The following is a 113,238-nucleotide window of genomic DNA, read 5'->3' as shown; positions in this document are numbered from 1 at the left end:
CCACCACCAACCGCCACGGCAGCGGCCACGTTGTCACACCCACATGCCAAAATCAGAACCATCAGGCAGCCGGTAAGCCCTGATCCACGAAAATCCCCGAGTCATGAAAAATCGAGGCTAATCCCTATCTTTCTCTCACAAGAAGGCGGTATCTTACCCGGGATACCTCACATGCAAATCAAATCCGCTCATTTGCCCGAACAAGATCATCGGGGAAGTCCACTTCAACGGCATAGTAATTGGAAATATCAATCGGAAGCCACTTAACACCCAATTCCTTTATTGTCAATTCTATTGCGCCTTCAAAATAATCTTGTTCATCCACTTCAATTAGCGACTTAAATGAACTTTTTCTTGTCATATTTTGAAACGTAATTAATTCCAACGGCCTCTCCGCCTGCCAAGTCGTGAGGCACGCTTTTGGATAGAAGATCAATGAATCCGTTGTTGTCAATAGTATATTTCACCTCTTCATCAGAAACGGAGGATACATTAACAGTTACAAAGGATTGCTCATTCTGAATAAAAGGTTTAACATAATCTAGAATTTTGGAATCAAAAACTACATCACCATTCATCCAAAGCACACCTCCGCTGGCGGAATTCGAAAGGGCCTTTAGCAGACTTTTTGAGGTGTTCGTCTGATCAAAATTTTCATTGTATACGAATGACGCATCGGGAACATGCTCCATAATTTGTTCCATCTTATAGCCCACAACGATGCTGAGGTTGAATTTCTTCCCAAAAGCTGACTGCAGGTTCGCCAACTGCTGATGCATTATTGAACTTCCATCAATTAATCTGGTAAGAGGCTTGGGGTGTGGTCTTGCCAACCGAGTTCCCATTCCAGCGGCTAGAATTACAGCTTGGATAGTCATTGTCGCATCCTTCTTTGACGATGGCAGAAATGTAAAGCTAATATTGTGCTCTAGTCTCAGATATTATTCGATTGTCGTTGGGTTGTATGCATAAATAATAATGATTCTAGGTGAACTCTATTAAGCTCGCAATACCGATTGTAGTAAATGTGTCCAAGAATCTAATTTATAAATTCATTTGTTGAAGTGTCAGCGGTACGGTGTCGCAAAACGTTAGCGCCTTAGCCGCAAATCTATCGTCGTTAGCGGCAATTTACGTGGATGTATGTCCAACAACTTTGGGACGATTCGGCCGCTATTCGCTGTTTTTGACAATCTATTGTACTCATTTTGCGCGAACGAACTTACTCCCATAAAAATAAGCATCAGTAAGAAGCCGAATCCTCGATCTTCGAATGGGGTTCCGAACGGAATAAGGGCCAAAAATACTAATATGAATCCTCGAAGTGATGCGTGAATTGCGCCGTATCCATACTTTCTGGCCGTGTGTCTTATAGCTGTAAGGGCGACGAATAGGAAGATAATTAGGATACTAGACCCGACAAAACCAAATTTCACTATGGTCACCAACGGAGTATCCATGGGGATATCTGCCGTGAACCCTGGCCCAAACCCGAAGAATGGACTCTCGTGAATCCGACTCCAGGCGTACTCATATTGTTCGGTTCTTAGGCGGAAAGATTCATCGGCTTGCCCATCTCCACCGACTACTGTGAGCAGGGCTTGCAAACGCGTCATCAAAAATCCTGGATCTCGAAGCAGGCTTGAGGCCAGTAGGGGTATTAAGGCCAATGTTCCAGCACAGGCACTAGCGGTAATAATTAGAACTCTATTAAGTGGAACCCTCATATATTTCCGATTACCGATAACGCCCAATATTGCGACGTAGATGATCAGATTAGTCCGAGTGCCCGTAACCAGCATGGCGGCAGGAATAACAATGATGGGAATGAACCACAATATACGCAACAATCCCTTTGCGTAGCACACGCAGACGAGCGCAAGGGCAAAAGTTAACGATGGTACTACGAGGCTTGAAAGCATGAAACGACCTATCTCGACGCTCGATATGTTGCGTCTTTCAAGCCAATCGGCAGCGAATCCGGCCGCGGATATCGTTCCGATTATTCCTATCATATTGAGTACGAACCGTGGTCGCATATCCCGGCCGGCATCTAGTCCGATTATGGGCGATAAAATTACGAGTAAATAGAATACGCTCTGTCGAATCGTAGTAAGTAGATCAAAGGTTGGAAGAAACATGGTTCCAATGATCATGCACAGCAAGAACGCGATTCCCCAAACAATTGTCTTTTTGAACGGACGAATCCAAGGGGGAGGATTTATTATCAGGCGGTAACTTGAAACGAGCGAGCAAAATATCAACAATGCCATGTAGACGATCTTTAGTGGTCCCACGTCAGAGCTGGAACCTAAGGTGTAGAACCCCCCTCCTAACACCACACTCATTCGGATCCACGATTTTCGGGTAAGCGACCAAATAATTACTGGCGCTGCGCCAATCGAAATTCCGATTAGCGGATTAATGATAGCCACGACGCAGGCAATGACTCCATAGAATACCCACCAGATTGTCGGGCCTATTGTCCTTCGCCTAGACATACATGGCCAGATCTACGAGTTCCTGCGTGTAAATATCCCTTTTCTGGATTTGATTCTTTCCTAATCCCGTGCCAATGGTATTATCCGTTGAATTCAGATTTCGATTATATGCCATATTATCCATGATTTGCCGGAATGCCCTGATTTGAAGTGGATCGAGATAAGATAATTTTGGCCATTATCAATGAGTCGATGAATTTTTTGACGTGAATATTGGCTTCATTCGAAGAGATTTCGTATTTTTCAAAAATGAACTTTACTAGTTCGTGCCTAGTCGAACCCGAAATAATTAGATGCCATAGTTCCGCCGCCGTTCGGCTTAGTATAACTGGCTGGTTTATTTTCAAATTTAGGATGGCCACGCGATTTAGACTGTCTTGTTCTATGTGGGCGATGTCGGAGTTGATTGTCCATACCTGGTTGGCCTCATTGACGTTGGCCATCATCGTCAGTAAGCTCCTTCTCGTCGCAGTACAGCTTTAAGAGTTTTTAGTAAGATAATAATGTCGCCAGCGAACGACCAATTTTCTACGTAGTAAAGATCCAACCGTACTGTGTCCTGCCAGGACAGATCGGACCGGCCGCTAACTTGCCAAAGACCAGTAATGCCCGGTTTGACCATGAAACGTCTGTGTACATGTTTCTCGTAGACGGCGGCTTCGCTCTCAAGTGGAGGGCGGGGGCCGACCAGACTCATATTTCCGATTAGGACATTAAGGAGCTGTGGAAGTTCGTCAAGGCTGAAACGCCGCATCCATTTACCTGCGGACGTTACGCGGGGGTCGTTTTTCATCTTGAACATGACGCCGTTGCCTTCGGATCTATCGATAAGTTCCTCAACTTGTTGTTCCGCGCCAACTGCCATGGAGCGAAACTTAAGCATTTCAAATACCTGTCCTTGCAATCCCACTCTTGATTGTTTGAATAGGATTGGCCCGCCGCCGAACCTTACCACCAACGCCACCGTCAAAATGACAGGCGATAGAACCACGACCAATAGCGAAGATGCGAGGATATCGAAAATGCGCTTCGCGAAACGGGCACCTGAACTAAATTGCGGTGTCGAAACATGAACTAATGGAAGTCCCGAAACTGGCTGGACGTGCACTCGGGGGCCGGCTATATCGGTGAGGGCCGGTGCCATGATGAGTCTGATGCGACGGTCCGCCAGCGCCCATCCTAGGTCTCGAATCTTATGGGGCGGCATTGCCAGCCCCGAGGACAACGCCACTGTGTCCGCGTTGTGCAAGTAAATCGACTCTAGAATTGACTCGACGGATTCTCCAGTGCCTGCGAGTCGAGTTCCAAGAACCCCCTCGTTGAGCTCAAACTCGGGGTCCAAACCTGGGATATGAGCGGCTACGGGTATAAACCCCGCGGACGGCTGGCGGGCCAGTGACTTAGTGAGGTGGGCTGCCGAGTAAGGTCCCGCAACTACCAGAACCCTGGCGGAGGAATGCCCGTAGCGACGTTTCCGGTGAAGAAGCTGCCTTTGAATCCAGCGAGAAAGGATGATCCCGAGGCTACCTAGCGGAAGGGCTAGGAGGATGTAGCCCCGTGCCGTTTGCAAACCAAATGCGTAGGAAACTATTGCGACAGTTCCGAACAGCCATGTAGTGGCTGTCAGAACGAGCTTGAACTCTTCCGTTCCCAAACCGACGATTCGAATTTTGCGACTATCCCACGCGCCGAGCATGACGTACCAAGCCAGCCCAAGCATGATTCCGCAGGACCAGTAGGGAACCGTTACTGGCCCGATTTTCAGATCGGTCCTGTCGATACCGAAGCGGGCCAATTGGGCTGCCAAGAGGGCAACGAAAATAATCGTTGCATCGACCCAGCGTAGACGGTGGATGTATGCCTGCCGCCAATTGCCTGGACCTGATCGACGTGCGAACGGTTTGCCGACGTGGCCATGCGCGCCGGTGAACTCGTCACTACCTATAGACGTCTGCCCCAATTAAACTCCGCACTTCAGCCATATAGCTCGACGATCTTGCCCGCGCAAAAATGAAGGTGCGAAGGTTGAGACGCGCGGGCCGTACCAATAATGAATCAGCAGTTGCCAGCATTCATTCAGAATCATACAGGAGGATAGCCCCTCGCTGAGGAGGTTAGGGTCGTCATGAACCCTCTACCGCTTGGTAGCGGCATGCAGGTGACACAATGGGTGGTGATAGCCCACCTGCCTACCTGAGGGACTCATTCGTGGAAAGTTCGCTCCAAAACACACAAGACGATCCCGTCCTGCCCTCGGAAGAGGCCCCTCGCCAGCGCCGAACTACACGAAATGTGCTGCTGGGTTTCCTTGCTTTATTCGTTGTAGCGGCTGTTGTGGCCGGCTTTTTTGTGTTCAACCTGGCACACTCCTTTGACAGCAAGTCTCAGAAGATCGACCAGGCGTTTCCGGCGGAGTCCTTGCGGCCCACAAAGCCGACAACTGGCGCCGGCGCGAATGCGACTAACATTCTCGTACTTGGCAGTGACAGCCGCGGTGCCAGTCTGAACACGGCTGAGCAGGGCGGCGCATCGGACCAACGATCCGACACCATGATGATGGTCCACGTTCCCGCTGACCACAAAAATGTCTACGCTATGTCCATCATGCGGGATACCTGGGTTTCCATCCCCGGCCACGGCGAGGCCAAGATCAATGCGGCTATGGCCTTTGGCGGGGTGCCTTTGGTGGTTCAAACACTTGAAGGCATGTTTGACACTCGAATCGACCATGTGATGATCGTTGACTTTGAGGGATTCAAGTCGATCACCGACGCAGTCGGGGGGGTGCAGGTCAATAATCCGGCCACATTTCAAAGCAGCTTCTTGAAAGGCCACACTTTCGAGCGTGGGCTTCAAACACTGTCGGGAGAACAGGCATTGGCGTTTGTTCGAGAGCGGTATGCATTCGCAGATGGTGACTACCAACGGGTCAAGAACCAGCAGCTGTTCCTCAAGGCGGTGCTGGCCAAAGTCCTGACGCCATCCACCCTGACCAACCCGGTGACGGTCTCCAACTTGGTGGGGAAGTTCTCGCCATTCGTCAGCGTTGACAAGGGGTTCAACGCAGCTGCTATTGCCGGGCTGGCTGTTGAATTGAAAGACATCCGACCTGCCAATTTCAAGACGTTCACGTTGCCCAACCTAGGCACTGGAACTTCCGCAGACGGTCAGTCGATCGTCATTAACGACGCGAAGACCGTAAAGGAAATTGCCGAAGCCATGAAGGACGACCAGCTGGCTTCCTACCTTGATGTTCACGGGTTGGTGCATTGATTCGGTAGTTTGTGGTGGAGGAGCCGGGTTTCGACAGGCTCAACCATGGGTTTCGACAAGCTCAACCACCGGCAACGACAAACTCAACCCATGGCGTCGGTGGCCGGCGATATAGAGTGCGGCTCCTATGGCGGCGCCCATTGTGTTCGCCAGAACGTCTAACCCCGAAGCATATCTGTGGGGCAGGAAGAGGTACTGGCTGAGCTCAATGAAGCATGACGCCAAGGAACCAACGACAAGGCCTACCCAACCGTTCTTAAACCAAATGGAGAGAATCAGTCCCATCGGTAGGAACATGGCGATGTTCGCAGTGAACTCAACCTGGTTGTAGCCAATGAACTTCGGCAGGCCATGGACATGCAGCCAGTCAATGACGAGGTGCAGCTCACCGCTGGCTGGCCGGTCAACTGGCGTTGGCCAAAATACCACCATGGCCACGCCGACAAGGTAAATGGCGGCAGCCGCCAAGGCAATTCGGTGAAGGGGCTTGATCATGTAGCTCAGTCTTTTTGGTAGATGTCCGGGATGCCGTCGCCGTCATCATCGCGGCTCTCGCTCACCGCCAGTTTACGGTAGCAGCGGTTGCGGCTGCGCAATACCACGGCTGCAAGCAGGGCGGCCAAGACTGACCCTGCCAGGATCGCGACCTTCGCGTGGCTGTAATGCGGGCTGGCATCCCCGTAGCTGAGTTCGCTGATCAATAGCGACACTGTGAAGCCCACGCCTGCCAACAGCGCCAGGCCGGCAACATCAATCCAGGCCAGGCCGTCGTCGAGCTTGGCCTTGGTGGTTTTGGTTACGAGCCAGGTGGTGCCGAAGACGCCCAGGAACTTGCCTGCCACCAGGGCCACAACAATGCCGACGGCCACGGAGTCCGTAAGGGCGTCCTTCAGCCCTGAGGCGCCGCCCAGGGCAACGCCGGCGGAGAAGAATGCAAATAGCGGCACGGCCACTCCCGCGGAGACGGGCCGGACAAGGTGCTCAAAGTGCTCGGCGAGTCCGGGGCCGGCGGAGGGTCCGCCGCGCTTGGCGGAGCGGGTCACGGGGACGGCGAAGCCCAGCAGCACGCCGGCAACGGTGGCGTGGATCCCTGAGGAATGGACCAAGACCCACGTGACAAGGGCCAGGGGGACCAAGAAATACCAGGCGGTGATGCGCTTTTGAACCAGCCAGGTGAATGCGAGCAGTGGGAGCAGCGCAAGGGCCAGGTACTGAAGGTGCAATTCACCGGGATAGAAGACCGCGATGATGGCGATGGCAATGAGGTCGTCCACCACGGCAAGCGTCAACAGAAATGTTCGCAGCGCCGTGGGCAGGTGGGTGCTGATGACGGCCAGCACTGCCAAGGCAAAGGCGATGTCCGTTGCGGTGGGGATGGCCCACCCTTTCAACACGGCAGGACCTGCCGACAAGTTGACCACCGTGAACAAAACGGCCGGGATGATGACTCCGCCGAATGCTGCCGCGATAGGCACGGCGGCCTTGGCCGGGTTTCGAAGGTCGCCCGCGACGAATTCGCGCTTGAGCTCCAGGCCGGCCACAAAGAAGAAGATGGCCAGCAGCCCGTCCGAGGCCCAGCCGCCCAGGCTGAGATTCAGGTGCAACGCTTCCGGGCCGAGCTTGAAGTCGCGAAGTGCAAAGTAGCCGTCCTCCGCGGGGGAGTTGGCCCAGATGAGGGCGATCACGGTGGCGGCCAGCAGCAGGGCACCGCCGACAGTTTCTGAGCGCAGAATCCGGCCAATGTGCAGGGACTCGCGGTAGCTGCTGCGCGTGAATATGCGCCGTGGGGAAGTGAAACTCATGGGCTGGTACGCCCTCTCATTGGGCCAAGGTTCGACCAGTTTCTGGAGGAACTTTTGGGTGCGGCTATGACGTTGCCGACCAGACTTCCCGGCGCACCTAACATCCAGTTTAGCTTCCCAATGCTGAGGTGGCAGGCTCACGCGCTGTCAATGGCGGATTCATGGACTGGACTGTGATCAGGACGTAGGAAATGCCGGGAAAATGTCCCACCCGGTGTCCATTGGTACGATCGGGAATAGCGCGGCGGTTGAGGCTTGGGGCAGCCAGGTTGGATGAAGACGTTAAGCAACCAACTTCATGGCACGTCATATCTACCGTTCAGGGTTGCCTGCAAACTTCGGTACGATTGGTTCAAATCAAGACTTTCTTAGGGGTAGTATGACGCAATCTCGCGTCTCGACGATTCAAGCGCTGACCGGCATCCGAATTCTAGCTGCATTATGGGTTGTGGCGGAACACTTCGGCAGCGTATTGATGGGGCTGTTTCCGGGTGCGGATCGGGCAAGCGTGATGATCAATTCCGGCTATTTGGGCGTCGAGGTATTCTTCATACTCAGCGGGTTTATCATCAGTCACAACTATGCCGAACGATTTCAAAACCTTAGTTTTGCCGGATACAAGGAATTTATTCAGAAGCGAATCGCTAGGCTGTATCCCGTACACATACTGACTCTGGGCGCCGCTGGGGCTTTTGTCTTAGGCGCTTCAGTTCTTCATATTGACCTTAATTCAAGCGAAAAATACGATACGAGAAGCTTCATTATGAATATTTTTATGATGCAAAGCATCCCACCCGCCCAAGCATGGAATAATCCTGCATGGTCGATCAGCGCAGAATTTGGTGCGTACATTCTATTTCCTCTGTTCATAGTTGCAGTTATGCGTGTGAAATCCAAGTCCTGGCTCCTAGGGCTCAGTGGTGCTGCGATGATGCTGGTGGTGGTCGGCATGCAATATCTTGAAATTAAGTACGAATTTAGCCCCACGGGTTATTTGGGCATTTGGCTCCGCATTTTCGGTGAATTCACCGCCGGATGTTTTCTCTGGCGATTCTGGAAATTAGGTTGCAAACCAAGCAAGCGCTACGATTTGCTAGCACTGACTGGGTTGGTAGGAATAGTGGCTATCATCCTGTGGTCCAATGGAGTCGGCGCGCGAAATTTCCTAGTTCTACCTTTCATTGGAATCGTCATTTTGGGTTGCGCAGGAGCGGTAGGTCCGGTTAGGGTCTTCCTATCCAGTCGGTTCATGGACTTTGGTGGTCGTATATCGTACAGTCTTTACATGGTCCATTTCTTGGTACTCATGGTTGGTGGAAAGATTCTCCCATGGACTCATTTCGTATCAAGCAATTGGATAATTCGTCTAATTATTCTGTTGACATATTACGTCACCTCGCTGGCCACTGCTGTTGTAGTTTACAAGTTGGTGGAAGAGCCCGGTAGGAAGTTTATTTCTGGTTTCAGCAAGCGCGGAGTTCGGTCTGCAAATACGATTCTTAGTGAAAATCATGCGTCCGATGCTTAATTAGCATGGAGATGATTGATGCTGTCATGTAGCAGGATCTCGGCGATAGTTCCGTCCCAACAATTTGGTGACATTCGGCAGATGTTTCAGAGTTCACTCAAAGTCACTTGCTTGGTCTGGGAGAAATGGATCCGGCCAATTCTGACCACACCGTCGGGATAGTCCTGCGATGTCTGGACGCCCGTAGCCGACGAGAGCGCTAAACTGCCGCGGACCTTCGACGCCGTACCGTCCCCGGTCGCCAACTTCAATCGTCGGACCGGCGACGGGTGTATTTCTGCCTCCGGAGCGGGCACCGGAGGCGGATCGGGCGACGGTTAGTAAATACACGGAAGGAGACACCGGGGCGGCATCGTGGAATCGGCCGGGGCCGGTGTTCGGATGATGGCGATGCGACATCGCGAACTATTTCTGGCTTGGCTGCTTCGGCGACAGAGGTAGCGTCCTGCGACTGCTCCATGGTCGTGCCTTCCAGTGGTCTCTGGTGCGGGGGCTCGCGGTTGTAGATCATGTCGAATGGTCGACTTGGGGCTGGAGCTCCTTGTGGGTTGCGACACAGCGGCTACTTGTCGCAGGAACAGGGGCTGTTGGACGCGTTTGTTATTTCCCGGGGTGGTCGGTATCTATGGCATGTTGGTGATCGCCTCGACCTGGAGCGAGGACGCATAGATACCAGCTGGCCGATCTGTCTGCGGCGCATTGGGTAAAACGCCGCGCCATTGTCCGCCAACTCTATTCGGTCCGATCACACGACCAATACAACTAGCGTGACCTCGATAATCTTGTCCGGGACAGCCGCTAATGGCCGGTCTCATAGTTGGTGGCATCAATTTGGATCCGGGTCTCGGACGGATTCGCCGAAGGGGTGAGTTGACATGCACAACCGGGGCAATTCAAAGGTGAATGAACAGGTCCTGGCAGCCGTCGAGGAAGACCCGGCCGGCCGGATTTGGTGTGAGGTGTGCGGCACCGATGAGCACATCTTCATTGAGCGTGCCCGCTGGCGGCGGCGCGGCGGCGCCGAGTTCTGGGACATCGATTACACCTGCACCAAGTGCGACAGCTTCTACGGCCATGCAGTGAGGGATTCCGAGGTTACGCCTGCCTTGATGGCCGCGATGGCCGTTGCCCAGAGCGGCGTGGCTTTGGGGCGGGCCGCCCAGTCCTGAGGCTCATGGGCCGAATGTCGCACCCGTCCGGTGGCTCCCCAAGCCAGCCCCGGGACCTCTGAGCCTGACGGCGGTACTTGCCTGCCGGCGTCGTGCCTTGTCCCAGAAGCACTGCGGGCCTCGGCATATGGAAGATCTAGAAGAACTCCATTCCCGGGCACCCCATCACATTTACCAATAACGGCCCGGCAACCATGCCGGTGGGCGGCAAGTTCCAGGATTGGATGCCGGTGGAGTCGGTTGCATCCACCCACGGGGTTGCTGTGGGACAGATGTGGACCAGCCTGACGGTAACCACTGCCGACGGAACGATTCTGTTTTCCGGCCCGTCCATCACTGACGGCGGGGTAGATGCCAAAGGTTTCCAGTGGATGGTCTACGAATTTACGCTGAATGTTCCCTTGGTTGCCAACCAGTCATTCACGGTCAATTTCAAGACTCGCCTATACGCGGGAACGGCCATGTGCAACCAGACCACGGCCGATACCCTCAACGTTGCCGGAGACTCGTTTATACCCCGTTTCCAGTAGGGGGGGTGGGGCGGCGCGGCCCACTGAACGTCAGTGCATAAAGACCAGCAGGGCCACCACAATGACAGCTGCGGCCAGCACTCCTATGCCCACGTACTTCCACAGCTGGGTGCCCTCGTCAAAACGGTCCTTGCGCCTGAAATTCATTCCCTGTCCCTCTGTTGAGATTGGCCTCCCAGCCACGCCAAACACTATGGCGTTTGGCTGGGAAAAAGCTGGCGGTGGCAGGTGTGCCCGCGGCGAACTAGCTGTTTAGCGCCACTATGGCGAGGAAGATCACGGCCACGGCCAGCAATGCGAACATGACGTATTTCCACACCTGCGACTGCTCGTCGTAGCGGCTGTGGTGGTTCTTGAACATGGCGTTATTCCTTTCTCGAGTGGGTGGCTGCGGGGGAGCCGCTTTCATGAAGTGAGGGCCGGCCCGCCAGGTAGCCCACCCTCAGATCGGCCACGGTCAGGTCCCCGCAGTCTCCCAGGGCGGGCAGCTCCCGTGCTGCCTGGTTCAGGTCTTTGTGCCGCAAGGCTTCGACAAGGTGTTCGGCATGGTCTTCCAGCCTCTCGGCACCCACCATGTGGCTGGAGGTAAAAACACTCAGGGCCGAGTCCATGGCGCCCTCCAGATCGTCCGCCAAAATGGTGCTTGAGAGCCTCCGGAACCGGGGGCCCCACATGTTGACATAAATGCTGACCACTCCGCGGCAGGCTGCGGCATCACCACCGAGGGAGGCCTCCAGGCGGTGCAACTGTGCCAGGCTCACCAGGTAGCGCTGACTGTGTGACATGGCGTGTTTTCCTCCACCCCTCGTTTGCCGAATCAACTACCTTCAACAGTAGGTTCGCCCGGCCCGTCAGGGTATGGAATTAGTGCCTTCCGGCCATATCCTGCGCGGATCCTCAGCCAATCTTGAGCCAAAGTTCAGCCTTGAGGACCGGTGGAAATTCTGCGCCAATCTTCGGCGGATCTTCCGCAATTTTGTACCCCCTTCTTGAGGTCCATCCAGCACAGTTGTTCCCAACGGCAGGACCACCTGCCACCCACGCAAACAGCACCACATCACAAAGGGGAACGTCATGAACAAGATGGCCAAAGGCGCAATCGCAACCGGCTTGGGAGTCATCCTTCTGGTAGGCGGCGGCGGAACACTCGCCACCTGGAACCTGGCGCAAAACGCCTCCATGGGCAAGGTGGTCACGGGCGATCTCAACCTGGTCCCCAGCACCACCACCGCCGGCCAGGGCCAGTGGACCAACGCGGCCGGTACCAAGATCGACATCGCCAGCTACAAGGTGGTTCCCGGCGACGTCCTGATCTACACGCAGGACCTCAACCTGACCATCTCCGGCGATCTCATGGCCGCCAAGCTGGCCGTCACTGGCGCCGGCATCAACAACGGCTTTGACCCCGCCACGGTCTCCGTCTCCGCCACCACGCTGACCAAGGGCACCCAGATTCTGCCCGGCACGGTGCTGCTTCCGGCCGATTCGGGCACCGTCCAGGCCTCCACCACCTTCACCTTCAACACCTCCACCGCGGGCCGGAGCGACGTGGGTGCCAACTACGACTTCAGCGGCGTGGGCTATTCGCTGGTGCAGCAGGCTCCCGCCTCCGCCAACAAGTCCTAATTCCGTCATGAAGGCGGCGGGACTGATTCTGGTGGCGGTGATCCTGGGACTGCTGGCCGTGCACGGCAGCTACGCCCTCGGGAGCACCGCCGCCGGCGCCGGCGTAGTCTAAGCCCAGCTCCAGAATGCCACCAGGCGCAGGCCCCAAACCACCCGCCGTCGCGCGTAGGGGATGTTCACTGCATCGAAGCCGAGGGCCATGAGCTCGCCAGCCATCATGAGCCGCTGCCAGCGTCCGGAACGCTCTGCTTGTGGGACGCCGTCGACGTAGCCGCCGCTCATCAGGCGCAGAGTGCCGCCGCCCTGCACAGTGCGTTCGCCGCGAAAACGGCCCGACTCGATGGCCTCGTGCCGGGCCACATTTTTATGGATTCGGTCTGAGGTTGTTTTGTCGAGCTAGAAGGCGCCTGCTCCGGCAAGTTCGTCGACCAGGTGTAGCCCACGCTGGGGGCCAGGATCTGCTGCTCCTCGTCGGCTCTCTGGCCCTGGACCGTGGACCAGTCAAGGAGAGCCGGCACCTCCGGAAGCGACCTCGTGTTGCCCTCCAGCGCGGCGGCATTCCAGATCAAGTCAGGCAGCGCAGCGCGAAACCTCTGACGGGCCTCGGCTGTGCCTAAAGGTTCAGTCTTCGTGCCAATGCAGGTCAAATCGGGCGAATGCCTCCTGCAGTTCAGGGTGGTCCGGATGCACCTTGGCTGGCTCGTCCGAAGGCTGGATGCGTGGGCTTCGTGCCGGGTCACCGGGACGCTCGAACACGGCCCAGACACGGATCTCGTCCCCGTGACGGGAATTGAACCTCACACCATCGACGACGTTCCCTTCGTCATGGAGGTCATACAACCACCTGGCGATTGAGCGGGTGAGAATTCGGTCGCGGGCATCCTTCAGAAGGGCTGCGTCGACGTCTCCGGCGGCAAGCCCATGTTCGTTGAACGGGTAGTGGGTAGTCAGCGCTGCGATGCTACGCGAATGCGTAACGAAGCAGTATCGGCCACTCTGGTGCGCTGATCCGTACTGCTGGTCGTCCCAGCGACCACCGAACAAACCTTCATCGTCGGCGTAGGTCCACGGTGTCCATGCCCAGGCGTCCGGCGCAAAGCCGACACGCCAGACCTGGCTGGGCTCTTCGGAGCCCTCGATCTCGAGATCCGGGCTGCTCATCCGATGTAGGCGAACGCTTTTGCCGCGGCGATCAAGTCGCGGGCGCCTTTCATTGGATCGACCTCGCGCAGGACGTGTGCCGGCGCGTCGTCATTCAGCGCAGGGTTCATTCCCTTGAACCACGACTGCACCGTAGCGGCGTCGTACTTTTCTCTCAGCAAACCAGCGACGTGGAAGGCATGGCGCAGGCGCTCTTGGTCGACCTCGCCGGGCGACCCTGTGCCTTCTGCCCAACTGGACACCGATCGTGCGGACTTCACACCACCGATGTACGCGACGAGACGCACTCCAAGGATCTCGCGCAGTTGCGAAACCAGCTCGGGGAATGCGAGCCGGACCGAGTCGTCATAGGCCCGCAGGCCTGGTCGTTGATCGGACTTCATCACGGTTGTCATAATTCGATTGTATGTCAGATGGAACAGTAAATCGATAGCAGAAATGCACCCAAAAATACATCTTAAAGTGCGCGTGAGATATCAAGGGCGGTAGATGCAAAGTCATGAGTCGGCCTCCACCCTTCTTATGGCGGCACTAGAGCACTTTTAACTTCGCACAAACCGTTCGACGGTCTTGCCCCGTTGAGGTATGAGTTGATGTCCTCGGCAGACTCGCGGGCGGGCACCACTCTCAAGAGCTACAAGGTGCTATATCCCTTGGTCTGCGTCGCAAATAACAGCGTTAACGAAAGAGAGGGCTCACCGCGGTGGGCCCTTCAATGCTTTCTATGCACCACGCTGCCTATTCGAATGGTGAACCATTGAACAGAGGACCGATCCCGTAGTGCTCCTGTAGCCTACTACGTACGCCTGATGGATTGCCACATGCCAAAGCTCCCACTACCGGGCAGTCCACCGCGGCCAGGGACGTTCAATAAGGCATAAACCCTGAACAGCTGACATCGTCTCGGGAGCGGTGTCGAATTCGAACCGGTTACACACGGCCCTGCCACGTCCTGCCCAGATTCCTGGCCCGTCTTGAGCCAAAATTCAGCCTTGGGGACCGGTTCAAATCCTGCGCCAATCTTCGGCAGATCTTCCGGATTTTTGCGCCCCCGTCTTGAGGTCCGCCGGGCATAGTTGTTCCCAGCGGCAGGGCCACCTGCCACCCAATTCACACCACGGGCAGGGGGAACGCCATGAAGGCGGCAGGACTGATGCTGGTTGCGGTGATCCTGGGACTGCTGGCCGTGCAAGGCAGCTAAGCCCTCTGGAACACCGCGGCCGGCGCCGGCATGGGCACAGTCACCGCCGCCGACTTCCGCGTCACCCTCGGCGACGCCCCCTCCGGCACCGTCACGGACATGACCCTCCCCAACGGCACCGCCGCCAGCCTTTCCTTAAGCACGACGCCGGCCGGCACCCTGGTGCCGGGGCGGCCGGTTTACGCCGGGGTCCAGTTGGGCAACGTGACGAATGCGGGCGGGGCCTTTACGCTCCGGGCCGCCGTTGCCTCCAGCCCGACGGCGACGGACGGCGGGAGCGGCCTGGCCGGCTACCTGACGGTCAAGTCCGTGGCCGCCACTTCCGCGGCACAGTGCTCCGACGCCTCCCTGTACACCTCAGTTCTTCCCACTGACCTGCCCGCCACCACCATCGCCAAGGGAGCCACGGGGGTGTTTTGCTTCCAGGCGTCACTGGACGCTGCTACCCCCGCCAGCCTGTCCGGCACCACCGCCGGCATCAGCATTCCGCTCTCCGTGACCCAGCTGTAGCACGCAGCCAACCCCAGCCATCGAATTTCCTGAAAGGACCAGACCATGACCACCGGACGCATTGCAGGATTCCTGCTATTCATCGTTGCCGCCCTGGCCGCACTGGTGCTGGTGGTGGGGCCCGCTGCGACGGGCTCGCAGACGTACACCGTGCTCACCAACTCCATGGCGCCAAAGTACGCGCCGGGCACCTTTCTGGTGGTCAAGCCCACGCCGTTCAACGAACTCAAGGTGGGGGACATCGTCACCTACCAGCTGGAGTCCGGCAAGCCCGCCGTGATCAGCCACCGCATCATCGCCGTGGGCACCACGCAGGCGGGGGAGCGGGTGCTCACCACGAAGGGCGACAACAACGCCCTTGCCGATCCTTCCCCGGTCCACGCCCCGCAGCTCCGCGGCAAACTGCTTTACGCCGTCCCCTATGTGGGCTTTGCCGCCAACCTCCTGGGCCAAACCAACCGGGGCGCATTGGTGCCCGTGCTGGCGGCCGGGCTGATCGGCTTTGGCCTGCTCAACCTGGTGCAGGGCGTGCGGGGCCGGGCGAAGCGGCGGTCCAAGGCGGTTTCGGCTGCGCGCCGGCAGTCCCCGGATTCGGTGGACGCGTAGGTGCCAGCGTGAGGGGCCTGGCCGGCTCGAAGGCCACCCGGCGCGCCGCCGTCGTGCTCTTCCTGGTGACAGTGCTGGTGGGCGGTGGGACCGCGGCGGCGGCAGCCAAGTGGCAGCAGCAGGCCACGGCCACCATGGCCGTCACGGCCGGGAGCTGGGGACCGCCCGTGCAGTACGCCACCGTGGTGAGCGCACCCGTCATGGCCGTGCGCCCCGGGGCGGTCAACCCTGCCCTGGTCACGTGCGCCTCGGTGCAGCCGCAATCGTCGCTGAAGACCAAGACCTCCGCGGACATCAGGTTTTCCTGGCTGGGCGTGCCCAATGCCACGGCGTACACGGTGACGCTGACGTTCACCGGCACCGGCTACAGCTACAACACCACCACGTCCGTGACAGGGGCGTCCGCGGTGTTCACCCTGGACCGCACTGCGGCCTCGTACGGCAGCTACGTGCTGCGGATCCTGCCCGTCAACGGCGCCACCCCCGGCGATGCCGCGTACCGCAGCTACCTGTATTCCGCGAGCGATTCCACCAACTGCTCCTACGCCGACCCCGCGGGCCAGTCCCCGCTGGGCCCCTTCACCGTCTCCTCCCAGTCCGTGGTGCGCTCCGCCACCACCTCCGCCCTGCCCCTGTCCTGGACGGCGGCGCCCGGGGCCACCAGCTATGTGGTGAGCCTGAAGTCGCGGACCTCCAGCTACGGGGTGGAGTTCACGGCCACGGGCCTGGCGGCAACGCTGGTGTTCCCGCAGGCCGCCACCGATGCGGCCGGGAACCCCGTCAATCCGCTGGACCTGCTGGCACCGTACTACGCGGACTACACGCTGCGCATCCAGCCCATGAACGGCACCCAGGCCGGGGATCCCGTGTACAAGGTGGTGAGATACTACTTCCCCTCCTGCACCGTGGCCGATTCCTGACTCTCCCGGACGGCGGCTTTTGGGGCGCGGACCGGTTTTGCATGGAATATTCCAGATTTAAAAATGTGACACGGACCACCAAAGTCGCCACAACGCTCTGCTTATTTGGTTCAATGGTGTTAAGTGCTTGCTGGGGGCAGCACTTAGTGCCTGCTGGGGGCGCGACTTTCTCGTGAGGAAATTTGCGATGGCTGCTGGTCCGGGGGAACATTACTGCGCGCAGGGGGAGTTGCGGGCGGAATGGCTGCCCACCTTGTACCGGGGAGCGACGGCGGTGGGCATCTGGCCCGCGCTGTTGGCGCCCGTGGAATTATGCCGAATCCTGGACGCAGCCGGGCAGCACCATCCGCATGGTGGTGCCCTTGCCACGTGCGCTTTCAATGGTAATCGTGCCGCCGTGCTTGGTGACGATGGTCCGGGTGATTTGCAGTCCCAGGCCCAGGCCGGGGATGGAGCGCTTGAGTGCCTGTTCTGCGCGGAAGAACTTGGTGAAGGCATCTGCCTGCTCGGCACTGCTCATGCCGATCCCGGTGTCCTGAACTTCGCAGAATAGGTCGCTGCCGGCGCTGCCGGCGCCGGCTGCGGCGGCTGCGGCGGCGCTGCCTGTGCTGCCGCCGTCGCCGGCCCAGGCACGCACCGTGACGGTGCCGCCGTCGGGCGAGTACTTGACCGCGTTCGAAACCAGGTTGTCCAGCGCCTGGCCGAAGCGGCCGGCGTCCACCAGGGCGGGGAGAGAAGCCGGCGATTCCACCGTGAGCACTACGCCGTTCTTGTCAGCGGCCGGCCGCGCCGACGCCACGCTGTCCGCCACGATCCCGGCCACATCCGCCACGGCGGGGGAGATGGTCATGTGGTCGCTGGAGAGCAGGTCCGCCACCAGGGCGTTGAGGCGTTCGGCATTGCGTTCCGCCACGCCCAGGTACTTCACCACGTGTGCCGGCAGCAGCTCCCCTTCATCCAGGGCCAGGCCCAGGTAGCCCTGGATGGAGGTCAACGGGGTGCGGAATTCGTGCGACACATTGGCCACGAAGTCGTCCTTGGCCGCGAGTGCCGCCACCATTTCCGTCACGTCATGGAACGCGATGACGGCACCGGCATTGCCGCCGTCGTTGGTGGAAATTTGCCGGGCCGTGGTGGAGACCGCCCGGGCCGAATCGCCCTGGCCAATCCACACCTGGTAATTGGTGAAGGACTCACCCTGGACGGCCCGGCGCACGGGGCGGGCCTCGGCACTCAGGGGAGTTACGGCGTCGGGCGCGAAAACCAGCAGGTCCTTCTCCGGCGGGTCCGCCATGCCCCGCGGCACGGCCAGGGCGTGCAAGGTTTCCTGCGTGGAGTTGATGAGCTGGTCATGGCCGTCCCCGTCCACCACCACCAGTCCCACGGCCACGGTGTCCACCACCGCGGCCAGCAGCTGCTCGCGGTGCCGGCTCTGCTCCAGGGCCTCCCGCAGCTGGAAGTCCTTCTCCTGCAGGGCCACGCGCTGGCGGTCCATGTTGGCGGTGATGATCACCACGGTGGCGGAAAACCCGGCCATCATGAAGGGGAACAGCAACGGCTTGCCCAGCTGGTCCGGCGTGGCCTCTGTGCCGGCCAGGAACACGGGCGTCCAGACCATCAGGAGGGTGGCCACGGTGCTGCCGGCAATGGCCGTGCGCCGGGCCAGGCCCGCCGCGGAAATCCAGAACACCGGGAAGAGCACCAGCAGCCCGGCCGAGGTGGCGTACTGCAGGCCGCCCTCCCGTGAGAAGCCGATCGCCACAAAATCCAGGTACGGGATGGTGAGGAACGCGGCCGGCGGAAGCCTGTCCCACGGCACTGCCAGGCACACCACGAAGATGGCAGCATGCAGCCACATGCCAATGGTGAACGCCAGGTTGCCGTACGCCTGCGGGTATAGCATCGCCGCATGGGCCAGCATCAACGCCACGGTCAGGGTGAGCGGTGCCTGGGTGAGGACCACGCGGGTGCGCAGCGACCTGTCGTAGAAATGGCGGCGGATCAAGGTGTCGGCGGTTCGGGTCACTTAATGTCCATTGGTGTTAGGCACTGGGTCAACGGTATTGATGATGTCATACTGTGGATACGCCCGCGCGAGCGTGCGTCCGGCGGCCAGTTGCCTGGGGGTGGCTGGCTGCCGGCTCAAATTTCTAAGGTAGTGCTGCTATGTTGCGGGTTTTGTCGGTCTCGAGTTTGGCGGGGGAGTAATGGATAGTCCACGGGGAGCGGTGGTCATTGAGGACGACCAGGACATCCGGGAGCTGATCAACGTGGTCCTGAACCAGTCCGGCTTCGACGTCCACGCCGTGGACAGCGGCGTGGACGGGGTGGAAGCCGTGCGGCGGCACAACCCCGCCGTGGTCACCCTCGATTTGGGCCTGCCCGACATTGACGGCTTCGAGGTGGCCCGCCGGATACGGCTCTTCAGCGACTGCTACATCATCATGCTCACCGCCCGCGGCGACGAGCTGGACACCCTGCTGGGCCTGGAAACCGGGGCCGACGACTATCTGACGAAACCCTTCCGGCCCCGCGAACTGCGGGCCCGCGTGGGGGCCATGCTGCGCCGGCCGCGGGTGGGTGCCGGGGGTTCGGCTGGTTCGGCGGGTTCGACGGCGGAGGATTTCGACAGGCTCAATCAACGGGGTTCGGGGGCGTCTGGGGACGTCGACAGCGCCACCCACCGCGTGCCGCCGTCGTCGGGGGACGTTGACAGCGCTACTCGCCGGGTGCCGCCGTCGGACGTTGAAGGGAAAGGTGACCGCCCCGGCAGCCTGGGGCACAGCGGGCTGGTGCTCGACGGCGCCGCGCGCACGGCCGAGCTGGACGGTGCGGAGCTGGAGCTCACCCGGACCGAATTTGACCTGCTGGCGGCCATGCTGGAGAGCGGCAGCCTGGTGCGCACCAAGGCCGAGCTGGTGCGCCGGCTGCGCGGGGACGGCTACCACGGCGGCGCGTACGTGAACGATTCCGACGAGCGGACCATTGAGGTCCACATGGCCAACCTGCGGCGGAAGCTGGGCGACGACCCGCGCTCGCCGCGTTGGATCAAGACCGTGCGCGGGGTGGGTTACAAGCTGGTTGTTTAGCCGTTACCGGCCCGGGGAGGGCGTGCATTGGCGGCCATGGCCGCGGCAGCGGTAGACCTGCCCGGCCTGCAGCGGGATGCCGGCGAAGAGCTGGGGCACGGTCACCAGGTAGTAGCCGGCGTTTTGCAGCCTCGAGATCACCTCGCCCTGGTGGTCCACCGTGGTGGCGTGGATGTCGTGTTCCAGGATGACGGCCCCAGGGGAGACCAGGCGCATGATGGTCGGGATGTATTTGGCGGGGTCGCGGGAGAGCCAGTCGAGGGAATCGACCGACCACAGGATGATGGGCAGCCCCACGTTCTGCTGGACCATCGCGTCCACTCCGCCGTACGGCGCCCGCATCAGCATGGGCGCTGCTCCCGTGGCAGCCTTGATGGCGCTGTTGGTCCACTGCATTTGGGTGGCGACGGCGGCCGGGCTGAGCCTGCGCAGGTCCGGATGGTTCCAGCTGTGGTTGCCCACGGTGAAGCCGGCGTCGTGCTCGGCCCTGGCGATCAGCGGGCTGTAGCTCACGGCGCCGCCGACGGCGAAGAACGTGGCACCCGCCCCTGCCTGCTCAAGCATCTTCAAAAGGCGGGGCGTGGTGGCCTGGGAGGGGCCGTCGTCGTACGTCAGGGCAGCGCACGGGACGATGTCGCAATTGATGTGGCGGAGTTGCTTCGGGGCCGGGGCCGGCGGTTTCCAGGGCTCGTCCGCTTCATCCTGGGCGTGGCGGCCCAGGGTGGAGAGCCAGGGCCGGACCGCGGCCGCGGGGATTCTCAGGGTGCCCATGGCGCGGTTCGCGGAGCCTGCAGGCATGGTCAGATTTCCTGCCGCGTCAAAGGCCAGGTCCGTCAATGGCACGGGGGCGGTGGCGTCCGCACCGCGCAGGGACCGGATCAGGGCGGCGAGCTCGCCGCGGTGCGCCGGCGCCACGAGCACTTCCGAGGGGACAGTGGTGCCCGTGCCGGAGTCATAGACCATTGTTGTTTCGGCGGTGGTCCCGGGGCCGTGCGGGGTAATCCGGATGCGCCCGATCAGGTAGTGCCCGCCCGTGTGCACGATGGTCCCCTGGACGGTCAGTTTTACCTTGTCCTGGCGGGCGGTTTCCACGGCGGGTTGGTAGCGGGCGCCGGTGTGCTTGTCCAGGGCGGCCAGCAGCTGGCGGTCGACGTCGGCGTTGAAGCTTGTTGCCCCGTCCAGGTAGGCCCACGTCCCCCCCGCCGTCGGCGATTGCAGTTTCATGGGATAGGCTCCGGCGACGGCGGACACGTCCCGTTCGCCCTGCATCGGCACCAGCCAGGAGCCGGGCGCGGCCAGCTGTGCTTTGGTGGTTTCCGGGGTGGTGGAAGGGGAGCAGGCGGCCATGGAGAGGGCCACTGCTGCGGCTGCCGCCAGGGCGCAGGCGCGCCGCAGGGATCCCGAGGCTGAAGGTGTACGGCGGCGCATGGTGCTCCAGGCTCGAAAGGGACTGTATGGGGAAATTATTTCACGATTCGGTGAATGGAAAGCGCTGATCCGATTTACGCCGGACCGCCTGGTCCCGGTGGCGCAAGCATGGACCCGGACAATATTTAGAATTAGTATTACTAACATGAAACAGCGTTACGTGATGTCGGTCCGCGCCGACGCATTCAGGCAGACGGGGGAGCGAATCTTGGCGGCGGCCTACGCCCGCTTCAAGGTGGCATTGTTTGATGAGGTCACGCTTGACCAAATCGCAGCGGACGCGGAGGTGACCGTCCAGACTGTCATCCGGCGCTTTGGCTCCAAGGCGGGGATCGTGGCTGAACTCACCCGGATCCGGGAAGCCCAGGTAGACGCGCATCGCCGGGATGCGCCGGTGGGCAACCTGGCCGGTGCGGTGGCAAACTTGATCGAGTTCTACGAGGCGGAGGGGGATCTGATGATGCACCTGCTCCGGCAAGAGAGCCGGGTCCGCGCCTTCGCCGAAATTGCAGAGCACGGGCGGAAAGTCCATGTCGAGTGGTGCGCCCGCGTGTTTGCGTCCGGCCTCGAAGCGCGCTCGGGGGTGGCCCGCAAACGCCTGGCCGCACAGCTCGTTGCGATCTGCGACCTCTACACATGGCATCTGCTGCGTCGCCAGCAGCGCCTCTCCCAGCGCCAGACCAAACTGGCACTCATGGAGCTCTTGGAAGGAGCGCTCTCATGAAGGTCCTCGTATACACCGCCCCCTCACGCGGCCACCTGTTCCCCACCATTCCGGTACTGCTGGAGCTGCAGCGGCGAGGCCATGAGGTGGTCATCCGAACCATTGCGGCCGAGGTGGCCGGGCTGCGCGCACTCGGATTCAAGGCCGACCCTGTGGATCCGGCCATCGACACCATACAGATGGCGGACTACAAGGAACACAACCCGCTGGCTTCATTGAAGGCCGGTGTTGCCAACTTCATAGCCCGCGGGGAGCTCCAAGTGCCCGAGCTGCAGCGCGCCATTGGGGCAGAGCGGCCTGACTTGCTGATCGTGGACGTGCTCTGCTGGGGCGCGGCCGCGGTCGCTGAAACTTCCGGCCTGCCTTGGGCATCAATCCAGCACTCACCCACCCCTCTGCCGGCTCCCGAGATACCCCCGTTCGGGCCGGGCCTGCGGCCGATGGCGGGACCGCTTGGCAGGCTTCGCAACCGATTGCTCATGCCCTTGACTTTGGGCATGCTCGAGCGTGTCGCCCTGCCCGGCACGAACGTGCTTCGGGCCAGAGCCGGGGCAACACCCCTGCGGGATGCCGTTGACATGTTTACCCGCCCGCCGCTGACTCTTTACTTCACGTCCCGGGCGCTGGAATATCCCCGCACCCAATGGCCGGAATCGTTCTTCTTCACCGGCCCGCTGTGCTGGGATCCGGCCCGCGAGGCGCCAACCTGGCTCGACCGCCTGACCCGGCCGGTGGTGCTGGTCACCACATCTTCGGAATTTCAGGACGACGGCGTGCTGGTCAGAAATGCTCTCGAAGGGTTGGCCGGGGAAGACCTCGATGTGGTCGCCACGATGCCTGCTGGCCTCGAGGACTTCAACGTGCCGGACAATGCCCACCTCGTCGAGTTCGCACCTCACTCCCTGCTGTTGCCACGAGCAGTTGTTGCGGTGACCCACGGCGGTTTCGGGGTCACCCAAAAGGCGCTCGCCGCCGGAGTGCCCGTCGTCGTCGTGCCCTTTGGCCGGGACCAAGCCGAGGTGGGGCGCAGGGTCGAGGCCAGCGGTGCTGGCCTGATGCTCTCCCCGAAGCGGCTCTCGCCAGACCGGCTGCGTGCCGCCGTCGTCCATGCCATAACGCTGAAGGCGGCAGCTGCGGCGCTGGCCTCAAGGATGGCGGCGGAGGGCGGTGCGTCCTTGGCCGTCGATCGGCTGGAGGCACTCAATGACCTGTCAGCCGTTGCTGGATAACGATGCTCGTCGTCTCCATGCCACTCAAAGGCATCAGGGCGCCATGCTGGTGGTTCAACGCCTGACACCGAAACGCCGGTTCACCCCGTGACGTTCACCTGAATGGCCCGCTCATCCAGCGAAGTGGCTTCCCAGGACCGCTTGAGGACAAAGCGCAGTTCCACCGTTCCGCGCCGTGCGGCCAGGAAGTGGAAGGTGTGCGTTCCGGTGGCCGGCACTGCGGCGGCATTGCCCTCCGGGGTGAAGGAATCGCTGAGGAATTCCACGCCGGCGGGCACGCCGGCCACGGACCATTGGTAGCCTGTGGCCGGCGTGGCCTGGAAGTCCACGGTGAACATGTCACCGGCGTTGACTTCGATCACTGCGCACCTGCGTTCATGCGTACCACTTGTGGTACATGGCCGAGTCAGTGCCCTCGACGAAGCAGTCGAGGCGGCCGGATGCCCAGGAGGAGGCGCCCGTGCCGGAGGACAGCAGCCCGCCCAGGTTTTCCTCCCCGCTCCAAGCCCCGTCCCACCACCGGTGCATCATGGCGAATCCGGCACCGGGGTAGAACATGTCGATCCTGTTCGCCCCCCAGGAGACGGCGGACAGGTCCCCGCCTACGTAGCCGCCCAGTGCCTCCCAGCCGGACCAGCCGGCGCCGGCCCAGTACTGGTGGTACAGCTGGCTGTCGGTGCCCTTGACAAAGGTGTCGAGCCGGTTGGCGCCCCACGACGCCACGGCCGGGGCCGAATCGCAGACCCCGCCCAGGGACTCCCACCCGCCCCAGTGGCTGCCGTCCCACCACAGGTGCCACATGGCCGAATCCATGCCGCGGGCAAAGACGTCAATCCGGTTGGGGCCCCAGGACACGGCTGTCGGGTCGGAGGACAACATGCCGCCCAGGGCCTCCCAACCGGACCAGCCGCCGTCGAACCACTTGTGGTACAGCTGGTGGTCTGTGCCGACCACAAACATGTCCAGCCGCCCGGCGGCCCAGGAACAGATGGCCGGTCCGCTCTGGCAGTCTCCGCCCAGGGACTCCCAGCCGTTCCACGCGGCTCCGTCCCACCAGCGGTGCCAGACGGCGGAATCGGTGCCGCGGGCCACGGCGTCGATCCTGTTGGCGCCCCAGGAGACCGCGCTGGGCTTGGAGGTGATGATCCCGCCCAGGGACTCCCAACCGCTCCAGCCGTGGGTGGCGGGAACGGTGACGCCGCCGGCGGTGGAGAAGGCGTACACGTCAAAGTTGCACTGGCCGTAGGCGATCTTGAAGAAGCCGGCCATGCCCCAGCCGGCGCCCCAGGAGTTCTTGGCGATCCAGCACTGTTCCGACTCCGAATAGCCGATGACTTCCACGCAGTGGCCGCCCACCGCGTTCCCGCTCACGTGGTGGTAGACGCCGGTGGAGTAGCTGTAGAAATCGTCGTACACGTCAAAGGATGCCGCGCAGGGACCAGTGGTGTCCAGGTAGGTCTTGCGGGCGTTGATGTCACCGATCAAGCCGTGGCGGGAGATGGTGACTTGGCTGGCGGGCCGGTTGGGTGTGGGGCGAACGTATGGCTTCCACAACGAGGTGGCCGGATCGATCACGGGAGGGTTGTCGAAGGCGCTCATGTAGGTGAGCGCGGCGTCGGTGACCTGGCCGCGGGCCTGCAGCTGTGCCATGCAGGCGTCCGAGTTCCAGCCGGCGCACGACGGGCCGTGGTTTGAATTGAAGTGAGAGTCGGCCTCGGAAAGGTCGAAGAGCTGGCCCAGTTCGATCGAGGCCATGGACTCCACCACGCCTGTGCACGCAAATGACACGCACGAACCGCAATACTTCTGGTCCTCGACGGGGGTCACGTGGTTGCCGTTCTTGTTCCGCCAGTCAACCTCTGGCGAGAAGGCTCCGGCGGGTGGCGGTGCTGCGGCCTGCGGTCCTGCCTCGCGCAGGGCCACGTCCGCGGGGGAGAAGATGACGCCCAGAAGGGCCTTCTTGCCCTCGTCGCCCAGCAGCGACTGGGGCGTGATGCGCGGGCTCCAGCGAGCCTTTGCTTCGGTGAGGGATGCTGTTAGGTCATGGATGTCCAAAGTTGCCATGGTGATGCGCTCCTATGCCCATGCGGACCGCCGGGGTTTGCCGCTGCCTGTGCCGTGGCCTGCCGGCGTGGCAGGCGTCTGTGGCCTGCCGGCGTGGCAGGCCCCTGTGGGAAATTCCCGTGGGAAGTTCCCCTAGCAGGCTCCCGTGGCAGGCCGCATGCCTGCGTGGTTCCAAAATGGAGAATTGGTGGGTAGGGCCGGCCCAGCACCGCCCCATCGAGGCCCCGTATCTCCCCCGGAGGCCTTGCCCGCGCGCAAAACATATAACGAAATCAATGGTAGATTCGTCGATGTTGGGTGCATACGCTACCGACGGGTTTTCCTTGCCGGTAACTTCAGTTTTCGAGATCCCGTTGATCGAGCCTGTCGAGATCCCCGGGATTCGGCTAGGTTCAGATCCCGTCGGTCGAGCCTGTCGAGATCCCGGGATTCGGCCGTGTTCAAACTTATTTTTGCGTTGCTCCCTCCACAGGCAGACCTAGCGGGAAGGTAGTACACATATTCGAAATATGGCCTGTTTTTGTCGGTGGTGACCCGTAATGTTGGTGACATGGAAGCGGCGACACGGACGCCGGGGAATCCCGGATCCACACGGACAGGCGGGGGCGTTGGCGGGCATGTCCGCCAACTGATTGCCCTTGCCGAAGCCCTGACCCGTGCCGCCACGGCCAACGCCGGGTCCGGCGGGTTCGATGCGACTGATGGCACCCGCGTCGCTGGCGAATCCGGTCCGTCAAGTCGGGCCGATCAGGATGCGGGCCCGGACGCGCGGAATGCCGGCCCGGTCGCCCCGCTCGGGATGGACGTGGATTCCCTCAGTGACGCGGAAGCCGTGTCCTGGGCCCAGGAACTGGAACACCTAGGCTCCTTCCTGTCCGCCCTGCAGGTCCAGGTGGCCGGAAACCTGGCCGGACGGGTGCGAGCCGGGCGCTTCGACGGTGTCAAGGCCCCCATGAACCTGCTGAGCACCTCGCTGCGGGTCAGCCGGGGCGAGGCGGGCCGGCGCCTGCGCCTGGCAGACCAATTCCTGCCCGTGCGCAACGACCTAACACTCGTCACCACACCCCCGGCCCAGGCGACCACCGCGGCCGCCTTCTTCGCGGGGGAACTCTCCGCCGAACAGGCCCTGACCGCCTCCCGCTTTATCGAGGAGGCCCGCCACCTGGCGGACGGCGGACGGATAACCGCGGACGAAGCGCTCGCCGTGGAGGCCACCCTGACAGACCATGCGCGGACCATGGACCCGGAGTCCCTCACCCATGTGGGGGTGCGGATCGTCAACGTCCTGGACCCTGACGGGCACCAGCCCACCGAAGGAGAACTGATCGCCAAGGAGGGCGTCGTCTTCCGCCAGGCCCGGCGGGGATTGATCCACTTCGAGGGCTGGACCACGGTGCCCAAGTACGAAGTCATGATGGTCGCCATCGACTCCACCATGAACCCCCGCCCCCACACCGACGTCAATGACATCGAAGCCACAAATGGTGCAGCCGGCGGCCTCGGCGCCGACAAGCGAGCCAAGGCCGGCCTCGGCACCGGCGGGAACGGTGGCGTCCTGGACGGTGTTCTCCCCGGACAAACCAGCCTCGGCGAGCTCCTGGACCTCGCAGAATCGGCCACACCGACCACTCTTGCGCAGCAGGACGGCTCCGGAAGTGCCGGAAACCCAGACGGTCCGGTGTCGGAGGAACCCTGGCCGCACGTGATTGACGGGGTGCGCGTGCCCGGGCCCGGCTCGGGGGAGGAACTGCCTTGCCTGAACCCGATCGACCCCGCCAACACCAATCCTGTGGTGGCGGATCGGCGCACCCGTGCCCAACGCCTCCTGGACGGCATGATCGACTGCATCCGCCTGGCCGCCCGCACCAGCAAGCTGCCCGCGAATGGCGGGCTGAAACCCCAACTGTTCATCACAACCACCGAAGAAGACCTCCAGCGAAAAACCAAGGACGGACGTCCGGGTGGAATCGCCTTCCTTCCCTACAGCGGACCCCAGCCCCTCGGCCTGTTCAGCACCGAACTCTGCGACGCCGACGTGACCACCTTGCTCCTGGGCAATGGTCAGGAGATCCTCAACGTCGGCCGCACCCAACGCTTCTTCACCAAGGCCCAACGCAAAATCCTCATCGCCCGCGACAAAGGCTGTTCCTTTCCCCACTGCACCCGCCCCGCCTATTGGTGCGACGCGCACCATGTAAATCCCTGGGTGGACGGCGGCGAGACCAATGTCGATGTCGGATGCCTGCTCTGCGTCGAGCACCACCATGCCGTCCACCAAGGGCACTGGAGCGTCGAAATGATACTCGGCACGCCCTGGTACACGCCCAGCTACAAACTCGATCCAACCAGGACCAAACTCCGCAACAACTACCACCACGGCCTCCCCGACACGCGAAGTCAGACTTCATGACACCCTCATGCCCGAATCCTGAAGGCCCGTGGGTCTCGACGGCCTTGACCGGCTCGAACGACACGACCGGCTCGACCGACCCGACCGGCTCGACCGCGGGGAGTCTTGTCGGTCTTGTCAGTCTCGGCGCGCCCGACCGCCGGGGACAAGCGGGACCGAGGGGACCGGCGTCGTGCTTGGCTGGAATCCATGGGACGCAAGGAACCCCGGCACCTGTGTGGCGCCGGGGTTCCTTTCCTGCTATTTCATGCGACCGTGCAGTTCATGCCCTAGTGGGCTGCGGGCCGGCGGTTGCGCCATACGGCTCCCGCACCGACCACCAGGAACATGATTGCCAGCGAGATGCTCCAGCCCGAGTCGAAGCCCGTGGAGGCCAGGGGTGCGGGAGGTGCAGGCGGTGCCGGTGGATCCACTGCCACGGGGCAGGCGACCTTGTTGAAGGTTGCCAGGAAGGTGGCGGTTCCGTTGGCCTGGGCGGTCCATCCAGCGGTGGCTGCGAGCTTGTAGCCGTCAGCCGGGACCGCCGTAACCGTGGCGGACTTGCCGGTGGCCGGCGTCCCCGCTGTGGTGTACGTGATGCCCTTGGTGGTGGCCAGCGCCAGGGTTGGCGTGCTCACCGTGCCGTTGGTGCACACTGCCTGGGTGACGGTTGGCGCGGACGGTGTTGCCGCGACTACGCAATCCACTGTGTCGAAGTGGATCTCGTAGCTGGCCGTTCCGTCCTCGTTCAGCATCCAGCCGTTTCCTTCAGTGAGGCTGTAGCCTTCCGCCGGCGTGGCCGTGACCCTGACGGTCTCGCCCTGGGCTGCCGTTCCCTCGGTGCTGTAGGTGATGCCGTCCGAATTGGCCGGCACGGTCAGCTCCGGGGTGGTTGCTGTTCCGGGGCCGGTGCAGACTGCCTGGTTTGCCGTTGGTGCCTCCGGTGTTCCCGGGACGATGCAGTCCGGGGTGCTGAACTCCACCTGGTACGTTGCACTGCCGTTTTCCTGGGCCGTCCATCCTTCGGCGGCGGCCAGCTTGTAGCCGTCGTTCGGGGTGGCCGTCACGGCGACGACAGCGCCTGTTGCAGTGTCAACGTCCTGGGAGTAGGTGATCCCTTCCGTTTCCGCGAAGGCCAGCTCCGGGGTGCTTGCCGTTCCGGGCCCGGTGCACACCGTCTGGGTGACGGTTGGCGCCTTGGGCGTTGCCGGGACGATGCAGTCCGGGGTGCTGAACTCCACCTGGTAGCTGGCCGTGCCGTCCTCATGGAGGGTCCAGCCGTCGCTTGCGCTGATGCTGTAACCAAACTCCGGCGTGGCGGTGACAGTGACCGTGGTGCCTGCGGTTGCAGGTCCCGAGGTGGTGTATGTGATGCCGTCGGTGTTGGCAGGCACTGTCAATTCGGCTGCGCTTGCCATGCCCGGCCCCGTGCAAACCGCCTGGGCGGCGGTTGGCGTGCCCGGGGTGCCCGGGACGATGCAATCAGGTGCTGCAGCGAAGGTGACGGTGTAGGTGGCTGTGCCGTTTTCCTGCACAGTCCAGCCGTCGGACGCGTTCAGCTTGTGGCCAAACGTGGGGGTCGCCGTGACGACCACGGTGGCGCCTGCCGCCGTCGCAACATTCTGGGAGTACATGATCCCATCCGTTGTGGCGGGGGTGAGCGTCGGCGGGGTTGTCACTCCGGGTCCGGCACATACCGCCTGGGTGGCGGCCGGTGCGGCCGGGGTTGCTCCGACAATGCAGTCCAGCGTCTTGAAGGTGAACGTGTAGCTGGCCGTGCCGTCCTCATTGAGCATCCAGCCGTTGCCGGCGGTGATGCTGTAGCCAAACGCCGGGGTGGCGATGACGTGGACGGTGTTGCCTTCGGCTACGGTGCCATTGGTGCTGTAGGTGATGGTGTCGGTGTTGGCCGGCACTGTCAGTGTTGGCGTGGATGCCGCTCCGGGGCCCGTGCAGACCGCCTGGGTGGCGGTTGGTGTGCCCGGGGTGGCGGGGATGATGCAGTCAGGTGCGGCGCTGAACTTTATTGTGAAACTTGCTGTGCCGTCCTGGTTGAGTGTCCAGCCGTCAGCGGAGTTCAGCTTGTATCCGGAGTCCGGGGTGGCAGTCACCGTGACGGTGTTGCCTGCCCCGACCACTCCGGTGTTGGAGTAGCTGATTCCCTTGACTGCTGTCCAGGTGATGGTGGGCGTGCTGGCCATTCCCGGCCCGGTGCAAACCGCCTGGGTGACGGTTGGCGCAGCGGGGGTTGCCCCCACGATGCAGTCTGGGGTGCCGAAGGTGGCCGTGTAGGTGGCGGTGCCGTCTTCGTTGAGCATCCATCCGTTGCCGGCTGTGATGCTGTGGCCGAAGGTCGGTGTCGCGATGACGTGGACGGTGTTGCCTGCTGCGACGGTGCCGTCAGTGGTGTAGGTGATGCTGTCGCTGTTGCCCGGCACCTTCAACGCTGGTGTGCTTGCCGTTCCCGGTCCGGTGCAAACCGCCTGGGTGACGGTCGGCGTGCCAGGAGTTGCCGGGACGATGCAGTCAGGTGCTGCGTCGAAAGTGACCACGAAGGTGGCCGTTCCGTCTGCCTGCATGGTCCAGCCGTTTGCGGAGTTCAGCTTGTGGCCAAAGGTCGGGGTGGCCGTGACCACCACCGTGGCGCCTGCGGCCGTGGCAACGTTCTGGGAGTACATGATCCCGTTGGTTTCCGCGTACGTAAGCGATGCCGGGGTTGTCACTCCGGGGCCCGCACAAACTGCCTGGGTGATCACAGGTGGAGCCGGTGTGGCACCCTCAATGCAGTCCAGCGTATTGAAGTTCACCGTGAACGTTGCCGTGCCGTCTTCGTTGAGCATCCAGCCGTTGCCGGCGGTGATGCTGTGGCCAAAGGTCGGTGTGGCGGTGACATGGACCGTGGCGCCCTGTGCTGCTGCTCCGTCAGCGCTATAGGTGATGGCGGCGGTGTTGGCCGGCAGGCCCAGCGTTGGTGTGGTGGCCGTCCCCGGCCCCGTGCACTGAGCCTGGGTGACCGTCGGCGTTCCCGGGGTGGCCGGGACGATGCAGTCAGGGGTGCCGAAGATCGCCGTGAAGGTGGCTGTGCCGTCCTTGTTAAGCAGCCATCCGTTGCCGGGCGTGATGCTGTGCCCGAAGGTGGGTGTGGCCGTGATAAGCACGGTGGCACCTTGTGCTGCTGTCCCGTTGGCACTGTAGGTGATGGCGTCGGTGTTGGTCGGCACACCCAGCGTTGGCGTGGTGGACGTTCCAGGACCGGTGCAGACAGCCTGGGTGACTGTCGGCGTTCCCGGGGTGGCCAGGACGATGCAGTCAGGTGCGGCTGCCAGGCTGACCGTGAAGGTCGCTGTCCCGTCGTTGTTCAGCGTCCAGCCGTCTGAGGCGTTCAGCTTGTAACCGAACGCCGGCGTGGCAGTCACTGTGACTGTGTTGCCGGCGGCCACCACTCCCGTGTTGGAGTAGCTGATGCCCTTGACCGCGGTCCACTCGATGGTGGGCGTGCTGGCCGTTCCGGGGCCGGTGCAGACTGCCTGGGTGACAGTTGGCGGCAACGGGCTGGCCCCGACGATGCAGTCCGGGGTGGTGAATTCGACGGTGAAGGTGTAACTTGCTGCGCCGTCGGTTTGCGGTGTCCAGCCGGGAGCTGTGGTCAGCTTGTATCCGGGCTTGGGTGTTGCCGTGACGGTCACGGTCTGGCCCTGGGCGATGGTGCCGGTTACCACGTAGTCAATCCCGGTGGTGGTCGCCGCCTTCAGGGTGGGGGTGGTTGCCGTTCCCGGGCCGGTGCACACTGCCTGGACCACTGTCGGGGCAACCGGGGTTGCCGGGATGATGCAGTCCGGGGTGGTGAATTCGACGGTGAAGGTGTAGCTTGCTGCGCCGTCGGTTTGCGGTGTCCAGCCGGGAGCTGTGGTGAGCTTGTAGCCGGTCTTTGGGGTTGCCGTGACGGTCACGGTCTGGCCCTGGGCGATGGTGCCGGTTACCACGTAGTTAATGCCGGTGGTGGTGGCCGGGTCAATGGTGGGGGTGGTTGCCGTTCCGGGGCCGGTGCACACTGCTTGGACCACTGTCGGGGCAACCGGGGTTGCCGGGATGATGCAGTCCGGGGTGGTGAAGGTGACGGTGAATGTTGCCGTGCCGTTCGCATTGGGCGCCCAGCCGTCAGCTGCCTTCAGCTTGTAGCTGGACTTCGCGGTGGCCGTCACGGTGACGGTGTTTCCCAGGGCCACGGTGCCGGTTTGCACGTAGTCAATGCCTTCGGTGCTCGGCAGGGTCAGTGACGGTGCACTTGAAGTGCCCGGCCCTGTACATTGTGCCTGGGCAACTGTTGGGGCGACCGGCGCAACATCGGCGGTGCAATTCGGAATTGTCAGCACCACCGTGAAACTTGCGGAGCCATCCGCGTTCAGCGTCCACCCGGGAGCAGCGGTCAGTTTGTAAATTAGCGGCTGAGAAGGGACCGCGATGATGGTTACTGTGTTGCCGGAGGCCACCGTCCCTTGAATCTGGTAGGTGATGCCGTTTGTTACGGCGAGGGTGACGGTTGGAACTGTTGCCGAGCCGGGGCCAGTGCAAACAGCCAGCTCCACAATTGGATCCATGGGAGCCACGGGAACATCGGTATTGCACTGGTTGTTGTAGATGGCCTGACCATCGGGTCCCCAGTTCTGTCCGGTGTCGCTAACTCCGGGGATGGGCGGATAAATGTCCCCCCACTTGCCGTCCGTGCCAACGAGAGGGAACATTGGCCCGGTGTGTGAAGCATGGCCCTGCTCGATGAAAGCGGACACGGAACTGGCCATGCCCCAGTTGTATGGCTTGGTCAATGCGGCTGCCCTGTGACAGTAAACGACAGTGCCGTCCGCGGAGGTCGCCGCGGGTGCTGCAGCCACTTGTGTGCTGGCTGGTGCCGCCGCGGCCGGGCCGACTGCCAGACCAACGAGACCTGCAAACGTCATGGCTAGGGCAGCCATGACAGCCAAGAACTGGGACAGCCACTTCCGCCCCGGAACACCACCCCCCAACCGGTGCAATGACTTTCTGGATTTCCCTAACATGATTCCCCATTTCTTGTTTCTGCTTCGTTATCTTTGCCAACGAGACCGTTGATTCCATGTTTTTTGCGAGCCATGGTTAATGTGAAAGAGCGCCTCTTCATCACGTGCATAATCGATGGAATTCCACGGTGATGGGGGCGCATTGTGAACGGCTGGCGAGCATTGCTCCAGCTAGCCAATTCCACATTCTTGGTACGAGTAACAATTGCTTCTCCGCCCCAGCCTCAGATCAGTACTGCAAGGCTAGGTTCGTGATATTAATCACTGCTAGCGTGATGGTCACTCGTGTTTTCCCAGGAAACACTCGGGTAGTGTATTTCCCTACTTGGATCAGTCCCTTGTTCATGGCGGCTTCGGACCAAAGATGTTAGGCAAAACAAAGTGGCCCGGACATTCCCTTGAAGGGGAATGTCCGGGCCACATTTGTGCAATATCAGTCCGTGGCGGACCTTTGTGATCCGCTCACTTTCCAGCAGTTGGTGCCGTTAGTGCTTGCCGGCCGTCCGGCGGGTGCGCCACACGGCGACTCCACCAAGACCCAGGAGCAAGGCGCCCAGGGCCAGGAAGAATCCTGAGTTGGCACCTGTCTCAGCCAGGCCCGCGGGCTGAACGGCTGCGGTGGTGACTGCCGGGTCAGTTGTTGCGGGCGCAGCCGGCGTGGTGGTGGTGGCCGGAGGTGTGGTCACCACGACAGCCGGGCAGGCCACCTTGTCGAAGGTAACGGTAAAGGTGGCCGTTCCGTCTTCATTCAAGTTCCAGCCATCGGCTGCCACCAGTTGGGTGTTGTCGGCTGAGGCGGTGGCCGTAACGACGGCGGTGCCGCCGTTGGCGACGTCACCGGCCACCTTGTACGTGAGGCCGTCAATGGCAACCGGGGTAACTGACGGGGTGGAGAGCACGCCGTCGGTGCAGACGGCCTGAACAACTGCCGGCGCGGCGAGCGAAATGTCTGTTGTGTCAGGAATCCGGCAGCCGTTGTTGTAAATAGCTGGCCTTCAGCGGTCCAGTTCATCCCGGCGTACTGGTCGCCGTTATTGCCAATGGGCGGGATAATGTCGCCCCAGCCCGAGGTCATGCCGGCGGCGAACACCGGGCCGGTGTGCCCAGAATGGCCAGGCTCGTTGAGTATCGAGGCAACGTCCACAGTGATTGGCTTGGGCCCGTATGGGTTGTTCTCCGCCGACGTGGCGTGGCAAATGGTGACTTCGTAGTCCGAGCCCGGCGTGGCATTTGCGGGTGCAGCGGCCAGGGCGCCAAGGCTGGCAAAGCCAAGGGCAAGGACAGCGGCCGACGACAGGAGGGTCGACCGGAGTTTGCGCGGAGGTGATGACTTCCCCGCATTGCTTTGAATGTGCTCTGGCTTGTAATGCATTAGTTCCCCAACTTTCCAAAGTATTTTCAGGTGATGCTTCAGTGGCCAGGTAATTCAACAAATGAATTCCCCCGGCCGTCAGAATTATGCTCTTTATGGCATGGGAATGCCTGGCGAAATATTAATCTTGGGCAGCGTTGAATGAAGCGATGTCCAAATTCTTTGGCTCGCCTTATAAATGCCCGCAACAATGTAGAGCCGTCGCTAGGTGCGGCAATAAAAGACTATGATCGGAAGATTTTTAAAACAAGGGTGGAAACCACCCGTCTTCATTGGCAATGTCACTTGATTTCGGCGTCCCGGTCACTCGATTAACGCGTCGTCAACACTCGACTTCCAGAATTCATCACTCGCTTTTTGAGGAGAATGCTTTCATGAATTGCTAATTGGTTTTGGGCATGGCAAAGGAAGGCCACCCGCGTGGCCTTCCTTAACTATTGGTCAGGGCTAATGCAGCCAGACGAAAATTATCACTAACGCAACGATGGCGGAGAGAACGCCCAGCGACACGGACCTCCACGTGTAGCTGCGCTGTTCGAACCTGTTCCTTGCATACCTGGTGCTCATATGACGGCCTACCCCTCTTTCGGTCATCGTCTTCAGAACTGAGCCTACGGTGGGCCATCAAGGGATCAATAGGGTGGCCGCCACTCGTCTTTGGTACGCCACCACTCCAAGTAGTGGATTCGCTACTTGTCGGCCAGATGTGATCGTTGAGAGATGCGCCTTAGTTGGTCGGCGTGGGGACGGCCGAAGCGGACGATGTCTGGGCTTTGGAGGTCCAGACATCGGGGCCGAACGGCACCAGCCCGGGCTGCGCGGCGTACCCCAGGTGCGGCAGGCTGAACAGGTTTTCAATGGACCGCAGCAGCGAGTAGTCGTTGTACGGGATGGTGCTGGTGGATCCTGCCTTCACGAAAGGTGAGAGCACCAGCGCGCCAATGCGGCCACCGCCGGCACCATTTCCTTGAGCCTGGAGCAGTGCGGAATTCGGCCCGCCCGGGTGCGGCACGTTGGGGCCGGAAGGCTCCTGGCAGCAGGCGCGGGAATCGTTCTTCGCCTCGTCCGCCAGGATGATGATCATGCTGTTCTTGTATGCGGGCGATGCCTGGATCAGGGGGATCCAGGTGGACAGCCAGCTGTCGGGGGTCCGGGGGGCGGGGCATTCATTGTGGCCGTCGTCGCACAGGCTGGGAGAAATGAAGGCGAAGTTTGGTGTGGTCGCGGCAGTCTTCAGGTCAGTGGTGAGCTGGTCGAGCGGCTTGACATTGGCGGCGCAGGCCGGTGTGTCGCGCACCGCCGAGAAGTAGATGAAAGGATTGTGGCGGGCTGCGTAGTTGTCCCAGGGCACGGAGTTTTGGGTCAGGTCCGACTTGTCCGGGCCAAGGCTGGGAATGCCGCAGCTGGCTTGTTCACGGTAGGGTGCCGCGCCCATGTCCTGCATGTAGCCCTTCCACGTCAGGTTGTTGTCCGTGAGCTGGTTGGCGAGGGTGGGGACGGACTTCGGGAAGACGCAGCCGTGCTTTGACGTGACCTGGCCGTCCGCAGCCGGCTGGGCCTCCGTCATGTCCGTGTATTTGGTGCAGTCGCCCTGGATGTCCTTGGTGGGTGAGGTGCCGCCCAGAATGGCCAGGTAGTTGCCCAGGCTCCAGTGGGCCACCCCGTAGAACTGGTTTAGGAGCACGCCCTCGGGACGCAGGGTGTTGGCCAGGTAGGGGTAGATGGGCTTGGGACCGTACGCGCTGTCGTAGGACACGTTTTCCAGCATGATGACGAAAACATGGCTGACGGCCGACGGCGGGGTGGGGTCTGGAATGTGGGTGGTGGCGCCGGGCGAGCCCGCCTGACCAGAAGAGCAGGCCCCGAGGAACACGGTGGACAGCACTGCAGCGATGGCAGCAGCCTTGGACCAGGGCGACTTGGTCCACCGTGCCCTGGACCACGGTGACCTGGTCCACCACGGCTTGGCCACGGGTGATTTGGACTGGTGGCGCTTGGTCCACCACGGCTTGGCCACGGGTGATTTGGACTGGTGGCGCTTGGTCCACCACGGCTTGGCCACGGGCGATTGGGACTGGTGCCGCTTGGTCCACCACGGCTTGGCCACGGGCGATTGGGACTGCTGAGCCCCGGACCGCCGGTCTCTGCGGGCCGGGAGATTAGCTGGCAACATGGCGGGCCACCCTTCCTGTGCTGTGCCAAGTCTTTCCAACGCTGCGCCAAAATTTGACTGTGCTGGTCCAGGATTTTGGCGTGACGTGCCCGCTGGACGCTGAGCCGTGCCCGCTGGACGCCGTTCCGTGCCCCCGGGACGCTGCGCCGTGCCCGTATTTCTCCGCGTTCTGTCCGTAGAGGAACTGCTGCCAGGTGATGTGGGGCAGCCGCGGCAGTCCGAGCAGCACCAGGGTCAGCCCTGCCACCGCCCACACGCCTGCGGACGGATTCCAAAGGTGTCCATAGACCATGCCGGTGGCCACCAGCAGCGATGTGCCGAGGCTCAGGCCGATGGCCAGGGCAACGTAAAAGGCCGCACCGAGGGCCAGCCTGGACCGGCGGCTGGGGCTAGCCCGCCAGAACCACAGTGCCGCCGCCCCGCCCGGGCCAGTCAACAGCAACGCCCCCACCACTGCCGCCCGCAGGGCTGGCGGTCCCGCCAGGGCCAGGGGAAGTGAAGCGATAGCCAACACGGCTAGGGCCAGATCCGGGAGATTCTTGGGGATTCGCATTGGTTGCTCCGTTGATGTGGATGAGGATTCCGGAAGTGTTGTGCGCCAGGACACGCCAACCGTCGCGCAGCTGGCAGGTGTCAACAAAGTGCTGGACGGCGCCGGGCGGGCCGATTCCCAGCATCTCTGCGGAGTCGATTTGGCTTTGCGTGACCAGCAGGTAGGCCCCGGACTTTGCCGCCAGCTCTTCCACAAAGGAACAGGCCAGCTCCGGGGCGTCGGCCTGTGGCTTGCCGGGCAGCAGAGTGCGGTACTTGTAGGTGGCGTACTTGACGCTGCGCCACGGGGTGTCGTGGACGGCTTCAATCACCACGGCGCCGTTGGGGGCCGCATGGTCAAGCTGGCTGACCAGCGCCAATTCGCCCTGCGAGAAGGTCTCCAGGGCGTCATTGCCATACCGGGTCACCATGGTTGTCCCCGCCAGCGCCAGCCCGACGACGGCGACCAGCACCGTGCGCCACACCCTGGGCCTGCGCCCTCCTGCTGGCAGCAGCAGGGTGGCCAGCAGGGGGGCGGAAAACGGCAGGCTGTACAGGTACACCCTCATCAGCAGTTCACCGCCGTACGGCTGCAGTGGCAGAAGCAGCAGGGGTATGCCGACCGCTGCCGAGGCGGCCAGCCAGGGGCGGTGCCGGTGGGCCAGCAGCCATGCTCCGGTGCCAGCCGCCAGCCACATGAACGCCGACTCTGCAATGCGGGACGCGACAACAAAGAGGTGTCCAGGGTCGCCTGAAACGCGCTTCGTCACGGCTATGGTCTGGCTTACGTTGCCCACGGATCCGAACAAGGTGTCCATGTGGCCCACCAGGTAGGGGGTGGCAACAAAAACCAGCCATACAACAGGGATTGCAATGGCCAGCGCCGACACCAGGCGCAGCCGCAGCTGGCCAATTGCCACGAGCCCCAGCAGCACCGCCGCCACGGCAAAGGGCGTCAGCTGGTGGGCCGCTGTCATGGCCACCAGCATCACAATGCAGCAGGAAATGAGCATGGCCGAAACGGGCCGGGAAAGGCCTGGTGCCGGATACACCTTCGGATCCATCCAGTCCACCACGCGGCGCCACTTGCTTGCCGTCCCCTTCCAGGCCCGCCCACCGTAGGCGGCCAGGACCGCCGCGAGCACCGTCAGCCCCACGATGTATGCGTACGCCTGCGGGGCGAGGTAGTCCTGTCCCACCCAGCTGGTCAGGTAAAACAGCCAAACCCCCGCCCACGTGGCGCGCCAGTGCCCGGTCACGCGCCGGGCGATGGCCAGCAGCACCGGCAGCAGGAGCAGGTTGACGACCGGGGGCGCCCACGTGGCCAGCGGCATCAGCGACGGGAGTCCCGTGGCTTTTGAAAACATGGCCAGCAGGGCAAAGAACCCCGGCCAGGAAAAGTAGGCATCCAGTTTGGTGTCCAGCTGGCCGTCGGCGCCGATGTAGGCGGTGATCCCAAGGTGCCGGTAGCTGGCCTCCAGCCGGGGGGTTCCGTGGATCATCGGGTCCAGGCCATGCAGCAGGAAGATCAACACCACCAGCTGCACCACCAGCACCCACACGTGCTGCCGGCGCCGGGCCAGTGACAGCGCCACGCCGGCCACGGCCGCAGCCAGGGCGGGGAAGTACTCAGGGGGCACGGCCGTGATTACGCCCAGGGAGCCGATTTTGCCGACGTCGGCGTGCAGCGCGCCCCACACGCCCAGGCCCAGTGCCGCTGCCGCCAGCAAGGCCAGGGACGACGACGCCGCACCCTCGCCGTGCACCATCCTGGGGCGCATCCTGCTCTCCACCCGGTCCAATGCGTCCGTCAGGCGGACGCGGGTGTCCACATAATGGGAATACTGCCGGCGCCAGGCGGCGCGCAGTCCGGGCACCTTGGGCAGCTCCGTGTCATGGTCAGAGGTGTACGTGTGGCGCTGGTCGCTGTGGCGCAGCAGCTGTTCCTGCGCAAGGGCGTCCCGATGGTCCAGGCGGAGGGCGCGCCGGAGATCGCCCGGGCGGTCGCCCTGCAGCTTGGGGTGGACGTTCCGCCCAGGTGAGGGAAGGATCTGGGACGCCTGGTTCTTGGATGCGGGGGCCTGGGACGCCTGGTCCTGGAATGTCAGGTTCCTGGATGTCAGCTTCCTGGACGTGGGGGCTTTGGACGCGGAGGCTTTGGACCCGGGGGACTGGGGTGCCTGGGCCTTGGAGGTCAGCACGCTCAGCCGCCACGCCGCCAGCCCCGCCGCGACCACCTGGCCGGCCAGCCATACAAGCGAAACCCCCTCCAGCCCGCGCTGCGAGGCCAGCGCCGCGGCCGGAACCACGGCAATCAACGCAGCCACCACGGCCACGGCCGTGGCCTCGGCCAGCCGGTTCCGCGCCCGGCACAGGCCGTAATACACCTGCGTCACGCAGCCCACCAGCAGCGCCGGGGCCATGATCAGCAGCAGGGGCCACCCCTGCGCGTACACCGGGCCCAGCAGCTTCAGCAGGACGGGCCCCGCCACGACCAGCACCACGGCGGCGCCCGCCGTCAGCACCACACTCAGCATCAGTGCCTTGCGCACCAGCGCCCGCACCGGATTCGCCCAGCCGGCCGGGGCGGGCCAGGCCACCGGGCCGGGCCCGCCGGGGGCTGGCTGCGAAATGCCCTGCAGCGAAGCGTCGTGCCGCGAAATGCCCTGACGAGAGACGTTCTGCCTCGAAATCCCCTGCCGCGAGAAGTCCTGTACCGACACACCTTGCCGTGGAATTCCCGGCCGCGACACGCCCTGTTGCGACACCCCCTGTTGCGACACCCCCTGCCCGGCAAGCTTGGCTTGAAGTGAATAGCCGGCCGACTGGGGCACAAAAAACACTGCCGTAGACAGCATCCAGACCATGTACCAGGAAGCCGTGGCCGTGGCTGAAACTGCGGCCGTGACCACCAGCGGCAGCAGGTAGCCCGGTGCCCTGTCCGAAAGCATCAGGGCGTGGTTGGGCAGGCCGTGCCGCAGCAGTAGCTTCGCCTCGGGCGCGCCAAAACGCGTGGGCCGCAAGCCGCGGCGCCACTGCTGGACCAGGCCCAGCACCACGCTGGCCAGCGCTCCCGCGGCCACGGAAGTAAGGAGCGTCAGCACGCCGTCGTTCTTCGCCAGCAGGCCCAGGCCCAGCGCGCCAAGCTGGACCAGGCCCTGCACCAGGCTGCGGGAGAGCGCATGGTGGGAGCTGGACTGCGCCACCGCGATGTGGTCCAGCTGGTAGGCCACTGTGGCCAGCACGGCGGCCACCAGGAAGGCGGCCACCACGGCGGGATTGTCCCACGCGGCGCCGGTCACCCCGCCCAGGGCCCGCGTGACCAGGACCACCGCCACGCCCACCACGACGGAGGTGACCACCACGGCAGCCAGCGAGGCGCTGAGAAGGCGGCGGCCGGCGTCGTGCTGGCTGGGTAGGAGGGAGACAGTGGCCGGGCCCACGCCGAGCAGGGCCAGCTGGACGGACAGCAGCACTGCGGAAACCAGCGCCGAACCGAGCCCCAGCCGTGCGGGGGAGAGCGACAGGGCCGCCAGCGCCCAGAAGACGAAGCCCACCACCATGGGCGCCACTCGGGCGGCTGCCAGCGAAAGCGTGTTGGCCCCCATGGACTTGCTCTGGACCTGGCCGGGGTGGAGCCGGTCCAGCAGCTCGCGGCCAGTCATGGGTGGGCCCGGGTGCCGTGCATCCATTCCGAGACCATCGACCGGTAGTTGTAGCCCAGGAATCCCGCCCAGTACGGAAGGTAGCGCGGGGCCAGGACCAGGGACAGGCCCGCCCCGCGGATGGTGGCCAGCAGCGGCAGCGCCACCATCCAGCCGGCGCGTGAGGGATGCTTGGCGGCCGTCCGGGCCAGGCCCGCTCCGTCCTGCTCCCACTGGTCGCGGGCCGTGTCGAAGCCGCCGCTGAAACGGTGCCCCACGATGGTCTTGCGGGAGACGCCAAGCCGGGCGCCCGCCTGCTGCAGCCGAATGCGCAGCTCCACGTCCTCGCCGGAACGGAACGATTCGTCAAAGCCCAGCTGGAGCAGCACGTCGCGGCGCATCAGTGTGGCGCACACGCAGAACCATTCACGCACGCGGCTGTGGTTGTGGTGCCAGGCAAGTGCCTGGGCCCAGTATTCCTCCTCGTCGGGGCGGCTGGCGAGGCCAAACTGCAGGCCGTCGTAGTGGCCTGCGGTGAACTCGTCCAGGAGGGCTTTCAGGGCGCCCTCGGGGAGGAGGACGTCAGCATCAATGAGGGCCAGCGTGTCCTGCGTGGCTGCGCGGGCACCCATCATGCGGGCGGCTGGGAGGCCGCGTCCGCCGTCGGAAATCACATGCGCCCCGGCGTTGGTGGCCAGCTCCACGGTGTTGTCCGTGGAGCAGCCGTCCACCACGATGATCTCCGCGGGGTGCTGCGCCGCGACGCTGGCCAGGCACTCGGCCAGCCAGCGCGCGGCATTGCGGGCAGGGACCACCACGGAGACGGGGAGTGCCCCGTCTGCCGCGGTGGTGCCCTGCGGGGTCTCGCTGGTTGTCACGGCACTGCCTTGATAATCACGTCGTCGATGTTGATGGACGCCGGCTGCGGGTAGTGCTCCGAGCCCATCATCACCGAGGTTGTGCTGGTGGCTGAGGTGTTGACCGCAGCCGAGTTGTAGACCTGCACGCCGTCCAGCCACACCTGGATGGTGGTGGTTGGGCCCGCAGCTGCAACACGCATTTGCACGTGGTGCCAGGCACTGAGCGAAATGGACGACGTGGTCAGCTGTGCGTAGATGTCCGTGCCCGCAGGTGACAGGACCCGCAGCCACAGCTGCCCGGTGGAGTTGTACCGGTAGATGTCCGCAAACCGGGTGGAACCGGTCCAGAAGCGGAAGTACGGCACGTCATTGCCCACCGGCCCAATGGCCGTGATGTTGAACCAGCCGTCCGCGTATACGTCCGTGGACGCGGCGGGGATGGCGTGGGACAGGTTCGCCCGCGACAGGTTGTTCGTGGTGGTGACCAGGCTGGCCGCGCTCAGTCCCGTATGGACGGTTGTTTGCTGGACGGTGGCTGTTGCGTCGCCTCCCAATTGGAGCGTCCACTTGTTGAGGTTTCCACACTCAAAGTTGTCTGCCACCACCGTAGTTCCGGGGAATGAATTGGTGGGCAGGACTGCCGCAGCGCAGTTGGCAACGGGCTGGGCCTTGATGATCACGTTGTCCAGGTAGAGGTCACCCTGCTGGCCGGCAAATTCATTGCCCGTTGCCACAGAGGTGATGTCGCCGATGCGGCCGTTGACGGTGCTGCTGGAGAATACACTGGTTCCGTCCAGCCAGACCTGCACGGTGGTTGCCGCCCCGTTGGGCAGCACGTGCATCTGGAGGTGGTGCCAGCGCCACAGGCTGACGGGGGTGCCGGTCAGCTTGGTGCGTGTCCAGACGTTGGTGGGCGAAAGCGTTTCAAGCCACAGGCTGCCGTCGGCAACGTTGCGGTAGATGGCGGCAACACGGGTGGTGCCGCTATAGAAGCGGAAGTACGAATTTGCGCCTCCTTGCGTCGACAGTCCCGCGACGTCAAGGGAGCCGTCTGCGTAGACGTCCCCGAGGCCGGCCGGAATGGTTTTGGTCAGGGTCGCGATGGAGCCGGCCGCCGTGCTTGCGTGCAGGTGCGTGGAGCAGGCGCCGGTGACGGCTGCGGTGTTGACGACGGCGGCTGTTCCGTCACCGCCGGTGTTGACGGCCCAGTTGCTGAGGACTCCGGATTCAAAGTTGTCGGCAACCACGGTGGTTCCGGGGAAGGTGGTGCTGGGAGCCGCCGTAAGGGGCTGGCAGGTTGGTGGGGGGGTGGGCTGGGCCTTGATGATGAGGTTGTCGAGGTAGAGGTCCCCGCGCTGGATGGTGAATTCGTTTCCGGTGGACACCGAGGAGATGTTGCCGGTGCGGCCGTTGACGTGGCTGTTGGAGTAGACGCTGGTTCCGTCCAGCCAGACTTGGACGGTGGTTGCGGCGCCGTTGGGCAGCACGTGCATTTGGATGTGGTGCCAGCGCCACATGCTGACGGCCGTGCTGGTGAGCCTGGTGCGTGTCCACGTGCCGGCGGAGGAGAGGGTTTCCAGGTAGAGGCTGCCGTCGTTGACGTTGCGGTAGACGCTGGCCACCCGGGTGGTGCCGATGTAGAAGCGGAGGTAGGAGTTTGCGGCTCCGGTCACGCCTGCTGTGGCGACGTCGAAGTAGCCGTCTGCGTAGACATCGCCGAGCCCGGCGGGGATGGCCTTGGTCAGGTTGGAGAGCGATCCGGCCAGTGCATCTTCGTGCAGGCGGGCGGAGCAGGCTCCTGTGACATGGGCGTTGGTGACAACGGCTGCCGTGCCGGTTCCGGCGGCCCAGACCTTCCACTGGGAGAGGGTGCCGGATTCAAAGTTGTCAGCCAGCACCGTGGTTCCGGGGAAGCTGTTGGTGGGCTGCGCCGTGGCGGGCAGGCATGCAGGGGCGGGAGCGACCAGGGCCTGGGCCTTGATGATGAGGTTGTCGAGGTAGAGGTCCCCGCGCTGGATGGTGAATTCGTTTCCGGTGGACACCGAGGAGATGTTGCCGGTGCGGCCGTTGACGTGGCTGTTGGAGTAGACGCTGGTTCCGTCCAGCCAGACTTGGACGGTGGTTGCGGCGCCGTTGGGCAGCACGTGCATTTGGATGTGGTGCCAGCGCCACATGCTGACGGCCGTGCTGGTGAGCCTGGTGCGTGTCCACGTGCCGGCGGAGGAGAGGGTTTCCAGGTAGAGGCTGCCGTCGTTGACGTTGCGGTAGACGCTGGCCACCCGGGTGGTGCCGATGTAGAAGCGGAGGTAGGAGTTTGCGGCTCCGGTCACGCCTGCTGTGGCGACGTCGAAGTAGCCGTCTGCGTAGACATCGCCGAGCCCGGCGGGGATGGCCTTGGTCAGGTTGGAGAGCGATCCGGCCAGTGCATCTTCGTGCAGGCGGGCGGAGCAGGCTCCTGTGACATGGGCGTTGGTGACAACGGCGGCCGTGCCGGTTCCGGCGGCCCAGACCTTCCACTGGGAGAGGGTGCCGGATTCAAAGTTGTCGGCCAGCACGGTGGTTCCGGGGAAGCCGTTGGTGGGCTGCGCCGTGGCGGGCAGGCACGCAGGGGCGAGTGTGGCCTGCGCGGATGTGGCGCCAGCCTTCACGCTTGTTTTGGGCGCTGATGTGGGAGTTGGCGTGGGTGTTGGCTCGGGTGCCGGTGGCGACGTAGTGCTGGCCGGCGCGGTGGTGGCATTGGTAGTTGCCGGAGGCGTGGTCGGTGTTGCGCTGGCCGGGCTGGAAGCAATTGGCGCCGTGGTGGCAGGAGTCGTGGCCGGGGGCGGCTGTGTGGCTACCGTTGCTGTCGGGCTGGCGCCGGGCGAGCTGCCGGGGGGCGGCGTGGCGGCTGTTGCCGCCAGGCCCGCCGTCAAGGCAAGCACCGCCGTCATCATCATGGTTCGGATGCCTGCTTTTGGCCTGTTCACAATGCCACCTCCATATAGCCGACGCCGTCCCCTTGGGCGCACGCCGCAGCCAGCGGGTGCATTGCCCGCTTCGCCGATTGACCGGCGACGGGTGCCGCCAGCAGATAAAGAATTGTTCGACGGCGGCTGCCGGCCGCCGCTGTGCGGCCCGCCGTCGTGGCAGCCGCCGCTGTGGGGTTCACCGTCGTCCGGGCTGCGGAAGCCGAGGCCGCCAACCTAACCCCGGGAGTCGCCGTCGTCCGGGCTGCGGAAGCCGAGACAGCCGCCCAAACCCCGGCGGCCGCCGTCGTCCCGGCCGAAAGCCGGACCGGGGCCACACAGTCAGCCAGGCCGCGCACCGAGCTAAGCCCATTCATTGAGCAGCGCCTGGACGGTGGCGGTGACGTGGTCGCTGGCGCGGTCGGCGGACCAGTCCACCGGGATTTTCAGCACGTGGCACGGGATGCCGCCCAGCCCCCGGCGCACCACCTTGGCCTTGTCGGAGAAGTAGCGCTCCAGCGGGACCAGGCCGGTGGCGCCCAGGGCCTCGATCAGGCTCCGGGACACGCCGGGCAGCTCGGTGTGGAAGTTGCCCACGATGCGGGTGGTCAGCCAGTCGGCGCTGCGCGGCTCCAGCACGGCATCGAAACCTGAGTGCCGTTCCAGGAACAGGGCCACCCGGGTTGGTGCCTCGGTGGCAATGTTTTCGGCACCAAACGCCTCTTCCGGGGTGACCATGCGGTGCTCCGGGGACCAGTGCCTGGTGAACGCGGCCGTGCGGGGATAGCGGACGATCACAGGGTGGACAATGGTGGAAACCCTCTCCAGCGGCTTGGTCAACGCCTTCGGGACCAGCGGCTTGTGCGCGCCCTCGAAAAGCTGCGGGTAGATGGGCTGGTGGTGGGCCTTGATGAACATGGGCTTGGCGTATCCCAGGACGGTGCCGTCGGAGCGAAGGAACGCCCAGTCGTCCGCCATGAACTGCACGCCCTCAATCCGCACCAGCTTGGCCACGGTGCTGGTCTTGCCAACGCCGCCCCACGCCGGCATGAGCACGCCGGCGCCCCTGTAGTTCACGATGGCCGCATGCACCATGGCCGCGCCGTTCGCCACGCACAGCCGGTCCAGCAGCGGAATCACCGCCGTGAGCAGTTCGCCGCGTCCGGCAACAGTGAAGCCGGCGTCCGTTGCCGTCACCGTGACCCGGTCCCTCGGGAGGAACAGTGTGTCGTCGGAGTAGCGGTAGGCGTCCTCGGCATGCGAGGGGTTGATCAGGGGGAGAGTGGTTCCGGTGACCAGGATCCGGGTGTCCTCCTCCGCCCGGCGGGCCGTGTGGAACGGCCCCAGCATGTCCACCAGCTGGGGCGCGCCGGGCGTGCCGGGCACCACTTCGATCCCCACCAGTCCGTGGACGTCGAAGTGGGCGCCGGTGGACACCGGTGATGGTGCTGCAAGCTGGCTCTGTGTCACGGGACTACTCCGCCTTGACGATAACGTCGTCAATGTTGATGGATGCCGGTTGCGGGGCATGCTCGGAACCCAACATCACCGTGGTGGCGTTGGTGGCCGAGGTGCTCACGGCGGTGGATGAGTACAGCAGGGCGTCGTTGAGCCAGATGCTGATGCTCGTGGCGGCGCCGTTGGGAATGACTTCCATTTGCACGTGCTGCCATGTGTCCAGCGGAATTGCGTAACTTGTCAGCCGTACATAGGAGAACGTGCCGGCCGGAGTCAGCACCCGCAGCCACATTTGGCCCGTGACGTTGTACCGGTAGATGTCCGCGAAACGCGTGGCTCCGGTGAAGAAGCGGAAGTACGGGACGTCATTGCCCGTTGGCCCCTCCGCGGTGATGTTGAACCACCCGTCCACGTCCGACTGGACGGATCCGGCCGGCAACTCGTGGGAGATGTTCGCCAGGGAGCCGGAGTTGTAGCTGGTGACCAGGCTGGCCGCCGTGGTGCCGTCGAACACGGTGCCCGTCTGGGTGCTGGCCGTGCCGTCGCCTCCCATGTGCACTGTCCACTTCGACAGGTTGCCGCACTCAAATCCGTCCGTGACCACCGTTTGCCCCGGCATGGTGTTGCTGGGCACGGCGGCGTCGCAGTTGTTCTGGACGGCAGTGGCGGCCTTGATCAGCACGTTGTCAAAGTACAAATCGCCCTGCTGGTTGGTGCTTTCACTGCCCATCATCACGGACGTGACCGGGACGGTGGGTCCGTTCACGCCGGTGCTGGAGTACACCAGGGAATCATCCAGCCACACCTCCACGGTTGTCGCTGTCCCATTGGGCAGCAGCGCGGCCTCCACATGGTGCCACGCGCTGAGGGAGAGTGCCTGGGTGGTCAGCCGGGTGCGCACCCAGCCGGCCGTTGGCGAGAGCGTTTCCAGCCACAGCTGGCCGTTGCTGGCGTAGCGGTACACAGTGGCGATCCTCGTGCTGCCGTTGAAGAAGCGGAAGAACGGGTTCGAGGCCCCCGTGCCGGTGCCGGCCGTGGCGAGGTCAAAGTAGCCGTCCGCATACACTTCCGCCGTGCCCGCCGGGATGGCCACGGACGCGTTGGCCAGCGACCCCTTCGTTGAGGTGGTGTGCAGGTAGCCGGCACAGCCGCCCGTGAACACGGGGCTGCCCACCACGCTGGCCGTGCCGCTGCCGTTGGTCTGGACCGACCAATTTGCGAGCGACCCGGATTCCAGGTTGTCCGCCACCACTGTGCTGCCGGGGAAGTTGTTGGTGGGCGGCGCCGTCAGGGGCTGGCACGTGGGGGCCGCCGGAAGTGTGGGTGTTGGTGTTGGTGTGGGTGAGGGTGTGGGGGTTGGCGTTGGTGTTGGGGTCGGGCTGGGGGTGGGTGTGGGTGTGGGTGTCTGAGTTGCCGTCGAGCTTGGCGAGGGCTTGGGCGATGGTTTTGCCTTAAGAGCGACGCCGGTCAGCTTGCTTGGCGCTGTCACGGCGGGTGCCGCCGTGGTCGTCTTGGGCGCCGCCGTCGTAGCCGCCGTCGTCGGGCTGGCCGCCGTCGGGCTGGCCGTGGTTGCCTGCGGAGCCGTGGCGGTGGGCGAGCCGGTGGGCGGCGGGGTGGCTGCCGCGGCAGCCGTGGCGGAGGCAAGCGTCAGCGCCGCCGCCATCACGATGTTGCGGAATGTCCTTCTTTTCTGTGTTCTTTTGCCGCTCATGACGCTTCCTCCATCTTGCCGGCGCCGCGCCGCGGGGCGTGCGCCGAGGCCAGCGGGCGCCGTGCCCGCTCCACCAAGTAGCCGGCCGCGGTTGCAGCCAGCACGGAAAGAATGGCTCCGCTGCGCGCCAGGCCGGCAGTGCCGCCGTCGGCCAGGCTGCGGATCACTGCCTTGGGCAGCACCTCGGAAACGTAGCGGCGTTCCGGCGCCAGCCGCCGCGGTGCCCCCGGCAGCGCGGAGATTTGCGCCTTCGAGATGCCCTCGCCCCACGACCTCGCCAGCATGTAGCCCATGGTGGTGCGGGCCGCCGTGACGTGGTGCTGCACCAGCGAAGCCGGCTCGTAGACCACCCGGCCGCCCGGGCGAAGGGCCGCCGTGCGGATGCACAGCTCCGTCTCCTCGCAGCCGCGCGGGGAAGACGTGCGGCCCATGCGTTCATCGAACAGGCCGGCGTCCTCAAAGACCGAGCGGCGGAAGGACATGCTGGCGCCAATGACATTGCGGACCTGCGCGGCAACCCTCGGCAGGCCGCGGTAGGAACAGCCCACGATCCAGTCGAGTTCGTGCGGGAAGTGGGCGGGGCGGCCGTTTTCCCAGAGCGGGTCGATTTGCCCGCCGACGGCGTACACCGCTGGATCGTCGTACAGCTCCAGCTGGCGGCGGAGCCAGTCAGGGTGCGCCACGGCGTCGTCGTCCAGGAAGGCCACAATCTCTCCCGTGGCCGCCAGCACACCTGTGTTCCTGGCCCCGGAAAGGCCCTTGGCGCCATTGTTTTCCAGTGTGTAGGCACCCGTGACCTGGTGCAGGAGGCGCTTTTGCAGCGTCAGGTTGTGGTCCACCACGATGATGAGCTCATGCGGGGCAACACTTTGGGACTGGACGGAGGCGACGGCCTCCTGCAGCCAGTCCCAGCGCTCCTCCGTGTAGGCGCAAATCACCACGGTGGCCGTGGGGAGCGGCGCCTTCTTGCCGGCGGGCGTTTGGGCGGTGGCTTGGGCCGGCGTTTGGACCGGTGTTTGGGCGGGCCTTTGAGCCGGTGTTTGGGGCATCATTTCGGCATCCATGTCAGGCCCCCATCGCCGGGCGGAGCAATGGGGCGGGGTGGAGCAGTTCAGCAGGATCCGAGGGGGACCGGCTGATGTCCACCGGCAGTTCCTGGTAGTGGATCCGCTGCATGGACTCCGCCATGGCCCCCGCCGTGGGCGAATCCCAGGCCGACCACTCCCGCACCAATGTGTGGAGCACGCGCCAGCCGTCCCGGAAGGTGCGCAGGTTGGAGTTTCCGGAGAGCCGGTTCCATTCGTGCGTGGGGACTTCGGCTATGCGCAGGCCAGCCAGCGATGCCCGGACTGCCAGTTCGGTCTCGATTTCAAAGCCGCTGGAGGAGAGTTCCAGGAGGGGCAGGCATTGGCGGCGCAGACCCACGTAGCCGTAGCAAAGATCGGAGAAGTGGCGGTGGCAGGCGGCGTTGGCCAGGCCCGTGAGCGCCCGGTTGCCCTGCCCGCGGAGCCATGTGAGGTCATCCGAGGTGCCGCCGGTCAGGTAGCGGGAGCCCTTGACGAAGTCGAAACCGCTGCTCAGTAGCGCTGTATACCAGCCGATTTCGCCCGGGTCCATGCTGCCGTCGCCGTCGATCATCACTATGAGATCCCCGGTGCTGGCGGCAAAGCCGGCGCGGATGGCGGCCCCCTTGCCCTTCTCGGGTTCAAGGACGATCTCTACGCTGGGGCGCACGGCGCGGGCCACCTCAATGGTGTCATCAACGGAGCGGCCGTCCACAATGAGCACCTGGTCCACGAAATCCGGGATGCGGCGCAGCACCCATGGCAGGTTGCGGGCCTCATTGAGGGTGGGGATCACCAGGCTGACGGATGGATGTCGTCCGGTGGTGTGGGCGGCGGCCAGGTCTTGGCGCCACTCGTTGTGCTCCCAGCGGGCATCATCCCACTGGTCCTGGTTGGCATGGTCCTGATGGCCCTGGTCCGGGTGCCCATGGCTGGGCACGGTTTTGGCGGCTGGTGTTGGCCCCAAATATGTCATTGCTTCCTCCACGTTAAGCGGAAGGACACTGCGGTCCCGGATGGGGCTGCGTGTCCCTTGCCGGGGGCTGCATCCCAGTGGCGGCCGGCGGCAATGATATTAAGAAACGAAGACCTTGGAGAGACCTTGCTGACACCGAACTGAAGAGCGTTCTTCCAGTGTTTTCCCTTTGTTTCACTGGCGTTTTCTTCAGCGGCTAGGCCTAGATTACGCCGCGGCCGGACAGCAAGAAGCGCTGCGGCCTACTTGACTTGGCCGCAGCGCTACTTGTTTTTTTGCTTGTTTTACGTGGGTGGCAGGTGGTGCTACTTGTACACGCGGACCCAGTCCACCTGCATCTGCGACGGGGCCGTGGCCGCGCCGCTGGGGAACCAGTCCAGCTGCAGCGTCTGGTGCATGCCGTTGTCGGGCTGGTGGGACGGATCGGTGTCGGTGAACGTCTTGACGCCGTCAATGTAGCCGGTGATGGAGGTGGGGGTCCACTCCACGGCGTAGTTGTGCCACTGGGTGGTGTCAACCGTGGTGGCGGTGGTGGTCTGGAAGTTGGAGCCGCCACACGCGTAGTGCAGGAAGAACTTCATCTTCGTGGTCTCTTCATTGCCCTCGGCGTAGTCGATCTCCGCGCACTTGTTCGTGGTGTTGTTGTTGGGCCACAGGATCAGCACGGGGTGGTACTGCGGGTCCCGGGCGTTGGTGCGCATCCGGGTTTCCCAGCGCCCGTACTTTTGCTGGGCAAACTTGGCCGACATGCCTCCGGTGTTCCCGGCTGAGTCGCCCTTGACCGTTGCCACTCCGTTGGCTACGGACCAGGCCGACGGCGTGCGCGTGCCGTTGCCCGCGTGGCCGGCGCTGTTGTACACGCTCCACCTGGTGGAGTCGGGGGCGCCTGTGTAGTTGAACTCGTCGCCGGCCACAACGGAGCCCCAGCCGAATTTGGCGGCGGCCGTGGTTCCGTCACCCGACGGTGCAGGGGCAGGCAGGGTGATGGGGTTGGTGATCGGGGCCGTGCTCGGGCTGGGACTTGAGGTGGGGCTCGGAGCCGGCGCTGTGCTCGGTGAGGGGCTGGGAGCCGCCGTGGGGCTGGTAGTGGGCTGCGGCGTCGTGCTTGGCGTGGGCGACGGCGTGGCGGAGGGGCTGGGCTTTGCCGTGGGCTTGGCTGTGTGCTTTTCCGTGCGATCCCGTCCTTCCGTGCGGTCGTCTGACTTGTGGGTCGACTTGTGCACTGATGAGTGTACCGAGGCGAGCTCGGCGGAGGGGGCGCTTGCCAGTGAGGCGGTGGTGGCGATGCCGCAACCGGTCAGGGCCAGGGCGCCGACGGTCAGGATCATGAGTGTTTTGCGGCCTGGTGCCTTGCGGGCGTTTGTGCTTGTCGGCGCGTCGTTGCGGTGGGCAGGGATGTGCTTAAAGGGCATGGATCTCCCGGGTTGGGACGCAGCTGTCTTGTAGCGGCGTGCTGGGGGCGTGCTTCGGTGCGGCAGCAATGCGTCCGAACTGGAGAACCCCCAGGCTCTCGGCGAACGCGGCCGCCGACGCAAGTGCAGGTGCCCGGACTGTGCCGGACGCTCTTGGGAGACCGATAAACACGTTACCCGAAGGGAGGCCCAGATAACAAAACGGTAACGGTGCACGGCGTGTCGGGGGTCTGGGTCGTGGCGGTGATGGCCCCCGGCACGTGAGTCAGCAGCGATGGCGACTTACACCCGGGCTAAGTCGCCATCGCTGCGAACTGACCGCCGGGTCAGTGCCTCCACCTCGCCATTGTTGGTTTGGTGGTGCAGCTCTTGCGGGTTGGGGGGCTGTGTCGGGGTTTGGTGGTGCAGCTCCTGCGGGTTGGGCGCCGAAATGGTCGCAGGAGCTGCACCACCGATTGTCATGGACCCAATTTGTGCACCCCGACGGCCCCGCGCGCGTCGAGTCAGCAGGGATGGCGACTTAGCCCAGGTCTACGTCGCCATCGCTGCGAACTGACCGCCGGGTCAGTGCCTCCACCTCGTCATTATGGATTCGGTGGTGCAGCTCCTGCGGGTTGGGGGCCGTGTCGGGGTTTGGTGGTGCAGCTCTTGCGGGTTGGGCGCCGGAATGGTCGCAGGAGCTGCACCGCCGGTTGTCATGGACCCAATTTGTGCACTCTGACGGCCCCCCACCACGCGAGTCAGCAGGGATGGCGACTTAGCCCAGGTCTAAGTCGCCATCGCTGCGAACTGACCGCCGTGGAAGAGCTGTGGGATTCGACTGTACATTTCTGGCGATCCAGGGGCCGGCCCTGTCGCCGTATATGTACACTCGGCGGAAGGTGGGCCTGTCGGGTCAGTGCCGTGGACGAGCCGTGGGATTCGAGAGTACATCTCTGGCGATCCGGGGACCCGCCCTGTCGCCGTATATGTACACTCGGCAAACCTGGGCGGACCTGTGCGGACTCGGGGCGAACGTGGGCCGAATAGGCCGGACTCACGGCCAGCCGAACGGGTCAGGGGTGTTCGTTCAACCATTCCTGGGCCAGGGTGGCCTGCAGGTTCAGCGCCTTGCCGATGACGGGCTCGGCCGCGCCGGCAATCTTCGCGCCCAGGAACGGAATGGACGACTTCACCTCGCCCGTGAGCTCCACCAGCGTGGACTCCCCGGAGACGGAGAGCTTCTGCACGGCCGTGACGTCCAGCGGAGCCTTGGCCACGGTGAGCGTGATGCGGTTGCTGCGTGAACCGTCGGCGGCCGGGGCGTCCCATTCCTCCAGCTGCGTGACGGTCAGGGTGTCGCCCACCACCTTGCGGGCAATGTCGGGCATGCGCGTGGTGGGCAGGGTGCGCACGGTCTTGGTGGTGAACGCGCCGGTGGTGGGGCCGCTGATCTCGTAGGACTTCAGCTCGCCGCCCACCGTGAAGCTGACGTGCTTGATGAATTCTTCGTTCGTGAAGACGTCCGTGACGCGCTGGGCCGGGGCGGAAAGGGTGGTCGAAGCGGCGAGTGCCATGGTTCCTCCGAAGGGGTTTGGGGCGGGGAGCAGCTCTTAGAATACCCTGACGCGCCGTGCCCGGAGTAAGCTGGGGACGTCCCGGCATTCATTGTGAATTCCGGGTTTTCGTGCTGTTCACGTGCCATTCGCCAGCCCCCGCGGCGCCGCCGTTTCAAGGAGAATTTCAGCCCATGAGTCTTGCAGGCCTGCGCCTTGCCCTGGCCGAGGACCCCATTTTTGCCCGGGTCCGCACCTATGCCTCCGCCGATCCCGCACAGCGCAGCACCGACCTGTCCTTCAGCGCGCCCTCCGGCATGCGCCCGGTGCTGCTCGCCGAACTGGCCGACGGGCTCGCTGAAGCCGGGGCACACGGTGGGGGACCCGGCGTCGTGCTGGCCGTGACCGCCACGGGCCGCGAGGCCGAGGACACCGTGGCCGCCCTCCGCTCCTTCCTGCCCGAGGCCGCCGTGGCCGAGTTCCCCAGCTGGGAAACCCTCCCGCATGAACGCCTCTCACCGCGCTCCGACACCGTGGGCCGCCGCCTGGCCGTGCTGCGCCGCCTGGCCCATCCCGAGTACGACGCCGGCACCCACCTTCGCGTTGTTGTGGCACCTATCCGTGCGGTGGTCCAGCCGATTGTGGCCGGCCTGGGCGAGCTGGTGCCGGTCCGCGTCAAGGTGGGCGAGGAGGTCCCGTTCACGGAGCTGGTCCAACGGCTGGCCGACGCCGCCTACGCGCGCGTGGACATGGTCACGCACCGCGGCGAATTTGCCGTGCGCGGCGGCATTTTGGACGTGTTCCCGCCCACCGAAAACCACCCCATCCGGATCGAATTTTTCGGCGATGAGGTGGAGGCCATGCGCTGGTTCTCCATTGCCGACCAGCGCTCGCTGCACTCGGTCAAGGGCGAGGTGGCCCAGCCCACCGAGCTCTACGCGCCGCCGTGCCGTGAAATTCTCATCACGCCCACCGTCATGGGCCGGGCCGCGAAACTGAAGAACAGCATGCCCGCGGCGGTCGCAATGCTGGAAAAAATTGCCGGCGGCATTGCCGTGGAGGGCATGGAATCGCTGGCTCCGGCGCTGGTGGACGGCATGGTGCCGCTGGCCTCGCTGTTCCCGGCCGGGTCCCTCGCCGTGCTGCTGGAGCCGGAAAAGGTCCGGGCCCGCGCGCACGACCTCGAGTCCACCAATGAGGAATTTCTGGAGGCCGCCTGGTCCACCGCGTCCGACGGCGGCACGGCACCCCTGGACCTCGCAGCCCAGGGGCTTGCCGCCCAGGGCATCAACCTGGACGCCGCCTCCTTTAAGTCCCTGGCCGAGACCCGCTCCGCCGCCCTGGAGCACGGCGTGGGGTGGTGGTCCATCACGTCCCTGGCCCAGGACGACGAACTGGTGCTGGACGTTGACTCCGTCAACCTCCACGCCCGGGAACCGCGCGGCTACCGCGGGGATGTGGCCGAAATGATGGAGTTCATCGGCTCCCGCGTGAAGGACCAGTGGCGCGTGGTGGTGGCCACCGAGGGCCCCGGACCCGCCCAGCGCCTGGCCGAGCTGTTCCACGAAGCCAACATCCCGGCGTCGCGCGTGGAATCGCTGACCGACCGCCCGCAGCCGGGCATCATTGAGGTGACGACGGCGGACGTGGGCCGCGGCTTTGTGCTTGACTCGCTCAAGCTGGGCCTGTTGACCGAGGCCGACCTGCTGGGGCGGGCCTCCGCGGTCTCCACCAAGGACATGCGCAAGCTGCCTTCGAAGCGGCGCAACGTGGTGGACCCGCTGCAGCTGCACGCCGGCGACTTCGTGGTGCATGAACAGCACGGCGTGGGCAAGTTTGTGGAGCTGATCCAGCGGAAGGTGGCCGGGGTTTCGACAGGCTCAACCGCCGGCGGGGTGGGGCTGCGCGAATACCTGGTCCTCGAATACGCGCCGTCAAAGCGCGGGGCGCCGGGGGACAGGCTGTTTGTGCCCACCGACCAGCTGGACCAGGTGACGGCCTACGTGGGCGGGGACGCGCCGTCGTTGTCCAAGATGGGCGGATCGGACTGGGCGGCGACCAAGTCCAAGGCGCGCAAGGCGGTGAAGGAAATTGCGGCCGACCTGATCCGGCTGTACTCGGCGCGCATGGCGTCCAAGGGGCACGCGTTCGGGCCGGACACGCCCTGGCAGGCCGAGCTGGAGGAGGCGTTCCCGTACGTGGAGACGCCGGACCAGCTCATCGCCATCAACGAGGTCAAGGCGGACATGGAGAAGGAAGTGCCCATGGACCGCCTGATTTCCGGCGACGTGGGCTACGGCAAGACCGAAATCGCCGTCCGCGCCGCGTTCAAGGCCGTGCAGGACGGCAAGCAGGTGGCTGTGCTGGTGCCCACCACGCTGCTGGCGCAGCAGCACTATGAGACGTTCAACGAGCGCTTTTCCGGCTTCCCCATCCGGGTGCGGCCGCTTTCGCGGTTCCAGACGGGCAAGGAATCCAAGGAAATCATGGACGGCGTGCGCTCCGGCGCCGTGGACGTGGTGATCGGCACGCACCGGCTGCTGTCCAAGGACTTTGGCTTCAAGGACCTGGGCCTGGTGATTGTGGACGAGGAACAGCGCTTCGGCGTGGAGCACAAGGAGGCGCTGAAGAAGATGCGCACCAATGTGGATGTGCTGGCCATGAGCGCCACGCCCATCCCGCGCACGCTGGAAATGTCCATGACGGGCATTCGCGAAACGTCCACGCTGGCCACCCCGCCGGAGGAGCGGCACCCCGTCCTGACGTACGTCGGCGGGTACACGGACAAGCAGGTGGCCGCCGCGATCCGGCGCGAACTGATGCGCGAAGGCCAGGTTTTTTATGTGCACAACCGGGTTAAATCCATTGACCGCACCGCCGCGCACATCCAGCAGCTGGTGCCGGACGCCCGGATTGCCGTGGCGCACGGGCAGATGTCCGAGTCCCGGCTGGAGCAGATCATCGTGGACTTCTGGGAGAAGCGCTTTGACGTGCTGGTGTGCACCACCATCATCGAGACCGGCCTGGACATCTCCAACGCCAACACCCTGATCGTGGAGCAGGCCAACAACTACGGCCTGTCCCAGCTGCACCAGCTGCGCGGGCGTGTGGGCCGCGGCCGCGAACGGGCGTATGCCTACTTCCTCTACCCGGCGGACAAGCCGCTGGGTGAGGTGGCGCTGGAGCGGCTCAAGGCCGTGGCGGCCCACAACGAGCTCGGGGCGGGCATGGCGCTGGCCATGAAGGACCTGGAGATCCGCGGCGCCGGCAACCTGCTGGGCGGGGAGCAGTCCGGCCACATCCAGGGCGTGGGTTTTGACCTGTACATCCGCCTGGTGGGCGAGGCCGTGGCTTCGTTCCGGGGTGAGGGCGAGGACCGGGTGGCGGAGATGAAGATTGAGCTGCCCGTCAACGCGCATCTCCCGCACGACTACGTGCCGGGGGAGCGCCTGCGCCTGGAGGCGTATAGGAAGCTGGCGGCCGCGGTGTCGCTGGTGGAGATCGACGACGTCGTGGCCGAGTTGGTGGACCGCTACGGCGAGCTGCCCCCGGCCGCCGTGAACCTGATTGCCGTGGCCCGGTTCAAGGTCCACGCACGCGCCGCGGGCCTGTCCGATGTGGCGCTGCAGGGCAACTTCATCAAGTTTGCGCCGGCGGACCTGCCTGAGTCCAAGCAGATGCGCCTGAACCGCATGTACCCGGGGTCCATGGTGAAGCCCGCGCTGAATGCGATCCTGATCCCCAAGCCGAAGACGGCCCGGGTTGGCGGCCGCGACCTGGCCGACGCCGAGGTGCTTTCGTGGGCGGAGGGCGTGCTGGAGGCGATTTTTGAGGTGGTCCCTGCGCCGGCGCCGTAGGGCTGTGGCGGGGCCGGCGGGTGCCGCCGTCGCGCATTAAAAAAACTGTGCGTCAGAAACTGCAGCGATTCGGCGGAAAACCAGCCGAAACGGTGCACTTTCTGACGCACAGTTGGGGAGAAGGGGTTACTCTCCGGCAGAGTCCGAGCGGCCGATCCACGTCAGCGGGATGACCAGGGCAAGGAACACGCAGGCAAACGCGATGATGCCGGGGATGAACGCGTGCTCGGGGGTTTCCAGGCTCCAGAACGACATGGCGAAAATGCCGCCAACGAACAGGCCAAAGAAAATAACAAACATGATGACGGACTGCGCAAGGTTGTTCTCGCGACGGTAGCTGCCGTTGGACACGGTTCCTCCTAACCCCAAAAACGGGGATCCTGGTGGGTGCACCGGACGTCCGGCACTCTGATCTACCACCGATCTTAGTACGTTTTAGTAGGAGCCCGTGCCCTGCGCGCCGGTGACAATGGCGATCCCGGAGCTGGTGCCGATGCGGGTGGCGCCGGCGGCGATCATTTCCTCGGCCTTTTCGCGGCTGCGGACTCCGCCGGAGGCCTTGACGCCGATGTCCGGGCCCACGGTCTGGCGCATCAGGGCCACGTCCTGGGCCGTGGCGCCGCCGCCGTTGAAGCCCGTGGAGGTCTTGACGTAGTCCGCCCCGGCCTCGACGGCGGCCTGGCACGCCAGCACCTTCTCCGCGTCGCTGAGCAGCGAGGTTTCAATGATGACCTTCAGCAGGGATTCCTCGCCGTGGACCACCTCGGCGACGGCGGAGATGTCGTTCACCAGGGTCTCCTTGTCGAGGGCGCGGGCGGCGGCAATGTTGATGACCATGTCCACCTCGTCGGCACCGTCCATGGTGGCTCCGCGGGCCTCGAACACCTTCACGTCCGTGTTGTTCGCGCCGAGGGGGAAGCCGACCACGGCGCAGGTGAGCACACCTGTCCCGCGCAGGGCACGCTTGGCGGTTTCCACCCAGAGCGGGTTGACGCAGACCGACTTGAAGTGGTGTTCGGCGGCTTCCTTGCAGAGCTGGAGGATGTCCGCCTCCGACGCTTCGGGCTTGAGGAGCGTGTGGTCGATGTAGGCGGCGAGCCCGGTGCTGGCATCCTGGGGTGTGGATGAGGCGTGCGGCGTCATTGGTGTGCCCTTCCTGTGGGTGGTCAGTTGCATCAATGGTGTCACACCGGGCGGCCGAAAATCAGCACGCCTCCCAGCGCCAGCCCGGCAACCCACACGGTGGAGATGGCCGCCAGCACAAACGGCCGGAAGCCCACGGCCAGCAGCGACTTCACGTGAACGCCGGTGCCAAGGGCGAACATGGCCGCGGCCAGCAGGAAGTTCTGCCCCGTCTTGGACCAGTCCAGCGCCACGGGGGGCAGCCAGCCGCTGGCACGCAGGGCCATCATGAGGATGAAGCACAGCACAAAAAGAGGCATGATGGGAGGCTTGCGCGCAGTGTCCGACGCTCCCATGGACCGGCGCCGCTGGACGCTGATGACTGCCATGACGGGGGCCAGCATGAGGACGCGGGCCAGCTTGACTATCACGGCGATGCCGAGGGCCGCGCCGCCGATGGTCCCGCCGGCCGCCACCACCTGGGCCACTTCATGGATGGAACCGCCAGCCCACAGGCCGGCGTCGTAGTTGCCCAGTCCCAGCAGGGCCGCGGCAGCGGGCACCACGGGGATCATGAGCGTCCCAAAGATCACCACCAGCGCGACGGCGGTCATCACCTCACGGCGTTCCTTCGTTTCAATGACACCGTCGACGGCGGCCACCGCGGCCGCGCCGCAAATGGAGAAGCCGCAGGCAATCAGCAGCCGCTGGGTGGGGCCGATCCCCAGCCACTTTCCCACCAGCAGGGTACCCGTGATGCCCAGGCCAACAATGCACACCACCACCAGGATCATGCCGGGGCCCAGGGAGAGCACATCGGACACCAGCAGCTGGTAGCCAAGCAGCACGACGCCGGCGCGCAGCAGGGTTTTCGCGGCGTAGTTGAGGCCGGGCGTCAGCACCGCCGGGAGGGGGACGAAGTTGCGCAGCAGGACCCCGATGATGATGGCGATCAGGAGGGTGCTGGCACCGGGCCACAGGGAGGCGATGGTCAGGGCTGCCGCGGCGGCCGTGGCGGCAACGGCCAGCCCGGGCGCCAGGGACTTCCAGCGTGCCGGCCCCCATGAGCGGAGGAAGGTGCCGAACCGGGAGACGATCCGCTCCAGAGGTGAGGGCAGGGCGGCATCAATGTGTTTAAGTTCCTGGGTGGTCATGTATCCATGGTTTCCCGGAAGCCGCCGTCGCGATAGCCGCCAAAACGGGATGGAGGTATATCGTTTTGATATGAGCACACGCTGGCCCGATCCCGCCGCCCTGGAACTGCTGGTCGCCGTCGCCGAGCAGGGAAGCCTCAGTGCCGCCGCACGGAGCGTTGCCATGGCCCAGCCCAACGCCAGCCGTGCCATGGCCAGGCTGGAACATGAACTGGGCGTGGCGCTGCTGGACCGGTCCGCCTCGGGGTCGCGGCTGACTGACGCCGGCCGGGCGCTGCTGCCGGAGGCCCGGGCCGTGGTGGCGGGCATCCGCGGGCTGCTGCATTCGGCCGGACTGCTCGGCGCGGCGAAAAACAGCCACCTGCATGTGGGGGCCAGCCTGACGGTGGCCGAATACCTGATGCCGGGCTGGCTCACGGCCTTCAGGCGCAGCCACCCCGAAACGCTGGTGGAACTGGATGTGGAAAACTCACGCCACATCTTTGAACAGGTTGCCCAGGGGAGCGCAGACGTCGGCTTTGTCGAGTCCCCCACCATCCCCTCCGGGCTCCGCCGCATGGTGGTGGCCGCCGACCGGCTGGTGGTGGTGGTGGCCCCCGACCATCCCTGGGCCCGGCGCGGAACCCCGCTTTCGGCGCACGAGCTGGCGGCGGCAGAACTGGTGGTCAGGGAAGCCGGCTCGGGGACCCGGACGGCATTGGAGGGGGCCCTGCGCGGGCATGCCCAGCTGGCCCCCGCCCTGGAACTTCGCAGCAACCCGGCCGTGCTGATCGCCGTTACGGCGGGCGCCGGGGCGGCCGTGCTGAGCGACTTTGCCGTGCGCGCCGGCGTCGAACGCGGTGAACTGGTGGAAGTGCCGGTGGCCGGCGTCAAGCTGGACCGGCGCATCCGGGCCGTCTGGAAGGGGCCGCGCGTGCTGGCCGGGCCCGCCGGCGAACTGGTGGCGCTCGCCGGGTCGGGCTACACCCGGAGCCGGTAGCCGCGCTTGACCACCGTCTCCACCACGGTGGGGTCGGGGAGCGCGGCGCGCAGGCGGCTGACGGCCATGTGCAGGGCGTTGTCGGATTCACCCGGGCCCAGCTCGGCAGCCAGTTCGGCGTGCGACCGCACCGCACCTCCCGCCGCCATCAGGGCCCGCAGCAGGTGGAGCGGCGCAGGCGCCAGCGGCACCGGGATGCCGCCGGCCAGCAGCACGCTGCCACGCACCTCCAACAGCCCGCCGCCGGTTTCCACGCGCAGCGAACCGGCCGCCTCAAGGTGCTCGCACACCAGCCGGATCAGCGCGCCCATCCGGAACCGCTCCGGCACCAGGGGCGTGATCCCCGCCGCCAGCAGCGGTGCGGCCGTGACGGGCCCGACGGCGGCGCTTACCACCGCGGCCTGCCCGCCAATCGCGGTGGCCGGGTTGGCAGGGGCGCCCGGCGCCGCCCCCCGCAGCGCGCCTGGCCCTGGCGGGGCTCCCAGCTCCGACCCCCGCAGCGCGGCCAGAAATTCAGCACCCCGGCCGGACTCGGCGGCCGCACTCAGCACGGCGTCGGCGGCGGGTGCGCTGGTGAACGTGATGACGTCCAGCTCACGGTCGGCAACGGCGTCGATCAACTGGGACAGCCTGTCCCCGGATTCGGCATTGACCCAGCGGTACGGCGTCACCGTCAGCAGGTCTGCGCCGGCGTCGCGCAGCCGGGCCAGGGCGGCAACGTCCGTGAAACCGTGGACCTGGACGGCCACCGTCTTGCCGCGCACCCCGGCGGCCACCACCATGTCGGTCAGTGCCGCCGTGGTCTCATCCGCACTGATGCCGGCGTCGTCCAGCCCGGCGGCACGCACGGCACCGCGCGCCTTGGGCCCGCGCACGTAGATGTCCGCCCGGGCCAGCACGGCCAGCAGTTCCTCCCCGCGCCCGGCGGCGTCCGCAGCTTCGCACCAGCGCCGCATCCCATACGCCGTGGTGACCAGCACGATGTCTGGCGCAGCCTCGATGACGGCGGCAATCTCAGCGAGCAGCACCTCATCGTCCGCCACGGGGGCGATCCGCAGCGCCGGCGCATGCAAAACCCGGGCGCCGCGCCGTTCCAGGGCCTCGATGAGGTCCCCGGCGCGCCGGTGTGCGGTCACCCCGATCCGGTATCCCTGCAGCGGCAGGGCTGTGGCTGGCGAACGGTTCATGGGCTCCTTCAAGCGCGCTTCAGGTTTTCGTGCACGCCGGCCGGCAGAAAGTCCGCCACCGGCAGGCCGCCGCTGTGCGCCAGGGCCACCACGTCCCCAATGACAATCACCGCGGGATTGCGGCAGACCGACGACGCGCTGACAATGCTACCCAGCGTGGCCGTGGTGGTGCGCTGCGTGTTACTGAAACCGCGTTCGACGACGGCCACCGGCGTAACATTCGACAGTCCCGCCAGGCGCAACCCGGCCACCAGGGAAGGCAGCGTGCCGATGCCCATGAGCACCACGATGGTCCCGCCCAGCCCGGCCAGGTGCCGGTATTCGTGCGGTTCCAGGGGTGCGTGGCCGGACACCACCGTGAACAGGTGGCTGACATTGCGGTGCGTCACGGGGATTCCCGCGGCGCCCGGCACCGAGATGGCGCTGGAGACGCCCGGCACCACCGTGACCGGGATGCCGGCCGCCACTGCCGCGGCCAGTTCCTCCCCTCCGCGGCCAAACACGAACGGGTCCCCGCCCTTGAGCCGGACCACATGCAGCCCCGCCCGGGCGCCGTCGATCATGCGCTCCTGGATTTCCTGCTGCGGGACCCGGTGGTGCCCCGGCGTCTTGCCCACGTCCACAAAAGTCGCGTGCGGTGCCAGCTCCGCCAGGTCCCGGGTGGGTCCCAACCGGTCAAAATAGACCACGTCGGCCGTGGTCAGGGCGCGCACGGCCCGGACCGTGAGCAGGTCCGCCGGGCCGGGACCGCCGCCCACCAGGGTGATGCGGCCGGCGCGGCGGGTGCGGGTGCGCGTCATCATGGTGTTCCTGCCTTTTCCTGCTCGGTTGCGGGGCGGATCTGGCCGCGTTCGGGCACAAACGTGATGCCGTCGTCGGCCGCATCGGGGGCGTTGATGAAGGGCCGGAACCGCCGGAGCCGTTCGGGGTCGGCCAGGGTGGCGGCCCATTCGTCCTCATAGTTCTCCACGTGCAGCGCCATGGCCGCCTCGAGGTCCGCGGCGATGCCCAGGGAGTCGTTCACCACCACGTCCACCACGTGCGCCAGGCCGCCGTCGAGCTCTTCCTGCCAGCGGGCGGTGCGCTGGAGCCTGTCGGCGGTGCGGATGTAGTACATGAGATAGCGGTCGATGTAGCTGATGAGCGTGGCATCGTCGAGGTCCTTGGCGAGCAGCTGCGCGTGGGCCGGGGTGGCGCCGCCGTTGCCGCCCACGTACAGGTTCCAGCCGTCAGCGGTGGCGATCACGCCCACGTCCTTGCCGCGGGCCTCGGCGCATTCGCGGGCGCAGCCGGAGACGCCCAGCTTGATCTTGTGCGGGCTGCGCAGGCCCCGGTAGCGCAGTTCCAGCGCGATGGCCATGCCCACCGAGTCCTGCACGCCGAAGCGGCACCAGGTGGAGCCCACGCACGATTTCACGGTGCGCAGCGACTTCCCGTAGGCCTGCCCGGACTCCATGCCGGCGTCGATCAGGACCTTCCAGATGGCCGGCAGCTGTTCCAGCCGGGCGCCGAACAGGTCGATCCGCTGCCCACCGGTGATCTTCGTGTAGAGGCCGTACTGCTGGGCGACGGCGGCAATCACGGCCAGTTTCTCCGGCGTGATTTCGCCGCCCGGAATGCGCGGGACCACGGAGTAGCTGCCGTCCTTTTGCATGTTGGCCAGCGCGCGGTCGTTGGTGTCCTGCAGGGTGCCACGGCCGGCGTCGAGCACGTATTCGCTGTGCTGGCTGGCCAGGATCGAGGCCACGGTGGGCTTGCAGATATCGCAGCCGCGGCCCGTCCTGGCGGTCTCGTCGGCGCCAAACCGGGCCAGGATGGCCGGGAAGCTACGCAGTTCCAGCGCGCCCACGGCCTCGAAAAGTTCCGCCCGGGTCATCGCGAAGTGCTCGCACAGGGCCTTGGAGACGGCGATCCCGGACTTGGCGAGTTCGGCCTCCATGAGCTTTTTCAGCAGCGGCACGCAGGAGCCGCACTGGGTGCCGGCGCGCGTGCAGGCCTTCAGCCCGGGCAGGTCCCGGACCGGTTCGGCCCCGTCGCAGCTGCCGCAGCCGTTGACGGCGTCCCGGATGCTGCCGGCGGAGACGTTGTTGCAGGAGCACAGGATGGCGTCGTCGGGAAGTTCGACGCCGGGCGCCTCGCCCCCGCCGGCCGCCGACAGGAACGCCCCCGGCTCGGCAGGCAGCTCCCGGCCCAGCAACGGGCGCAGGCTGGTGTAGGGCGTTGCGTCGCCCACGAAGATGCCGCCCAGCAGGGTTTTCGCATCCGGGCTTGTGACGATTTTTTGGTAGACGCCGCGGGCGGGGTCCGCATAGACCACTTCCAGGCTGTCCTGCGTTTGCGCGAACGCGTCGCCAAAGCTGGCCACGTCCACGCCGGAGAGCTTGAGCTTGGTGGCGGTGTCAAAGCCGGGAAACGTTGCGGTGCCGCCGTGTAGCCGGTCCGCCACGATTTCCGCCATGGTGTTGGCGGGGGCCACCAGTCCCATGCAGGCGCCGCCGAAGCTGGCCACCTCGCCGATGGCCCAGATGCCGGGGACGCCGGTGGCGCAGGCCGCGTCAATTTCCACGCCGCCGCGCGGGCCCAGGGTGAGGCCGTGGGCGGCATTCCCGCGTGCGTCCCGGGCCAGTTCGTCGCGGGGCCGCACGCCCACGGCGGACACCACCAGCTCGGCGGCGACCACGGCGCCACTGGCCAGGCGCACCCCGGTGACCTGGCCGGCGTCGTCCATCTCTATCGCCTCGGGGTAGCTGCCGGTGGTGGCGCGGATGCCCTTGGCAGCGGCCAGGCGGCCCAGCGCCTGCCCGGAGCCCTCGTCCAGCTGGGCGTTCATGAGCCAGCCGCTGCCGTTGATGACGGTGGCGTCCGCGCCGAGCTTCATGAGCCCGGCGGCGGCCTCCAGGCCCAGCAGGCCGCCGCCGATGACTGCAGTTTTGACGGGCCTTCCGAGGGCTGCGGCAAGGCGGGCCACCTCGCTTTTGAGGATCCGGATGTCCTCCAGGGTGCGGTAGACGTGGCTGTTTTCGCTGCCGGGGATGGGCGGGCGGGCCGCGTCGGAACCCGTGGCGAGGACCAGTTCGTCGTACGTGAGGGTGCAGTCGCCCTGGGCGGAGGTGGTGGTGACTGTCCGCGCGGCGGGGTTGATTTTGACGGCGCGGGCGCCGCTGACCAGCTCCACGCCGTCCCACAATGCGGGGCTTCCGAGCGTCAGGTCCGCGTCCGTTTCGGTCAGTGCACGGCTGAGTGCAACGCGGTCGTAGGGGGCGTGGAGCTCCTCGGCCAGGACCGTCAGGGTCCAGCCGTCCAGGCCGCGGGCGTGCATGGCCTCGGCGAAGCGGTGGGCCGCGGGGCCTCCGCCGACCACCACCACGCGGCGGGATTGGCGTCCGTTTTCGGGTTGCAGGTTCATGGGCCAGCCCTTTCCATAAGGTGTGATTCAAGGCTAGGGAACCGGGGTTGCCCCGTCGTTTCGCTTATGTTTCGGCGCGTTAACTTTCACCTCACGCCGAATGGGGCGCCGGCGGTTAAGGAAGGTTTACCTGTTTGTCATGTGCGGGGCGGCTGCGGGAAACACGGCGTGAATAGTGTTTTTTTTACAGTGGTTTTGGCTTCTACGCAGAAAAGGAATCCCATGGAAACTTTGCAGGAAACGTCAATGGAAGCCCGCCTGGAATCCTCCGCCACGCTGCACAGCGGCGCTGCGTGGCACCGGGTCTGCCGGCTTGGCGAGCTGGATGATTCGTGGGGCGAGGCGGCGCTGGTTGAGGGCCGCCAGGTGGCACTGTTCCGGGTGGGGGAGCGGCACGTATTCGCCGTCAACCACGCGGATCCGGCCACCCGGGCCAATGTCATGGCGCGCGGGATTGTGGGTTCGCGGGGCAGCATCCACACCATCGCCTCCCCCCTCCACAAGGAGGTTTACAGCCTGTCCACGGGCGAATGCTTCGGAAATCCGGGGCTGCGCCTGGGCACCTACCCGGTGCGCGTGGTGGGCGACGCCGTCGAGGTGGCTGTCTAGCGCTCCCGACTGCACAGCACTGGCGGCCTTCAGCGCCCGCGGCCGCCACAACTGTGCACTGGGCTGCCCGGCCGCCGTCGGCCGCCCGGCTGCCGCCCGGGCCTCAGCTGCCGCCTGGGGTGAGGCTCGACGCCGGAGCCTCCTGCCGCCGTCGTCGGACCACCGCGGCAATCACCACGGCGGCGCCGAGTCCCGCCGTCCACCACAGCGCGCGGCGTTCCGGGGTGGCGGCCGGTCCGGCATCGGGAGCGGCCTCCCGCCGCAGGGACCGGCCCTCGGCCACCAACAGCTGCTCCCTGTCACGCTTTTTGGCGCTCGCGGCCGTGTCCCGGGGCGGGAGCTGCAGCTCCGATTCGGCCTTGATGCCGGCCATCAGCTGGCGCCCGCGCTCCAGCTCCACATCCAGTTCGGCGCCGAGCAGCAGCATCAGGTTCAGGATCCACAGCCACAGCAGCAGGATGATCATGCCGGCCAGGGTGCCGTAGGTCTTGTTGTACTTGTCGAAGTTGCTGATGTAGAAGCCGAAGCCGGCGGACGCCGCCAGCATGGCGAACAGCGCCACGGCCGCGCCAAAGCTGATCCAGCGGAACCGCGGCTGCCTGACATTCGGCGTGAAGTAGTACAGGACGGCAATGAGCGCCACGGCCAGGACGGCAACCACGGGCCATTTGGCCATGTTCCAGGCCCGCACGGCAGCGTTGCCGACACCCAGGGCGTCCCCCACGGCCAGGGCGATGGGCCCGGAGACCACCAGCATGAGGGCAATGGCCGCCGCCATGAGCACCGCCGCCAGCGTGACGAGCAACAGCGTGGGGCGCAGCTTCCAAAACGGCCGGCCCTCATCCGTGCCGTAGATGCGGTTCATGGCCCGGCTGAACGCGCCCACGTAGCCCGACGCCGTCCAGAGGGCTGCCACCAGCCCCAGCGCAAACGTCCACCCGGCCGCCGGCGAGGACGCCAGCTGCTCCACCGGACCCTTGATGACATCCACCACCTTTTGGTCGCTCAGCCGCCCCGCGAGGGCCAGCATCACCTTGGTGGTCTGTTCGGCCTGCCCCAGCAGGCCCAGGATGGAAACCAGCGCCAGTAGCGCCGGAAACAGGGAGAAAACGCCGTAATACGTCAGGCCCGCCGCGATGTCGGCGCAGCCGTCCTGGCCGAATTTCCCCGCCGCGCGCCGGAAAATGTATTTCCAGGACCGAGCCGGCAGCCGGGTCAGCCCGCGGGGCTTGCGCGGATCCTCCGGCGCCGGCGCGGCGACCTTGTCCAGGGCAGTGTCCTGCTCGACGTCCTTCCGGGTGCCGTTCAAAAAGGCGATCGGGCTCATCCATCCGTCCGTTCCGTGGGGGGCTGTGGACCTGGCTTTACCCTAGCGCGTGCCCCTATCGCCGCCGGAAAAGCCGCGCGACACGGCCGCGTTTGGCAGCCCCAGGTTCGGGTGGTTCGGAGTCGGCCTGCTCGGAGCCGGGCTGGGCTTCGGCCCGCCGGGACTCGGCCCGGGACCGCCACGCGCCGAGCTCGGCGTCGATGTCCCGCAGCGGCGTGACCACGGGCGGCCCGCCCATCAGCTGTCGGCGGGCCTCGATGATCCGTGCGTTGAAGTCCTCCAGGACTGCCCGCACCCGGGCCTCGGAGCCCTCGGCATCAAGCGTTGCCTCGAGTTGCGCATCCTCCGTGCGCAGCATCAGCGCCGGGGGCCCGAGCCCGCTGACGTTTTCGCGCCGCAGCAGCCCCTTGATCCACCAGTCGGGGTCGTCGGCGCCGCCCAGGCCGGGGATGGGCTTGCCGGCGTAGGCCAGGTTGTCGAACTCCCCGCGGGCCATGGCAGCGTCAATGGCATTGTCCGCAACTTCCCAGACATCGTCCGATTCGTGAAAGACGTGCGGTGCCGTTTCCCGCACGACGCCGTTGCCTCCGAGCGTCCGGCCGGCGGCTTGGGCGTATTCATCCACCGGGACGGGCGTATCCGCAGCGGCCCGCGCGTCCCGGTACCTGGCCGCCTCCAGGGCGTGGTCGCCGGAATTTTGGTGCTTGTTGCCGCGTGCCATCGGGGCGCTCCGTTCCCAAATGTCCTTCACCGGCCGCAACCGGCGAACTGCCTTCTTCAACCGTAGGCAGTGGTTCCCGCCGCGGTCAACGGCGGCAGGCGGGCGTTGCCGCCGTCGTGCCTGGCGGCAAGGCACGACACCGGACCGTGCCGCCGTCGTGCCCTGCCGGCACCCCGGCCGGGAGCGGCGCTACTGGCCCAGGGCGGCCTTGATGTCTGCCGACACAGCTTCAAGGGCACGCGCAGCCTCCGTCCGCGCCGCACCGAGGGCGTCCCGGTCCGACACGGGGACGATGACCTCCAGGTAGCACTTCAGCTTGGGCTCGGTGCCGCTGGGGCGCACGATCACGCGGGTGTTGTCCGCGCTGAGGTAGAGCAGGCCGTCCGTGGCCGGCAGCTCCGGGGAGCCCTCGGCGAGGTCGGTGGACGAGGTGACGGGCGATCCGCCAAGGCTGGCCGGGGGCTGCGCGCGCAGGGCCGCCATCATGGTTTTCAGCTTGGTGAGATCGTCCACGCGGATGCTCAGCTGGCTGCTGGCGTGCAGTCCGTGGGCCAGGGCGAGGTCGTCCAGGACGTCATGAAGTGTGCGTCCCACGGCTTTAAGGCCCGCCGCCATTTCGGCGATGAGCAGCCCGGCGGACATGCCGTCCTTGTCCCGCACCACCTCCGGCGCCACGCAGTAACCGAGGGCCTCTTCGTAGCCAAACGCCAGGCCGGGCACCCGGGAAATCCACTTGAATCCGGTCAGCGTCTGCGCGTGCCGGTAGCCGGCCGCCGTCGCGATGCGCTCCAGCAGCCTGCTGGAGACAATCGAATTGGCGAACACGGGCACCTGGGAGGTGCCCGGCGTCGTGCCCGTTCCGGGGCCGGCTTCGGGGCCTGCGCCGACGCGGCCCCCCCGCGCGGCGATGTGCGCGCCCAGCAGGGCACCCACCTCGTCGCCGTGGAGCTTGTGCCACTGGCCGGTGGCCGGGTCGGGAAGGCCGACGGCGGCGCGGTCGGCGTCGGGATCGTTGGCGAGCACCACGTCCGCCCCGACCTTTTCGGCGAGGGCGAAGGCCAGGTCCAGCGCGCCGGGCTCCTCCGGGTTGGGAAAGGCTACCGTGGGGAAATCCGGGTCTGCCGCGGACTGCTCGGGCACCGCATGGATGTCCGTGAAGCCCGCGTTGTGCAGCACCGCCAGCGCGGTGTCATGGCCCACGCCGTGCATGGACGTATGGACTATGCGGAGCGTGCGTGCGGGGTAGCCGGCGGGGTCGGCCAAGGCGCCGACGGCCGACTTGTAGCTGTCCAGGAGGGAGCCGTCCAGCGCTGTCCAACCGTCCGCGGCGAGGGGGATGTTGGAGGTGTCGCCGGCCTCCTTGGTGTCGGAAACTGCCGCGATGTGGGCGGCAATCCGGGCGTCGTGGGGTGCCACGATCTGCACGCCGCGGGCCTCCGGGGCCACGGCGCGCCCGCCCAGGTAGACCTTGTAGCCGTTGTCGCGGGCCGGGTTGTGGCTGGCCGTGACCATGACGCCGGCTTCGCAGTTGAGGTGCCTTACGGCGAATGCCAGCACGGGGGTGGGGAGGGGTGCGGGGAGCAGGAACGTCTCGATTCCGGCCGCCGTGAAGATGGCGGCCGTGTCCTCGGCAAACGCCTCCGAGTGGTGGCGGGCGTCGTAGCCGACCACCGCGCGGGGGGTGTAGGGGGCTTGTTGCGGGGCGGATTGCTGAACGGATTGCGGGGAGGGGCCGGCGTTGGGCGCGTCGGGGGAGCCGGACGCGGGCTGGGAGGAGGTGCCGGTGTCGGGCGCGTTCAGGGACCCCTTGGCAAGCTCGAGGAGGTGCGCGGCCACCCCCGCTGCTGCCCGGCGGACCACGGTGCGGTTCATCCGGTTGGGGCCTGGGCCCATCACGGCGCGGAGCCCGGCGGTGCCGAACTGGAGGTTGCCGTCAAAGCTGTCGGCGAGTTCCGCGGCGGCGTCCGGATCCTGTGCGGCCCGTTCGGCCAGCCGGTTCAGGTCTGCGGCCGTTGCCGGGTCGGGATCGTGGCGGGCCCACTGGGTTGCGGCGGCAAGAAGGGCTGCTGTTTCGAGTGCGGCGGCGGACTCGGAACTGGAATCTTGAGAATGGGTCACCAGACCAATGTAGCGGCACACGGCACATGCCGGGAATCTGCTGCGCCCGGGGTGGTCCTGTGCCGCGCACCGTGCTGCTGGGCGTTCCGGCCGTCCATCACTTCCCGCTGGGGCGGAACCCAAGCTGAGTTGTGCCCCCGGTGCACCCGGGGCGCAACTCGACTCGAGTTTGGCCCCACAGAAAAGTCCGCAACCACGTTTCACGAAGCGATGCGGCTTGGCCCCATTCTCGGTACGCTCACGGACGGCCTCGCGCGCCGCTGGTTCGCCGAGTGTACAGTTCTGGTGGGCTGGCGCGCCCGCGGATGCGCCGAGTGTACAGTTCTGGTGGGCTGGCGCGCCCGCGGGTTCGCCGAGTGTACGGTTCGGGCGGCCTCGCCGTGGGAACAGCCACCGGATATGTACAGTCGGCGGAATTTTGACGGGCGCGGCGGCCTGGCAGCGTGTGGAGAGCGGGACGAGCCAGGTCGGGGGCCAAGCGAGGGTGGTGCCCCCCTGCCCGGGCGGGGACAGGCGAGGGCGGGGCCAAGCCGCTAGGGCGGTGGGTCCACGCAGGTGATTCCACGACTGCGGGGCCGCCCCGCGACCGGCCCGACAAGATACACCACACGGGCGGGTTGGCCCCGGTTTGGGTGAACGGGGCCCATTTGCCGCGGGCTGGCCCCGGTTTCAGGAACCGACGCGGCCCCACAGCGCCAGGTGCGGCGGCGCTGGGAGGCGGGAGCCGGCGTCGTGCTTAAAAAGAGGTGCACCCGAAAAGCTACGGAATAGGCCTCGTAACGGGTGCGACCCAAGCGCTACATTTTGGCGATGATGTCCGCCAGGAGCCGGGAGATGCGCGGGCCGGCGGCCTGGCCGGCCTCGATTACCTCGGCGTGGCTGAGCGGGACGGGGCTGATGCCGGCGGCGAGGTTGGTCACCAGCGAGATCCCGAAGACTTCCATGCCGGCGGCGCGTGCGGCAATCGCTTCCAGCGCCGTGGACATGCCCACGAGGTCGGCCCCGATGCGCTTGGCGTATTGGACCTCGGCGGGGGTTTCGTAGTGGGGCCCGGTGAATTGCGCGTAGACGCCCTCATCCAGCGTGGGGTCAACCTCGCGGGCCACGGCGCGCAGCCGGGGGGAATAGAGGTCGGTCAGGTCAACGAAGGTGGCCCCTTCCAACGGCGAGGTGGCAGTCAGGTTGATGTGGTCGCTGATGAGCACGGGGGTGCCCGGCGTCCAAGCCTCGTTGAGCCCGCCGCAGCCGTTCGTCAGCACAATGGCCTTGGCGCCGGTGGCCGCGGCGGTGCGCACGCCATGGACCACGGCCCGCACGCCCTTGCCCTCGTAAAAGTGCGTCCGGGCGCCGAGAACCAGCACATTCTTCCCGTCCGGGGTGCGGATCGAGGTGAGAGTGCCCACATGGCCCACCACGGCGGGGGCCGTGAATCCGGGGACATCCGTGGCACTGACGGTGGCGGTCACCTCGCCGATGAGCCCGGCCGCCTCACCCCAGCCGGAGCCCAGGACAAGGGCAAGATCGTGCTGTTCCACGCCGGTGGCCGTGGCAATGTAGGCGGCAGCCTGGCGCGCCAGCTCCGTCGGGTCGGTTTCCTGGAAAGTCTCTTGGGTGTTCACGAGACAAACATACCGGCAAGCCGCGGGCCGGCGCCACGCGCGCGAGTGCCCCGTTTCGGCGGCCTGTAGAACTTGGTGACTGTGCAGGGATAGGCGAGAATGATCAATTGTGATGAGCGAACAAGATGCATTCAAGCCCTTTGCCGTGCCCAGCCTTGCGATCCTTGGCGGTGGCCCCGGCGGCTACGAAGCGGCCATGGTGGCGGCCTCCATGGGCTCGCAGGTGACCATCGTGGAGCGTGCCGGGCTGGGCGGCTCCGCCGTGCTCACCGATGTGGTCCCGTCGAAGACGCTGATCGCCACGGCCGAGTCCATGAACCGCAGCATCGACTCCACCAAGCTGGGTGTCAGCTTTAATGCGGACGACGGCGACGCCAAGACGGCCCTCCGCGCGGACTTGCAGCAGATCAACCAGCGCGTCATGAAGCTCGCCAAGGAGCAGTCAACCGACATCCGCCGCGGACTGGAGGCGGTGGGCGTGCGCGTGGTGATCGGCACCGGCCGCCTGCTGGACGGGCGCACCATCGAGGTGGACCGCGGCGAATCCAAGGAAATCATCAAGGCCGACGCCGTGCTGGTCTCGGTCGGTGCGCACCCGCGCGAGCTGGCCACGGCCAAGCCCGACGGCGAACGCATCCTGAACTGGACGCAGATTTACAACCTTGAGGAACTGCCGGAGGAGCTCATTGTGGTCGGTTCCGGGGTGACCGGCGCCGAATTTGCCTCCGCCTTCAACGGCCTGGGCTCCAACGTCACGCTCATTTCCAGCCGCGACCAGGTGCTCCCCGGCGAGGATTCCGATGCCGCCGCCGTCCTGGAGGATGTTTTTGAGCGCCGCGGGCTGCGCGTACTGTCGCGCTCCCGCGCCGAGGCCGTGGAACGCACAGAGAACGGCGTGGTGGTGACCCTCGGCGACGGTTCCAAGGTCACCGGCACGCACTGCCTGGTCTGTGTGGGCTCCATCCCCAACACCACGGGAATCGGGCTGGAGGCGGCCGGCGTCGAGCTGACCCCCAGCGGCCACATCAAGGTCGACGGCGTCTCCCGCACCAGCGCCCCCAACGTCTACGCGGCGGGCGACTGCACGGGTGTGCTTGCCCTGGCCTCCGTGGCCGCGATGCAGGGCCGCATCGCCGTGGCCCACCTGGGCGGCGACGGCGTTCGCCCCCTGAAGCTGACGCAGGTTTCCTCCAACATCTTCACATCCCCCGAGATCGCGTCCGTGGGCGTGTCCGAGGCGGACCTGGCCTCCGGAAAATACCAGGGCGACGTGGTGAAGCTGTCCCTGCAGACCAACGCGCGGGCGAAAATGCGCGGCGTCAACGACGGCTTCGTCAAGATCATTGCGCGCAAGGGTTCCGGCACCGTCATCGGCGGCGTGGTGGTGGGCGCCGGCGCGTGCGAGCTGATCTTCCCCATCGCCCTGGCCGTGACCCAGAAGCTGCACGTGGACGACGTCGCCAACACGTTCACCGTTTACCCTTCGCTCTCCGGATCCATCTCCGAGGCCGCCCGGCGCTTGCACGTCCACATGTAGCCCCCGCCCAACTGTGTGTCAGATACTGCATGAAATCACCCAAAAAATGGGTAAAAACGTGCACTTTCTGACGCACAGTTGGGGTGGGCGGGGGAGTCAGGCCGGGGCGGGCTGGAAGTGCTGCTCGATCAGGGCCCGCACCTCGCCGTGGCAGCCGCCGCAGCCCGTGCCGGCACGGGTTGCCGCCGACACTTCCGCCACCGTTCCGCAACCACCAACGACGGCGGCCGCTATGGTCTGCCGGTCCACCCCGGCGCAGCGGCACACAGTACCGTCCGGGGCCCCGCCAGCCGCGGCAGGCATCCCGGCCGCGTCCAGCCGCAGCAGCTCCGACCGGTCCGCGGGAAGCTCCGAGCCGCGTTCAAACAACAGCACCAGCTCCGCGCCGGCCCGCGGCATCCCCACACTGACAAACCCTTCCAGCACGCCCGCGCGGGTGGCCATTTTCAGGTATTGACCGTGCTCCGGGTCCGCCCAGGTGCTCACGTTCAGGGGAGGGGCGGCCTGAAGCGTGCCCGCAGTATGGCCTGGATCGGCGCCTTCGGCGGGCTCGTCGAAAGGCTCCGCAGCGACATTTCCCGCGGCCGCCACATCCACCCCGCGCGCCTTGAGCACGATGACGGGCGGCTGTTCGGGCGCCAGCGCCGCGGGGGGACCGGCTGGCTGCGCGCCGGACGGCTGCGCGCCGGACGGCTGCGCGCCGGGCGGCAGCACGCCGGCAAGCAGCACCCGGGCGAGCCATTCGGCCTGCCGCCAGCCGGGCCCGATCAGCCCCGACGGGCCGGTGCTGCCGCGGCAATCCGCGCACTGCTCGTCCAGGCAGCGGACCTCGGCGCAGTCGCCCATGGCAAACACCTGCGGGTCGTGGTGCGCCTGCAGCCCGTGGTCCACCAGGATGCCGCGCCCCGTGGCCAACCCGGCGCCAGCAGCAACCTCCGTCCGCGCCCGCACCCCGCACGACAGCACCAGCAGGTCCCCGTCAATCGTGGTGCCGTCGTCCAATTCCAAGGCAGAGAACGACGCCGGTACACCGGTCCCGCCGTCAGGTCCCGTCCCGCCGTCGGGCAGAATAGCGCTGTCCGGCCCAGTACCGCTGCCCGACCCAGCACCGCCGTCCAGCCCCGTCCCGCCGTCCAGCCCCGTCCCGCTGTTCGGTACAGCAGCGCCGTCAGGCCCGGCACCGCTGGCGGGGGCGCCGCCGTCGTGCTGGCCAAGCAGCACACCGGTGGAGCGGGAGTTGGCGGCCACGCGGATGCCCCGCGCCCGCAGGGCGGCGGCCAGCACCTTGCCCGCATTGGCGTCAATGCTGCGGCCCAGGGTGTGTGGGCCGTGGTGGACCACGGTGACGCGGGCGCCTTCGTCGGCCGCGGCGAGGGCGGCTTCGAGCCCGAGGATGCCGCCGCCCAGAATGACCACGCGGCGCCGCCCCTGCACGGCGCGGTGGAGGGTTGCGGCGTCGTCGAGGTTCCGCAGCGTGATGACGCCGGCGGGGAGCCGGATGGGCAGCTGCGGGTCCGGGTTGAGCCTGGCAAGGTTTGGCACCACGGGGCGCGCTCCGGTGGCGAAAACCAGCCGCCCGTATTGCACCGCGGAGCCGTCCGAAAGGTGCACCAGCTGCCGGGCCCGGTCCACCCGGCGCACGCACACGCCCAGACGGAGCACCACGCCTGCCGCCTCCAATTCGTCCCTGTCCGCCAGCGCAATGTCCGCGGCGGTGGTCCGGCCCACGCCGAGGTCGGCCACCAGCACGCGGTTGTAGGCGGGGTGGGGTTCGTCGCCAATCACGGTCAGGGACAGGGCCCCCGAGCGGACCGCCGGGAGGAGACTGTCCACCAGCCGCGCGGCGACCGGGCCGAAGCCGATGACCACAATGGGGGAGTTCTCGGAATCAGTCGGCGCCATGGCGGGGCCCTCCTGCCGGGGTGGGAGCGGAAACCGGCGCCACCGTGACGGCGCTGGTCTTGAATTCGGGCATGCCGGACACGGGGTCCGTGGCGGAGGATGTCACCAGGTTGGCGCTTTGCAGCCCCGGAAAATGGAAGGGCAAAAACACCGTGTCCAGGCGCATGGCGGTGCTGAATTCCGCGGTGCAGCGGACTTCGCCGCGCATGTTCGCCACCGCGACGGGCCCGCCGTCGGCAATGCCGCGGGCTGCTGCGGTGGCCGGGTGGATGAGCAGCCGGGCGTTGGGCCGGGCCGCCGCGAGCTCCGGCACCCGGCGGGTCTGGGCGCCGGTCTGGTAGTGCTCCAGCAACCGACCCGTGGCCAGGGCCAGCGTGGCGCCGGCAAACAGCGGGTCCCGGGTGCCGGCGTCGTGCCCCAACAAGCCGGAGCCGGGGCCGGAACCAGCGCTGGCGGGCGAAACGGGCACCAGCACGGCCCGGCCGTCGGGGTGGGCAAACCGTTCGCGGAACAGCCGCGGCGTGCCCGTGCTGCCGGCCGGGAAGGGCCAGTACGCCGCCTCGCCGGAGTCCAGGAGCGGGTAGTCGATGCCGGAATAGTCGGCCAGGCCGCCGGCGGATGCCGCCCGCAGCTCGGTGAACACCTGCTCCGGATCCGGGCTGAACGTGCCCGGCGACCCCAGCCGGCGCGCCAGTTCGGCCATGATCCACAGCTCCGAGCGGGCTCCGGACGGCGGCGACACCGCGGCCCGGCGCCGCAGCACCCGCCCCTCCAGGTTGGTCACGGTGCCGTCCTCCTCGGCCCACTGCAGCACCGGCAGCACCACGTCCGCCAGGGCCGCCGTCTCGGACAGGAAAAAGTCGCACACCACCAGCAGGTCAAGGGCGCGCAGCCCGGCCGCCACCCGGGCGGAATCCGGCGCGGACACGGCGGGGTTGGCGCCGTGCACCAGGAACGCCCGCACCCCGCCCGGCTGCCCTAGCGAGGCAAGAAGTTCGACGGCGGGCAGCCCCGGCCCGGGAATCGCCGCCTCCGGAATTCCCCAGACGCGGGCAACATGGGCGCGGGCGGCCGGGTCGGTGATCTTGCGGTAGCCGGGCAGCTGGTCCGCCTTTTGGCCGTGTTCGCGCCCGCCCTGGCCGTTGCCCTGGCCGGTCAGGGTGCCGTAGCCGCTGTGCGCGGAACCAGGCAGCCCGAGCAGGAGCGCGAGGTTGATGGCCGCCGTGGCGGTGTCGGTGCCGTCCACGTGCTGCTCCACACCCCGGCCGCTGAGGATGTAAGTGCCGCCGTTGCGGGTGCCGGCGGCCAGCAGCCGGGCGGTCTCGCGCAGCAGCGTGACGGGAACGCCGGTGATGCGGCTGGTGTGCTCGGGCCACCAGGGTGCCACACTGCGCACGACGCCGGCATATCCGCTGGTCCGCGACGCGAGATACTCCTTGTCCGCCAGCCCCTCGTGGATCACAATGTGCGCCAGGCCCAGCAGCAGCGGGAGGTCCGTGGCGGGGACGGGCTGGAGGTGCAGGCCCGCACCGTCGGCCGTGAAGTCTGCCGTTGCGGTGCGCCGCGGATCCACCACCACCAGGCCGCCGGAGTTGCGGGCGCCCTGCAGGTGCTGGACAAACGGCGGCATGGTTTCAGCCACGTTGGACCCCAGCAGCAGGATGGTGTGCGCGGAATCCAGGTCCTCCATGGGGAACGGCAGCCCGCGGTCCACGCCAAAGGCCCGGTTGCCCGCAGCGGCCGCCGAGGCCATGCAAAACCTGCCGTTGTAGTCGATCCGCGACGTCCCCAGCGCCACCCGCGCAAACTTGCCCAGCTGGTATGCCTTCTCATTCGTGAGCCCGCCGCCGCCAAACACGCCGACGGCGTCCGGCCCGTGCTGCTCCCGGGTGGCCTTGAGGCGGGCGGCCACCAGGTCCAGGGCAGTGTCCCAGCTGGCCGGGGACAGCTCGCCGTTTTCGTTCCTTATTAACGGGGAGGTGAGCCGTTCCGGATGGCCCAACAGGGCCGCCGACGTCCAGCCCTTGCGGCACAGCCCGCCGCGGTTTGTGGGGAAATCCCGGCTGGCAATCTCCGGGGTTGCGGCGTGAGTAGTTGCGGCGTGAGTAGCTGCGGCGTGGGTGGCCGGGCCGGGGGATACATTCGAGGTGGACGGGCCGGGGGCTGCGCCCGAGGTGGCTGGACCCGTTCCAACCGTCAGCGTCATGGCGCATTGCAGGGCGCAGTAGGGGCAGTGGGTGTCGGTTCGGGCCCCAGCCCCTGGCATCCCGGTCGGATCCCCGGCCCCCAAACCGGCCCCGGCCCTCAAACCGGCTCCGGCCTCCAAACCGGCCCCGCGCCCGGAGGGAGGCGGCAGCGGGAGGCGGGGGACCGGCGTCGTGCCTGGCACCGGCGTCACACCGTGCCCATGGTGGACGGGCGCAGGTAGGCGAACCAGGTGACGGCCATGAGCAGCAGGTAGGCGCCCACGAAGCCGGTGAAGGCGCCCCCGTAGCCGCCCGTGGCCAGGCGTGAGGCGTTGAGGACCTGGGGGACCAGGAAGCCGCCGTACGCCCCGAGCGCGGAGATGATGCCGAGCGCAGCCGATGCTTGCCGGGCCGCGCTGACTCCGCCCTGGCTGTGTGCGCGGATCGCGAAGACCACCGGGATCATCCGATAGGTGGAGCCGTTTCCTGCGCCGGCGGCCGCGAACAGCACCAGGAACAGGGAGATGAACAGGGGGAAGCTGTGCATTGGGAGCGTCCACATTTGGGCCAGCGCGGCGAGTGCCAGCACGGCGAAGCAGGCCACGGTGACGCGCGCGCCGCCCCAACGGTCGGCCAGCCTGCCGCCGTAGGGCCGGGCCAGCGAGCCGACCAGGGCGCCGAGGAAGGCGAGCGAGATGGTGGCCGCGCCCAGGCTGAACCCCACGTGCGGGCCGAAGGTGTCCACAATCAGCTTCGGGAACACCGCGGAAAAGCCGATGAACGAGCCGAAGGTGCCCACGTAGAGCAGCGCCAGGACCCACAGGTGCGGTTCCTTCAGGCAGGCGAGCGAGCCGGCAATGTCGGAGCGCGCGCTGGCGAGGTTGTCCATGTATTTCCAGGCGCCCCAGGCGGCCAGCAGGATCAGCGGGACCCAGAGGAGCCCGGCCAGTTTTAGGTTCAATGTGCCTGCCGCGAAGACTGTGACGGCCACCGGAACCATGAGCTGGGCGACGGCGGCGCCCAGGTTTCCGCCGGCGGCGTTCAGTCCCAGCGCCCAACCCTTTTCCCTGGCGGGGAAGAAGTAGGTGATGTTGGCCATGGAGCTGGCGAAGTTGCCGCCACCCAGCCCGGCGAGGGCGGCGACGGCCAGCATGGTGCCGAACGGGGTGCCGGGGTTGGCCACGCACGCTGCCAGTCCGAGGGTGGGCAGCAGGAGCAGCAGCGCCGAGACGATGGTCCAGTTCCGTCCGCCGAAGCGGGCCACCATGAAGGTATACGGGAGTCGCAGGGTGGCCCCCACCAGGGACGGCATGGAAATGAGCCAGAAGAGTTCGGAGGAGCTGAAGTGGAAGCCGGCCGCCGGAAGGTAGACCACCACAATCGACCACAGCTGCCACACCACAAAACCAAGGAATTCGCAGGCGATGGACCAGGCAAGGTTCCTTTTCGCGATGGCCCGTCCGGAGTTCTCCCACTGCTGCTGGTCCTCGGCGTTCCAGTGGTGGATCCAGCGGCCCGTGGTGGTTTTCAGCGGGGTGGTTTCCAGGGCCATGTCCGTTGTTGCGTCGCTGTTCACAGTGACCTCCAGCGTTGAGAAATGTTGGTGCTCTCGACGCTATGCGGCCGCCATTTCCGGTGAAGTCCTGCGGTGTGAACGCCCCGTGACATTTCCCTCACGGGCCCGGCGGCGGCGCGGTGAGGCGTCATTCCGCCATGCCCGTACCGACGCTCCCTCAGCTTTCGGGCCTTAAACGCCGACGCTCCCTCAGCTTTCGGGCCTTAAACGCCGACGCTCCCTCAGCATTCGTGCCTTAAGCGCCAACGCTCCCTCTCCAAGAGAGGGAGCGTTGGCCGTATTGGCTCGTTTGCTGAGGGAGCGTTGGCCGAAACAGCGCATTTGCTGAGGGAGCGTCGCTTGGGGTCAGTCCTCGATCGTGGCGAGGACGGCGCCCGCTGAGACCGTGTCACCGGCGGCGGCGCTGAGTCCCGTCACGGTGCCGGCCCGGTGCGCGGTTAGCGGCTGCTCCATTTTCATGGCTTCCAGGACCACAATCAGGTCGCCTTCCGCCACCACGTCGCCGTCGGCCACGGCCACCTTCACAATGGTGCCCTGCATGGGGGAAGTCAGCGCATTGCCGTTCGCCGCGGCGGGGCCGGCGCTGCGGTTGCGCCCGGCCTTTTTCGCCTTCTTGACGCCGGCGTGGGCCGAGCCCGTTCCCACCGAGAACGACGACGGCAGCGTCACCTCAAGCCGTTTGCCACCCACCTCGACGGTGACGCTCTGCCGGGTGCCGGCGTCGTCCGCTGAACCATCAGCGGAGGCGAGGTCGAAGGCGGGGATGTTGTTGGTGAACTCGGTCTCGATCCAGCGGGTGTGCGTGCTGAACGGGGCTCCGTTGGCAGGGGCGAACGCGGGGTCCACCACCACGGCGCGGTGGAAGGGCAGGACGGTGGGCAGGCCGCCGATCTGCATTTCGGCAAGCGCCCGGCTGGAACGCTGGAGTGCCTGCTCGCGGGTGGCGCCGGTGACGATGAGCTTGGCGAGCATGGAGTCGAAGTTGCCGCCGATCACCTCGCCCGCCGTGATGCCGGAGTCGACGCGGACGCCCGGGCCGGTGGGCAGCGTCAGCGTGGTGACCGTGCCCGGCGCCGGCATGAAGCCGCGGCCCGGGTCCTCGCCGTTGATGCGGAATTCGAAGGAGTGGCCGCGGATTTCCGGGTCGCCGTAGCCCAGTTCCTCGCCGCGGGCAATGCGGAACTGCTCGCGGACCAGGTCGATCCCGGTGACCTCTTCGGAGATGGTGTGCTCCACCTGCAGGCGCGTGTTGACCTCCAGGAAGGAGATGGTGCCGTCGGTGCCGACCAGGAATTCGCAGGTCCCGGCGCCCACGTAGTTGGCCTCCTTCATGATGGCCTTGGAGGCTTCATAAAGGCGGGATACCTGGTCCTCCGACAGGAACGGCGCGGGGGCTTCCTCGACGAGCTTTTGGTTGCGGCGCTGCAGCGAGCAGTCCCTGGTGGAGACGACGACGACGTTCCCGGCCGCATCCGAAAGGCACTGGGTTTCCACGTGGCGCGGGGAGTCGAGGAAGCGTTCCACAAAGCACTCTCCGCGGCCGAAGGCGGCGACGGCCTCCCGGACGGCGGATTCGTAGAGTTCCGGGATTTCCTCGCGGTTGCGGGCCACTTTGATGCCGCGCCCGCCGCCGCCGTAGGCCGCCTTGATGGCCAGGGGCAGGCCGTACGCGTCGGCAAAGTCGAGGACCTCCTGGGTGGATTCCACCGGGTCCTTGGTGCCGGGGACCAGCGGTGCACCCACCTTTTCGGCGATGTGGCGCGCCTGGACCTTGTCGCCCAGCGCCGCGATGGCCGCGGGGGAGGGCCCGATCCAGATCAGGCCGGCGTCGATCACTTTTTGGGCGAACTCGGCGTTTTCGGCCAGGAAACCGTAGCCGGGGTGCACGGAGTCTGCGCCGGACTTGGCGGCCGCCGCCAGGACTTTGTCCATGTCCAGGTAGGAGTCCGCGGCAGTGGCGCCGCCGAGGGCAAAGGCCTCGTCGGCCATGCGCACGTGCAGCGCTTCCCTGTCCGGCTCGGCGTACACGGCGACGGAGGCGATGCCTTCGTCGCGGGCGGCCCTGATGATGCGGACGGCGATTTCGCCGCGGTTGGCGATCAGGACTTTGTTCAGTGGCGCTGGCTTGGGCACGCGGGACTCCTTCTATTCTTCGCATGAGCCTAGCGCCCTTGGGAGGGTTTCGCCCACACATCATGGTGGTTCCGCGTGTGAGGCCGGGCGTTTTTGTGGACTTCCTACAATTTTGCCGCGTGGCCTGCCGGCGTGAGCTTGGCGGAAGTGCGGGGAAACTTGACCACGAACGGCTTGCTGACGTTGACAAATCCGGCATTCTCCAGGTGCGACAGCTGATGAAAGGTGGCGAACAAATTGCCGTGGAGGCGTAGTGGATTGTGTGTGCCGTAAGGTGAAATCCAGGGCAGTTGGGAGAGGGCGGATGAAAAAGATTGGCTTGATCGGCGGGATGAGCTGGGAAAGCTCGGCACTTTACTATCGCCTCATCAATGAACTGACCAAGGAACACTTGGGCGGATTCCACTCCGCCCGCTGCGTGCTGGCATCGGTGGACTTTGACGAAATTGAACAGCTGCAAATGGCCGGTGAATGGGGAAAAGCGGCAGAACTGCTGGCCAATGAGGGCCGTCTTCTCCAGGCCTCCGGTGCAGATCTCATTGTGCTGTGCACCAACACCATGCACAAGGTGGCCGATGCAATAGAGGCCGCCACCACTGTTCCCTTCCTGCACCTGGCCGACGTCACGGCTGATGCCGTGGCCAAAGCGGGAATCAGCTCCGTGGGCCTGCTCGGCACGCGCTTCACCATGGAGGAAGACTTCTACGTTAAGCGTCTCCAGTCCCATGGTCTCCGGGTCGTCATCCCGTCCCCTGAAGACCGTGTAATAGTCAATCGCGTCATCTATGAAGAACTGGTGCTCGGGGAGGTCCGCGAGGAGTCCCGTGCCGAATACCGCCGCATCATCGGGGAACTCGGGGCGCGCGGTGCGCAGGGGGTCATCCTGGGGTGCACGGAGATTGAGTTGCTAGTTGGTGAGGCCGACTCCGCCTTGCCACTATTCGCGACCACCCGGCTGCACGCCGAGGCCGCCGTGGCTGCCTCGCTGGCCTAAATTACTGTGGCTTCGGCGCTTGACCAAAATTGAGCCTGAGCCCCATGCGGCCCCGGCGGTGCTCCACTTGAGAAGTGGCGCACTATTGGGGGCCGGCCAGGCTCCACTTCATGGTGCTATTCCCACAAGTCCGTGATGACCACACCAGCCTGGGCCAAAAGGCGGCGCAGCGTGGAAATGGACAGGCCCACCACGGTGTGAGGGTCGCCCTCAATGCCCGAAATGAAGGCGCCCGCCAAACCGTCAATGGTGAAGGCGCCGGCAACCTGCAGGGGCTCGCCCGTGGCAACATATGCATCGATCTCCGCGTCCGTCACATCCTCAAAGTGGACGACGGCGCTGGTAACCGCCCCGACTGAGGCGCCTGAAGCGGAAACGAGCCAGTGGCCAGTGTGCAAAATGCCTGACTGGCCCCGCATCTGCCGCCATCTGGCCCGTGCCACCTCCGGCTCCCACGGCTTGCCGTACGGTACCCCTGCCAGTTCAAAGACCGAATCGCAGCCCAGTACCAAGCCGCCAGCTCCGTCTGCTCCCGAGCCGCCAGCTCCCAAGCCCGCCCCCAAAGCGGCCACGGATTCGGCCTTCGCCCGGGCCAGCAGCAGTGCGGTTTCCGCCGGGGAGGGCTGCCCGGCCGCGGCGGTTGCGGCGTCTTCGTCGACGTCGGACACCAGGACTCGGTGGGCAATTCCGGCGTCGGTGAGCAGCTTGGTGCGGGCGGGGGAGGCGGAGGCCAGGATGAGGGAAGGGGTCATGGATCCAGCGTAGACGGCAGTGCGCGTCATCACGCGTTTTCACGTTGACGCAGATGGGTGAACGATGGTTCACTTAAAGGGTGAATGACCGTTCACCGCTTTTTGGGCCGCCCACCCGGCCGCACCCCGAGCAAAGGAAGCACTTGCCCTCGCATTTGGCCTCAGCAGTTGCCCCCAAGGCCCCGAAGGGCTCCAGAAACTCCGGAAACTCCGGAAGCTCCGGAAGCTCGAAAAAGTCCAACGCCGCCCAGCTGCCCGAGTCAGGGAAGGCCGCCCCCAAGCGCACTTCGCTGGTGGTCACCATCCTGTGCCTGGCCGGGACCGTGGTGGCTCTGCAGCAGACCATGGTGGTCCCGCTGCTGCCCGACTTTCCCAAGATCCTCAACACTTCGGCCGACAACGCCGCCTGGCTGGTGACCGTAACGCTGCTGACCAGCGCGGTCGCCACCCCCATCGTCTCCCGCATGGCGGACATGTTCGGCAAGCGGCGCATGATGGTGGTGGCGATGGTCACCATGGTCATCGGCTCCGTCATCGCAGCGGTGGGCGGCACCTTCCTCATGCTGCTGATTGGCCGCGGCTTCCAGGGGCTCGCGGCGTCCCTCATCCCCGTCGGCATCAGCATCATGCGCGATGAGCTGCCCCGCGAAAAGGTGGTCTCCGCCGTCGCCCTGATGAGCGCAACCCTCGGCATCGGCAGCGCGCTGGGCCTGCCGCTCTCCGGCCTGATCTACGAGTCCCTGGGCTGGCAGGCCATCTTCTGGATCTCCGCCGCAATTGGCGTGCTGCTCATCATCGCGGTGCTGGCGATTGTGCCCGAATCCGCCGTGCGCACCAAGGGCAAGTTCGACGGCGTCGGCGCGGTCCTGCTGTCCGCGGCACTGACGTCGCTGCTGCTCGCCATATCCAAGGGCGGGGAATGGGGCTGGACCAGCGAGCCGGTGATCCTGCTCTTCATCGGCACAGTGGTGTTCCTGGCAGTCTGGTTCCCCTGGGAGCTGCGTGTCAGCCAGCCCATGGTGGACCTGCGGACCTCGGCGAGGAAGCCGGTGCTGTTGACCAACATTGCCTCCATTCTGGTGGGCTTTTCCATGTACGCGAACATGCTCAGCACGACCCAGCAGCTGCAGCTTCCCAGCGTGGGCGGCTACGGCTTTGGGCTCAGCGTGGTGGTGGCCGGGCTGTGCATGATCCCTTCCGGCCTGGCCATGGTGGCGCTGGCTCCGGTTTCGGCGGCCATCACCAAGCGGTATGGGGCAAAGATCACGCTCATTGCCGGCTCGCTGGTGCTAGCCGTCTCCTACGTGGCGCGCGTCTTCCTCACGGGAGAGGTCTGGATGGTGATCCTGGGCGCCACGGTGGTCAGCATGGGCACGGCCATTGCTTACGCCGCGATGCCCACCCTGATCATGCGCTCCGTGCCGATCACGGAAACCGCGTCCGCCAACGGGCTCAACTCGCTGCTGCGCGCCGTGGGCACCTCCACGATGTCCGCCGTCGTCGGTGCCGTGCTGACCTCGGCCGTGGTCCATGTCGGCCCCCTCGCGCTGCCCACGGAGGACGCCTTCAAGGAAGTGTTCTGGTACGCGGCCATTGCGGCGCTGCTGTCCATCGGCGTCAGCGTTTTCATCCCGCGGGTGCTGGCCGCCCCGGGCCTTTCGGGCGGTGCCAGCAGCGGAGTGCACGACGCCGACTCCCGGACGGGCGCCCTGCCTCTCGTCACCGCGAACCGGCTCACAGCGAGCCGGCTCACCGCGTCCGAGCATGCCGCGGACCGGGCGCCGGCGGACACCAAGGACGAGATTGTGGTCAGTGGCTCGGTGGTGGGCGACAGCGGCAAGCCCATCCGCCAGGCCGTGGTCAATGCCCTCCACACCACCGGCGAACCGGCGGACTGGAGCCGTGCCGACAACTACGGCCGGTACTCGCTGGTCCTGCCGGAATCGGGCAGCTACCTCATCATTTCCAGCGCCGACGGGTGGGCGCCGAGCTCCCAGGTGCTGAACTTTTCCAATTCCTCCAGCACCCAGGACCTGCGGCTGGTCCTGCGGCTCACCCTCTCCGGCAGGATTGACGACGGCGGCCGCACCCTGGACGGCGCCCTTGTCACCTTGACAAAGACAACCGGAGAATTTGTCATTTCCACCTTCAGCGACCAGTCCGGCCGGTACGAGGTGCCGCTGCCGCCGGCCGGGCGCTACATCCTCACGGCCCTGGACCCGGCGGGGCTGAACAGCGAATCGGTGCAGGTGGTGCTGGCGGCGCGAACCGCCGTCGTCGACCTTGAACTTGCCGGCGCCGCCCAGGTGCATGCCTGATGGGCCGCACCAGCACCCGTGACGCGGTCATTGAGGCGGCCCGCCAGCTTTTTGGCGAGCGCGGCTACACGGCCGTGACGGTCAAGGACGTGGCCGTGCTGGCCGGTTATTCACCGGCCATGGTCATGAAGGTCATGGGCAGCAAGGCCAAGCTTTACGCGGCTGCGGCCCCCGACGTGCCCAGCGCCGACGTGCTGCTGGAGCAGGATGAGCCGATCGGTTTTGCCCTGGTCCGGCGAATCCTGCGGCGGCGGCAAAGCGGCGACTCGGAGCCGTGGTCCATGGTGGCGCTGCTGGTGCAGGACGCCCCGGACAGGGACGCGGCGCGCGGGGAGCTGCGCGAGCGGTACGTCGCGTGGATTGCCGGGCAGATTGGCGACGAATCGCCGTCGCGGAAGAAATCCCAGCTGGTGGTGTGCGTGGTCATGGGGCTCGGCGCCGGGATGCGCATCCTTGGGCTGCTGGGACCGGACGAGATGGCGGACGAGGAACTCATCCAGCAATACGGTGCGCTGGTCCAGGGAATCATCGACGATCCCGCTGTGGGCTGACGGTTCCCGCGGCGGGGGTTGTCCACAGTTTGCCGCCCCGTGGTTGGACAGGGGGCTCCCGGCGGCGTGGCAGTGAATATGCTTGAAGCATGGACGGCCGGATCACTCATGGCGTTTCCTCCAACGACGCCCGCAACAACTGGGGCGAGGTGCTCGGGGCAGCCCACAACGCGCCCGTCACCATCACCAGTTACGGGCGCAACGTGGCGGTGCTGATGGATCCCCAGCTCGCCAAGCGGGCCTTGGAGGCACTGGAGGCGGTTGAGGACCTGGCCGCCGCCGATGCCGCCCTTGCGGACACCTCGGACGCCGTGGCCTGGCAGGGCGGCGGGGGTGTCGGGGCTGGGATCCCTTTTGTGCGGCGGTTGGGATCCCTGTGGAGCTGGTGCCGGTGGCGGGCGCCCAGCTTGCGGCCCTGGACGGCTCCGCGCGTCCCGTGGTCCAACTGGTGCTGAAGCTGATGTCCCAGTCCACCCGCCCCCTGCTTGCCCTCCCGCTGCCTGGCCGCCCCGAGCTGCTCCGGGTCCGCGGGGAAGGCTACCGGATTGTGTACAAGCACGACGGCGGGCGCCTCCTGGTCCTGTCCATCTCCCGGCCCCGGGTGGCTGGCTGATGTTCTCCTGGACCACAGCGGTCCCCGACTCAGCCGCCGACGGGCCTGAAGCCCTCCACCAGCCGGGAGCGGATCAGGAAGCGCACGCCCTCCGGGGCCTCGACGGAAAATCCGCTGCCGCGTCCCTGGACCACGTCAACGGTCAGGTGCGTGTGTGACCAGTAGTTGAACTGCTCCCGTGACATCCAGAACTCCAAGGGGCCGCAGCCGGGGAGGTCAAACAATCCCAGCAGCACGTCCGCCTCGGCGGTGATGAACTCCCCCTGCGGATAGCACATGGGTGACGAGCCGTCGCAGCAGCCGCCCGACTGGTGGAACATCAGCGCCCCGTGCCGGCCCCACAGTTTTTGCAGCAGGGCAACGGCCTGCGGGCTCAAGGCCACGCGGGACAATGTTTCGCCCGGAATGGTGGCTGCTGAATCCAGGACTTCCGTGGGGTTTGCCATTGAACTGCTCCTTGTCGCTTGGGATTGTCATGCGGTGGTTGAGCCGACAGTTCTCCCACGCGGATGCCGAAACGGACTGGGGATCCCGATATATTGGCCTCATATGTCCGAGTCGGCATCCCGGGCTGTTGGTGTGTCTCAGTACTTGATCACCACGCGGCCGTCGATTTTGCCCGCCCGCATCTCGTCCAGCACGTCGTTGATCTCGTGGAGGCTGCGGGTGGTCACCGTGGGGTGGATCAGACCGCGGGCGTAAAAGTCCAGGGCCTCCTTCATGTCTTGCCGGGTGCCCACGATTGAGCCCCTGATGGTCAGGCCCTTGAGCACCACATCAAAAATGGGAGCAGGGAAGTCGCCCGGGGGAAGCCCGTTGAACACGATGGTTCCGCCGCGGCGCGTCATGCCGATCGCCTGGCCGAACGCCGCAGGGTGCACGGCCGTGACCAGCACGCCGTGGACGCCTCCGGTCTGGCGCTGGATGGCCTCCACCGGATCCTCATTCAGCGCGTTGACCGTGATTTCGGCACCGTGCTTGCGGGCCAGGGCCAGCTTGTCGTCGGCAATGTCCACGGCGGCCACGCGCAGGCCCAGGGCCACGGCGTACTGGACGGCGATGTGCCCCAGCCCGCCGATTCCGGAGATGGCGACCCACTGGCCAGGGCGGGCTTCCGTCATCTTCAGGCCCTTGTAAACGGTGACGCCGGCGCACAGCACGGGTGCCACCTCGACGGGATCTGCGCCCTCCGGGATGCGCGGGGCAAAGTCGGCGTCCACCAGCATGTATTCGCCAAAGGAGCCGTCCACGGTGTAGCCGCCGCACTCCTGCGCCTCGCACAGGGTTTCCCAGCCGGTGCGGCAGTACTGGCAGTCGCCGCACGCCGTCCAGAGCCAGGCGTTGCCCACTCTGTCGCCGACTGCCAAGGACGTGACGCCCTCGCCAAGTGCCACCACTTCGCCCACGCCTTCGTGGCCGGGGACAAAGGGCGGGCTGGGCTTGAGCGGCCAGTCGCCCTCTGCCGCGTGGAGGTCCGTGTGGCAGACACCGGTGGAAATGAGCTTGACCAGGGCCTGGCCGGGGCCGGGGGTGGGCAGCGGGTACTCCTCAACGCTGAGGGCCGTGCCGAAATGGTTTACAACTGCTGCTTGCATTGTTGCCATGGGAATGCTCCTTCGTGAAGGTTGTGCTGTCAGTTTTTTTGATGAGGGAGGGTCCGCCGAAATACCGCGGAAAGTGAGGAAGGGTCCGGCGTGCGTGCATGCGGGGGTGGGCCGGGCACCCAAGGCGGGTGCCCGGCGTCGTGCCTGCGGTCTGGGCGCTGGGCCTGCCGCGTTTAGAAGAAGCCGAGCTTGTCTTCGCTGTAGCTGACCAGCAGGTTCTTGGTCTGCTGGTAGTGGTCCAGCATCATGGCGTGGTTTTCGCGCCCGATGCCGGAGGACTTGTACCCGCCAAACGCTGCGCCCGCGGGGTAGGCGTGGTAGTTGTTGACCCACACGCGGCCGGCCTGGATTTCGCGGCCGGCACGGTAGGCCGTGTTGCCGTTGCGGGACCAGACGCCGGCGCCGAGGCCGTAGAGGGTGTCGTTGGCGATGTGCATGGCGTCCGCGTAGTCGCCAAAGCGCGTCACCGCCAGGACGGGGCCGAAGATCTCCTCCTGGAAGATGCGCATGTCGTTGGTGCCCTCGAAAATGGTGGGCTTGACGTAATAGCCGCCGGCCAGGTCCCCGGGGAGGATGTTGCGCTCGCCGCCCGTGAGGACCTTGGCCCCCTCCTGCCGGCCAATGTCCATGTAGGAGAGGATCTTCTCCAGCTGGTCGTTGGAAGCCTGCGCGCCGATCTGGGTGTCCGTGTCCAGCGGGTTGCCCTGGATGATCGCCTCGGTGCGGGCCACGGCGTCGGCCATGAAGGATTCGTAAATGGATTCCTGGACGAGGGCGCGCGACGGGCACGTGCAGACTTCGCCCTGGTTGAAGGCGTAGAGCGTGAAGCCCTCCAGTGCCTTGTCGTAGAAGGAATCGTTCTTGTCGGCGACATCGCTGAAGAAGATGTTGGGGCTCTTGCCGCCAAGCTCCAGCGTGACCGGGATCAGGTTCTGGGACGCGTACTGGCTGATGAGCCGGCCCGTGGTGGTTTCGCCGGTGAAAGCGATCTTGCGGATGCGCTTGGAGGAGGCCAGCGGCTTGCCGGCCTCCACGCCGAAGCCGTTCACCACGTTGACCACGCCGGCCGGCAGGAGGTCGCCGATGAGTTCCATGAGCACCAGGATGGAGGCGGGGGTCTGTTCCGCCGGTTTAAGCACGACGGCGTTTCCCGCCGCGAGTGCCGGCGCCAGCTTCCACACGGCCATCAAGATGGGGAAGTTCCAGGGGATGATCTGGCCGACCACGCCGAGCGGCTCGTGGTAGTGGTAGGCCGTGGTGTTGTCGTCCAGCTGGGTCAGGCGGCCCTCCTGGGCACGGACCACGGAGGCGAAGTAGCGGAAGTGGTCCGCCGCGAGGGGGATGTCGGCGTTGAGGGTTTCACGGACAGCCTTGCCGTTGTCCCAGGTTTCGGCCACGGCCAGGAGCTCCACGTTCTCGTCGATCCTGTCCGCGATCCTGTTCAGGACTGCGGCGCGCTCCGTGGCGGAGGTTTGTCCCCAGCTCGGGGCCACCTTGTGCGCGGCGTCCAGGGCCAGCTCGATGTCCTCCGCCGTGCCGCGGGCCACCTCGCAGAAGACGCGGCCTGTGACGGGGGTGATGTTCTCGAAATATTCGCCCTTCACGGGGGCCACCCATTCGCCGCCGATCCAGTTCTCGTAGCGGTCCTTGAACGTAATCGGTGAACCCTGGGTGCCGGGCTGTGCATAAACAGTCATTTGCCTAAACTCCTTCTGCGGTGGGGGACCTCGATGTCCTTGCCCAGAAGCGTACGCACGGCAACGTTGCAGCCACGTTGCATGAGCTGGATCACACCTCGGCCGAACGCCGCCCCACCCCCGGCCGAACGGGCACTTAACGTGGATGTTGCGCTGGAACATCCACGTTAAGTGCCGACTCGCGAGAGAGGGGAGGGCCGGGCTACGCTTCGAGCGACTCCAGGTGCGCGACGACGGCGGCCCGCCTGGGTGAGCGGGGCGGAAGGAGGCGCAGGGCACTGTGCCAGGCATCGACGTCGTCCGCGGCCTCGGGAAGCTGGAGGTAGGCCAAAAGCACGTCGGGGCTGGCGTCGGTGAGGATGGCTTCGCGCAGGAGCAGGCCGACGCGGGTGCGCAGGCTCGCCAGTGCGGGCGCCTCGGAGCGCGGCAGCACGGCGCCCTTGTAAATGTTCAGGGCCAGCCGGTGGGCGCCGCGGTTGAGGTAGCTGAGCACCTGGTCGGCGTCCACCACCAGCGCGCGGGGGAGCCGGTAGGGTCGCGATTCCGGCACCAGCGACGGGCCGTGCCTGTGCAGGAGCTTGCGAAGGCGCACCATTTCGGCGCGGATGCTGGTCAGCGAGGTGCCTTCGGGGTACACCATGTCGGACAGTTCCTCGGCCGTGAGGCCCGCGGGGTGTAGCGCCAGCATGGCCAGGATTTCCGTGTGCCGTTCGCTGAGCGTGAGTGCCTGGCCGCCAATGTGGAGCACGCCCTGGTCGCGGCCCAGAATCTGGAGGGAGTCGCAGTAGAGGGGCTTCGCCGTGGCGGCCGACGGTGAAGCAGGCTTGGGGCTGCGACGGCGCGGGGCGGGCCCGCGTTCCAGGCGCTGGATGCGCAGCTGCGCCTCGGCGGCGGCCACCGTGGCTTGCACCAGGGAAAGCGTGTTGGCGCCGACGGCGTCCGGGCCGCCGGTAATGTCCACGATTCCCAAAATGCCGCCGGAATCCGGGTCGTGGACGGGGACGGCGGTGCAGCTCCACGAGTGGACGGCAGGGTTGAAATGTTCCTCGCCGGAGATCTGGACGCCGCGGCCCAGGACCAGCGCGGTGCCGGGGGCGCTGGTGCCGGCCACCAGCTCCGACCAGTCGGCGCCCTGGGCAAAGTTGATGTTTTCGCCGTGGCGGCGGGCGGCGGAATCGCCCTCCACCCAGAGCAGGCGCCCGTGCTCGTCACCCACGGCAACCAGCAGGCCGGTGTCCTGGCTGGGGACCACCAGCAGCTGCTGGATGACGGGCATGACGGCGGCCAGCGGGTGGTTGCGGCGGAATTCCTGCAGTTCCCGGCTCTCCCAAACCACCGGCGAGTTGGCCGCTTCCGGGGAGGGAAGCGCGCCCAGGGAGCGCTGCCACGACTCGCGGACCAGCGGGCGCACGGGACTTCCTCGGCCAAGCAGGGGGTGCGTCGGGGGCATCGGCTCTCCAAGAACACATCATTGCAGGTTGACTTCGGCCGGCCATGGGGTGGAGGCTGTGCCGTGGCTCACTAGTTTATCCCACCCTGCGGAAGCCCGAACGGGCATTTAACGTGGATGTTTTGGCGAAACATCCACGTTAAGTGCCTGTTCGGCGGTGGGTGGCGGTGGGAGGGTGGCGGCGGGAGAGGCGGGGCGGGTCAGCCTGCCGGGACGTTCTCCGGTTCCGCAGCCGGCTCCAAATGCCTGCCGTGCGAAGGGGCCGAGTCCGTCAGCGCCACCAGCTTTGCTCCCTCCACATCCACATCCGGGAGCACTTTATTCAACCATTTCGGGATCCACCACGCGGATTTGCCCAAGAGGTGCATGGCGGCGGGGATGATTGTCATACGGACCACAAACGCGTCGATCAAAACGCCGAATGCCAAGGCAAATCCAAGCGGGCGCACCATGGTCAGATGGGAGAAGATGAACCCGGAGAACACGCTGGTCATGATGATCGCCGCGGCCGTGACCACGGGTGCCGCGTGCTGGAAGCCGGTCCGGACGGCCTGCTTGGCGTCCTGCCCGTGGACAAAGGCCTCGCGCATGCCGGAGGCAATGAACACCTGGTAGTCCATGGCCAGCCCGAACAGCACGCCAATCAGGATGATCGGCAGGAAGCTGAGCACCGCGCTGGGATTGGCCACGTCGAAGATGCCTCCCAGCCAGCCCCACTGGTACACGGCCACCACGCCGCCAAACGCGGCGACCAGGGACAGCAGGAATCCGGCGGTTGCCAGGACGGGAACAAGGATGGAGCGGAATACGAGGATGAGCAGAATCAGGGACAGCCCGACGACGATGGCCAGGTAGGGCGGCAGCGCCGCTCCCAGCTTGGCTGAGACATCGACGTTGGCGGCTGTCTGCCCGGTCAGGCCAATGGTGACGTTGTGGTCTGCCTTGATGGCGGCCCCTTCGGCCCGGAGGTCGTGAACCACCTGCACGGTGCTGGCGCTGGCGGGGCCTTCGGCGGGGATCACCTGGTAGACGGCCGTCTGGAAGTTCTTGCTGACCGAAACCGGGATGGCTGCCTTGACGTTGGGCACCTTTCGGAGCTGGTCGGCCACGTCCAGATTCAGTGCGGTGGCCTGGGCCTGGTCGAGCCCGGCCGGCAGGGAGCCCACCACAATGATGGGCCCGTTCATGCCCTCACCAAAGTTGGCGCCAGTAATGGTGTACGCATGGTACGCGCTGGAATCCACCGGTTCGGAGCCGCCGTCGGGCAGTGCCAGCCGGAGTCCGGCAGCCGGGATGGCGATGACAGCCAGGGCCAGGACGGCCGTCACGAGCGAAATGACAGGGTGCTTGGTGACGAGCCCGCCCCAACCGCGGGCGCTCTTGCGGATGTTCGCTGCGTCGTCGTGGCGGGCCGTCTCGCTGGCGGAGAGCGAGGCCGCGGCAGCGTCGTGCGCCTGGCGAACCTTTTCATGCTCGGCCCACGAACGCTTGGAAATCACCCGGCGGCCCATGAGGGAAAGGATGGCAGGGGTCAATGTCAGCGCAATCAGCACGGCCACCGCAACCGTGGCGGCCGCGGCCAGGCCCAGCACGGACAGGAACGGCAGCCCTGTCACGGACAGGGCGGCCAGAGCGATCACCACGGTCAGCCCGGCAAAGAGCACGGCGTTGCCGGAGGTGCCGGTGGCCTTGGCAATGGATTCACGCATTGCCATGCCCTCGAAGAGCTGCTGGCGGTGCCGGTTGACAATGAACAGCGAGTAGTCGATGCCCACTGCGAGGCCAAGCATCAGGGCAAGCATGGGGGAAATGGAGGACATTTCGATCACGCCCGTCAGGGCCATGGTGCCGCCCACGCCAATCGCCACACCCACTATGGCCATGACCAGCGGCAGGCCCGCGGCGATCAGGGTGCCGAGCATGATGATCAGCACGGCTGCGGCGACGGCGATGCCGATGGCTTCCGCTGCACCGAACAGGGCCGAGACGTCCTCGGTGATTTCCTTGCTGTAGGAGACGGTGATCCCGCTGGAGTCCAGCGTGTTCAGCCGGTCCTGGACCAGCTGGCGGTTGGCCGGGGTGACGCCGTTCATGGATTCGGTGAACTGGATTTGCCCGATGGCGGCCTTGCCGTTGTCGGAAACGAACTTCAGCCCGGCTGCAGCGTCAGCGGAGCGGATCCCCGTGGCGAGCTCGGACTTCTTGGCCGACAGTTCCTTGACGGAGGCTTCGTAATTGGCCTGTCCGGCGGCAAGCTGTGCCTGGCCGGCGCTGAGCTGGGCCTTTTGCGCATCCAGCTGTGCCTGCCCGGCGCTGAGCTGGGCGGATGCTGCGGCGGCCTGAGGCGATCCGGCCGGCAGTGCGGCAAGCTGTGACTTTTTGGCATCCAGCTGGGCCTGGCCGGCGTCGAGCTTGGCCTGGCCGCCGGCCAACTGGGCGCTAGTGGCGTCAAGGGTCTTTTTGCCATCGGCCAGCTGGGCCTCGCCGGCGCTGAGCTGCTTGGAGCCGTCCGTGAGCTTGGCCTTGGCATCGGCCAGGGTTGCGGCCGTGGTGAACGGGTCAATGACGCCCTTGACGGTGGGCACGGTCGTCACGGTTTGCAGCGCTGCCGACACGGCCTTTTCCTGGCTGGGCGTGAACTTTTGGCCGTTGGTGGTGGTGAACACCACCGCGCCGGAGCCGCCGGACGCCTCGGGAAGGTCGGCCTTGAGCTTGTCCGCCATCTGCTGCGTTTCAGTGCCGGGGATCTGGAAGTTGTTGGACATGGTGCCCATGAACAGCGCCGCCGCACCGCCCACCATGCCCAGGATGAGCACCCATGCGGAAATCACCAGCCACGCGCGGTGGGCCGAGAAACGGCCAAGTCGGTAAAGCCAAAGAGCCATGATGAGTCCTTATTGATGGGTGCCGGGGAGGGGCGGGGAAGGGGGAAATCAGGCCGTGAAGCCGCTGCGGATGAGGGAAATGGTGGTGGCGAGCAGCTCACGCAGGTAAGCGAGCGACTCCTGGGAGGTGTCCGGCCCCCGCCGGCTGAACCACACGGCAAAGGCGGAACGGCAACTGCCGACGACGGCCCCCACCAGTGCGTTGATGTAGAGTTCGTCGGTGCCGGGGGGCAGCCTGTGCCGGGCCACGCCGGCGATCTTGACGCTGCATTCATCCCAGGCCTGCAACTGGAAGCGGCCCAGGGCCGGGTCCTGGGTCAGGGCGAAGGTTTCGGCCAATATGGCCAGGTCGCGGGGACTTCCGACGGCGGACAGCGCGTAGAGCGCGGATTCCAGGATCGGCTCCTCGGCCGGCCGGGCCTCAAGCTCGGCAATGACCGTGTCGAGATAGCGCTGCGTGAAGCTGGCCACGGCTGCCTCGACGGAGGAGAAGTAGTTGAAGAAGGTGCGGCGGGAGACACCCGCTGCGGCGGCGACGTCGTCGACCGTGAACTCATTGAGCGCCCGGGTGCGCAGGAAGTCCAGGGCGGCTCCGGCAATGGCTTCGCGGGTGGCAGCCTTGTTGAGTTCGCGGCGGGAGGGGGAGTCGGTGGAAGTTGTCACATAACTACACTAAGTGCAAGTTTGCACTCCATGCAAATCAAAAGGTGGGTGTGCTTTAATGCTGCAAACCCACCCAAAAACCGCCGGAACGGGCGGCCGAAACGCGCCCGGCCGCCGGCGCAGGCTACTGCAGCTGCGGGTTGGCTGCCAGGTAGGCGGACTGGCCGGTGGATCCGGGCTGGCCCTCGGCCAGCGGAATGGCAAAGACGGCCGTGCCGTAGACGCACACCTCAGTCCAGGTCTGGCCCATTTCCGAGGTGTCAAAGCGTGTTGCGACAATGGCGTTGGCTCCCTTGGCCTGTGCCTCGGTGACCATGCGGGCCACCACTTCCTGCCGGCTTTCGTACAGGGCCTTGGTCATTTCGGGGAGCTCGCCGCCGCCGATGGAGCGGAAGCTCGCCGTGAACTGGGCGCCGATGTGGCGCGAGCGCACCGTCAGGCCCATGACCTCGCCAAAGATGGCGTCAATCTTGTAGCCGGGGAGGTCGTTGGTGGTAACGATAATCATGCAGCTGCCTTTCGATGTCCGGCCCAAGCCGCGGCCGTCGCCAGTGTGATCTGGAAAAATCCTACGGGACCGCCGGGGCCGTGCCCAGGCCGGGTCAGGCGTTGGCGAGTTCCTCCCGGGAACCCGGCCGGCCGGCGTCGTTCTTCCCGGTGGCGAAGTCCTCAGCAGGCACCGTGCTGTCGTCGGCGAAGGGGTTGCCGTTGCGCGGCGCGTTGTACAGCTCCTCATTGAGGATGCCCTGGCGCTTGGCCACGATGGTGGGCACCAGCGCTTGGCCCGCGACGTTGATGGCGGTGCGGCCCATGTCCAGGATGGGGTCCACGGCCAGCAAAAGTCCGACGCCGGCCAGCGGCAGTCCCAGCGTGGAGAGCGTGAGCGTGAGCATTACGACGGCGCCCGTGGTTCCGGCGGTTGCCGCGGAGCCCAGCACCGACACGAGCACGATCAGCAGGTACTGGCCCAGGTCCAGGTGGATGCCGAAGAACTGTGCCACGAAAATGGCGGCAACGGCCGGGTAGATCGCAGCGCAGCCGTCCATCTTGGTGGTGGCGCCCAGCGGCACGGCAAAGGAGGCGTAGGCGCGGGGCACGCCCAGGTTGCGTTCGGTGACGCGCTCGGTCAGGGGCAGGGTGCCGATGGAGGAGCGGGAAACGAAGCCCAGCTGGACGGCCGGCCACACGCCGGAAAAGTACTGCTTGACTGAGAGGCCATGTGACTTGATCAGGACCGGGTAGACCACGAACAGGACGATGACCAGGCCCAGGTAGATGGCAATGGAGAACTTGCCTAGCGCGCCCATGGTGGTCCAGCCGTAGGTGGAAACAGCCTTGCCGATCAGGCCCACGGTGCCGATGGGGGCCAGTCGGATGATCCACCACAGCACCTTTTGGATCACGGCCAGGGCGGAGCCGTTCAGCTTCAGGAACGGGTCGGCGGCCTTGCCCACCTTCAGGGCGGCGATGCCGATCGCGATGGCGATCACCAGCACCTGCAGGACGTTGAAGTTGACGCTGGTGGCGAGGGCGCCGGTGTCGCCCGCCTTGGTGGATGCCTCGAGGCCCAGGAAATTGAAGGGGAACAGGCCGGTAAGGAAGGCCCACCAGTCGCCCGTCTTGCCGGAGTAGTCCTTGGGCGGGGCCTGGCCGGTGCCGGCACCTGGTTGGAACACCAGCCCGAGCACGATGCCCACCGTCACGGCGATGAGGGAGGTGATGGCGAACCAGAGGAGCGTGTTCCAGGCCAGGCGGGCGGCGTTGGTCACCTGGCGGAGATTGGCAATTGAGGAGACGACGGCGGTGAAAACCAGGGGCACCACGGCTGCCTTGAGCAGTGAAACGTAGCTGGAGCCGATGATGGTCAGCGTGGAGGTGAGGGCGTTGGGGTCCTTCAAGGGATCACCGCCCAAGTTCCGGGCAAGCAGGCCCAGGACCAGGCCGGCAATGAGGCCGGCGATGATTTGGACGCCGAAGTTGCCGGCCCAGCGGGGCAGGCGCGGGGCCTTGGTGGTGGATGCGGAGGAAGTCATGGGACAACCGTAGGCGGCGCAGAATAGCACCCAAAAATTAGTGTTTCCCCCTGTTACGGATGCTAATTCCCTGTGTTACGGCTGGTGTGCGGCCTGCCGTTGTGGGCTCAGCGTCCCGTGTCCCGGTGTGCCTCCACGTCCACACCGTGCCCTTCGGCCAGCCGGGCCAGCAGCCGTGCCAGCTCATCGGACTCCTCCGGGGTGAGGGGCGCCAGGAGTTCGCCTTCGTGTTCCTGGGCGACGTCGCGCAGCCTGCCCAGCAGGGCCTGGCCGGCGCCCGTCAGGTGAAGCTCGTAGTTGCGGCGGTCGGTGCTGCTGCGCACCCGTTCAACCAGGCCCCGGGTTTCCAGCGAGTCCAGCAGGGGCACCACCCGGCTGGGGACGGCACCCAGCCTGTCCGCCAGGACGCGCTGGCTCAGGCCCGGGTTGCGGCCAATCCACCGGAGCGTGCCGGCGTCGCTCGGGGTCAGGCCCAGCTCTCTGGTCCGCTCGGCAAAGCGGGACGCGGACAGTGAGCCGAGCTGTGACAGCAGGAAGGCCGTGCGCCGGGGCCTGCCGTGGGGTGAGGGTGCCATGCCTCCAGAATACATGCTTGACAGAATGATTCAATAGATGAATCATTTTATTATCGCATTAATTCAAGGAGGATGATTTCAGCCATGACGGAAGAGACCACGGCCGGACCGGGGGCAGCGCCCTTAACAAGGTCAACAAGTGGGCGGAAGCGGCAGGGCGGGCCGCACCCGGGCATACTTGCCGCCGTGAGCCTGGGCATTTTCCTGCTTTCGCTGATCCTGGCCGGAGTGCTCTCCGGCGGACGCACGTTTGTGTCGCCGTTTGCACCAGCCGCGGACGTGGCCCAGTTCTACCGCGACAACGTCGCAGCTGCCCGCGTGCAGGGCCTGTTGCTCTTTGGCTCCGCGGTGCCCCTGGGGATTTTCGCAGCCACCGTTTACGCGCGGCAACTCCGGCTCGGCATCAAGGTTCCCGGCCCCGCCATCGGCTACTTTGGCGGCATCACGGCAGCCATTTTCCTGATGTTCTCGGGGCTGCTGACCTGGCTGTTGAGCCGCCCGGAAATCACCACGGACATCACGCTGACCCAGGCGCTCGCGTTCCTGGCCTTCGCCACCGGCGGAGTCGGATTTGTGGTGGGACTCGGACTGCTTGTGGCCGGATTGGCCGTGCCCGCGCTGATACTCAAGTTCGTCCCGCGCTGGCTTGCCTGGGCCGGGCTGGTGGTCGCCGCCCTGTCCGAGCTCAGCTTCCTCTCGCTCGGACTGGAGCCGCTGCAATTCCTCCTGCCGATCGGCCGTTTCGCCGGCATGCTGTGGCTTGTCGCCGTCGGCTTCCTGCTGCCGGTGAACCGGGCCGCAGCGAACCGGATCCCGGGCAGTGTGGATCCGGGCGGGGCCCCAACCAGGACGGCCGCGGCACGGAGGACACAGTCATGAACCGCATCAATTCCCAGGCGCTGGCCGGCAAGATTGCGCTGGTGGTGGGTGCCAGCCGAGGAATCGGGGCCGCCATCGCTGCGGCCTTCGCGGAGGCTGGCGCGGAGGCTGGCGCCGCAGTGGTGCTCGCCGCACGGGACCAGGCGGCGCTTGCCCTGCGCGTTGCTGAGATTGAGGCGGCCGGCGGGAAGGCCCTGGCCCTGCCCGTGGACGTCCGTGACGAGGCCGCCGTCGTCGGACTTTTGGACCAAGTGCGGAACCGCTACGGCCGCCTTGACGCCGCCGTCAACAACTTTGCCGGCGGCGGCAGGCCCCCGGCACCCCTGGCGGATTGGGACTCGGCCGAGTTCGACAGCGCCCTGGCCGTGGACCTGCGCGGTGTGTTCCTTGCCTTGAAATACGAGCTCCGCCTCATGCAGCTAAACCCCGACGGCGGCGCAATCGTCAACATGTCCTCCACCGCCGGCGAACAGGGCGTCAGCGGGCTGGCCGGCTACGTGGCCTCAAAATTCGGGGTGGGCGGGCTGACGCGGGTGGCCGCGCTGGACTACGCAGCGGCCGGAATCCGGGTCAACGCCATCGCGCCCGGCCCCATCCTCACCGACCACCTCGCCGCGGCCGGGCCCCGGGCCCAGCAGATGGCGGCCGCCGCCGTTCCGCTGGGACGCGTGGGCCGGGTGGAGGATGTGGCAGAGGCCGCCGTGTGGCTGTGCACGGAGCAGTCCAGTTTCGTCACCGGCGCTGTGTTGGTGGTCGACGGCGGCCGGCTGGCGGGGGTGCCCGCCTTCGCCGTGAACCCCGTCCGCAAGGGTTGACCACCGCTGCACTTTCCGCTGGGGTCAAACTCGGGCCCAGTTCGGCCCCCGCTACACCCGGGGCAAAACTCGGAGTGAGTTTTGCCCCGGCCGGAAGTGACCGCCCCAGCTACGAGCCCAGCAGCGCCGCTTTCAGGGTGTCCAGGCCCACGGAGCCCAGGTTCAGCGCCTGTGTGTGGAAATCGCGCAGCGAAAATGCGGCACCGTCGCGCAGTGCACGGGCGTCGCGGATTTCCTCCCACAGGCGCTGGCCGACCTTGTACGACGGCGCCTGGCCCGGCCACCCGAGGTAGCGGTGGAACTCAAAGTCCAGCTGTCCGGCGGAGATGTCCAGGTTGGCGCGCAGGAACTCCAAACCGGCCTCCGCCGTCCACGTCCCTGAGCCCCAACGGGCGGGGACGGGAAGTTCCAGGTGCACGCCGATGTCAAACACCACGCGGGCCGCGCGCATGCGCTGGCCGTCCAGCATGCCCATCTTGTCGCCCGGATCGGACAGGTAGCCCAGCTGATCCATGAGCCGTTCGGCGTAGAGCGCCCAGCCCTCGCCGTGCCCGGAAACCCAGCAGGCGTTGCGGCGCCAATTGTTCAGCAGCCCGCGCTGGTACGTGGCGGTGGCCACCTGCAGGTGGTGGCCGGGGACGCCCTCGTGGTAGACCGTGGTGGTTTCAGCCCAGGTGGTGAAGGAATCCTCGCCCTCGGGCACCGACCACCACATGCGGCCGGGCCGGGAGAAGTCGTCCGAGGGCCCCGTGTAATAGATGCCGCCGTCCTGCGTGGGCGCAATTTTGCACTCCAGGGTGCGCATGATCTCCGGGATGTCGAACTGGGAGCCGGCCAAATCGGCCACCGCGGCGTTGGAGAGTTTTTGCATCCAGGCGACCAGCTCATCGGTGCCGTGCAGCGCCCGGGCGGGGTCCGCATTGAGCACCGCCTTGGCCTCCTCAACCGTGGCGCCGGGCTTGATGAGGTCCGCCACCGCCTCCTGTTCGGCAATGATCCGGTCCAGCTCGGCCACGCCCCAGGCGTACGTTTCTTCCAGGTCGACGGCGGAGCCCAGGAATTCCCGCGACGCCAGCGCGTAGCGTTCCCGTCCCACGGCGTCCTAGGCGGGGGCCGCGGGCAGCAGCTCGTCCCGCAAGTACGTCTCCAGCGTGCCGTACGCTGCGCGGGCCAGCTCCGCGTTCCCGGCCAGCGCAGTGGCGAGATCGGCCGGGAGGGGGGTGCCGGCGTCGTCCGCGGAAGTGGAAGCGGAAGCGGAAGTGCCAGCAGCAGAAGCAGGAGAAGCAACCTCGGCCCCGGCCGCCAGGGCCGCAAAGAAGCCGTCCGCGGCGGCGTGGCGCTCGCACTGCCCAATCACGGTGGAAACCTGGCGGCGCGCGGCAACCAGGCCGCGCGCAGCTCCGGCCCGCAGGGAGGAAATGTACCCGGAAACCGCGGCCGGCACGTTGGCCAGCCGCCCGGAAATGTGCTCCCAGTCGGCCGCGGTGGCGGTGGGCATCAGGTCAAAGATGGCCCGGATTTCCTGGGCGGGGGAGGCAATGTTGTTCAGGTCAGCCAGCGGCCAGCCCGTGGCGTCCAGCTCCAGGGACAGTCCCAGCCGTTCGCGCATGGCGTGCAGCGTGACGGTGTCAACACTGTCCACGGCTTCCAGGCCGGCCAGCGCGTCGAGGGCCTGGCGGGCGGCGTCGGCGGCGGCGGCCAGCCCGGAGGGGGAAAAATCGCGGTACTCGGTTTCGTGGCCGGGCAGCCCCAGCTCGGTGGCGAAGCCGGGATCAAGTTCCAACAGCCGGGCCGTGTAGGCGTTGGCAGCGGCGTCAATGGCGCTGGGCGTGCGGGTCAGGGGCGTTTCGTCAACAGTCATGGAACCGAGCCTAGCGGCCGCCGCTGCACCCGGCTGGCATACTGGATTTCGTGTCCACCGTTCAGGCCGTGGCAGCGACGCTGAAGAAGTCGCTGCGGCTCGATTTTTCCCAGTCGGACCCCGTGGTTGCGGCGCGCAACGCCGTGGGGGTGGGCATTCCGCTGGTCCTGGGCGTGGTGCTGGGCCAGGCCCCGATCGCCGTGTTCGGGGCCGTGGGCGCGCTGTTTGCCGCGTTTGCCGACAGGCCCGGCAGCTACCGGCTGCGGCTGGCCCGGATGGGCATGACGTCGCTGGCAGCCGGGCTGGGCGGCGGGCTGTCCGTGCTGTGCGGGAATTCGCCGGCGCTCTCCGTGCTGCTCGTGGCCGCGTTTGCGTTCGCCACGGGCATGCTGCTCTCACTGGGGCCGAATGTCGCGCAGGTGGGCACGGCCGCCACCGCAGTGGCCATTGTGCTCAACCGCTTTCCCATGCCGCCGTCGGCAGCCCTGCAGATTGCCGCCGTCATCACCGCCGCCGGGCTGCTGCAGAGCCTGCTGGCCATTGCCGGCTGGCCGCTGCACCGCCACGCGCCTGAACGCGCCGTCCTCGCGGACCTCTACGAAGGGCTGGCCGGACGGACCCGTTCCGAACAGCCCAAGATGACTGCGCCCGGTGCCGGCGTGCTGCTTGACACGGCCCGGGCCACCATCACCGGCTTCGGCCACGGTCAGGGTCCCAGCATGCGCTCCTATCGGGGACTCATGGACGAGGCCGAAAGGATCCGGCTGGAAGTCATGGCCTTGGGCTACTGCCTGGAACGGTTTGAGCGGGCCGCGGCACAGGACCAGCACGACGCCGTCCGCCGGCTTTTGCGTGAGGCAGGCCTTGCGCTGGACGCGGTTTCCGCTTCGCTGCGCAAGGGTACGGTTTTTGACGACGCTGTCCTGGCGCCGGTCGCCGAGGCGGCGGCCCGGCTGGGTGAGGTCATGGGCCGCCACCCGGATTCGCCCACCGGCCGCTTTGCCTCCCTGCACGCCAGGGCCCTGGCCGGGCAACTGCGCGCCAGCGCCCGCATGGTGACCCCGGGCGCCGTGGAGGGCCGCGTGGCGGAGACCCCGGCCAGGGTGGGCGGGGTGCGGGTTTCGCTCCAGGCGCCGCTGGGCATCCTGCGCGCCAACCTGCGGCTGGACTCGGCCGTGGCGCGGCACGCGATCCGGCTCACCGTGCTGGTGGCGGCCACGGACTGGCTGGCCCGGCTGCTGCCCGGCAGCGACAGGGGCTACTGGATCCCGCTCATGGTCCTGCTGCTCCTGCGGCCCGACTTTGCCGCCACCCTGCACCGCACCAGCGCGCGGCTGGCCGGAACGCTGGTGGGGCTGGGCATTGGCACGGCCGCCACGTTCCTGCTGGGATCCGGGAACCCGCTGGGGAACGTGGTGCTCATTGTGGTGTTTGTCTTCGGCGTGCGGCTTTCCGGGGCGCCCAATGCGTTCTTCATGGGCATCTGGACGGCGGCGTACCTGGTGTCCCTCCTGGACCTGGCCGGGATTCCTGCCGGGGCCGTGGCCCTGCCCCGCCTCCTTGACACCGTGGTGGCGGGCATCCTGGCCGTTGCCGCCACGGTGGCGTGGCCCGCCTGGGAACGGACTTTCCTGCCGGCCCGCATTGCCGAGCTCCTGGGCGCCTACCGGCACTACCTGGTGGCCATCACCGATCCCGCACCGAACAAGGAGAGGATCGACTCCGCCCGCATCCGGGCCCGGTTGGCCCGCTCCAACGCCCAGGCATCCGTGGAGCGGACCCGGGCCGAACCTGTGGCGGGCCACACCACGCTTTTCACCGGTGAAGGGGTGCTGGTGCAGAGCCACCTGCTGATCCAGGCCGCCATGGTGGTGGACGCCGCAAGGCTGTCACTGCGGGCCGGGCAGCAGCCCGTGGAGGGGCTCATGCACCAGCTGGCGCCGTTCATGGCCGACTGCGAGGCCACCCTGAAGGCCTGTGAAACCGCAGTGGCTGCGGGGACGCCGCCGCGGGCCGCCGTGGCGCTGCGCGCTTCCTACCTGGCGCTCAAGGACACCATGGAGCGCGACCCTGCGCAGGCCGAAACCGTTCAGCTGGCCGTCCTGGATGCCGCCGACAGGATCGCCAACTCGCTCGACACCATCACCCACCTGCTGCGGGAGCGCGGCGCCCGCCCGAAGGCTGTCGGGAAGGCTTAGCGCCCGGACCGCCGCCAGGCCCCGGCGCCCGGCCGGGGCGGGAGGTGTAGCTGCGCCCGGCGTGCCCAGGCCTGTGCCGCAGGCCGCTTCGGCGCCGTTTCCTGCCCGCCCTGCAGGGCCAGCACGACGGCGGTCACGGCAGCAAGCTCCTCGGCCGTCGGGTTTCCGTGGGTCACCGAGAGCAAAGGCTCCGGCTGGGGGTTGGCGGCGGCCGGTGATTGAGCCTGGGCCAGCGGTGATTGAGCCTGTCGAAATCCGTCGGCGGGGTCTCGACGCGCTCGCAGGGCTTGCTGCTCGACCACCGGGTCTTGTTCGCGGCTCACAGCGGGATGTTCCCGTGCTTCTTGGCGGGCAGGCTGGCCCGCTTGTCGCGGACGGCGCGCAGGCCCTTGATGAGCTGGATGCGGGTATCGGAGGGGGCAATGACGGCGTCCACGTAACCCAGTTCGGCGGCCTGGTAGGGGTTGAGCAGTTCATCCTCGTAGCTGCGCACGATCTCCGCGCGGCGGGCCTCGACGTCGCCGCCGTCGGCCTGCACTGCGGCGAGGTCGCGGCGGTAGAGGATGTTCACGGCGCCCTGGGCGCCCATGACGCCGATCTGGGCGGTGGGCCAGGCCAGGTTCAGGTCCGCGCCGAGCTTCTTGGACCCCATCACGATGTATGCTCCGCCGTAGGCCTTGCGCGTGATGACCGTCAGCTTCGGCACGGTGGCCTCGGCGTAGGCATAGAGCAGTTTGGCGCCGCGGCGGATGATGCCCTGGAATTCCTGGTCCTTGCCGGGCAGGAAGCCGGGGACGTCCACCAGGGTAATGATGGGGATGTTGAAGGCGTCGCAATTGCGCACGAAGCGGGCTGCCTTCTCAGACGCCGCAATGTCCAGCGTGCCGGCAAACTGCATGGGCTGGTTGGCCACAATGCCCACCGTGTGGCCCTCGATCCGCCCGTAGCCGATGATCACGTTCGGGGCGTACAGGGACTGCATTTCCAGGAAGTGGGAGTCGTCGAGGACCTGTTCGATCACGGCGCGCATGTCGTAGGGGTGGTTGGCGGAGTCCGGGATGAGGGCATCCAGGGCCAGGTCGCCGTCGTCGTGCTCCAGCTCCTGCTCATGCTCGGCGACCGGCGCCTCGGCCAGGTTGTTGGAGGGCAAAAAGTCCAGGAGTTCGCGCACAAACTCAATGGCGTCGGCCTCATCCGTGGCGAGGTAGGTGGAAGTGCCGGTGGTGGTGTTGTGCTGGCGGGCGCCACCCAGGGTTTCCATGTCCACGTCCTCGCCCGTGACGGTCTTGATCACGTCGGGGCCGGTGATGAACATGTGGCTGGTCTTGTCCACCATGACCACGTAGTCGGTCAGCGCGGGGGAGTACGCGGCGCCGCCGGCACACGGGCCCATGATGAGGGAGATCTGCGGGACCACCCCGGAGGCATGGACGTTGTTGCGGAAGATGTCAGCGAACATGGCCAGCGAGGCCACGCCCTCCTGGATGCGGGCCCCGCCGCCGTCGTTGATGCCGACTACCGGGCAGCCGTTGCGCAGCGCAAATTCCTGGACCTTGACGATCTTTTCGCCGTTGACCTGGCTCAGCGAGCCGCCGTAAACGCTGAAGTCCTGGCTGTACACGGCCACCAGGCGCCCGTCCACGGTGCCGTAGCCGGAGACCACGCCGTCGCCCAGCGGCTTCTTCTTTTCCATGCCGAAGGCGTGCGAACGGTGCACGGCGAGTGCGTCAAATTCCACGAACGAGTCCGGATCCACCAGCAGGTCGATGCGCTCGCGGGCCGTGTGCTTGCCCTTTGCGTGCTGCTTTTCGACGGCGGCTTCACCGGACGGCACCGCGGCCTGTGCCAGCCGGTCCCGGAAATCGGCAATTTTGCCTGCAGTTGTCGAAAGGTCGTGGCTCATAGGTACTCCGGCTCGGTAGGTGGCAACAAGCTGTTCCTTAAGTGGAAACTGCACAAAAGGGCAAACACTACTGACAGTCTAATGACGGTATTGCCACCCGACTGTGTAGAAACCCTACAAAGACCACCGGGAACTTTTCGCAGCTCCCCACGGGAGTGATTCCGGGGCGCCCCTGCCGCCCGCGTGCCACGGGGCATCCCGGCGGGCAGATAGGATTGATTCCATGAGCCGCACACTTCCCGCACTGGATGAGCGCTCCCTTCTCCAGGCATTGACCCATCCCGCGGGGGCGTTCCGGCGCGTGGACGTGGTGGCGCAATTGGGCTCCTCCAATGCCGACCTTGCCGCCGGCGCCGCAGCCCGCCCCGCCCAATGGCCGGATTTGAGCGTGCTCATTGCCGATTCCCAAATCGCCGGCAAGGGCCGCCTGGACCGGGTGTGGGAGGTTCCCGCCGGTTCCGCCATGATTTCCAGCGTCCTTTTCCGCCCGGGCGATCCTGACGCACACGCCGGCGCGCCCGCTTTTGATCCGGCCGGCTACGGCTGGCTTTCCATCCTTGCCGGCGTGGCGCTCTGCGAGGCCGTGCGCTCCGTTGCCGGGGTGCCCGCCGTGCTGAAGTGGCCCAACGACGTGGTCGCCAACGGCCGTAAGCTGGCCGGAATCCTGGCCCAGCTGGTGCCCGCGCCGGCCACCCGCCATCCCGCGGACGGGTCACTGCCTGCGCCGGGGTCGCCCGCCTCCCAGCCGGGGACGCGCCGGTCCGCTGAAGGCAGCGCAGGGCCGGGTCCCGCCGTCGTCGTCGGGGCGGGCCTGAACGTGGGGCAGGGACGGGAGCAGCTGCCCGTGGACCGCGCCACCTCGCTTGCGCTGGAATTGGACGGCGGGCAGGACGGCGGGGCCGGGCTGGACGCGGCGGCCGGTGGGGCCGGCGCCGCGGCGCTGGACCGCAATGTGCTGCTGCCGGCCTACCTGAACCGCTTTGCCCGCCTGTACGAGGGCTTTGTGTCCGTGGGTGGGGACGCCCTGCGGCCGCTGCCGGAAGGTGCGTCCGTCCATGACCTGGCGTCGAGGCTGATGAGCACCCTGGGCACCGAAGTCCGCGCCGAACTGCCCGGCGGGCAGATGCTTCATGGCACAGCCGTGCGCCTGCGCAGCGGCGGCGAGCTGGAGCTCCGTGACGGCGACGGTGCGCTGCACGTGGTCAGCGCCGGGGACGTGGTCCACCTGCGGCGCACCCTCGACGGCGGCGGTGTGGGGTATGTCTAGGTGGCTGGCCGAGGATGAGCAGGTGCTGTTGTTGGTCCGCCCCCACGCCCGCGTCCTGGTGTGGCCCGTTGGCGTGGGGCTGCTGCTGGTGATGGCGGCGTCGGCTGCCTTGGCCAAGCTGCAGCCCGCACAATACGAACAGTGGGCGTCTGCGGCGCCCGCACTGCGTGAGCCGGCCATTGTGCTCCTGTGCACGGCGGTGCTGCTGGTTCAGGTGGCGTACCCGCTGCGGCGTGTGGTGCGCTGGGCCGGCACCAGGTACGTGCTGACCAGCCAGCGCATGGTGGTCAAGGAGGGCGGCTTGGGCCGGCGGCAGGCCGACTACGCCCTGGCCGGCGTGCAGGGCATCGACATGCGCCAAAAGCCCTTGCAGAGGCTGGCAGGCGCCGGCGAGCTGGACTTCCACATGGTCACGGGCAAGGTCAACACCGTCCACAACGTCCCGCACATTGTCCAGTTCCGCACAGAAACCCACAAGGCATGGATGGCATTGTTCCGAGCGTCCTTTCAGCAAGCTCCCGGTCCGGGGTACTACGCTGTTGACGTTGGTCACGGCCATTTGGCCACCAGCCACAATGACGGCCACCACGACGACGCGGGCAGGCACTTGAGCGGAAAGGAGTTGCGCAAGCTTGGAAGAGACCATTGATCCCCCCGTGCCGCTGCTCCAGCCTGCCTCCCGAAACCAGACCAAGGCCCTTGAAACCCAGCTGTTGGGCGGGGAACGCACGCTCAAGAGGCGTGACGTGGCCGCCGGCGCAGGCGTCTCCCTCCTCTCCGCACGCAAAATTTGGCGCGCCATGGGCTTCCCCAACCTGGGGGACGACGACGTCGCCTTCACCCAGCGCGACCAGGACGCCCTGAGCACGGTGGTCACCATGGTCCGCGAAGGGCTGCTGACCGAGGAAACGGCCATTTCGGTGACCCGCTCCATCGGCCAGATGACCGATCGCATGGCCGTATGGCAGATCGAGGCACTGGTGGAGGACCTGGTGGCCGAGCACGGTGTCAGCGACGCCGAGGCCCGCCGCGCTGTGGTCTCCGAGCTGCCCAACCTGATCGAGCCGCTGGAAGAGCTGCTGATCTACTCCTACCGGCGCCAGCTCAATGCCGGCATCCAGCGCCTGGCCGTCCGCGCGCAGGAAGGCCTGGCAGCCAGCGCCCAGGGCCGTGAAGGCGACGAGGACGACACCCCGCTCCCGCTGGCCCGCGCCGTGGGTTTTGCCGACCTGGTCAGCTATACCTCGCTGTCGCGGCGCATGAATGAAAAGACGCTGGCCAAGCTGGTGCAGCGCTTTGAAAACCTCTGTGCCGAGATCATCAGCGTGGGCGGCGGACGCCTGGTGAAGACCATTGGCGACGAAGTCCTCTTCAACTGTGAAACGCCCATTGCCGGGGCTGAAATTTCGCTGGCCCTGGCCGAGGCGATGGCTGCGGACGACTTCCTCCCCGAGGCGCGGGTTGCCATGGTGTGGGGCCGCATCCTTTCCCGGCTGGGCGACATTTACGGGCCCACCGTCAACCTGGCCGCGCGCCTGACGTCCCTGGCCCAGCCCGGAACCGTGCTCATTGACTCCGTCACGGCCACGGCGCTGGCCGACGACGACAGGTTCATCCTGACCGAACTCCCCATGGAGCAGGTCCGCGGCTTTGGCGAGATTCGTCCGGTTCTGCTGCAGCGCGGGCGCGGCCGCGGCATCGTGGTGGACTGAGCGGGCCCTGTTACTGAGCGCGCCCCTTTACGCGGGGACCGGCGGAAGGGCAGAACTGCTGCCATGGCCGCGCCGCCCGGCAGGCCTTCCTTTCGTGGAATGGCTGGCCATGTTTGAACAAGTGAGGAAATTTGGCGCCGAGATCAAGGAGCCGGCGGCGTCCGCGTCGCTGGACTTAGCCACAGTGCCGGAGGCCACCAACGGGGCCGGGGAGCTGGGCTCGGTGCCGCTTGAGGTGATTGGCAGTTGCGCCGGGCTGGCGGTGGTGCAGGTTGAGCCCCTCGGAGCCCTGGGCGCGGAAGCCACAGGGTTCATCGGCATGCAGATCCAAAAGCGCCTGAGGGCCATGCAGGCCGGCCAGGGTCCCCTTGAACCGGGGGAGCTGTTTGCCGGACAGGCCGCCGAACGCGAACGCGAGCTTCAGGGCGCACCCTACGAAAGCTACTACGCGCCCGGGAAGCTCGCATCCAGGGGCCGCACCCTGGATGCGCTCGCCCAGGGCTATGTGGGCGGCGCCCACGGCAATGAAAGCCTGGCCGCGCTGGCGGCCCTTGCCCTCCGCTGCGTGGAAGGCTCTTGAGCGCCTGTCACCAGCTGATCTCATCAAAAGCGGCACGCAGCCGGGCCCCGCGGGCGGGGTGGACGCTTGACACCCACGCGATCCGCCCCAGCAGGTGGGCCCGGAAGTCGGGGTGCCCGCCACGGTTCTGGCCCTCCGGCCCGTGGGCGGCACAGTTGTGCACCACCGCCTTGAGCTGGTCGAACTCAGCACGCGCAATGTTGGTGCGTTCGTTGACCACCACGCCCGTCACGGTTTGCCGCACACCGGCCTTGTGGACCCTAGTCTTGAGGCCGTTCAGCGAGTGGCCCTCGTCCGCCACGATTCGCCCCGCGCCCCGGATGAAAGCGTCGGCCCGGCGGGCCAGTTCTGCACCCCCGCTGAAGGCGAGGTCGTCCGCGTACCGGGAGTAAACGGCGTCGAACGCGCCGGCCCAGCCGGAAAGCCGGGAATCGAGGCGGCGCAGCGCCAGGTTTGCCAGCATGGGGGAGGTGGGCGCGCCCTGCGGCAGGTGCGCCACGGCCAGCGCCTGGCGCAGGGCAAAGCGGCTGGCGGGGTCGCCGCCGGGAGGCATTTCGGCGAGTACCCCCACGGGCACCGCGTGCGTGCACAGCCCGGTCAGGCGGTGCGCCACGGCCTCGGTGAAGCCGGCCTGGCGCAGCACGCCAAACACCTTGCCGGGGCTGACGTGGGCAAAAAACGCGGCCAGGTCAAGGCTGACCACCACGTCCGCCCCGGTGTGCATGGCCGCCCCGCTGACGGCGCTTCGCCCCGGCACGAAGCCGTGGGCCGCGTCATGGAGGGGGATGGGCGCCAGCAATTCGCGCAGAATGGTGCGTTGGAGGGTGCGCAGGCGCGGCTGCGGGATTTCCAGCAGGCGGGGCACCCTCCCCGGCCGGCTCCGCCACTGGTAGCAGTAGTGCTGCAGCCGCGGGCCAGCCGTGCGGTTCCAGTGGCGGGGGTCCGCAAACCACTCGAGTTCTCCAGGGGTGAGCGCCAACATGCCGGCCAGGTCTGCCACGGTATCCAGCCGCGGGACCCTGGCCGCCTGGGCCACGGCCGGGGCCACCGCCAGGTGCGCCAGCTTGATGGGCCTGCGCTGCGTGGCGGCCTTGGCCAGGGCCTCGCCGAACGCCGGGCATCCAAGCACGACGGCGGCCAGCTCCCGCGGGGCGTCTGCCGGCGGGCGGTGGTAGTTCCTGAGAACGTGACTTGCCAGCGGACCCAGCCAGCGCCGTCGTGCGCCCAAAATATCGGCGCCGGCGGCTGTGAGTGCGGGCTTGGACCAGTCCCCAGCTGCCAGGAAGGCGTGGGCCAGGGCCGTGGCCACGGTGTTGGCGGACGGGTGCGGGATGCGGACCAGCACGGACGCCGCTGCGGTGGGCTGCGACGGCTTCATGGATGACCTGTCAGTCTGTTCGGGCGCTGAGCTGCGCGGAGCGCAGACAGGCGCCCGAGGCGCATGCTGGAGGCCAGTCTTCGTCCCCCGGGGTAACCCCGGAGAGGGTGGTGCACCAGGTGCCCGCCCGCCTCATCCAGAAGCCGTCGCATGCGCCCACCCTAACGCATCGGCTGTGCAGGCCACAGGGCGGGGGCCGGGTGGTGGGGGCGGGGCGGTCCCTGGTGGGGGCGGAATCTTTCGCCGCACCCTGGCGTTCCCGCTAGTGGAGGCTGCGCCGGGCGGGCGCGGCCGGACTTTGATGCGAAAGAACTGACATGATCGAGCTTGCCATTATTAACGAATGCCCCAACTCCGCCGGAGCGCAGGAACTGCTGGGACGCGCCCTGGAACTGGAAGGCCTGGACCCTGCCGCCATCAAGGTCTCGATCATTGAAACAGAGCAGCAGGCCGTTGACGCAGGCTTTCATGGCTCGCCCAGCTTCATGGTGGACGGGGCCGACCTGTTTCCCTCCGTGGGCGAGCCTGCCGTTTCCTGCCGCGTCTACCAGACCGCCAACGGATTGGCCGGGCTCCCGGAGCTGGAGCGCCTCCGGGCCGCACTGGCGGAGGCGCTCCAGGGGATGGGATCCCGGCTGCGTTAGCGGAACACCTTCGGGAAGGCTCCGATGATGCCCGTGCTGAGCTGGTCGGCCATGGCCATCATGTGGGCTTCTGCCGTGTCGAAGACCGTGATGCCGGCCGCGTATTGTCCTGTGAGCTCGTCGCTGCCGTAGGTGATGGTCAGGGTGATGTGGTCCTTCATCATGGCCCGCATGTCGGCCTGGGGCCAGTACTTCGGGTTGGCGGCTGCCAGGAAGTCGGCAATCTGCTGGGCATTGGCGTACACAGTGGCCTCAGCCGCCGTCAGTGCCGTTGCGTCGCCGGCCTTGGCCGCCTGGAAGAGGGCCACAAAGTCGGTGATGTGGGCCTTGAGCAAGGTGGTCAGCTGCGCACCAGCAGCCTCACCGTAGAACGGCATGATGGCATTGCCGATGTCCTCCTGGTTCTTCAGGAGCCGGGCCGCCGTGGTGGGGAAGCCGGCGGAGCCGGATGCAAAGTCCACCACCGCCAGCCTGGTCCACTCCATGTGCTGGCCCCACAGGAGCCGCATCTGCTGCGCGAAGGCGAGCTGGCTGGCGGTCACCGAGCCGTAGTTTGAGCCGTTGCCGGCATTCCCCTGCTGGGCCATTCCCGGCATGGGGGCCATGGCGGGGACGGCTTCGACGGCGGCCGGGCCGCTGCCCGCTCCGGCGGTGGACGCGGGTGCGCAGGCGGTCAACACGCCGCCCGCCAGGGCCAGCGAGGCGATGGCTGCCCAGGCCGCGCGGCTACGGCGGCCCTGGCTGTGTGCTGCAAACATGTTCATGGCGATGTTTCCTTATCAATCCAACAAACGCTGCTTGTCCGGCGCATGTGCCCAGCCGTGTCAACGCGCTGCACCCAAGGGCCCCGGGATGGGCGATGATTCGTCCATGGCTAGTTAGTGGCCCGGTTCCCGGACCTCTTACCGGCAAATGCAGCTAATTAAAGAAAAGAAAAATGCTTCGCCCAGGGGTAAGACGGGCAGGCACGCCTGACACTAAACAGGCATGAGAACCCATCAGGGCCTGCCGTCCGCCAGTGTCGCCGATCCGCCGCCGGGTGTGGCGTCCGGTGTGGCGCCCTGGCGCGAGCACCTCTTACTGTCCGCCGGCTTCCCTGATAGGCTGGCGCATCAGCTCGCGGGGACGCCGGGCATTGATGTGCACCAGCTCCTGAACCTGGTGGACAGGGGCTGCCCTCCCGGGCTCGCCGCACGCATCCTGGTTCCCGAAGCCACGGGTTGGGAGTGACCATGACCATCCTGGACGGACCCGAACTGGCTGACGCCCACCCCGTTTCCCGCGAAGCTATTTCCCGCGAAGCAATTTCCCGCGAAGCTATTTCCCGCGAATGGCCCGGATCCGGCCACCGCACAGGCGCCCACACAGGCGCCCACGCAGCGCCCGCCACGTCTGCAGGACCATCCGCGCCAGCCAATGACGAATGGATTTCCCTGCTCAGCTCCCCGGGTCCCGGACACGCGGAGGCCCTGGCCGGGCTGCACCAGCTGCTGTTGCGAGCCGCCCGGCACCAGGTTTCCGTCATGTCCGCCCAAACGGCCGGCATTGGCGAGGTCCGCCGCCAGGAACTGATCGGCCAGGCCGCCGACGAGGCCATGGTGGCCGTCCTTGGCAAGCTCGCCAGCTTTGAGGGCCGCAGCCGCTTCACCACCTGGGCCTACAAGTTCGGCATCCTGCATGCCGCCGTGGAGGTCCGGCGCAGCCTGTGGCGGAACCGGGAAGTGGCGCTGGAGCTCCTGCCCGAGCCCGCCGCCGTCGGGCATTCACCGGAGCAGCTGGCGGAGGCGGCGGACTTTTCCGAAGCAGTCAGCAACGCCATCGCCGTGGAACTGACGGCGCACCAGCGGCAGGTGGTGATGGCGCTGGTGGTCGACGAGGTTCCCATCGACGTCCTCGCGGACCGGCTCGGCACCAACCGCAACGCCCTCTACAAGACCCTCCATGACGCCCGCGGCCGGCTCAGGCGCCACCTTCAGGACACCGGCTACCTTGACGAGACCGCAAAGGGGGTGATCCCATGAATTCCCCACAGCGCAAGCTCAGCCCCGACCAAGCGCACCGCCTGACCCTGGAGGCGGAGCCGTGGCTGTCCTGCGACGACTGCTTTGACCAGATCGACTTTTTCGCCGAACGTGTTGTTTCCGGCGGCTTCATCGGCATGCCTGCCCTTCGCGCCCACCTGATTGGCTGTTCGGCCTGCGGCGAGGAGGCCCGGTCCCTGGTGCAGCTTCTTGCCGCGGACGACGGCGTGGATCCGGCTCCCAGCCTCCGCCGCCTCAGCGACGGTTAGGCTTGGCGGCGGCGTACGCTGGATTCCATGGAAAAGAGCCCGATCCGCGTCGTTGCAAACCGCCCTGCCGGAGGCGTTCGCGCCGTCGGGTACGCCGCCGTCGTGCTTCCCGCCGCAACCGCCGCCCGGGTGTGCTGAGCATGGGGAGGGTGGCCGCGTCGCAGGGACGGATCTGGCTGGACGGGCGGGAGCGCACCTTCCTGGTGGTCACGGCCGGACACGGGGAAACCAAGGATGCGGGAACTCCCCAGGCCGTGCTGATGGTGCTGCACGGCTCCAGCCAAAGCGGCAAGTCGGTGCGGTCGTTTGCCGGCAACAGCTTTGACACGCTTGCCGCGGGCGGCCGTGTGGCAGTGGTGTACCCGGACGGGCTGAAAAAGCTCTGGAACCACGCCAGCAGTGACGCGCAGACTGTTGACGACGTCGCCTTCATGGGCGCCCTGGTGGACCACTTCCACGACAATTACGGGCCCATCCCGGTTGTTGTGGCCGGCTATTCCAACGGCGGTCAGCTGGTGATCCGGCTGATCCATGAGCTGGCTGACAGGCTCGACGGCGCCGCGATCGTCAGTGCCACGTTGCCGCGCCCCGGCGGGCTCGCCTTCGATGACAAGATGCTGCCGCTGCCTGTGTTGCTCATCCATGGCACCCGCGACCTGGTGGTCCCGTACCGCGGGGAGGGCGGGTTTTTTGGCCTGTGGGCGCGCAACCGCGGGCCGTCCGCGCCCGAGACCGCGCGCTATTTTGCCCGGCGCAACGGCATCACCTCGGCGCCGGACGAAGAGCTGCTGCCCCACCTTCCCCAAAGCGGCAGGACACTGGTGCGTGCGGCCCGGTACCGGCAGGAGGGCAGGGCGCCCGTGACGCTTTACACTGTGGAGGGCGGCGGCCACGTGGTCCCCAACCGGCGCCGCAGCCCCATCAAGCTCCTGGGCAGGACCACCCAGGACATCAGCGCCGCGGAGGCCGTGGCCGAATTCTTTCCCGCGCTCAGGGGGTAGTTCGCGTCAACGGTGGTCGGGCAGTGCCGGTGGTCGAGCAGTGAGCTCTGCGAACGCGTCGAGACCCCGGAACCCGCTCCCGGTGGTCGAGCAGTGAGCTCTGCGAACGCGTCGAGACCCAGGGTGTTGCTCCCTCCACAGGGGGACCTGGCCACGGGTTTGTACACATGTTCTATAATGCCTTCATTTACTAGAACATGCGCGGTAGAATGGGGGCATGGCTGTTGCAGATCGGCCCGGTGATGAAGGGGATTCCAGCCCTTCCGGTCCGTCGAATCTGGATCCCCGCCCCGGCACCTGGCCGGCGGAGGACCCCGGCCCGTGGGAGGATACGGACGGGCGCTGGCCCACGGATGCGGACATTGACCGGCTGATCGCCTCCGCCCCCGATTTTGCCGACTGGCCGCTGGACGACGGCCGGGACTACCGCGCTTCCGGGGGTGGCGCTCCCGTCGGTGGGGGTTCCGGGGGTTCGTGCCGGGTCCGGGAGGCGACCGCGGCCGAGCTTGCCGCCCTCGCGACCAATCCGAACATCTCCTTCCATGGCGGCGCCCCTGTCCCGGCCGGTGGTGGGGCGGAAGCCGCCAGCCCCGCCGGTGGCGGCACCGGCGTCTCCACCCCCGTACCTGACACCGCCACTGTCCCCGAAACTGCCAT

Annotated in this window: 88 protein-coding genes and 2 pseudogenes; 35 read left to right on the top strand and 55 right to left on the bottom strand. The window is 66.2% G+C overall.

The features are described 5' to 3' along the window. Positions 1 to 178: 178 nt before the first annotated feature. The 3 genes and pseudogenes from G6N77_RS08515 to G6N77_RS08505 all read right to left on the bottom strand — a co-directional run bounded on the left by G6N77_RS08515 (position 179) and on the right by G6N77_RS08505 (position 4,461). Positions 179 to 878, bottom strand: a pseudogene (locus G6N77_RS08515) (phosphocholine cytidylyltransferase family protein). Between the two features lie 1,739 nt (positions 879 to 2,617). Then, complete coding sequence (locus tag G6N77_RS20450; protein ID WP_420867314.1) at positions 2,618 to 2,944, bottom strand: PqqD family protein; 327 nt, start codon at positions 2,942 to 2,944, stop codon at positions 2,618 to 2,620. A gap of 5 nt (positions 2,945 to 2,949) precedes the next feature. Further along, positions 2,950 to 4,461 (bottom strand): sugar transferase, encoded by a 1,512-nt coding sequence (locus tag G6N77_RS08505; protein ID WP_205678128.1) that lies wholly within the window; start codon positions 4,459 to 4,461, stop codon positions 2,950 to 2,952. A 248-nt stretch (positions 4,462 to 4,709) separates the two neighbouring features. On the opposite strand from G6N77_RS08505, the gene G6N77_RS08500 reads away from it, so the two are divergent. Continuing rightward, positions 4,710 to 5,774 carry an LCP family protein gene (locus G6N77_RS08500; protein ID WP_306987398.1) on the top strand — a complete coding sequence of 355 codons (1,065 nt, stop codon included), beginning with the start codon at positions 4,710 to 4,712 and terminating at the stop codon, positions 5,772 to 5,774. A gap of 39 nt (positions 5,775 to 5,813) precedes the next feature. Here G6N77_RS08500 and G6N77_RS08495 read toward each other — a convergent pair whose 3' ends face one another. Beyond that, positions 5,814 to 6,269, bottom strand: coding sequence for a VanZ family protein (locus tag G6N77_RS08495; protein WP_165181594.1), 456 nt, complete (start codon positions 6,267 to 6,269; stop codon positions 5,814 to 5,816). 5 nt (positions 6,270 to 6,274) lie between these two features. Then, positions 6,275 to 7,576 carry a Na+/H+ antiporter NhaA gene (gene nhaA, locus G6N77_RS08490; RefSeq protein ID WP_165181593.1) on the bottom strand — a complete coding sequence of 434 codons (1,302 nt, stop codon included), beginning with the start codon at positions 7,574 to 7,576 and terminating at the stop codon, positions 6,275 to 6,277. A 298-nt stretch (positions 7,577 to 7,874) separates the two neighbouring features. On the opposite strand from nhaA, the gene G6N77_RS08485 reads away from it, so the two are divergent. The 3 genes from G6N77_RS08485 to G6N77_RS08475 all read left to right on the top strand — a co-directional run bounded on the left by G6N77_RS08485 (position 7,875) and on the right by G6N77_RS08475 (position 10,803). Next, entirely contained in the window at positions 7,875 to 9,104 is a 1,230-nt protein-coding gene (locus G6N77_RS08485; protein ID WP_165181592.1) for an acyltransferase family protein, read from the top strand. An 899-nt stretch (positions 9,105 to 10,003) separates the two neighbouring features. Continuing rightward, positions 10,004 to 10,273, top strand: a complete 270-nt coding sequence (locus G6N77_RS08480) for a hypothetical protein (RefSeq protein ID WP_165181591.1) — start codon at positions 10,004 to 10,006, stop codon at positions 10,271 to 10,273. A 194-nt stretch (positions 10,274 to 10,467) separates the two neighbouring features. Then, the gene (locus G6N77_RS08475) at positions 10,468 to 10,803 is read left to right on the top strand and encodes a hypothetical protein (RefSeq protein ID WP_165181590.1); all 336 of its coding nucleotides are present in this window, start codon (positions 10,468 to 10,470) and stop codon (positions 10,801 to 10,803) included. Positions 10,804 to 11,168: 365 nt separating this feature from the next. On the opposite strand, the gene G6N77_RS08470 is transcribed toward G6N77_RS08475, so the two are convergent. Further along, a complete protein-coding gene (locus G6N77_RS08470) occupies positions 11,169 to 11,588 on the bottom strand; it encodes a hypothetical protein (RefSeq protein ID WP_165181589.1) in 420 nt (139 codons plus the stop codon). Between the two features lie 289 nt (positions 11,589 to 11,877). On the opposite strand from G6N77_RS08470, the gene G6N77_RS08465 reads away from it, so the two are divergent. Then, positions 11,878 to 12,429: an alternate-type signal peptide domain-containing protein gene (locus tag G6N77_RS08465; protein WP_165181588.1), complete on the top strand. Its 552-nt coding sequence runs from the start codon at positions 11,878 to 11,880 to the stop codon at positions 12,427 to 12,429. Positions 12,430 to 12,537: 108 nt separating this feature from the next. Here the strand turns inward: G6N77_RS08465 and G6N77_RS08460 are convergent, their stop codons facing one another. The 3 genes from G6N77_RS08460 to G6N77_RS08450 form a co-directional block, all read right to left on the bottom strand. After that, positions 12,538 to 12,789 carry a hypothetical protein gene (locus G6N77_RS08460; protein ID WP_165181587.1) on the bottom strand — a complete coding sequence of 84 codons (252 nt, stop codon included), beginning with the start codon at positions 12,787 to 12,789 and terminating at the stop codon, positions 12,538 to 12,540. Between the two features lie 261 nt (positions 12,790 to 13,050). Continuing rightward, positions 13,051 to 13,590 (bottom strand): RES family NAD+ phosphorylase, encoded by a 540-nt coding sequence (locus G6N77_RS08455; protein ID WP_165181586.1) that lies wholly within the window; start codon positions 13,588 to 13,590, stop codon positions 13,051 to 13,053. Beyond that, positions 13,587 to 13,985, bottom strand: a complete 399-nt coding sequence (locus tag G6N77_RS08450) for a hypothetical protein (protein WP_205678127.1) — start codon at positions 13,983 to 13,985, stop codon at positions 13,587 to 13,589. Before G6N77_RS08450 ends, G6N77_RS08455 begins: the two co-directional genes overlap by 4 nt. 836 nt (positions 13,986 to 14,821) lie before the next feature. Between G6N77_RS08450 and G6N77_RS08445 the strand changes: the two genes are divergently transcribed. The 3 genes from G6N77_RS08445 to G6N77_RS08435 are packed head-to-tail and all read left to right on the top strand — an operon-like array spanning position 14,822 to position 16,827. Next, entirely contained in the window at positions 14,822 to 15,301 is a 480-nt protein-coding gene (locus G6N77_RS08445) for a hypothetical protein (protein ID WP_165181585.1), read from the top strand. Between the two features lie 45 nt (positions 15,302 to 15,346). Further along, positions 15,347 to 15,907: a signal peptidase I gene (locus G6N77_RS08440; protein WP_165181584.1), complete on the top strand. Its 561-nt coding sequence runs from the start codon at positions 15,347 to 15,349 to the stop codon at positions 15,905 to 15,907. An 8-nt stretch (positions 15,908 to 15,915) separates the two neighbouring features. Beyond that, positions 15,916 to 16,827 carry a hypothetical protein gene (locus G6N77_RS08435; protein ID WP_165181583.1) on the top strand — a complete coding sequence of 304 codons (912 nt, stop codon included), beginning with the start codon at positions 15,916 to 15,918 and terminating at the stop codon, positions 16,825 to 16,827. Positions 16,828 to 17,137: 310 nt separating this feature from the next. On the opposite strand, the gene G6N77_RS08430 is transcribed toward G6N77_RS08435, so the two are convergent. Then, entirely contained in the window at positions 17,138 to 18,853 is a 1,716-nt protein-coding gene (locus tag G6N77_RS08430) for a sensor histidine kinase (protein ID WP_306987400.1), read from the bottom strand. 181 nt (positions 18,854 to 19,034) lie between these two features. Between G6N77_RS08430 and G6N77_RS08425 the strand changes: the two genes are divergently transcribed. Beyond that, a complete protein-coding gene (locus G6N77_RS08425) occupies positions 19,035 to 19,916 on the top strand; it encodes a response regulator transcription factor (protein WP_165181582.1) in 882 nt (293 codons plus the stop codon). 3 nt (positions 19,917 to 19,919) lie between these two features. Here the strand turns inward: G6N77_RS08425 and G6N77_RS08420 are convergent, their stop codons facing one another. Beyond that, a complete protein-coding gene (locus G6N77_RS08420; protein ID WP_165181581.1) occupies positions 19,920 to 21,344 on the bottom strand; it encodes a polysaccharide deacetylase family protein in 1,425 nt (474 codons plus the stop codon). A 145-nt stretch (positions 21,345 to 21,489) separates the two neighbouring features. On the opposite strand from G6N77_RS08420, the gene G6N77_RS08415 reads away from it, so the two are divergent. Both G6N77_RS08415 and G6N77_RS08410 read left to right on the top strand, forming a co-directional pair. Beyond that, a complete protein-coding gene (locus tag G6N77_RS08415) occupies positions 21,490 to 22,068 on the top strand; it encodes a TetR/AcrR family transcriptional regulator (protein WP_165181580.1) in 579 nt (192 codons plus the stop codon). Then, positions 22,065 to 23,297: a glycosyltransferase gene (locus G6N77_RS08410; RefSeq protein ID WP_165181579.1), complete on the top strand. Its 1,233-nt coding sequence runs from the start codon at positions 22,065 to 22,067 to the stop codon at positions 23,295 to 23,297. The genes G6N77_RS08415 and G6N77_RS08410 overlap by 4 nt, the downstream gene beginning before the upstream one ends. 80 nt (positions 23,298 to 23,377) lie before the next feature. Here the strand turns inward: G6N77_RS08410 and G6N77_RS08405 are convergent, their stop codons facing one another. Beyond that, the gene (locus G6N77_RS08405) at positions 23,378 to 23,659 is read right to left on the bottom strand and encodes a protease inhibitor I42 family protein (RefSeq protein WP_165181578.1); all 282 of its coding nucleotides are present in this window, start codon (positions 23,657 to 23,659) and stop codon (positions 23,378 to 23,380) included. Between the two features lie 13 nt (positions 23,660 to 23,672). Further along, entirely contained in the window at positions 23,673 to 25,361 is a 1,689-nt protein-coding gene (locus G6N77_RS08400) for a DUF8189 domain-containing protein (protein ID WP_165181577.1), read from the bottom strand. Positions 25,362 to 25,911: 550 nt separating this feature from the next. Here G6N77_RS08400 and G6N77_RS08395 point away from each other — a divergent pair. After that, positions 25,912 to 27,771 (top strand): HNH endonuclease signature motif containing protein, encoded by a 1,860-nt coding sequence (locus G6N77_RS08395; protein WP_165181576.1) that lies wholly within the window; start codon positions 25,912 to 25,914, stop codon positions 27,769 to 27,771. 269 nt (positions 27,772 to 28,040) lie between these two features. Here G6N77_RS08395 and G6N77_RS08390 read toward each other — a convergent pair whose 3' ends face one another. The 7 genes from G6N77_RS08390 to G6N77_RS19825 form a co-directional block, all read right to left on the bottom strand. After that, the gene (locus G6N77_RS08390) at positions 28,041 to 32,492 is read right to left on the bottom strand and encodes an InlB B-repeat-containing protein (protein ID WP_165181575.1); all 4,452 of its coding nucleotides are present in this window, start codon (positions 32,490 to 32,492) and stop codon (positions 28,041 to 28,043) included. Positions 32,493 to 33,289: 797 nt separating this feature from the next. After that, complete coding sequence (locus G6N77_RS20310; protein WP_165181574.1) at positions 33,290 to 33,703, bottom strand: LPXTG cell wall anchor domain-containing protein; 414 nt, start codon at positions 33,701 to 33,703, stop codon at positions 33,290 to 33,292. Positions 33,704 to 34,903: 1,200 nt separating this feature from the next. Beyond that, a complete protein-coding gene (locus G6N77_RS08380; RefSeq protein WP_165181573.1) occupies positions 34,904 to 36,349 on the bottom strand; it encodes an alkaline phosphatase family protein in 1,446 nt (481 codons plus the stop codon). Further along, positions 36,336 to 36,785 carry a hypothetical protein gene (locus tag G6N77_RS08375; RefSeq protein ID WP_165181572.1) on the bottom strand — a complete coding sequence of 150 codons (450 nt, stop codon included), beginning with the start codon at positions 36,783 to 36,785 and terminating at the stop codon, positions 36,336 to 36,338. The genes G6N77_RS08380 and G6N77_RS08375 overlap by 14 nt, the downstream gene beginning before the upstream one ends. Beyond that, positions 36,739 to 40,545, bottom strand: coding sequence for a polysaccharide biosynthesis protein (locus G6N77_RS08370; RefSeq protein ID WP_165181571.1), 3,807 nt, complete (start codon positions 40,543 to 40,545; stop codon positions 36,739 to 36,741). Before G6N77_RS08370 ends, G6N77_RS08375 begins: the two co-directional genes overlap by 47 nt. Beyond that, entirely contained in the window at positions 40,542 to 41,402 is an 861-nt protein-coding gene (locus G6N77_RS08365; protein WP_165181570.1) for a glycosyltransferase family 2 protein, read from the bottom strand. The genes G6N77_RS08370 and G6N77_RS08365 overlap by 4 nt, the downstream gene beginning before the upstream one ends. Beyond that, positions 41,399 to 44,032: a hypothetical protein gene (locus G6N77_RS19825; protein ID WP_165181569.1), complete on the bottom strand. Its 2,634-nt coding sequence runs from the start codon at positions 44,030 to 44,032 to the stop codon at positions 41,399 to 41,401. The genes G6N77_RS08365 and G6N77_RS19825 overlap by 4 nt, the downstream gene beginning before the upstream one ends. A gap of 31 nt (positions 44,033 to 44,063) precedes the next feature. Here G6N77_RS19825 and G6N77_RS08355 point away from each other — a divergent pair, with 31 nt between their 5' ends. Next, entirely contained in the window at positions 44,064 to 44,570 is a 507-nt protein-coding gene (locus G6N77_RS08355) for a hypothetical protein (RefSeq protein WP_165181568.1), read from the top strand. 122 nt (positions 44,571 to 44,692) lie between these two features. Here G6N77_RS08355 and G6N77_RS08350 read toward each other — a convergent pair whose 3' ends face one another. From G6N77_RS08350 to G6N77_RS08325, 6 genes are all read right to left on the bottom strand, one after another. Further along, positions 44,693 to 45,799, bottom strand: coding sequence for a hypothetical protein (locus tag G6N77_RS08350; protein WP_165181567.1), 1,107 nt, complete (start codon positions 45,797 to 45,799; stop codon positions 44,693 to 44,695). A gap of 4 nt (positions 45,800 to 45,803) precedes the next feature. Continuing rightward, on the bottom strand, positions 45,804 to 47,498 hold the full coding sequence (locus G6N77_RS08345) for a hypothetical protein (protein WP_165181522.1): 1,695 nt from the start codon (positions 47,496 to 47,498) through the stop codon (positions 45,804 to 45,806). After that, a complete protein-coding gene (locus G6N77_RS08340; protein ID WP_240901786.1) occupies positions 47,495 to 48,550 on the bottom strand; it encodes a glycosyltransferase family 2 protein in 1,056 nt (351 codons plus the stop codon). Before G6N77_RS08340 ends, G6N77_RS08345 begins: the two co-directional genes overlap by 4 nt. A gap of 13 nt (positions 48,551 to 48,563) precedes the next feature. After that, on the bottom strand, positions 48,564 to 49,538 hold the full coding sequence (locus G6N77_RS08335) for a glycosyltransferase family 2 protein (RefSeq protein ID WP_165181566.1): 975 nt from the start codon (positions 49,536 to 49,538) through the stop codon (positions 48,564 to 48,566). A gap of 305 nt (positions 49,539 to 49,843) precedes the next feature. Beyond that, positions 49,844 to 50,950, bottom strand: a complete 1,107-nt coding sequence (locus G6N77_RS19820; RefSeq protein WP_240901785.1) for a glycoside hydrolase family 16 protein — start codon at positions 50,948 to 50,950, stop codon at positions 49,844 to 49,846. A 1,055-nt stretch (positions 50,951 to 52,005) separates the two neighbouring features. Beyond that, a complete protein-coding gene (locus G6N77_RS08325) occupies positions 52,006 to 52,506 on the bottom strand; it encodes a DUF2505 domain-containing protein (RefSeq protein WP_165181565.1) in 501 nt (166 codons plus the stop codon). A 173-nt stretch (positions 52,507 to 52,679) separates the two neighbouring features. Here G6N77_RS08325 and mfd point away from each other — a divergent pair, with 173 nt between their 5' ends. After that, on the top strand, positions 52,680 to 56,342 hold the full coding sequence (gene mfd, locus G6N77_RS08320; protein WP_165181564.1) for a transcription-repair coupling factor: 3,663 nt from the start codon (positions 52,680 to 52,682) through the stop codon (positions 56,340 to 56,342). A 126-nt stretch (positions 56,343 to 56,468) separates the two neighbouring features. Here the strand turns inward: mfd and G6N77_RS08315 are convergent, their stop codons facing one another. The 3 genes from G6N77_RS08315 to G6N77_RS08305 form a co-directional block, all read right to left on the bottom strand. After that, positions 56,469 to 56,693 (bottom strand): hypothetical protein, encoded by a 225-nt coding sequence (locus G6N77_RS08315; protein ID WP_165181563.1) that lies wholly within the window; start codon positions 56,691 to 56,693, stop codon positions 56,469 to 56,471. An 84-nt stretch (positions 56,694 to 56,777) separates the two neighbouring features. Further along, on the bottom strand, positions 56,778 to 57,485 hold the full coding sequence (gene deoC, locus G6N77_RS08310; protein WP_165181562.1) for a deoxyribose-phosphate aldolase: 708 nt from the start codon (positions 57,483 to 57,485) through the stop codon (positions 56,778 to 56,780). A 41-nt stretch (positions 57,486 to 57,526) separates the two neighbouring features. Further along, entirely contained in the window at positions 57,527 to 58,618 is a 1,092-nt protein-coding gene (locus tag G6N77_RS08305) for a YeiH family protein (RefSeq protein WP_165181561.1), read from the bottom strand. Positions 58,619 to 58,688: 70 nt separating this feature from the next. Here G6N77_RS08305 and G6N77_RS08300 point away from each other — a divergent pair, with 70 nt between their 5' ends. Beyond that, positions 58,689 to 59,597 carry a LysR family transcriptional regulator gene (locus tag G6N77_RS08300; protein WP_165181560.1) on the top strand — a complete coding sequence of 303 codons (909 nt, stop codon included), beginning with the start codon at positions 58,689 to 58,691 and terminating at the stop codon, positions 59,595 to 59,597. Here G6N77_RS08300 and G6N77_RS08295 read toward each other — a convergent pair. Genes G6N77_RS08295 through nirB form a run of 3 tightly spaced genes read right to left on the bottom strand, consistent with a single transcriptional unit; the run spans position 59,579 to position 64,190 of the window. Beyond that, a complete protein-coding gene (locus tag G6N77_RS08295) occupies positions 59,579 to 60,784 on the bottom strand; it encodes a uroporphyrinogen-III synthase (RefSeq protein WP_165181559.1) in 1,206 nt (401 codons plus the stop codon). The genes G6N77_RS08300 and G6N77_RS08295 overlap by 19 nt on opposite strands. A gap of 8 nt (positions 60,785 to 60,792) precedes the next feature. After that, complete coding sequence (cobA, locus tag G6N77_RS08290; protein WP_165181558.1) at positions 60,793 to 61,587, bottom strand: uroporphyrinogen-III C-methyltransferase; 795 nt, start codon at positions 61,585 to 61,587, stop codon at positions 60,793 to 60,795. Then, positions 61,584 to 64,190: a nitrite reductase large subunit NirB gene (gene nirB, locus G6N77_RS08285; protein ID WP_165181557.1), complete on the bottom strand. Its 2,607-nt coding sequence runs from the start codon at positions 64,188 to 64,190 to the stop codon at positions 61,584 to 61,586. Before nirB ends, cobA begins: the two co-directional genes overlap by 4 nt. A 246-nt stretch (positions 64,191 to 64,436) precedes the next feature. Here nirB and nirD point away from each other — a divergent pair, with 246 nt between their 5' ends. After that, entirely contained in the window at positions 64,437 to 64,799 is a 363-nt protein-coding gene (gene nirD, locus G6N77_RS08280) for a nitrite reductase small subunit NirD (protein WP_165181603.1), read from the top strand. A gap of 103 nt (positions 64,800 to 64,902) precedes the next feature. Here nirD and G6N77_RS08275 read toward each other — a convergent pair whose 3' ends face one another. The 4 genes from G6N77_RS08275 to G6N77_RS08260 all read right to left on the bottom strand — a co-directional run bounded on the left by G6N77_RS08275 (position 64,903) and on the right by G6N77_RS08260 (position 70,584). Then, positions 64,903 to 66,126 carry a YihY/virulence factor BrkB family protein gene (locus tag G6N77_RS08275; RefSeq protein WP_165181556.1) on the bottom strand — a complete coding sequence of 408 codons (1,224 nt, stop codon included), beginning with the start codon at positions 66,124 to 66,126 and terminating at the stop codon, positions 64,903 to 64,905. 55 nt (positions 66,127 to 66,181) lie between these two features. Continuing rightward, positions 66,182 to 66,847: a DnaJ family domain-containing protein gene (locus tag G6N77_RS08270; protein ID WP_165181555.1), complete on the bottom strand. Its 666-nt coding sequence runs from the start codon at positions 66,845 to 66,847 to the stop codon at positions 66,182 to 66,184. A 189-nt stretch (positions 66,848 to 67,036) separates the two neighbouring features. Further along, the gene (locus G6N77_RS08265) at positions 67,037 to 68,965 is read right to left on the bottom strand and encodes a phospho-sugar mutase (RefSeq protein ID WP_306987408.1); all 1,929 of its coding nucleotides are present in this window, start codon (positions 68,963 to 68,965) and stop codon (positions 67,037 to 67,039) included. 797 nt (positions 68,966 to 69,762) lie between these two features. After that, entirely contained in the window at positions 69,763 to 70,584 is an 822-nt protein-coding gene (locus G6N77_RS08260; RefSeq protein ID WP_165181554.1) for a purine-nucleoside phosphorylase, read from the bottom strand. A 112-nt stretch (positions 70,585 to 70,696) separates the two neighbouring features. On the opposite strand from G6N77_RS08260, the gene G6N77_RS08255 reads away from it, so the two are divergent. Further along, positions 70,697 to 72,121 carry an NAD(P)H-quinone dehydrogenase gene (locus G6N77_RS08255; protein ID WP_165181553.1) on the top strand — a complete coding sequence of 475 codons (1,425 nt, stop codon included), beginning with the start codon at positions 70,697 to 70,699 and terminating at the stop codon, positions 72,119 to 72,121. Between the two features lie 96 nt (positions 72,122 to 72,217). On the opposite strand, the gene G6N77_RS08250 is transcribed toward G6N77_RS08255, so the two are convergent. The 4 genes from G6N77_RS08250 to G6N77_RS08235 all read right to left on the bottom strand — a co-directional run bounded on the left by G6N77_RS08250 (position 72,218) and on the right by G6N77_RS08235 (position 79,918). Then, positions 72,218 to 74,023, bottom strand: coding sequence for an FAD-dependent oxidoreductase (locus G6N77_RS08250; protein ID WP_165181552.1), 1,806 nt, complete (start codon positions 74,021 to 74,023; stop codon positions 72,218 to 72,220). Next, positions 74,010 to 76,229, bottom strand: coding sequence for a molybdopterin oxidoreductase family protein (locus G6N77_RS08245; protein ID WP_240901784.1), 2,220 nt, complete (start codon positions 76,227 to 76,229; stop codon positions 74,010 to 74,012). Before G6N77_RS08245 ends, G6N77_RS08250 begins: the two co-directional genes overlap by 14 nt. A gap of 188 nt (positions 76,230 to 76,417) precedes the next feature. Continuing rightward, positions 76,418 to 77,761, bottom strand: coding sequence for an MFS transporter (locus tag G6N77_RS08240; RefSeq protein ID WP_165181601.1), 1,344 nt, complete (start codon positions 77,759 to 77,761; stop codon positions 76,418 to 76,420). 369 nt (positions 77,762 to 78,130) lie between these two features. Then, complete coding sequence (locus tag G6N77_RS08235) at positions 78,131 to 79,918, bottom strand: acetyl/propionyl/methylcrotonyl-CoA carboxylase subunit alpha (protein ID WP_165181550.1); 1,788 nt, start codon at positions 79,916 to 79,918, stop codon at positions 78,131 to 78,133. A gap of 304 nt (positions 79,919 to 80,222) precedes the next feature. On the opposite strand from G6N77_RS08235, the gene G6N77_RS08225 reads away from it, so the two are divergent. Then, positions 80,223 to 80,912 carry an aspartate/glutamate racemase family protein gene (locus G6N77_RS08225; protein WP_165181548.1) on the top strand — a complete coding sequence of 230 codons (690 nt, stop codon included), beginning with the start codon at positions 80,223 to 80,225 and terminating at the stop codon, positions 80,910 to 80,912. A gap of 116 nt (positions 80,913 to 81,028) precedes the next feature. On the opposite strand, the gene G6N77_RS08220 is transcribed toward G6N77_RS08225, so the two are convergent. Further along, on the bottom strand, positions 81,029 to 81,664 hold the full coding sequence (locus tag G6N77_RS08220; protein WP_165181547.1) for a Maf family protein: 636 nt from the start codon (positions 81,662 to 81,664) through the stop codon (positions 81,029 to 81,031). 143 nt (positions 81,665 to 81,807) lie between these two features. Here G6N77_RS08220 and G6N77_RS08215 point away from each other — a divergent pair, with 143 nt between their 5' ends. The 4 genes from G6N77_RS08215 to G6N77_RS08200 all read left to right on the top strand — a co-directional run bounded on the left by G6N77_RS08215 (position 81,808) and on the right by G6N77_RS08200 (position 85,146). After that, complete coding sequence (locus G6N77_RS08215) at positions 81,808 to 83,982, top strand: MFS transporter (protein WP_240901783.1); 2,175 nt, start codon at positions 81,808 to 81,810, stop codon at positions 83,980 to 83,982. Next, positions 83,982 to 84,533: a TetR/AcrR family transcriptional regulator gene (locus G6N77_RS08210; RefSeq protein WP_165181546.1), complete on the top strand. Its 552-nt coding sequence runs from the start codon at positions 83,982 to 83,984 to the stop codon at positions 84,531 to 84,533. Before G6N77_RS08215 ends, G6N77_RS08210 begins: the two co-directional genes overlap by 1 nt. An 89-nt stretch (positions 84,534 to 84,622) precedes the next feature. After that, complete coding sequence (locus G6N77_RS08205) at positions 84,623 to 84,988, top strand: type II toxin-antitoxin system Phd/YefM family antitoxin (protein ID WP_165181545.1); 366 nt, start codon at positions 84,623 to 84,625, stop codon at positions 84,986 to 84,988. Then, entirely contained in the window at positions 84,982 to 85,146 is a 165-nt protein-coding gene (locus G6N77_RS08200) for a hypothetical protein (protein WP_165181544.1), read from the top strand. Before G6N77_RS08205 ends, G6N77_RS08200 begins: the two co-directional genes overlap by 7 nt. Positions 85,147 to 85,175: 29 nt before the next feature. Here G6N77_RS08200 and G6N77_RS08195 read toward each other — a convergent pair whose 3' ends face one another. From G6N77_RS08195 to G6N77_RS08155, 9 genes are all read right to left on the bottom strand, one after another. After that, positions 85,176 to 85,592, bottom strand: a complete 417-nt coding sequence (locus G6N77_RS08195) for a DUF779 domain-containing protein (protein ID WP_165181543.1) — start codon at positions 85,590 to 85,592, stop codon at positions 85,176 to 85,178. Between the two features lie 138 nt (positions 85,593 to 85,730). Further along, positions 85,731 to 86,741, bottom strand: a complete 1,011-nt coding sequence (gene adhP / locus G6N77_RS08190) for an alcohol dehydrogenase AdhP (protein ID WP_165181599.1) — start codon at positions 86,739 to 86,741, stop codon at positions 85,731 to 85,733. Between the two features lie 182 nt (positions 86,742 to 86,923). Further along, the gene (gene exaC / locus G6N77_RS08185; protein WP_165181542.1) at positions 86,924 to 88,447 is read right to left on the bottom strand and encodes an acetaldehyde dehydrogenase ExaC; all 1,524 of its coding nucleotides are present in this window, start codon (positions 88,445 to 88,447) and stop codon (positions 86,924 to 86,926) included. A 202-nt stretch (positions 88,448 to 88,649) separates the two neighbouring features. Then, complete coding sequence (locus G6N77_RS08180; protein ID WP_165181541.1) at positions 88,650 to 89,897, bottom strand: sigma-54-dependent transcriptional regulator family protein; 1,248 nt, start codon at positions 89,895 to 89,897, stop codon at positions 88,650 to 88,652. 200 nt (positions 89,898 to 90,097) lie between these two features. Continuing rightward, complete coding sequence (locus tag G6N77_RS08175) at positions 90,098 to 92,782, bottom strand: MMPL family transporter (RefSeq protein ID WP_165181540.1); 2,685 nt, start codon at positions 92,780 to 92,782, stop codon at positions 90,098 to 90,100. Positions 92,783 to 92,830: 48 nt separating this feature from the next. Next, positions 92,831 to 93,445: a TetR/AcrR family transcriptional regulator gene (locus G6N77_RS08170; protein WP_165181539.1), complete on the bottom strand. Its 615-nt coding sequence runs from the start codon at positions 93,443 to 93,445 to the stop codon at positions 92,831 to 92,833. Positions 93,446 to 93,569: 124 nt separating this feature from the next. Beyond that, positions 93,570 to 93,953 (bottom strand): YbjQ family protein, encoded by a 384-nt coding sequence (locus tag G6N77_RS08165; RefSeq protein WP_165181538.1) that lies wholly within the window; start codon positions 93,951 to 93,953, stop codon positions 93,570 to 93,572. Between the two features lie 94 nt (positions 93,954 to 94,047). Then, complete coding sequence (locus G6N77_RS08160) at positions 94,048 to 95,478, bottom strand: dicarboxylate/amino acid:cation symporter (protein ID WP_165181537.1); 1,431 nt, start codon at positions 95,476 to 95,478, stop codon at positions 94,048 to 94,050. A gap of 107 nt (positions 95,479 to 95,585) precedes the next feature. Next, positions 95,586 to 96,053: a MarR family winged helix-turn-helix transcriptional regulator gene (locus G6N77_RS08155; RefSeq protein WP_165181536.1), complete on the bottom strand. Its 468-nt coding sequence runs from the start codon at positions 96,051 to 96,053 to the stop codon at positions 95,586 to 95,588. A gap of 186 nt (positions 96,054 to 96,239) precedes the next feature. On the opposite strand from G6N77_RS08155, the gene G6N77_RS08150 reads away from it, so the two are divergent. Together G6N77_RS08150 and G6N77_RS08145 are read left to right on the top strand one after the other, a co-directional pair. Continuing rightward, positions 96,240 to 96,932 carry a hypothetical protein gene (locus G6N77_RS08150; protein WP_205678124.1) on the top strand — a complete coding sequence of 231 codons (693 nt, stop codon included), beginning with the start codon at positions 96,240 to 96,242 and terminating at the stop codon, positions 96,930 to 96,932. After that, positions 96,929 to 97,747 (top strand): SDR family NAD(P)-dependent oxidoreductase, encoded by an 819-nt coding sequence (locus G6N77_RS08145; protein WP_165181535.1) that lies wholly within the window; start codon positions 96,929 to 96,931, stop codon positions 97,745 to 97,747. The genes G6N77_RS08150 and G6N77_RS08145 overlap by 4 nt, the downstream gene beginning before the upstream one ends. A 109-nt stretch (positions 97,748 to 97,856) precedes the next feature. Here G6N77_RS08145 and G6N77_RS08140 read toward each other — a convergent pair. Beyond that, positions 97,857 to 99,608: pseudogene (locus G6N77_RS08140) on the bottom strand (DUF885 domain-containing protein). A gap of 50 nt (positions 99,609 to 99,658) precedes the next feature. Between G6N77_RS08140 and G6N77_RS08135 the strand changes: the two are divergent. After that, positions 99,659 to 101,806, top strand: a complete 2,148-nt coding sequence (locus G6N77_RS08135; protein ID WP_165181534.1) for an FUSC family protein — start codon at positions 99,659 to 99,661, stop codon at positions 101,804 to 101,806. Here the strand turns inward: G6N77_RS08135 and G6N77_RS08130 are convergent. Both G6N77_RS08130 and G6N77_RS08125 read right to left on the bottom strand, forming a co-directional pair. Then, a complete protein-coding gene (locus tag G6N77_RS08130) occupies positions 101,803 to 102,129 on the bottom strand; it encodes an acyl-CoA carboxylase subunit epsilon (RefSeq protein WP_306987414.1) in 327 nt (108 codons plus the stop codon). The two genes, G6N77_RS08135 and G6N77_RS08130, sit on opposite strands and share 4 nt — an antisense overlap. Beyond that, positions 102,126 to 103,709, bottom strand: coding sequence for an acyl-CoA carboxylase subunit beta (locus tag G6N77_RS08125; RefSeq protein WP_165181533.1), 1,584 nt, complete (start codon positions 103,707 to 103,709; stop codon positions 102,126 to 102,128). The genes G6N77_RS08130 and G6N77_RS08125 overlap by 4 nt, the downstream gene beginning before the upstream one ends. 223 nt (positions 103,710 to 103,932) lie before the next feature. Here G6N77_RS08125 and G6N77_RS08120 point away from each other — a divergent pair, with 223 nt between their 5' ends. From G6N77_RS08120 to G6N77_RS08105, 4 genes are all read left to right on the top strand, one after another. Beyond that, positions 103,933 to 104,976 (top strand): biotin--[acetyl-CoA-carboxylase] ligase, encoded by a 1,044-nt coding sequence (locus G6N77_RS08120; protein WP_165181532.1) that lies wholly within the window; start codon positions 103,933 to 103,935, stop codon positions 104,974 to 104,976. Beyond that, a complete protein-coding gene (locus G6N77_RS08115) occupies positions 104,969 to 105,625 on the top strand; it encodes a PH domain-containing protein (protein ID WP_165181531.1) in 657 nt (218 codons plus the stop codon). Before G6N77_RS08120 ends, G6N77_RS08115 begins: the two co-directional genes overlap by 8 nt. Next, entirely contained in the window at positions 105,609 to 106,688 is a 1,080-nt protein-coding gene (locus G6N77_RS08110; RefSeq protein WP_165181530.1) for an adenylate/guanylate cyclase domain-containing protein, read from the top strand. Before G6N77_RS08115 ends, G6N77_RS08110 begins: the two co-directional genes overlap by 17 nt. A gap of 109 nt (positions 106,689 to 106,797) precedes the next feature. Continuing rightward, positions 106,798 to 107,268, top strand: coding sequence for a hypothetical protein (locus tag G6N77_RS08105; RefSeq protein WP_165181529.1), 471 nt, complete (start codon positions 106,798 to 106,800; stop codon positions 107,266 to 107,268). A 7-nt stretch (positions 107,269 to 107,275) separates the two neighbouring features. Here the strand turns inward: G6N77_RS08105 and G6N77_RS08100 are convergent, their stop codons facing one another. Then, entirely contained in the window at positions 107,276 to 108,646 is a 1,371-nt protein-coding gene (locus G6N77_RS08100; RefSeq protein WP_205678123.1) for a reverse transcriptase family protein, read from the bottom strand. 317 nt (positions 108,647 to 108,963) lie between these two features. On the opposite strand from G6N77_RS08100, the gene G6N77_RS08095 reads away from it, so the two are divergent. After that, on the top strand, positions 108,964 to 109,290 hold the full coding sequence (locus tag G6N77_RS08095; protein ID WP_165181528.1) for a hypothetical protein: 327 nt from the start codon (positions 108,964 to 108,966) through the stop codon (positions 109,288 to 109,290). Here the strand turns inward: G6N77_RS08095 and G6N77_RS08090 are convergent. Further along, positions 109,287 to 110,054: a hypothetical protein gene (locus G6N77_RS08090; RefSeq protein WP_165181527.1), complete on the bottom strand. Its 768-nt coding sequence runs from the start codon at positions 110,052 to 110,054 to the stop codon at positions 109,287 to 109,289. The two genes, G6N77_RS08095 and G6N77_RS08090, sit on opposite strands and share 4 nt — an antisense overlap. A 223-nt stretch (positions 110,055 to 110,277) precedes the next feature. Between G6N77_RS08090 and G6N77_RS08085 the strand changes: the two genes are divergently transcribed. The 5 genes from G6N77_RS08085 to G6N77_RS08065 all read left to right on the top strand — a co-directional run. Then, positions 110,278 to 110,520 carry a hypothetical protein gene (locus tag G6N77_RS08085; RefSeq protein ID WP_165181526.1) on the top strand — a complete coding sequence of 81 codons (243 nt, stop codon included), beginning with the start codon at positions 110,278 to 110,280 and terminating at the stop codon, positions 110,518 to 110,520. A 2-nt stretch (positions 110,521 to 110,522) separates the two neighbouring features. Continuing rightward, complete coding sequence (locus tag G6N77_RS08080) at positions 110,523 to 111,311, top strand: RNA polymerase sigma factor (protein WP_165181525.1); 789 nt, start codon at positions 110,523 to 110,525, stop codon at positions 111,309 to 111,311. Continuing rightward, entirely contained in the window at positions 111,308 to 111,580 is a 273-nt protein-coding gene (locus tag G6N77_RS08075) for a hypothetical protein (RefSeq protein WP_165181524.1), read from the top strand. Before G6N77_RS08080 ends, G6N77_RS08075 begins: the two co-directional genes overlap by 4 nt. A 149-nt stretch (positions 111,581 to 111,729) precedes the next feature. Then, complete coding sequence (locus G6N77_RS08070; RefSeq protein ID WP_165181523.1) at positions 111,730 to 112,581, top strand: CE1 family esterase; 852 nt, start codon at positions 111,730 to 111,732, stop codon at positions 112,579 to 112,581. 217 nt (positions 112,582 to 112,798) lie between these two features. After that, positions 112,799 to 113,238, top strand: a 440-nt coding sequence (locus G6N77_RS08065; RefSeq protein WP_476855471.1) for a hypothetical protein, incomplete at its 3' end; no start/stop codon positions are given.

The sequence above is a fragment of the Arthrobacter silviterrae genome, from assembly GCF_011045165.1.
GTDB lineage: Bacteria > Actinomycetota > Actinomycetes > Actinomycetales > Micrococcaceae > Specibacter > Specibacter silviterrae.
Note: the sequence above shows the minus strand (reverse complement) of the source record. Positions and strands in the feature narration are given on the sequence as shown.

Excerpts from the sequence above, each read along its gene's own strand:
- G6N77_RS20450 (WP_420867314.1), bottom strand. The coding sequence starts at position 2,944 with ATGGCCAACGTCAATGAGGCCAACCAGGTATGGACAATCAACTCCGAC.
- G6N77_RS08495 (WP_165181594.1), bottom strand. The coding sequence starts at position 6,269 with ATGATCAAGCCCCTTCACCGAATTGCCTTGGCGGCTGCCGCCATTTAC.
- nhaA (WP_165181593.1), bottom strand. The coding sequence starts at position 7,576 with ATGAGTTTCACTTCCCCACGGCGCATATTCACGCGCAGCAGCTACCGC.
- G6N77_RS08485 (WP_165181592.1), top strand. The coding sequence starts at position 7,875 with ATGGCACGTCATATCTACCGTTCAGGGTTGCCTGCAAACTTCGGTACG.
- G6N77_RS08475 (WP_165181590.1), top strand. The coding sequence starts at position 10,468 with ATGCCGGTGGGCGGCAAGTTCCAGGATTGGATGCCGGTGGAGTCGGTT.
- G6N77_RS08470 (WP_165181589.1), bottom strand. The coding sequence starts at position 11,588 with ATGTCACACAGTCAGCGCTACCTGGTGAGCCTGGCACAGTTGCACCGC.
- G6N77_RS08465 (WP_165181588.1), top strand. The coding sequence starts at position 11,878 with ATGAACAAGATGGCCAAAGGCGCAATCGCAACCGGCTTGGGAGTCATC.
- G6N77_RS08455 (WP_165181586.1), bottom strand. The coding sequence starts at position 13,590 with ATGAGCAGCCCGGATCTCGAGATCGAGGGCTCCGAAGAGCCCAGCCAG.
- G6N77_RS08450 (WP_205678127.1), bottom strand. The coding sequence starts at position 13,985 with ATGACAACCGTGATGAAGTCCGATCAACGACCAGGCCTGCGGGCCTAT.
- G6N77_RS08445 (WP_165181585.1), top strand. The coding sequence starts at position 14,822 with ATGGGCACAGTCACCGCCGCCGACTTCCGCGTCACCCTCGGCGACGCC.
- G6N77_RS08440 (WP_165181584.1), top strand. The coding sequence starts at position 15,347 with ATGACCACCGGACGCATTGCAGGATTCCTGCTATTCATCGTTGCCGCC.
- G6N77_RS08425 (WP_165181582.1), top strand. The coding sequence starts at position 19,035 with ATGGATAGTCCACGGGGAGCGGTGGTCATTGAGGACGACCAGGACATC.
- G6N77_RS08420 (WP_165181581.1), bottom strand. The coding sequence starts at position 21,344 with ATGCGCCGCCGTACACCTTCAGCCTCGGGATCCCTGCGGCGCGCCTGC.
- G6N77_RS08415 (WP_165181580.1), top strand. The coding sequence starts at position 21,490 with ATGAAACAGCGTTACGTGATGTCGGTCCGCGCCGACGCATTCAGGCAG.
- G6N77_RS08410 (WP_165181579.1), top strand. The coding sequence starts at position 22,065 with ATGAAGGTCCTCGTATACACCGCCCCCTCACGCGGCCACCTGTTCCCC.
- G6N77_RS08400 (WP_165181577.1), bottom strand. The coding sequence starts at position 25,361 with ATGGCAACTTTGGACATCCATGACCTAACAGCATCCCTCACCGAAGCA.
- G6N77_RS08395 (WP_165181576.1), top strand. The coding sequence starts at position 25,912 with ATGGAAGCGGCGACACGGACGCCGGGGAATCCCGGATCCACACGGACA.
- G6N77_RS08390 (WP_165181575.1), bottom strand. The coding sequence starts at position 32,492 with ATGTTCCCTCTCGTTGGCACGGACGGCAAGTGGGGGGACATTTATCCG.
- G6N77_RS08380 (WP_165181573.1), bottom strand. The coding sequence starts at position 36,349 with ATGTTGCCAGCTAATCTCCCGGCCCGCAGAGACCGGCGGTCCGGGGCT.
- G6N77_RS08370 (WP_165181571.1), bottom strand. The coding sequence starts at position 40,545 with ATGACTGGCCGCGAGCTGCTGGACCGGCTCCACCCCGGCCAGGTCCAG.
- G6N77_RS08345 (WP_165181522.1), bottom strand. The coding sequence starts at position 47,498 with ATGAGCGGCAAAAGAACACAGAAAAGAAGGACATTCCGCAACATCGTG.
- G6N77_RS08340 (WP_240901786.1), bottom strand. The coding sequence starts at position 48,550 with ATGATGCCCCAAACACCGGCTCAAAGGCCCGCCCAAACACCGGTCCAA.
- G6N77_RS08335 (WP_165181566.1), bottom strand. The coding sequence starts at position 49,538 with ATGACATATTTGGGGCCAACACCAGCCGCCAAAACCGTGCCCAGCCAT.
- G6N77_RS19820 (WP_240901785.1), bottom strand. The coding sequence starts at position 50,950 with ATGCCCTTTAAGCACATCCCTGCCCACCGCAACGACGCGCCGACAAGC.
- G6N77_RS08325 (WP_165181565.1), bottom strand. The coding sequence starts at position 52,506 with ATGGCACTCGCCGCTTCGACCACCCTTTCCGCCCCGGCCCAGCGCGTC.
- mfd (WP_165181564.1), top strand. The coding sequence starts at position 52,680 with ATGAGTCTTGCAGGCCTGCGCCTTGCCCTGGCCGAGGACCCCATTTTT.
- deoC (WP_165181562.1), bottom strand. The coding sequence starts at position 57,485 with ATGACGCCGCACGCCTCATCCACACCCCAGGATGCCAGCACCGGGCTC.
- G6N77_RS08305 (WP_165181561.1), bottom strand. The coding sequence starts at position 58,618 with ATGACCACCCAGGAACTTAAACACATTGATGCCGCCCTGCCCTCACCT.
- G6N77_RS08300 (WP_165181560.1), top strand. The coding sequence starts at position 58,689 with ATGAGCACACGCTGGCCCGATCCCGCCGCCCTGGAACTGCTGGTCGCC.
- G6N77_RS08295 (WP_165181559.1), bottom strand. The coding sequence starts at position 60,784 with ATGAACCGTTCGCCAGCCACAGCCCTGCCGCTGCAGGGATACCGGATC.
- cobA (WP_165181558.1), bottom strand. The coding sequence starts at position 61,587 with ATGATGACGCGCACCCGCACCCGCCGCGCCGGCCGCATCACCCTGGTG.
- nirB (WP_165181557.1), bottom strand. The coding sequence starts at position 64,190 with ATGAACCTGCAACCCGAAAACGGACGCCAATCCCGCCGCGTGGTGGTG.
- nirD (WP_165181603.1), top strand. The coding sequence starts at position 64,437 with ATGGAAGCCCGCCTGGAATCCTCCGCCACGCTGCACAGCGGCGCTGCG.
- G6N77_RS08275 (WP_165181556.1), bottom strand. The coding sequence starts at position 66,126 with ATGAGCCCGATCGCCTTTTTGAACGGCACCCGGAAGGACGTCGAGCAG.
- G6N77_RS08270 (WP_165181555.1), bottom strand. The coding sequence starts at position 66,847 with ATGGCACGCGGCAACAAGCACCAAAATTCCGGCGACCACGCCCTGGAG.
- G6N77_RS08255 (WP_165181553.1), top strand. The coding sequence starts at position 70,697 with ATGAGCGAACAAGATGCATTCAAGCCCTTTGCCGTGCCCAGCCTTGCG.
- G6N77_RS08250 (WP_165181552.1), bottom strand. The coding sequence starts at position 74,023 with ATGGCGCCGACTGATTCCGAGAACTCCCCCATTGTGGTCATCGGCTTC.
- G6N77_RS08245 (WP_240901784.1), bottom strand. The coding sequence starts at position 76,229 with ATGACGCTGACGGTTGGAACGGGTCCAGCCACCTCGGGCGCAGCCCCC.
- G6N77_RS08240 (WP_165181601.1), bottom strand. The coding sequence starts at position 77,761 with ATGGCCCTGGAAACCACCCCGCTGAAAACCACCACGGGCCGCTGGATC.
- G6N77_RS08225 (WP_165181548.1), top strand. The coding sequence starts at position 80,223 with ATGAAAAAGATTGGCTTGATCGGCGGGATGAGCTGGGAAAGCTCGGCA.
- G6N77_RS08220 (WP_165181547.1), bottom strand. The coding sequence starts at position 81,664 with ATGACCCCTTCCCTCATCCTGGCCTCCGCCTCCCCCGCCCGCACCAAG.
- G6N77_RS08210 (WP_165181546.1), top strand. The coding sequence starts at position 83,982 with ATGGGCCGCACCAGCACCCGTGACGCGGTCATTGAGGCGGCCCGCCAG.
- G6N77_RS08205 (WP_165181545.1), top strand. The coding sequence starts at position 84,623 with ATGGACGGCCGGATCACTCATGGCGTTTCCTCCAACGACGCCCGCAAC.
- G6N77_RS08195 (WP_165181543.1), bottom strand. The coding sequence starts at position 85,592 with ATGGCAAACCCCACGGAAGTCCTGGATTCAGCAGCCACCATTCCGGGC.
- adhP (WP_165181599.1), bottom strand. The coding sequence starts at position 86,741 with ATGCAAGCAGCAGTTGTAAACCATTTCGGCACGGCCCTCAGCGTTGAG.
- exaC (WP_165181542.1), bottom strand. The coding sequence starts at position 88,447 with ATGACTGTTTATGCACAGCCCGGCACCCAGGGTTCACCGATTACGTTC.
- G6N77_RS08180 (WP_165181541.1), bottom strand. The coding sequence starts at position 89,897 with ATGCCCCCGACGCACCCCCTGCTTGGCCGAGGAAGTCCCGTGCGCCCG.
- G6N77_RS08175 (WP_165181540.1), bottom strand. The coding sequence starts at position 92,782 with ATGGCTCTTTGGCTTTACCGACTTGGCCGTTTCTCGGCCCACCGCGCG.
- G6N77_RS08165 (WP_165181538.1), bottom strand. The coding sequence starts at position 93,953 with ATGATTATCGTTACCACCAACGACCTCCCCGGCTACAAGATTGACGCC.
- G6N77_RS08160 (WP_165181537.1), bottom strand. The coding sequence starts at position 95,478 with ATGACTTCCTCCGCATCCACCACCAAGGCCCCGCGCCTGCCCCGCTGG.
- G6N77_RS08155 (WP_165181536.1), bottom strand. The coding sequence starts at position 96,053 with ATGGCACCCTCACCCCACGGCAGGCCCCGGCGCACGGCCTTCCTGCTG.
- G6N77_RS08145 (WP_165181535.1), top strand. The coding sequence starts at position 96,929 with ATGAACCGCATCAATTCCCAGGCGCTGGCCGGCAAGATTGCGCTGGTG.
- G6N77_RS08125 (WP_165181533.1), bottom strand. The coding sequence starts at position 103,709 with ATGAGCCACGACCTTTCGACAACTGCAGGCAAAATTGCCGATTTCCGG.
- G6N77_RS08120 (WP_165181532.1), top strand. The coding sequence starts at position 103,933 with ATGAGCCGCACACTTCCCGCACTGGATGAGCGCTCCCTTCTCCAGGCA.
- G6N77_RS08115 (WP_165181531.1), top strand. The coding sequence starts at position 104,969 with ATGTCTAGGTGGCTGGCCGAGGATGAGCAGGTGCTGTTGTTGGTCCGC.
- G6N77_RS08105 (WP_165181529.1), top strand. The coding sequence starts at position 106,798 with ATGTTTGAACAAGTGAGGAAATTTGGCGCCGAGATCAAGGAGCCGGCG.
- G6N77_RS08100 (WP_205678123.1), bottom strand. The coding sequence starts at position 108,646 with ATGAAGCCGTCGCAGCCCACCGCAGCGGCGTCCGTGCTGGTCCGCATC.
- G6N77_RS08095 (WP_165181528.1), top strand. The coding sequence starts at position 108,964 with ATGATCGAGCTTGCCATTATTAACGAATGCCCCAACTCCGCCGGAGCG.
- G6N77_RS08090 (WP_165181527.1), bottom strand. The coding sequence starts at position 110,054 with ATGAACATGTTTGCAGCACACAGCCAGGGCCGCCGTAGCCGCGCGGCC.
- G6N77_RS08085 (WP_165181526.1), top strand. The coding sequence starts at position 110,278 with ATGAGAACCCATCAGGGCCTGCCGTCCGCCAGTGTCGCCGATCCGCCG.
- G6N77_RS08080 (WP_165181525.1), top strand. The coding sequence starts at position 110,523 with ATGACCATCCTGGACGGACCCGAACTGGCTGACGCCCACCCCGTTTCC.
- G6N77_RS08075 (WP_165181524.1), top strand. The coding sequence starts at position 111,308 with ATGAATTCCCCACAGCGCAAGCTCAGCCCCGACCAAGCGCACCGCCTG.